Genomic DNA, 112,290 nt, shown 5'->3' with positions numbered 1-112,290 from the left:
GGCGCGGCGCCTCGACGCCGAGACAGGTCAGCCGGCCCAGCAGCTCCGAGGAGTGCATGATCCGCGGCGACCGCTCGACACCGCTGGGCAGGCGTGGCACCAGGCCGGTGGCGATGACCAGGTTACGGGTCCGATAGACGCGTTCCGCCGGATCGCCCGGGCGCCGGGACGCCACATCCAGCGCCACGACGTCGGAGCCCTCCACCACCGGCCGGACGTCGACCGCCTCGGTCGCGTAGTGCACGGTGTCCTCGAAGTGCCGTGCCGCCCACTCCAGGTAGTCGTGGAACTCGACCCGGGTCGGGTAGAACGACCGGTGGTTGACGAAGTCGGCCAGCCGGCCCTTGGCCTTCAGGTAGGACAGGAACCCGAACGGGCTGACCGGGTTCCGCATGGTCGCCAGGTCCTTCAGAAAGCTCACCTGCATGGTGGCGCCCTCGATCAGCATGCCGCGGTGCCAGCCGAAGGACGCCTGGCGTTCGAGGAAGACCGATCGCAACTCACGGCCCGTCGTCGCGGCATGTTCCCGGAGCGCCACGGCGAGGGCCAGATTGGCCGGGCCGAAGCCCAGCCCGACGACGTCGTGCACCGATGGTCCAGCACCGGCCTGCACAGAACTCACGGCGTTCCCTCCTCGATCCACAGCCGAAGCACCCGATGCACTTCCGCCATCAGCACCCGGGTCGTCGCGCGCCGAGGTGCCGAGTCACTCACCGGCCCGCAGGAGCCGGTCGATCTCCTCGGGCGCCAACGCGGCGATCTCGTCGGCCACCAGCCGCTCCACCTCCGCGGCCTGCTCACTGATCGTCCGATGATCGAAGATCGTCCGGACGGTGACGCCGGCGGCGAACCGCTCCTGGAGCCGGGCGACCAGCCGGGTCGCGCTCATCGACGTTCCGCCGCTCGCGAAGAAGTCGTCGTCGACCCCGATCGCCCGGTGACCGAGGACGTCACACCACAGGGCATGCACCGCCTCCTCGATCTGGTTCCGCGGGGCTCGCGGCGTCCCGGCCGTCGCGACCGGGTCGGGCAGGCGCCGGCGGTCGATCTTTCCGCTGGTGGTCATCGGGAAGGCGGCCAGGACGACGAAGGCGGAGGGAATGAGGTAGCCGGGAAGCAGATCGCGCAGGTGGGCCCGGAGCCCAGCCGGTGTGGGCGGGGTGCCCGCCGCGGTCAGGTAGGCGACCAGCACCGGGCGCCCCTCGGTCGTCCGCGCCACCACCGCCGCGTCGCCCACCTCCGGCATCGACCGCAGAGCCGACTCGATCTCCCCCGGCTCGATCCGATAGCCGTTGATCTTGATCTGATGGTCGCTCCGCCCCAGGTACGCCAGCCCACCGTCGGCGCACCACCTGACCCGGTCCCCCGTGCGGTACATCCGCGCCCCGGGCACGGCCGAGAACGGGTCCGGCAGGAAGGCGCCGCCGGTCAGGGCCGCACGGTGGACGTACCCTCGGGCCACTCCCTCACCGCCGAGGTACAGCTCGCCGGGAACCCCCCGCGGCACCAGACGAAGCGAACCGTCCAGCACATAGGCGGACACCCCGGCGATCGGCCGGCCGATGGAGTTCCGCGGCCACGGAGCGCCCAGCTCGCCGGTCGCCGTGGCCACCACCGTGTTCTCGGTGGGCCCGTAGTGATTCAGCACCGGGACACCCGGATCGTCGGTGGGCCGGGGCCGGAAGAGATCGCCGCCGGTCAGCAGCCTGCGCAGCCTGGTGGTCGCCGCGAGGGGCCGGCCGATCAATTCCTCGGCCACCAGCGTCGGCACGAACGTGGACGTCACCGCCGTCCCGGACAGCCGCCGGACCAGATCGTCCGGGGACCGGACCAGCTCGTCCGGGCAGATGTCGAGCCGGGCGCCGGAGACCAGGGCCGGCCAGATCTCCCAGCCCGCGGCGTCGAACGACGCGCTGGCCGTCTGGGCGGTCACGTCACCCGGTCCGGCTGGATAGGCGGCCAGGTGCCAGCGCAGCAGGTTGTCGAAGGTCCGATGGGTGACGGCGACCCCTTTCGGCCGGCCGCTGGATCCGGACGTGTGCACGACGTAGAGCGCGTTGTCGGGCATCGGGCGCACAGGCTCCGGCACGGCGGACCGCGGGCCCTCCGGGAGGCTCGCGCCGGGAGGAACATGTCGCTCCGCCGGCACCTCCAGCCGGGCGCCGTCGCGGGGTGAACAGATGACCAGCCGCGCCCGAGCATCCGCCACCAGGAACTGGACGCGGGAGACCGGCGACTCGGGATCGACGGGAAGGTAGGCCGCACCGGCCCGGACCACGGCGACCAACGCGACGATCAGATCGATCCCGCGCGGCAGGCAGACCGCCACCACACTCTCCGGTCCGGCGCCACGGGAACGCAGGACCGCGGCCAGCCGGCCCGCGTGCTCGTCGAGTTCCCGGTACGACAACCGCCTCGCTCCCTCGGAGACGGCGCACGCGTCCGGTGTCGCCGCCACCCGCGCCTCGAAACGGCGATCCACCGTCTCCGTGGAGCCGGCCGGCGCCGGGCCCGTGCCCAGCGTCACCAGCTCGCGCTCCTGGCGCGCGGAGAGAACTCGCAGGGTGGACAGTGGCCGATCCGGTTCGGTCCCGGCCGCGTCGAGCAGCCGCACGTAGTGTTCCGCGAACGCCACCATGGTGTTCCCGTCGAACAGCTCGCCGGCGTAGAGGAGCCGTCCGGCCAGCCCGCCGCCGGCCCGCCGAAGATGCAGCTCGGTGTCGAACCGGACGATGGTCTCCGGGAACTCCACCAGGGTGCCCCGCACCCCGGGCAACCGCAGCGCCCCGGCCACCAGGGAGTCGTCGGCCAGTTCGAACCAGTGCTGGAACAGCGGATTGCGGTCCAGACGCCGGTGGACGCCCAGCTCGTCGATGATCCGTTCGAACGGGACGTCCTGGTGGTCGAGCGCGTCGAGGACGGCGCCGCGGACCACCCGGGTCAGGTCGTCCAGGCTGGGATCGCCGGCCAGGTCGGTGCGTACCGCCACGGTGTTGGTGAAGAAGCCGATCGCGTCCTCGACGGCGGCGTCGGTCCGGCCGGCGAACGGCACGCCGACCACCACGTCGGCCTCGTCGGCGTACCAGCCGAGCAGTCGCTGGTACAGGGCCATCGTGACGGTGAACAAGCCGGTCCGATGCCGCTCGGCGACTCGGAGCAGCCGGTCGGTGACCGCCGCCGGCACGGTGAAGTCGTGCTGCTCCCCCTGTGCCGTCCAGACCGCCGGCCGGGGCCGGTCGGTCGGCAGCTCCAGGGTCTCGGGTACGCCGGCCAGCCGCTCCCGCCAGTAGCGCAGCTGCGATCGGATCTCGGGGCTGTCGATCGCCTCGCGCTGCCGGTACGCGAACTCCCCGTACGCCAGCGGAACCGGCACCGCCGGCGGCCTCGCGCCGGCGACGAGCGCTCCGTAGGCGGCCGACAGCTCGCGCTCGAAGATCGGCCGGGAGACGCCGTCGAAGGCGATGTGGTGCACGTGGTAATGGAAGAGCCACGACTCGGGTCCGAGCCGGGCCAGAATCGCCCGCAGCAGCGGGCCGCGGCTCAGGTCGCACGGGGTGGCGAGCAGGCCACGCACCAGCCGCTCGGCGGCCTCGGCGGGCGCCGATCCGGCGCTGAGGTCGTGGTAGGACAACCGGATCGAACCGGCCGGGTCGATCACCGGCCGGGGCTCACCGCCGGTCACCACCACCCGGGTCCGCAGGGGGTGGTGCCGCTCGGCGACAACGCGCAACGCCTCCTGGAGAAGGCCGGGATCCATCGGCCCGGACAGCAGCCAGCTGCGGGGGGAGAGATACCCGGCCCGGCCGGGGTCGACCTGGTCGAGGAACCACAGGCGCTGCTGGGCGAAGGACAGCACCGGCCGGGTCCGCGATTCCTTCGTCGCCGGCGGGCCGGCGCTGTCGTTCCTCATGCCGGTCGCGCCAGTTCTCCGCCGGTCCGCCGGATCTCGGCGGCGAGGGCCGCGACGGTGGGATGCTCGAACACCGACTTCAACGGCAGGTCCGCACCGGTCGCGGCCCGGATCCGGTACGCCACCTGGGTCACCAGCAACGAGTGTCCGCCCAGGCCGAAGAAGCTGAGGTCGACGCTGATCCGATCGACGCCGAGCACGTCCGCGAAGACCTCCGCGATCAGCTGTTCGAGGGCGTCCCGCGGCGCGGTGAAGGCCGGTCCGAACTCCGCCGGCGCCGGCAGGCCCTTGCGGTCGACCTTCCCGGTGCCGGTCAGCGGCAACTCCGGCAGCGGGACGAACGCCTGCGGAATCATGTGGGCCGGGAGCTGCCCGGCCAGCTGATCGCGCAGCTCCGAGGCGGCCGGTGGCTGATCCGCGGCGACGAAGTAGGCCGCCAGCATCGCCGACTCGCCCTCCCCCACCAGGACCACCACCGCCTCGGTCACGTCCGCCCGGGCGCACAGCAGCGCCTCGATCTCGCCCGGCTCGATCCGGTACCCGTGCAGCTTGATCTGGAAGTCGGCACGACCGATGAACTGCAGGACACCGTTCGGGCGCCACCGGCCGAGATCGCCGATCCGGTACATCCGGGCGCCGGGCCGGTCGCTGAAGGGATCGGGCAGGAACGCGGCCGCGGTCAGCGCCGCGCGCCCCAGGTAACCGCGGGCGAGCGGCGGGCCACCCACATAGATCTCACCCGGGACGTTCGGCGGCACCGGCGCCAGGTTCTGGTCCAGGACATAGATCCGGGCGTCCGACATCGGCCGGCCGATCGCCGGGAACTGTGGCCAGGACTCCGCCGGCGACGTCAACCGGGGTGCGGTCACCACGTTGACCTCGGTCGACCCGTAGTGGTTGTCGAGGTATGCCGAGGGCAGCGCGGAGAGCATCTCGCGGACCGCCGGTGTGATGGCGAGACGGTCGCCGGTGGTGATAACCTCGCGCAACGTCGCCACGTCGGACGGACGACCGGCCGTGTGCCGCGCCAGCTGGTCCAGAGCCACCACGGGCAGCAGGACCTTGCTGATCCGCCGGTCCCTGATCAGGTCGGCGAGGGCGGCGACGTCGTACCGCTCATGTTCGGTGGCGATCACCGCGCAGCCGCCCAGCCACCAGGTCGACAGCAGTTCGAGGTAGGCGACGTCCGCCGTGATCGGGAAGTACTGGAGGGCGCACGGCCGCTCGGCATAGTGGTTCACACACCAGTTCAGCAGGGCGATCTGCGGGCCCTGTTGCATCGCGATGCCCTTGGGCCGGCCGGTCGAGCCGGAGGTGTAGATGACGTACAGCAGGCTGTCCGGACCGGCCGGCGCCGATGCCGGATCGACGGTTCCCGCGGCGGGATCACCGGCGATCGGCTCGTCCAGATGCAGCGGCGAAACGCGCTCACCCCAGCCCGCCGATCCCATCGTCGCCGTCACGGCCACCTGGGTCATCACGATCGACGCGCCGGCGTCGGCCAGCATCAGCCGGATCCGGTCGGCGGGATGATCGGGGTCCAGCGGCAGGTAGGCCGCGCCGATCTTGGCGGTGGCCAGCACCCCGACCGCGAGGTTGGCGTCGCGCCGGACGGCGAGCCCGACGACGGACTCGGCGCACACACCCCGGCCGGCCAGAACGGCGGCCAACCGGTCGGCCGCGGCGTCCAGCTCGGCGTAGGTGAGGGTCAGATCACCACATCGGACGGCGGGCTCGTCCGGCGTCTTCGCAACCCAGTCCCGGAAACCGTCCAGAACCGTGCTCCGGTCGGTGCCGCCGGCAGACTGCTGAGCTTCGAGCATGCGATGTCCCCCTGATCGTTGAGAGTGTCGGCGCCGGCGGCCGGACCGTCAGCACGAGAACGTGACGGGCAGCCGTCGAGGCCCCCGCAGCATCGGTCCGTAGGCCCAGACGACATCGTCGGGCCGGACATCGAGACTGAGGTCCGGCAGCCGGCGGAAGAGGGTCTCGAGTGCCACCTCCCCTTCCAGCCGTGCCAGCTGCGCTCCCAGGCACAGGTGCGTCCCATGCCCGAAGGCCACGTTCCCGCGGGCGTCACGGTCGGCGCGGAACTCGTCCGGCTGCTCGAAACGCTCCGGGTCGCGGTTGGCCGCGGCCAGCGAGATCAGCACCGAGTCGCCCTTGGCGATCGGGACGCCGCCGATCTCGAGATCCTCGCTCGCATAGCGGTACGCGGACGCCTGCACCGGCGAGTCGTACCGCAGCACCTCGTTCACCACGGCCGCCCAGGAGACGCGCCCCTCGCGGACCGCGGCGAGCTGATCGGGGTGCTGGAGGAGGCGCAGGACGGCGCAGCCGAGGAACTGCACGGTCGTCACGTGCCCGGCGCCGAGCACCGACAGGATCATGCTGTGCAGCTCGTTCTCGTCGCGCAGGTCGCCGGACTCGAACCCGCGGATCAGGTGAGCGGCCACATCGTCGCCCGGGTTGACGCGCTTGTAGTCGGCGAGGCGCTTGACGTAGTCCACCAGCGCGGTGAGCGCCGGCACGTCGATCGGCTGGGTCATCCCGGCGCGGTAGAACAGATCCAGGCAGCGCGCCGGCGCCTCCCGTTCCGAGGCCGGCACGCCCAGCACCTCGTGGATGATGCCGACCGGCACCGGTAGCGAGAACGAGCTCACCAGGTCAACGGCGCCCGATCCGGCGAACGAGTCGATCGCTTCGTCGGCGATCCGCTGCACCATGCCGCGCATGCGTTCCACCGCGCCCGGGCTGAACGCCCCGGCCACGAGGCGCCGCAGCCGCGCGTGTTCCGGACGGTCGAGGTCGAGCAGGCCACGGGCCGGATCCCACTCGCCACTGCCGAACGGCGCCGGCGGGGCGCTGGAGTTCCGGTCGTCATTGCTCAGCCGGGTGTCGGCCAGGCTGGCCCGCACCAGATCGTAGGACGTCACCAACCAGGTCGTCCCGGCCGCGTACGGGCTGAAGACGGGGCTGACCGGCGCGTGCTCGCGCATCCAGGCGTAGTTCGGATAGGGATCCGGGTCGCTCTTCTCCCTGGGCTGCCCCGTCGGGTGAGCATCTGCGATGCCGGTCATCGTCCGCGCTTCCTCTCTTGTGCCGCTACAAAGACCTGCGGGGCGCGGCTCATGCCGGAACCGCCTCGGCCACCGCGTCGTCCATCGCCGCGCCGAGCAGACTCAGCAGTTCCTCCGGCGCGGTCAGGAAGGCGTGATGGCCGCCGGCGAGCACCGCGCTGCGTACGTCACCGGGACGGGCGTACTCCGCCCAACCGGTCATCAGCGCCGGCCGCACCTCGTCGTCCTGTTCCCAGCCGAGCACCTGGATCACGGACGGCAGCACCACCGGCGACGGCAGCCGATAGGCGCGGTTCGCCGCGATGTCCGACTTCAGCGTGCTCAGTCCCAGCTCCAGCAGGTCCGGATGTGGCGTTCCGCCCATGGCGACGACGAAGGCGCTGAGCTCGTCGGTCAGCTCGTCGTCGGTGAGATGCAGGAACCGGCCGTACGGGCCGTCATGCGGAGCGACCTGGGACGAGATGAACAACCTTGCGGGAACCGGCAGGTCGCGCCGGGCGAGGAGCAGGGCCGTGGCGAAGGCCGGCAGGGCGCCGCCGCAGTGACCGAAGAAGCCGAACGGCCGGTCCAGGTAGGGCCGGAGACCGTCGACGAGATCCTCGGCGAGCTTCTCATAGGTGCCGTAGTGGGGCTCCCGCACCCGGTTCTCCCGGGCCGGCAACTGGACCCGGCAGACCTCGGTGTCGCCGATCCGTCCCGGCCACCGCTTGTACATCGACGCGCCCACCCCGGAGTACGGGAAACAGAACAACCGCGCCGGAGCATCGGGGTCGGGTCGGCGTAACAGCCAGCGCTTGGGACGCTCCGCGGAAACCATGGCTCGCCTCGCTCTCGGGCTCGAAGGGTCGATCTCAGGACGTCGGGAAGGTCAGCGGACCGCCGGTGGACAGCGCGTCGGCCAGGTCTCCGGCACCGCTCTCGCGCAGGTCTGCGGTGACCGGGAGACGCTTGATCCCGGCCACGAAGTTGGACGCCAGATGCTCGACCGGCCCGGCGATCCGGAACTCGGCCACCCCGGCGACGACCTCCTCGAAGAAGACCCGGAGCGCGATCCGGGCCAGCGGGGCGCCCACGCAGTAGTGCGGCCCGAAGCCGAAGGCGACATGCCGGTTCGGCGTACGGCCGACATCGAACCGGAAGGGATCCTCGAAGATCCGTTCGTCACGGTTGGCCGAGCCGAGCCAGGCGACCAGCGCTTCACCCTCGGCGATCGGCGTTCCGCCCAGAACCGTGTCGTGCACGGCGTGCCGCAGGAAGTGGTTGGCCGGCGAGGACCACCGCAACCCCTCCTCCACCGCGGACGGCACCAGCGCCGGATCCGCCGTCAGGCGCCGGTACTCGCCGGGGTTCTCGGCGAAGGCGAGCACGGTGCCGGCGATCGCGTGCGGTGTGGTCACATTGGCGCCCAGCAGCAGGCTGTAGCAGTTGTAGACGATCTCGTCGAGCTCCAGCGGCCGCCCCGAGACCTCCATCCGCAGCAGGAAGCCGACGAGGTCGTCGCGATCGTCCGCGGTCACCGCCCGGACGTGCCGGGCGAAGTAGTCGAACAGTTCGTGATGGGCGGCCACCAGCGTGCCCCGGCTGCTTCCCTCCCGGAACGACGGGTCGTCGGCGGCGATGGCCATCGTGGTGAGCCGGGTCAGCCGGGGCCAGTCCGGCTCGGGCAACCCCATGAGAGCGCCGGTGAAGGCCATCGGGAAGCCCGCGCCGGCCGCCGCGAGATCGAGCTCACCGCCGCCGGCCAGCGGGGCGAGCATCCGCCGGGCCAACCGGCGGATCTCCGGCATCCGGCCCTTGAGGGAACGATGCGAGAGCACCTTCATGAGCGGCTCCCGCATGGCGGTGTGCACCGGTGGGTCGCTCGCCGCCATCATCTTCCCACCGGCCGGGTCCGTGCCGCCGAGGATGGACAGCAGGGTTCCCCGCTGCGACGTGAACCGCGTGTGGTCGCGCAGCACCTCATTGACCTCGTCGTACGTGGTCACCGACCAGAACGACCGGCCGTCCGGCATCGTCTGCCGATGCACCGGCGACCGCTCACGCATGGCCGTCCAGATCGGGTGCGGGTCACCCGAGGCGTACAGCCCCGGGTCGAAAAGATCCACCGTCGCCAGGTCGACGGACTCCTGGCCGGACGGCACGCTGAGCCTCATTCCTCGCGTCCCTCTCGTTCGTCGGTCGAGGCAGCCAGCACGACCCAGCTCGCGGTGGCCCGGGCGAGCAGCTCGCCGGTCGTGTCGTAGAGGGCGCCGGCGTTCCTCAGCACCCGGCCGTTGCGCTCGCGCAGGGTGGAGACGATGACGTACGGCGTGCCCACCGCCGGCAGCCGATCGACGACGGCCGACATCCGGTTGAGCAGCATCGGATTCGCGGCCGGATCGGTGATCCAGCCGCCCGGGCAATCCAGCGCGGCCCAGACGATCTCGGCCGGGACGACGCCGCCCCGGCCGAGTCCGGGATGCGGGATCCATCGGCAGGCCACCGTGTCCGGCACACTCTCCAGGCGGCCGGGCGCGAGGCGCAGACCGTCGCCCTCGTCCCGTCGCGGCCCACACGCGAAACAGGTCGGGAAGGGGTGCCGGCCGCGCCCCGCGAACCCGGCCGACGCGCGCTCGGCGGCCTCGGGCGTCACGAAGGCGGGCGGCTCGACGACCGGCGGCCCGGCCGTGGCCACCATGGCCAGCAACCGGTCACCGACCGTCAACCGGGATCTCGGTGTGCCCCGCTCGAACCGTAGCGGCGTCTCCAGCGGCGGCGGCTCCAGCAACGTCACCACCGCGTTCGGACCGTGCTGGGCGGCGCTCATCGACGCCAGCCGGCCGCACAGATAGCCACCGTGCGCCGAGCCGGCCGGTCCGTTGAACCGCCGCGGGACGACGAGCGCGGCACAGTCCGCGGTCATGGGGTTCCCGCTCGGTCCGGACCGAGCGGGACGGGCCCCGCCGATGGCGTGACAGCGCTCGCCCCGGGCTCGGATCGGGACTGACCGGCCGACCACACGGCGTCGTCCACGACCAGCGCGAAGGCTCGGACCGTCGTGGCGTCGAAGATGCTCCGCGCCGGGATACGGACGTCGAACGCCGCGCGTACCCGGGCGATCATGCGCATGGCCAGCAGCGACTGGCCGCCCAGAGCGACGAAGTCCGCCGACCGGCCGAGCCCGGTGACGCCGAACAGCGACTCCCAGATCTCCGCGATCTTCCGCTCGGACGCGGTGCGCGGCGGCTCGTGCGGCTCGGCCTCCTGGGCCGTGGGCCGCGTCGCCGCCTCCTCCTCCGCCGAGAGGCGCAGCAGCTCCCGGCGGTCGATCTTGCCGCTGGCCAGCCTCGGCAGGTCGGTGTGGAAAGCGAACGTGCCGGGTACGGCGGCCGACAGCACGTGGTCGGCGAGAAAGCGACGCAGATCCGCCGCCTTCGGTGGCTCCGACAGCGGCACCACGTGAGCGGCGAGGGACATCCGTTCACCCACGCCGGGTACGGCCACCACGGCCGCCTGGGCGATCCCCGGGTGCTGCACCAGCGCGTGCTCGACGTCGGAGGGCTCGATCCGTACGCCGCGGATCTTCACCTGATGGTCGACCCGCCCCAGAAATTCCATCACCCCGTCCGGGCGACGGCTGACCAGATCGCCGGTGCGGTACAGCCGGGCGCCCGGCACACCGGAGAACGGATCCGGCCGGAAGGCCGCCGCCGTCGCGCCGCCCGAGGCACCGTAACCCCAGGCGAGGCACACCCCACCGACATGGAGTTCGCCCGGTACGCCGTCCGGTACGGGCTCGCCACGGTCGTCCAGCACATGGGCGGAGACTCCGTCGATGGGCCGCCCGATCGGCACCGCGTCAGCGTCGGTGTCACCGGGCCGCAACGGCCAGGTGAGGATGTCGATACACGCCTCGGTGGGGCCGTACTGGTTGAACACCTGGCCGGACGAGGCCGCGAACACCTCACCCACGAGGTCACCGGTGAGCCGCTCCCCCGCGATCAGCACGTTGCGCAGCCCGGCCAAGCCGGGCCCACCGCCGCCGGCCAGGAACTCCCGCAGCAGCGACGGCACGAAATGCATCACGGTGACGTCGTGCCGGACCACCAGATCCGCCAGCTTCTCCGGCTCGGCCTCGATGCCGGGCGGCGCCACCAGCAGCGTGGAGCCGAAGCAGAGCGGAGCGAACACCACCCAGAACGTGCAGTCGAAGACCAGCGAACCGTAGTAGGCCACCACGTCATCCGGTCCCAGCGGATAACGCGTCTGTCCCCAGGCGAACCGGTTGGCGACCGCCGAGTGCGGGATGAGGACCGGCTTGGGCCGTCCGAGCGAACCCGAGGTGTGCAGAACGTAGGCCAGCGTCCCGGGCGCCTGGTTCGAGGGGCCGGCGCCGACGTCGGACCCGCCGGGCCGTCCGAGATCGTCCAGTGCGACCGCGTCCGGCAGGACCGCCCGTCCTTCCTCGTCGGCCACCGCCAGGGCCGGCCGGAGCCGCTCGACGCTGCGCCGGGTCGTGGCCGCGGCGGCGCGCACGTCGAACGGGGCGATGGCCGCGCCGGCCGCGAACACGCCCAGCGCCGTCACCACCTGCCGCACGGAGCGCTCGGCACAGATCGCGACCACCGAGCCCGGGGTCACGCCCAGCCCTCGCAGCGCGGAGCCGATCCGCTCCGCCTCGGCGATCAGGCCGGCGAACGTCACGCGGTCGAGACCATCGGTGATCGCGATGGCATCGGGCTGCGAATCGGCCACCGCCCGCACCATCTCCCACACCGATTCCTCGCCGGGAGTTCGAATGTTCACCTATGCACCTCCTGTGCCGATGGCCGGATGTCCGGTCATCGCGCGGCTGCCGACGTTAATACGAGGGCGGCAGGAATTGGCCGGAAATAAATGCGCTGATCGGCGCGGAAAAGGCTCGCCGGGAAGTCCGTGCAATCAATGCCGGACGAGCCGAGTCTAGTGGGATCCATCGAGTCATCGCCATTGTCCCGCCGGCGAGACAATGCGCGGGATCAGGGACCTTGACGCTCTATTCGGTATCCATTACTTTACGGCGCCATGGCTCCGGGCCGGTCAGCGCCGCGGGGCCGCCTCGGCGGGCTCGTCCGCCGGCGCCGGACGGCTCCGCAGCCCGCGCACCGCCGGCATCGTCAGCACGAGCGAGTTGGCCAGCAACTGCCAGAGCACACCGACCGCGAGGACGGCCGAGATGCTGGTCGCTTCGGCGATGGGGCCGGCCAGCGCCAGCCCGAGCGGACCGACCGAATAGGCGCCGAAGGCCACATAGGACATCACCCGGGAGATCGCCTCGCTCGGCACATGCTGCTGGATGGTGGTCATCCAGAGCCCGTTGAAGACCGAGTTGGCGACGCCGGCCGGAATCGCGGCCAGGCACACCACGATCAGCGGGGCGTGCAGGGCGAGGGCCGCGGACGGCGCCGCCCAGGCGAAGGTGACGATGGTGGTGACGACCAGAGGACGCTGCGGACGCCGGCCGAGCAGGAACAGGCCGCCGACGATCGAGCCGGCGCCGTACAGCGCCACGATGGTGCCCCAGGCGCCCGCCCCGCCGTAGCTGCGATCCGCGCTGGGCGGCCCCAGCACCAGGTACGGCGCCCAGACCACCAGGTTGAAGAAGGTGAACTGGAGGGTGACCGTCCAGAGCCACGGATAGGACCAGAACAGCCGCCAGCCCGAGCGCAGGTCATGCAGCACCGACGAGGTGAACTTCGGCCGGGTGTCGGCGAGCCGCAGGATCAGGAGCGACGCGATGCTCGGCAGATAGCTGAGTGCGTCCACCACCAGCACGACACTCGGGCTGGTGAGGGCGACCAGGACACCGGCCAGCGCCGGACCGCCGACGTTCGCCATCGACTGGCACAGACCCAGAAGCGCGTTCGCCTCCTGGAGGCGGCCGGGCGACACCAGCGAGGGCACCAGCCCGTCGAAGGACGGGCGGAAGACCGCTTCGCCGAGCCCGCCGACGCCGACCAGGACCAGCAACGCCCAGAGCGGCGGTGCTCCCACGATGAACAGGACGGCGACCGCGCCCTGGGTGAGGGCGCGCAGGAAGTCGGCATACAACATCACCGTCCGCCGCGGAAGCCGGTCGCCCAGCACGCCGCCACCGATGAGGAAGAGGACCATCGGCACGATCCGGGCGGCCAGCACGAGGCTGAGGTCGGTGAGCGAACCGCCGTCGTGGAGAACCGCGAACGCCAGGGCGACCGTGGCCATCGAGGTTCCGAAAGCCGACGTGGAGTAACCGAGGAGGAAGACCCGGAAGTTGCGTTCCCTCAGCACCTCGAGTTTTCCCCGGATGGCCTGTCCCCTGCTCAGTGGCTTCAACCTCTCCCGCGGCAGTCACGACAATCCCGCCAGGCTGTCATACACGGACAGACCTGGGCAAGCCGTGTCTCGCCGGCGGGACGGAGCTCAGGGCGCAGCCGTCCCCCAGTCGACCAGAATCGTCCGGAGCTGGTCGGCGGAGAAGATCGGGACCTCGGAGATCCGCTGGTGGGGATTCACCGCGACGGCGGCGAGGAAAGCCTGGTAATGGTCCACAAAGGTCCGCGCGGTTTCGTCCTCGAGCAGATCCCGCGCATAGAGCAGCCGCCCGCCGAGGCCGCCGCCGGACTCCTCGTTCAGGTGCAGTTCCAGATCGAACCGGGTCCGGACCCGGCCCTCGTTGAAGAAGCTGGCCTCGACCTGGCCCAGGCCCAGCAGCCCCGACGCGGCGTCGGTCGAGCCGCCGGACAGGTCGAACCACACCTGGAAGAGCGGATTACGGCCGAGATCCCGGGGCGGCGCCACCTCCTGGACGATGCGATCGAAGGGGACGTCCTGATGCTCGTGGGCCTCCAACATCGTTTCCCGGGTACGCCGGAGCAGCTCGGCGAACGAGGGGTCGTCACCGAGGTCCGCGTGGATCGGCAGCGAGTTCGCGAAGAAGCCGATCAGCCCCTCGAACCTGACCTGGGTACGCCCGTTGAAGGGACAGCCGACGATGACATCGGCGCTGGCGGTGTACCGGGAGAGCAGCCCTTGGAACGCCGCCAGGCCGGTCATGAAGAGGGACGCCTGACCCGCCTCGGTCAGCTCCCGGAGGTCGGCGGCGACCGCACCGGGTACCGCGACCGGAACAGCACCGGCCCGATAGGTCGGCGTCGCCGGGCGGTCGTGGTCGGCCGGCAGCTCGAGGATCGACGGCACCCCCCGCAGACGCTCCCGCCAGTGCCGCGCCTCGGCGTCGAGACGGGGCCCGGCCATGGACCGGTGCTGCCAGACGGCGTAGTCGGCATATTGCGCCGGCAGCGGGGCCAGGCCGGGCTCGAGGTGCTGGACGTAGGCGGCGTAGGCGGCGGAGACCTCGCCGGCCCAGACCTCCAGCGACTCCCGGTCGAACAGGGTGTGGTGCACCACCAGCCCCAGGACGTGGTCGGCCGGGCCGAGCTTCGCCAGCCACGTCCGGAACAACGGTCCCCGGTCCAGATCGAACTGGGTGTCGGCGGCCGCCCGGGCCAGCGCACGGGCCCCTTCGGAGGGATCGTCCCCGGCCGACAGGTCGTGCCGCTCCAGGCCGCGCGGCGGCGCTTCCGAGACCACCTGGTACGGCTCCGCGTCCCCATCGGCCTCGAAGTGCGTCCGCAGGACGTCATGGCGGCGGGCCACGAACCGCACCGCGCTGTCCAGCGCGTCCGGGTCGAGGGGACCGCTGAGCCGGTACGAGGCGGCCACGTTGTAGGCGAGACTGCCCTGGGTGAGCCGATCGATGAACCAGAGCCGGCGCTGAGCCAGCGACAGTGGCGGCCGCCGCGGCGCGGCCTCCGCCACCGTCGGCGCCGCGGTCACCGCGCCCTCCAGTCGCCTCCTGAGCAGCTCTCGGGCCTCCTGGGTCAATTCCTGAGGTTCCTGACGCGCCACTGTCGACAACCCTTCGGTCACACGGTCGAATTGCGTACGGAAATCGCCATTATCAGAAACGGCATCCCCGCCGACGCTATAGCAGGCGCGACTCCGACTCAACCTAGGATACTGTTGTCGACTTCACCGGACACCGCCCCTACACTTCATTTCGGAGGTGTTCGAGTGACGTCGACAGTCAATACGGAAAACGATCAGGAACGCACCTACAAGGTCGTGCTCAACGAGGAAGAGCAGTACTCCATCTGGCCGGACGACCGCGAGATTCCCACGGGGTGGCGCCCATCGGGATTCACCGGCGGCAAGGACGATTGCCTGCAACACATCGACCAGGTGTGGACGGATATCACTCCACTCAGCGTGCGCCGCCGGTTGGCGGACACCCGGTAGCGGTTCCGGTTCCGGCACGGCGGCTGCCTCGCCTGGCCGCCCGGGGCGGGTGACCCCAGGAGGCCATCGAGAGGGCCGCCGCCGTGACCGGATCCGCCCCCCGCCCGTTCACGCCAGCTTCGCTTCCACGGAGGTGGGTGTCGGGTCAGACCGCGACGGCGCCGGCCCGGCCTTCCTCGAGCACGATGCCGGCGGCGGTGTCGAGGCTCGCGATGATCCAGCTCTCCAGGCTGCACGCGGCCCGGTCGGCGGCCGCCCGCCATCGGTCGAGCCGCGCCTGCTCGGCCTCGATCCTGGGTAGCGAGACCTGCCTTTCGCTTTCGCCGCCGCCGCGGCGCTTCGCTTTGACGTGTGACCGCAGCTTGTTCCTGGACCACCGGCTCTCTTCGGCACGGCTCAGCCAGTAGTCCTGTTCGTCGTCCAGCTGCCCGGCGACCTCGGCGTGGTGCTGGAAGCTGAGCGCCGGCCGCCGCCGGTCCATCGTGAACCGGCGAGCGACCCAGGCGTAGTTGCGCAACGTCTGGTATTCCAGGCCGACCGCCTCGACGGCCCGGCGGTAGCGGTCGCCGTACTCGCGTTCACCGTGGATCAGCCAGTCACCGAGACACCAGGCCGACGAATCGACGACGTCCGCGAGGCGCTGCCCCGCGCGTTCCCAGCTCTCGTACGTGAGGCCGCCCGGAATGCGCAGGCCCACCCGGGTGACCAGCACCGGGCTCCCGTCCTCCTCGGTACACACCGCCCGGCCGTCGCGAACCGGTCTCGACGTCCCCGCCGGCGCCTTGGCCGACAGCCCCCGTGCTGTTGTCGTCAACGCTTGCCCCTTCCGTGACAGAACGTACCGAGCGACGATTTCTCAGGCTCATGCCAACGATTTCCGGCTGATCTAGCGCAGCGTTCAATTCACCGCGGGACATCAATGATTAAAAGTCCGGGCCGACCGATGGCACACACTTACGGCTCAGGCAGATCGGGCCTGAGTAAACCATCGCGAACGGGGCCAAGATTACCACCCGTACGGATGATGTCCATCCCGTCGTGATCTGATGCGAACCGGCGCAATGGCGGATTACCGTACGTGTTTAGAGCCGCGGAAGTGCGACTGATCGAGTGGCGGACGCGGTAACAACAGGCAACATCGCCGATGGCGGCGCATCGATCTGACAGACCCTTCGACCAGCCCGTCGGACATCGATGCTTGTGACTTCAAGGAATCGTTCTGTCACGTCGGGTAACTACTGCCCTCCTGGATCGTCCCGAGGGCGACGAGAAGAGTCACGCTGTGACAGCGTCCCGGCCCAGAGCCTGACCGCGGTGGGCAGCGGCCAGCGACTCCAAGCGCGACACGCCCAGGGACGACGGCAGGTCGTCGGCCGGCTCAGCCACCCGGGCGACGACCGCGGTTCGGTCCACCCAGCCCGGCGGCCACCCTTGCGCTCGTTCGCATTCCGTCCCATGCCGCATAAGGAACGCCGTCCGATTATCCTGCGGATCTTTCGACCGGTAGCGCGATGGCCATTCCTTCTCTTGAACAGGGGCGCCACCACAACGGCCGCGTCGGCCGCGACCGATTCTTGATGGAATTCGGAGAGGTGTAGGTCGGAGATGAGCCGGGCGATGTCGTCGTCCGGGCCACCGAAGTGCTCCAGAGCGGCCCAGTCGGGCATACGCTGCGGAGATGACGGTGATCGCGAAGGTGGCGGCCATTCTCGACGCCTTCACCGCGGACGATCGCGGCCTGGGGTTCGCGGAGTTGCAGCGGCGTACCGGCCTGCCGAAGGCGACGCTGCACCGGCTGACCGCCGAGCTGGTCGTGGCCCGGCTGCTCGACCGGGTGAACGGGCGGTTCCACCTCAGCGGGCATCTGTTCACGCTGGGCATGCGCGCCTCGGTCGAGCGCGGCCTGCTCGAGGTGGCGACGCCCTTCCTCGAGGACCTCTACGAACGTACCCACGAGACGGTCCATCTGGGTCTGCGTGAGGGCGCCGAGGTGGTCTACGTGGCCAAGGTGAGCGGCCACCGCCAGGCGCGGGCGCCGTCGCGGCTCGGCGGGCGCCTCCCCTTGCACGCCACCGCGATCGGCAAGGCGCTGCTCGCCTTCGCGCCGGACGCCGTCCGCGCCGAGGTGCTGGCGGCGCCGCTGGCCCGGCTGGCACCGCGGACCGTGACCTCGCCGGCTCTGCTGCGCCGCCAGCTCGACCGGGCGGCCGAGACGGGGGTGACCTTCGAGGCGGAGGAGTCCGCGGTCGGCATCGTCTGCGTCGGCGCTCCGATCCTGGACGCCGACGATCTGGCGGTGGCCGCGGTCAGCGTCGCCGGGCCGGTCGGGCGCTTCCAGCCGCGGCAGCACCTGGGCCCGGTGAAGGCCGCGGCGGCCGGCATCGCGGCCGTCCTGGCTCGGCGCGCCACCTTGAGTTCCGGATAGCGGAACAAAAAGCTGGTGAGCGCGCCGACCGGCCGGGCAGGGTGGCGGCATGACTTCGCCCGCAGCACAACGCCTGCTCGACGCCGCGCGAACCCGGACTCCGTGCCCACCCGTCCGTGACCTGATCGGCGCCGACGACATCAAGGCGGCCTACGGGGTCCAGACGGAACTGACCGCCGCCCGCCTGGCCGGTCGCGCCCGGATCGTCGGGCACAAGATCGGGCTCACCTCGGCGGCCGTTCAGCACCAGCTCGGCGTCGACCGCCCCGACTTCGGCGTCCTCTTCGACGACATGGACGTCAGCGGCGAGGACGCCATCCCGGTGGGCGGGCTGCTGCAACCGCGGATCGAGGCCGAGGTCGCGTTCGTGCTGCGGACGGACCTGGCCGACGAGGTCACCGCGGATCGCGTCCGGGCCGCGGTGGGCGCGATGGCACCGGCGCTGGAGATCGTCGACAGCCGGATCGCCGGCTGGGACATCAGCATCGCCGACACGATCGCCGACAACGCCTCCAGCGGCCTGTTCGTGCTCGGTCCGGCGCGGGTCGGGCTCGGGGCGGTCGAGCCGGTCGACGTGCGGATGGAGATGAGCGTCGACGGCGAGGTGGTATCCACCGGTTCCGGCGCGGCCTGCCTCGGCGACCCGCTGACGGCGCTGGCCTGGCTGGCCGGCGCCGCCCGGGAGCTCGGCGATCCGTTGCGCGCGGGACAGGTGGTGCTGGCCGGCGCGCTCGGCCCGATGGTGCCGGTGCGGCCGGGCATGCACGTCCGCGCCCGCTTCACCGGTCTCGGCACGGTCTCCGCCCGCTTCGGGGAGGTCTGATGCGTACGAAGGTCGCCGTTCTCGGGTCGGGCAACATCGGCACCGACCTCATGATCAAACTGCTGCGGCTGTCGGAAACGTTGGAGATGACCGCGATGGCCGGCATCGACCCCGGCTCGGACGGTCTGGCCCGGGCCCGGCGGCTGGGCGTGGCCACGACCGCCGACGGGGCCCGCGGGCTCGTCACGCTCGACGGATTCGCCGACGTGGAGATCGTCTTCGATGCCACCTCGGCCCGGGCCCACCTGTCCAACGAGGCCGTGCTGCGGCCGTACGGCAAAATTCTGATCGATCTGACGCCGGCGGCGATCGGGCCGTACGTCGTGCCCGCGGTGAACCTCGACGAGCATCTGGCCGCCGGGGACGTCCGCAACGTCAACATGGTGACCTGCGGCGGACAGGCCACGATCCCGGTCGTCGCCGCCGTCTCCCGGTTCGCTCCGCTGCCGTACGCGGAAATCGTCGCCTCGATCGCCTCGAAGTCGGCCGGCCCCGGCACCCGGGCCAACATCGACGAGTTCACCGAGACCACCTCGCGGGCCGTCGAGCGGGTCGGCGGCGCGGCCCGCGGCAAAGCGCTGATCGTCCTCAATCCCGCCGAGCCGCCGCTGATCATGCGCGACACCGTGCTGTGCCTGGTCGACGCGCCGGACGCCGCGACCCGGGAGGCGATCCGGTCCTCGGTCGAGGAGATGGTCGCCGCGGTCGCCCGGTACGTGCCCGGGTATCGGCTCAAGCAACCCGTGCAGATCACGCCGGTGCCCGCGGACCAGCCGGTGCACACGCTCGCCGGCGCCGCCACGGTGACCCATCAGGTGTCGGTGTTCCTCGAGGTCGAGGGCGCGGCGCACTACCTGCCCGCGTACGCCGGAAATCTCGACATCATGACCTCGGCCGCGATCGCCGTCGCCGAGCGGATGGCCGCCGCACGTGGCGACCTGCTGAAGGAGACGCGCTCATGACCCGGCTGTTCCTCCAGGACGTCACGCTGCGGGACGGGATGCACGCCGTCCGGCACCGGATGAGCACCGACGCCGTCGGCGCGATCGTCCGCGCGCTCGACGCCGCCGGGGCCGACGGCATCGAGGTGGCGCACGGCGACGGGCTGGCCGGCGGCAGCCTGACCTACGGTCCCGGCTCGCACACCGACGAAGAGTGGATCGAGGTCGCCGCGGCCAGCATCACGCACGCCCGGCTGACCACGCTGCTGCTGCCGGGGGTCGGCACGATCGCCGACCTGAAGCGGGCGTACGCGCTCGGCGTGCGCTCGGTGCGGGTGGCCACCCACTGCACCGAGGCCGACATCGCCGCCCAGCACGTCGCCACCGCCCGTGAGCTGGGCATGGACGTCTCCGGTTTTCTGATGATGAGCCATCTGGCCGAGCCGGTCGCGCTGGCCGCGCAGGCGAAGCTGATGGAGTCGTACGGCGCGCACTGCGTCTACGTCACGGATTCCGGGGGCCGGCTTCTGATGGACGGCGTACGCGAAAGGGTGCGCGCCTATCGTGACGTGCTCGATCCGGCGACCGAGATCGGCATCCACGCCCACGAGAACCTGTCGCTGTCGGTGGCCAACTCGGTGGTCGCGGTCGAGGAGGGCGTGACCCGGGTCGACGCGTCGCTGGCCGGGCAGGGCGCGGGCGCCGGGAACTGCCCGATCGAGGCGTTCGTCGCGGTCGCCGACCTGCGGGGCTGGGAGCACGGCGGCGACCTGCCGGCGCTGCAGGACGCCGCCGAGGATCTCGTCCGGCCGCTGCAGGACCGGCCGGTCCGGGTGGATCGGGAGACGCTGACGCTGGGCTACGCCGGTGTCTACGGCTCCTTCCTGCGGCACGCCGAGACCGCCGCCGACCGGTACGGGGTCGATGTGCGCGCGATCCTGCTGGAGGCCGGGCGACGGCGGCTGGTCGGCGGCCAGGAGGACCTGCTGGTCGACATCGCGCTGGACCTGGTCGCCGCGGCCCGATAACGGTTCAGGTCACCACCCGGAGGAAGTCCTGATCGATCTCGCGGTGGGTGTAGTTGATCCCACGCGCGGCCTGGTCCATCGTCCAGGTGATCGGGCGGAAGTCGGGCCCGGTGCGGTAGCCGCCGGAGAAGACCTCGTTGCGGTTGCCGGACGGGTCGAAGAAGTAGATGGTGCCGCCCCGGGTGATCCCGTGCCGGGCCGGGCCGAAGTCGATCGGCACCTCGTCCATCGACATCACGTCCCCGGCCCGCAGCAGCGCGCTCCAGTCGTCGATCTGGTACGCGAAGTGGTGCAGCTTTCCGTTGGGCCCGTTGACGAACGCGATGTCGTGCGGATTCTCGCCGCAGAACATCCACGAGCCGACCAGGTCCGCCGGCTCGTCGCCGGACACCAGCCGCTCGGCCGGGCGGAAGCCGAGCACCTCGGCGAAGAACCGTTCCAGCAGCGCCGGGTCCTCGGTGGTGATCAGGGCGTGGTTGATCCGGGGCACTCCGATGCCGCGCAGGCCGGTGCGGGGCCACGGATCCGGGTTGATCTTCCCGACCTTGGTGCCGAGGTACTCGACCTCCGAGTACAGCTCGAGGACGTGCTCGCTCGGCAGCGTGACCCGAAGCCCGTCACCGACGCCGGCGTTGTCGCCCTTGCTCATCCGCTCGAACGAGGCGCCGAAACCGGCGATCCGGTTCTCCAGGGCGGCCAGCGAATCCTCACCGGTCACCTTGTAACCGAACTTGACCAGGCCGACGCCGCCCTCCTCGAGCACGACCGAGTGGTGGTCGTCCTCGTCCCACGACTTGAGGTACACGCGGCCGTCCTCCTCGTGGACCGCGTCCATGCCGAGGGTGTTCTGGTAGTGGTCGCGGGCGCGGGCGAGGTCGGTGACGCGTACGTGGACGTAACCCAGACGAACGACGGACATGGCTATCTCTCCTCGACAGTGGGGGCGGCCATGCGGGGCGCACTGGCCAGCATGGATCGCAACGGTCGTTCGCGTTGCTCGATGACGACGTCGCCGAGCGGGACGGCCCGGCAGGGAAGGCAGAGACCGGCCGAACGCTCGGCCGCGCTGAGCGCCGACTCCGCGACCGGACCGAGGTACGTGACGGCGCCCGCCACGAGGGGGCACTTGCAGATCCCACATCCGCCACCCCGGCAGCGGTAGCGGGCGCGCCACCCGACGCGGCGCAGTCCTTCGACGATGGTCTCGCCGGGCGCGACGTCGACCGCCGGTCCGTCCGGGCTGACCGTGATGAGAGGCATGGCTACACCGCCGGATCTTCGAAACTTCCTTAGGTTTCGTGAGTGTAACCACAGCTTGGACTCGTTATCTACATCGCCGCACCTGTAATGTTTCTAAAAGTTGTGGAACTATAGGGCGATGAACGCAGGGGTTCCGGAAGAAGGCCGCACGGTCGATGCCGGCGGTGTGCGCACCAACTACCACGACCGCGGCGACGGCGCCCCGGTCCTGCTGATCCACGGTTCCGGGCCGGGCGTCTCGGCGTGGGCCAACTGGCGTACGGTCCTGCCGCCGCTCGCGCGGCAGCGCCGGGTCATCGCCCCGGACATCCTCGGCTTCGGCTACACCGAGCGCCCGCGCGAGGCGGTCTACGGGCCGGACAGCTGGCTCGACCACCTGCTCGGCTTTCTGGACGCGCTGGACCTGCCCCGCGTCTCGGTCGTGGGCAACAGCTTCGGCGGAGCGCTCGCGCTGCGGCTGGCCATCGAGGCGCCGGAACGGGTGGACCGTCTGGTGCTGATGGGGAGCGTGGGGGTGCCGTTCCCGATCACCCCGGGTCTGGAGGCGGTGTGGGGCTTCGAGCCGTCACTGGACGCCATGCGCCGGCTTCTGCGCTGGTTCACCTTCGACACAAGCCGGCTGACCGACGACCTCGCCGAGCTCCGCCTCGCCGCCGCCACCCGTCCCGGCGTGCACGAGGCGTACCGGTCGATGTTCCCGGCGCCGCGGCAGGCGATGGTCGACGCTCTCGCCGTCAACCCAGAGCGCATCGCCGCCCTGCCGCATCCGACGCTGCTGATCCACGGGCGCGACGACAAGGTGATCCCGCTGGCCAACTCGATGCGGCTGTTCGACCTCATCCCGCACGCCGAACTGCACGTCTTCCCCCGGTGCGGGCACTGGGTCCAGATCGAGCAGGCCGACCGGTTCGCCGGGCTGGTCGACGCCTTCCTGGCCGACGGCACGGATCCGGGGGACGCCGGGCTCGCCGCGACCGCGGACCGGCCTCAATCCCATGCGATGATGTCGCGATGAACCGGGTGTCAGGGCGCGGCTGATGCCGTCGGTCGCCGAACGCATCGCCGCCGACCTGGAGGAGGAGATCCTCCAGCGCCGGCTGGCCGCGGGCGCCCGGTTCGCGCTGCGGACCGAGCTGATCGAGCGCTTCGGGGTAAGCGCCAACGCCATCAACGAGGCCCTTCGAATCCTGCGCGAGCGCGGGGTCATCCAGGTGCGGCCGGGCGTACAGGGCGGGGTCTTCGTCGACCATCCCCCACCGCAGCTGCGGCTCGGCGCCATCGACGTCTGGTTCCGGGGACTCCTCGTGGACGCGGTGGATCTGTTCGAGGCGCGCTCGATGCTCGAGGACAGCCTGGCCGGCGTGGCGGCGGAGCGCGCCACCCCTGAGGACTGCCGGGACATGGAGTGGGCCCTCGAGGAGCTGCGCGAGGCGCGCGAGGATGCGCGCCGCTACCTGGACGTCAACCTGCGCTTCCACACCGCGGTGGCCCGCGCCGCGCGCGTACCGGTCCTGGCCGGCATGTACGAGTCGATCGTCACGCTGGTCCGCGGGACGCTCGTCCGGGCGGAGTTCTCGGGCTCGGGCGCGGCCAAGGTCATCGACGAGAACATCCTCGTCCACGTTCGCATCGCCCGCGCCATCCGCGAACGAAACCAGCCGGCCCTCGCCGAGGCCCTCGTCGACCACCGTTCCGATCTCGTACGCCTGCCCGACTCGTCCCGCTCGCCGGGCCGGCCGGTGAAGGACCCGGACAGCGCCGGGCCGGACGGTTCCGCCGACTGAGCGACCGAGCGTGCCTGAGCGGGCAGCCATACCCGGCCCGCGGCCCTCGGCGCTCGTAGCCAGGGGCCATCGGCGGCGATGGCCGATGCGCGCTCCGTTTCGTCCGCCCCCGCCCATTGAGCTGGGTCGCTATGCTCCGACGGTCAACGTCGACGGGGCAGGGCGGGTATGACGGCGAAACCCAGAGGACCGGGCGACAGCGGGGACGGCGATGGTCCCGGCGGGAACGGATCCGGGCGCCACCGCGGCGGCTCGGGCGGCGGCGCCGAGAACGTCGCACGGGCGCAGGACATCGTCGACGCCGAGATGAAGCTCGGCCGGCCCGCCGAGGGCGGCAGCTCCAGGCCGAGCAGCGACCAGACCGACGACGGGGTAACCCGGCCGACCGGTCAGCCCGGCGGCCTCCCGGAGGGGTCGCCGACACGGATCGACCCGAAACAGGACGACGATGTGCAGCGCTCCCTCACCCGGGAGAACACGGCGGCGCAACTGCTCGCCGCCGCCGGTCACCACACTCAGCAGAACCCCTCACCGGCCGAGGTCGCCGCCGCCCGCGCGGCCAGCGGCGACACGGGCGACCCCACGAAGAATCCGGACTATCTGGTCGACGGCCGGGTCTTCGACTGCTATTCGCCGGGTGAGACCAAGCCGGTCCGCGGTGTCTGGAGCGAGGTGGAAGAGAAAATCGTCAACGAGCAGACGCAGCGCGTGGTGGTCAATCTGGAGGATTGGGGCGGCGACCTGCCGGACCTGCGGAAGCAGTTCGACGACTGGCCGATCGAGAATCTCAAAGAGGTGAAGGCCATCCTGCCTGATGGTCAGATCGTCCAGATTCATCCTTAGCCCCAGCAGACGGAACAGAGTGAGAGAGTGACGCATGGCGACTGAGTACCGGCTGACGCTGGCCGGAACGACCCCGGTCCAGGCGGTGGCCGAACGGGCGCTGCCCGATCCGCAGGAGCGGCCGACAGGTCCCGGACCGATGCTGTCGGTCGGCCTGTACGACCGCTACGGCTTCGCGATCACGTTCCTGTCCAGGAAGAACGGCTATATGGACGCCGAGTCGGACGACGGTCTGTGGCAGTGGGAGCCGGCCGCCTACGTGTCCGTGACCTTCCGGATGGAGAACGGGGCCGACCCGGAGCAGTCGGTGGCCGGCATGCTGACGATCGTGCGCCGCCTGCTGGACACCGGGCCGGAGGACGCCTCGTTCGTGCTCGACGGCAACTGGCTGCTGTTCACCCGCCTGGGTGGCGTGGTCCGTAAACATCGCCGCGACAAGTGGTGGACCACCTATGCCTTCGCCGCGCCGCTGATCCCGGGCTGACATGAGCGGGGTTGAGGCATGACTTCCGGCATCGGGGCAGAGGGTTTTCTGGTCGACCCGGCGCAGTTGCGCCGGCACGTGAGCAATCTGGAGGCGGTGCGGGCGCGGTTCGGCGCGGTCAGGGCCGCCAGCGGGCATATCGCGCAGGACTCGGGGGCATACGGGATGTTGTGCTCCTGGCTGCCCGCCGTCCTGGAGGGGCGGCACCAGCGACAGGACGGCCTGGTGGCGTACGTCGAGGAAAGCCTGCTGCTGGCCGCCGACTCGCTGTCCTCGGTGGCCCGGGCCTATGAAGACGTTGACGCCGCGTCCGCCGACCAGATCCGCAAGGCAGGCGACGGGCTCGGGCGGTGACCGACAACTCGCTGGTCGCCGGGCTCGTCTCGACGCGTGAGCCGTGGACCGGCTCAGGGCTGGCGGACAGCCTCCAGGGCCTGGTCCAGGCGATCGAGAGCGACGGGTGGGTCGACGACCTGATCGCGGGTGGCGCGTTCGCGGTCGAGGTGGCGGCGAGCGCGCTCGACCCCCTCAGCGCGCTGCTGGCCAACGGGCTCGGCTGGGCGATGGAGTACTTCGAACCGTTGCGGCAGATGCTGGACGAACTGGCCGGCAACCCCGACGCGGTCGCCGCGCACGCCGCGACGTGGGACAACATGGCCGCCGAGCTCACCGACATGTCGGCCGAGCTGGGCACCGCGCTCAATGCCGACCTGCCCGACTGGCAGGGTTCGGCGGCCGGGGCCTACACGGCGATGATGGGCCACAACGTGGACGCGATCGGTGGTCTCGGTGCGATCGCCGCCGGCATGGCGGCGGCCACCCGGGCGGCCGGCAATCTGGTCCAGTTCACCCGGGAGATCGTCCGCGACCTGATCGCGGACCTCGTCGCCCGGGTCATCGTCTGGGCCGCCGAGGCGATCTTCGTGGTGACCATTCCCTACATCGCGGCCCAGATCACCGCGGCCGTGGTCAAGTGGGCCGGCCGCATCCTCTCCTACACCTCGGCCCTGATCAGCAGCCTCACCAATCTGAAGTCCCTCCTCGGCTGACCTCACCATTTGGGTCTCCGGCCGGACAAGACCCTCGGGCGGGCGCGCTGAGCGGCCCGAGTTGCGGGGTGCGGCGGGCCCGCTGAGACTGGCCGGATGAGCCGGATCAAGGAAGAAACTCGGCGTACGGACCGGCTCACCGGTTCGGTGATCGTGGTCGCTCTGGTCTCCGCCGTCTCGGGGCTGCTCTACGGGTACGACACCGGCATCATCTCCGGCGCCCTGCTCCAGATCGGCAAGGACTTCGACATCGGCCACGGCTGGGAACAGGTGATCGCGGCGTCGATCCTGGTGGGCGCCGTCATCGGCGCCCTCACCTGCAGCCGGCTGGCCGAACGCCGGGGCCGGCGCGGAACGCTGCTGCTCGTCGGCATCGTGTTCGTGATCGGCTCGCTCGCCGCCTCGCTCTCGCCGGACCCGGTCACGCTGTCGATCAGCCGGCTCGTCCTGGGCTTCGCCGTCGGCGGCGCCACCCAGACCGCCCCGGTGTACGTCGCCGAGCTGGCCCCGACCGCCTACCGCGGGCGTCTGGTGCTGTTCTTCCAGATCGCGATCGGCGTCGGCATCGTCATCGCCACCATCGTCGGGGCGGCCGAGGTGATCGACTGGCGGGTCGCGATCGGCATGGCCGCCGCGCCGGCCGCGATCATGTTCGGGTTGATGTTCCGGCTGCCGGAGAGCCCTCGCTGGCTGCTGCGCGAGGGTCACGCCGACCGTGCGCGGGAGGCACTGGCCCGGGTTCGCCACCCGGAGAGCGATCTCGACGAGGAGTTCGGCGAGATCGAGGACAACGTCAAGGCCGAGAAGCAGGCGAAGACTCGCGGCTGGGCCGGTCTCAGGGCGGCATGGGTACGCCCGGCGCTGGTGGTCGGCTGCGGGCTGGCGATCTTCACCCAGTTGTCCGGCATCGAGATGATCGTCTACTACACGCCGACCATCCTCACCGACAACGGCTTCAGCGAGTCGACGGCCCTCCGGGTCTCCGTCGCGCTCGGGTTGACCTACCTGATCGCGCAGCTCGTCGGCCTGACCATCATCGACCGGGTCGGCCGTCGCCGGCTGACGCTGCTGACCCTGCCGTGCGCCGCGGTCGCGCTCATCGTGCTCGGCTCGTTCTTCGTCACCGGCAACGACGGCAAGTCGATGATCCCGTGGATCATCGCCACCCTGATCGCCTTCATGGCCTTCACCGCCGGTGGCATCCAGCTCATGGGGTGGCTGACCGGATCGGAGATCTATCCGCTGGCCACCCGGGCGGCGGGCGCCGCCGTGCAGTCGGCGTCCTTGTGGGGCACGAACGTGTTGATCACCCTGACCCTGCTCAGCACCATGAAGGCCATCGGCACGGGCCAGACCTTCTGGATGTACGCGGTGTTCAACCTGATCGCGTTCGGATTCCTCTACCGGAAGATGCCCGAGCTGAGCGGCCGCAGCCTCGAAGGGATCGAACGCCACCTGGCCGACGGCACCTTCACCCCGGCCGACCTCGCCCGCCGCTGAGCGTGGCGCAAGGCCGGCCGGCACGCCGGCCTATCCTTTTCGGCGCGTGCTCGGTTCCTCCGAGGTGTCCAGCTCAGGCGCCTCTTTGCCCTTTGCCGCCGCGTCCTTCCGGCGAGCGTCCTCCCCTGGGTCCCCCGGGTCCCGGGTGGCCGGGTCGCGCGGGACGGGTTTCCCGCCCGGTTCGCTCTCGGGCGCGGGCGGTTTGACATCGAAGGCGCCGGCCTTGCCGACGTTGCCCGGCTCGGGCAGGGGCGTCACCGGGCGGCCGCGCAGTGCCTCTCGGGTGAAGTCCGTCCAGAGCTGGGCCGGCAGGGTGTCGCCGTCGATCACCTTGCCGCGCTTGTCACGGATCGGGCCGGGGTTCGCCTTGCCGATCCACACCACGCTGGCCAGTTCGGGCGTGTAGCCGGCCATCCAGGCGTCCTGGCTGTCCGAGGTGTTGCCCCACTGCTGGGTGCCGGTCTTGCCGGCGGCCGGCCGGTCCGGCGTCATGGCGTGTTTGTCGACGACGGCGGCGAGCACCGAGGTGATGTCGGCGGCGGCCGCGCGCTCCAGCGCCCGCCGGGGCCGCGCTTCGGCCTTCCAGAGCCGGCGCCGGCCGGCGCCGGTGACCGAATCGACGAAGTGCCGGTCGTGCCGGACACCGGCGCCGGCAAAGGTGGCGTACACGGTGGCGAGGTCGGCGGGGGTGACCGCGTACCGGCCGATCGCGATGTCCGGGCGGGTTTGGCCCGGCCTGGGGTCGCCCTTGGCGTCGACCAGCGCACGGGCGTTCCCGTACTCGGGTGAGATGCCGAGGTCGAAGGCCTTCTCGCGGACCCGGTCCGCGCCCAGTTTCTCGGTGACCGCGTAGAACGGCGTGTTCAGCGAGTCGACCATCGACTCCGTCAGCGTGCAGGCCGGGCACTGCTGGTCGTTGTGGTTGCGCAGCGGCACGCCCAGCCGGCCCGGGAACAGCCGCGGCGAGCTGCCGTCCCACAGCGACTGTGTGCTGATCCCGGCCTCCAGCGCGGCGGCCAGCACGATGGGCTTGAACGTGGAGGCCGCCGGGTGGGCGGCGGAGGCGTCGTCGAAGTCGCCCCGCTGCTTGCCGCCGTAGTAGGCGAGGACACCGCCGCTGGGCGGGTCGACCGCGACCAGCGCCACCCGCAGATCCTTCGGCTGACCGGCGAGGTGTTCGGCGACCTGGGTGAGGCCGGCCTGCTGCGCCTTGGCGTCCAGCGTGGTGACGACGGACAGGCCTTGCGTGTGCAGCGCCCTCGAGGTCACGTCGTGGGCGGCCAGCTCCTGCTCCACCCGGTCGATCACGATGCCGCTCGGCCCCGCGTCGGCCGCCGACGGGCGGGACACGTCCGGGTACGCCAGCGCGCCACCCAGCCAGCCCTTCTCCCGGGCGGCGCCGATGATCCAGGTCCATCGTTCCTGTGCCGCCAGGGCATCGTTGGCGGGGTCGTACCCGAACGGGTCCTTGATGGTGGCCGCCAGCACGGCGCCCTGGGCCGCGGTCAGGCGGTCCGTGGTCACGCCGAAGTAGGCGTACGCCGCCGCCGCGATCCCGTAGGCGTTCCGTCCGTAGTAGATGGTGTTGAGGTAGCGCTCCAGGATCTGGTCCTTGCCGAGCTTGCGCTCGAGCTTGACGGCGAGGGCGAACTCCTTGGCCTTGCGGTCCAGGGAGACATCCTGGGTGAGGTACGCGTTGCGGGCGTACTGCTGGGTGATGGTCGAGGCGCCCTCGCGCTTCCCGCTGATGTTCGCCACCACGGCGCGCAGGATGCCGCGCACCGAGAACCCTGGATGGTCGTAGAAGTCACGGTCCTCGGCGGCCAGGACCGCCTGCCGTACGTGCTCGGGCACCGCGGACAACGGAACGTCACTGTGATTCTGGGTGCCGACCCGGGCCAGGATCGTCCTGCCGTCACGGTAGTAGAGCGTCGACGCCTGCACCTTGACGGGATCGGCCGGGAGGTCGACCGAGTTCACGTAGACGGCGACCGTGACGCCGGCGCCCGCGATCAGCACGGCGATCGCCGCCGCCACCCAGGCCAGCCGGCGACGCCCACGACCCGGCCGCCGATGACGCGACTTCGGCGCTTTCCGCTCGCTCGATTGATCCGCCACACCCCCTTGACGGAAACGACGGCAGGGTAGGTGGCCCGGAACGTGAAACTACTTTGCGTCCCAATCGCGTAACGCGCCCTTGATACGCGGCAACCTGCGCCTTAACCGGGGTTCAACCGAATCAGATGCAATATGTCTCAATCTGGCCGACCCGTGAGGTAGTGCTGGAGCACCGGCGACATCCACGCCGCCAACTCATCGGCGCTCATGGCCACCACCGGGGGCAGTTCCAGCACGTAGCGGGTCAGCGCCAGGCCCAGCATCTGCGTCGCCAGCAGGCCGGCCCGCTTCCGGGCCAGCTCCGGATCGGGCTCGATCGTGGCGATCAGCGGCTCGATCTGGTTCGCGACGAGGAACCGGGAGCGCTCGGCCGCCGCCTCCTGGGTCGCCGCCACCCGCAGCAGCGCGATCATCGTGTCGTTGCGCTCACAGAGGTCGAGCAGGTGCCGGATCAGCGCGCCGGTCCGCTCGGCGGGAGTGAGTTGTGTCAGGTCGGGCAGCTCCAGGCCGAAGTCGGCCGCGGCGGCCAGCAGCTTCTCCTTGGAGCCGTAGTAGCGCATGACCATGGACGGATCGATGCCGGCCTGGGCGGCGATGGCGCGGATGGTGGCCTTCGCGTACCCGTCGGCGGCGAAGCGTTCCCGCGCCGCGGCCAGGATCGCCGCCCGGGTGCGGTCGGAGCGGCGGGGCGTCACATCGCGGTCCACGGTCATGCCAACAACTGTAGGCCAACAGTTGTTGACTCTCCCGTCCGGCGTCCGGGAGGATGGGCCAACAGTTGTTGGCAGGCGGAGGGTGATCGCGATGGATACCGATGTCCTGATCGTCGGCGCCGGTCCGACCGGCCTGATGTTGGCGGGTGACCTGGTCCGGGCCGGGGTCGGCCACCAGGTGCTGGAACGTCGAACGGCGGAGCCCAACACCACCCGCGCGTTCGCGGTGCATGCCCGGACCCTCGAGCAGCTCGACGTGCGTGGGGTCGCCGACGAACTCGTCGCGACGGGCCGGCAACTCCCCGGCATCCGGCTCTTCAAGCGGGCCACGGTGAGCCTGGCCGGCGTGCCCAGCCGCTTCCCCTTCGTCCTGGTCACCCCGCAGTACGAGACCGAGCGCGTGCTGGCCGGTCGCGGCGTCCGGGTGACCTCCGGCGCCGCCGTGGAGTCGGTGGACCAGGATGCCGGCGGCGTCACCGCCACCCTCGCCGACGGTCGCACGCTGCGGGCCCGCTACCTGGTCGGCTGCGACGGCGTGCACAGCGTGGTCCGCCGCTCGATCGGGTTGTCCTTCCCCGGCCGCTCCGTGCTGCGCTCGATCATGCTGGCCGACGTGCGGCTGGCCGAGGTGCCCGCGGAGACGCTCACCGTCAGCTCCGCCGTCGGCGCCATGGCCTTCATCGCGCCGTTCGGCGACGGCTGGTACCGGATCTTCAGCTGGAACAGCGACGAGCGGCCGGTCTCCGAGCCGGTCGAGCTCGACGAGATCCGCGCGACGGTCCGCACGGCGTGCGGCACCGACTTCGGGATGCACGACCCGCGCTGGATGTCGCGCTTCCACTCCGACGAGCGCCAGGCGCCGAGCTACCGGGTCGGGCGGGTCTTCCTGGCCGGCGACGCCGCGCACTGCCACTCCCCCGCCGGTGGGCAGGGCATGAACACCGGCATCCAGGACGCCGCCAACCTCGGCTGGAAGCTGGCCGCCGCGGTCCGCGGGCACGACCGGCTGCTGGACAGCTACGAGTCGGAGCGGTACCCGATCGGCCGGACGGCGGTGAAGACCTCGGGCGCCCTGATCCGGTCCGGGATCGCCCGTTCGTCCTTGCAGCGTGCGCTGCGCATGGCGGCGATCCGGATCCCGCTGAGCGTGCCGGCGATCCGCCGCAGGAGCGCCATCATAATCTCCGGGGTCGGCGTCGGCTACGGCGACGGCGCGGACCGGGTGCCGGACGGTCCGCTGCCCGACGGCCGCCGCCTCTACGAAGCGTTGCGCGACGGCCGGTTCGCGCTGCTCGGCACGCCGGATCTGGACATCGGCGCCTGGTCCGAGCGGGTCACCCTCACCGGGGCGACCCCGGCCGGCGACCGGATCACTCTGGTACGCCCGGACGCGTACGCGGCGTGGTCAGGCTCCCCCGCCGACACCACCGGCCTGCGATCCGCGCTCCTGCACTGGTGCGGCGAGCCGGCCCGGGAGCCCGCGGAGCGGTAGCCGGCCCGCCGCTCATCGCACCCGGACCAGCCCTGCTGGTAGGCGACGACGACCAGCTGGGCGCGGTCGCGGGCCCGCACCTTCATCATCGCCCGGTGGATGTGCGTCCGGACCGTCAACGGGCGTCCGTTACCGCGTTGCGCCGGCCAGAGCCGCGCGGATGGCGTCCTTGCCGTCAGCCGGCGGGGAAGTAGTGTCCGTTGTCCAGATCGGCGAGCAGGCGGGGCTGAACGGGCTCCCAGCCGAGGGTCTGGCGGGTGATGAGGTTGGACGCCGGGTAGCTCTGCGTGACGACGTTCGCAAGGAAGCCGAAGTATCCCGGCAGCACCAGTTCGTCCAGGGGAACGCTCACGGCGGGCAGGCCCAGACGGCTGCCGATGGCCTCGGCGATCTCGCGGAACGGGATGCCCTCGTCGTCGACCGCGTGCCAGTATCGGCCGGCCGGCCCCTTCTCCAGCGCCAGGCGGAACAGGGAGGCGAGATCGCGAGGATGCACGGCGTTCCACAGGTTCGCGCCGTCTCCGGGGTAGCCGATGAAGCCCTTTTCCTTCGCGAGCGCGATCAGGATGGGCAGGAAGCCGGCACGATCGGTCGGGTCGTGCGCGATGTTGGCGATCCGCACGACCGAAGAACGCACTCCCCGCTCGGCGAGGCCGATCACGGTGGTTTCCACGACGTTACGAGCCCGCAGGGTGCCCTTGTGCTCATCGTCACTGGGAAGGGCAGGGTCCTCCTCGGTGGCCGTCCGGCCCAGGAGCCCCTGCCCCGGCGAGCCGATGCTCCCCGCCACGACCAACGGCTTTCCGGTTCCCGCGAGCGCCTCGCCATAGGCGAGCATGATCGGGACCTCCGCCGTGGCCACGGCGTGGACTCCGCCGGAGAAAAGCAGGTCTTGACGGTGCGCGACGTGGACCACGCCGTCGGAGTCCGCGGCCGCTTCCTTGAGCCCGTCGAGATCCTTGAGGTCGCCGCGACGCACCTTCGCGCCGAGCGCGGACAGCGCCGCCGCAGCCGTGTCCGACCGGGCCAGGCCGGTCACCTCGTGCCCGGCGGCGATGAGCTCGGGGACGATGTACGAACCGGAATGGCCGGTCCCACCGGTGACGAAAACGCGCATTCTGCTGTTCCTTACCATTGAGGTGGCGTGGGACGTGGTGGTGCGGGTGTGCTCAGCGGAAATTGTTGACGCCGAGGGCGAAATTGAAGTCCCCTACGCCGTGACTGGCCAGGTTCACCATCAGCAGACCTGTCCCTTCCAGCCAATGCGCCATTTCCAGTCCGCCAGCATCCAGCGGGCGCAACGCGAGGCTTTCGATGAATGCCGATACGCCGGCCTTGGCCCGCGCGTCGTCGCCAGCGATGAGCACGTCCAGCGAGCCGCCCTGGGCCAGGATGTGGCCGAAGACGGTGTTGAACGCCTTGACGACGTGCGCGGTGGCCGGGGCCGCCTTGGCGATCTCCTGAGCGGCGGACGTGCCGTCCGAGGTGGTCAGCCCGCTGGCGTCAGCTTTCATGGGGTTGGTGATGTCGATGATGACCTTGCCGGCCAGCGCGTCCCCGTACTGGGCGACGACCGGCACGGCGCTGGGGTTCGGCACGGCCAGGATGACGATGTCGCCGGTGGGGGCGGCGCCGAATGTCCCGGCCGTGGCGCCGCCGCCGAGCGCGGCGGCCAGATCTTCGGCCTTGGCCGCGTCGCGACCGATGACCTCGACGGCATTGCCACCCTCGACCGCGCGGGCGGCGATGGCGCGGCCCATACCGCCCAGGCCGATAATGCTGATGCTGCTCATGGAGTGCCTGCTTTCTGGAATCGAATCTGAATGAGAACGCCACGCCCCGCCCGTTGTGGTAAACGGTTGCGTCGGCGATGCCATCGAATGCGTCGAGTCCGATGTCGAGTTCTGTCGCGAATTCGCTCCGGCCCATCAGGTACCCATGAAGCATGTATCGGCCTCAACAGGTTGTCCAAGACCTGTTTCAGCGATTGCGATACCCTCGAGGCATCGCCGTACCAGGGGGCTCCATGGATCTGGACCTGCGCAAGTTGCGCTACTTCGTCGCCGTCGCCGACCGGCTGCATTTCGGCCGCGCCGCCGATGACCTGCACATCGCACAGCCGGTGCTGAGCCGGCAGATCCGCGCGTTGGAACACGATCTCGGCACCGAGCTGCTGATCAGGGACAGCCATGGCGTGGCACTCACCGATGCCGGAAGGCAGTTGCTGACCGACGCCGGGCCGACGCTGGCCTCCGCACACGCGGTCCGCGGCCGGGTGACCGCGGCCGCGCGCGGCAACCGGCGGCTCATGGTCGGCTTCCGGGCCGGCATCGCGGTGTCCGCGGCGGTACGGGATTTCGCCATCCGGCAACCGAACGTCATCGTCGACGTGCAGCGGATCGAATCCGACGAGCAGGCCGTGATGCTGCTCGACGGCCGCATCGACGTCGCCTACGTGCGGCTGCCCATCGACGAGACCGGCCTGACCGTCACCCCGCTGTACGCCGAGCCGCGGGTGGCGGTGCTGCCGGCCGGTCACCGATTTGCCGGCAAGGAACAGATCACCGAGGCCGACCTGACCGGTGAACCGCTGCTCTGGCATCCCGACATCAGCACCCAGCCCACCAAGCGCCCGCATCCCAACGCCGGATACCTGGTCCGCGGGGTGGACGAGACGCTCGAACATGTCGCGGCCGGCCGCGGCATCTCCTTCCTGGCCCGCTCGACAGCCGTGTTCTACTCACATCCGGAAGTCAGGTATGTGCCCGTCACTGATCTGGCGGCTGACCAGGTGTGCCTCGCGGTGCCGGCCTCGCGCACCTCACCGGTGGTCAACGACTTCCTCGCCGCGGCTCAGGCGACGGCCGAGATCACCGCGGAATGCGGCAACGATGAAATGTGGCACCTCGCGAACGGTGCCGCCGCACGCCACAGTTGAGCACGTTCTACCGACACAGCAGCCAACCGAGGGCGCCGCGGCAGGGCGAAGGCATTCGAAGCCCGCGGGGTCACCCGGACTGAGCGGTGGTGACCAGGCCGTCGATGACCTGGACCGGGATCCGGGCCAGCGGCGCCGGAGGCGGGCCCCCGGTGACCCGGCCCTCCTGGTCGTAGGTGCCGCCGTGGCACGGGCAGCGGAAGCCGTCGCCGGTGTGCTCGACCGGGCAGCCTTGGTGACTGCAGGCGGCGCTGAACGCGAGGAAGGTGTCCTCCGCCGGGTGCAGCAGGTAGGCGGGGGTTCCGCCGGGCGCGGTGAACTTCAGCGCCGCGCCGACCGCGAGGCCCGCGGCCGGAACGATCGCGGTTCCTGCTTTCTGGCCGCGGCCGGCCAGCGCGATGGCGGTGCCGGTGGCCGCGAGCACGGTCGCCGCGGAGCCGCCGAGGAGCAGCACCCGCCGGCCGGTGTCGGTGTCCGGCGAGCGGAAGCGCCGGCGCAGGAACTCCTGGAGGGACAGCACGCCGCCGTCCCCGGCGATCGTCAGCGGCGTCCAGGCGAACGCCACGAAGATGTCGGCGCCCAGGTAGTACGGCTCGGCGGTCCAGCTGACGGTCAGGAAGAAGCTGAGTGCCAGCACCAGCCCGCCGGTGGCCGCCGCCCGGGTGAACAGCCCGGCCAGCACGGCCACCCCGACCAGCGCCTCGCCGAGGGCGATGGCCAGCCCGGTGAGCGTCGCGTGCTCGGCGCTCAGGGTCACCAGGAAACCGATCGGCGAGGTGTCGGCCACGGCCAGCATCTGCTGCCGGACACCGGCCGGCGAGGACGGGTCCAAGTAGGCCGGGTCGAGGAGCTTCGAGATGCCGGCGTACGCGAAGGTGAAGCCGAGGAACATCCGCAGCGGCAGCAGGACCCGGCCCGGCGACCGGCTCATGATCCGGTCGACGTGGTCAGGATGCCGAGGCACATCTCGTCGGCGGTTCCCTCACCCCAGATCACGTATCGGGGCGGCAGGGTCTTCAGTTGCGGCAACTGCTTGCGGAGGCCGGCGTCGTGCGTACACGTGGTCCGAACGGTGTCGCCGGCCTTGACCTTGACCGGCTCGGGGAGCACCTGCAGCGCCTGGTTGTCGAAGTCGAAGGCCGGGACGTCGAGCAGCACCCTGGCGTCGGGCTGGCCCGGGTTGAGTTCGACCTTGACCGACTTGCCGAGCAGGTGCATGTGCCCGCGGGCGGCGTACACGGTCATCGGTCCCGGGATCGGGGTGTCGCAGGTCTGTGTGTTGCCGGGCTTGGGCTTGGCGTAGCCGCACATCTTGAGCAGGTTGTCCTCCATCGCGCCGGACACCGCGCCGAAGCGTTTCGTGACGTCGGCGGCCGCGGCGCTCCGGTCGCACAGCGGACCTGACTCGTCCGGCGCACAGGGCAGCTCGATGGGCACCAACAAGGGCGAGGTGTCGAGGATCGTGGTCCGCGGCGTGCCGTCGGTGAGACGCAGCCGCACGGTGGACTGGTCGCTGCCGGCCGGCTTGCCGCCGGTGCCGAGCAGACTGTAGTGCGTCTCCATCACGATCAGGCTGCCCGCCTTCAGCGGAAAGCCGAGGTCACCGTCGAGCGGGGTCTCCTGCACGCCGGGCGTCCAGGTGTCCACCCAGGTCGCGTCGCCGACCCCGAACGAGCTGAAACAGGTCCAGCCCTCCTCCGGCGTCTTGGCGTCGATCGCCCGGACCTCGGCCGCGTGCTCGGGCGCGATCACGTTGGTGATGGCGTGGTGGGCGATCGGGACGTTCTGCGGGGTGAACTGGACGCCGGTCAGGAACACCGGCTTGGTGATCTGGGGGTCGAGGATCACGCAGCGGTACTCGTCGAGCCCGCCGGCCGGTGGCGCCGGGGTGACCGGCTTCGCGTACTCGATCTCCTGGAAGCGTTCACCGGTGCGCAAAGGCAACGCCGGCGCCGGCGCGGACGAGCTGTGGACGTGGGCCGGGGCGGCGGGCTCGTCGGCGGCACAGGCCGTGATCAGGGGCAGGGTCATGGCCACGAGGGCGGCGCCGGTCAGCAATGGTCTCATGGGCTATGACCCTCGCCCGGCCGCCGATTGGTCGGCAATCCGCCAGGAGAAGGCAAGACCATCTACTACCGACAGACCAATGCGGTACGCGCGGGCTACTACCGGCGGACGATGCCGGATGCGGCGAGGCCTGCCTACCATCACCGTCATGGCCCTGGCTTGGCTGAAGCGGCACCCGGTCGTCGAGGACGCGCTCCTCGCGCTGGCGCTCCTCCTCGCGGGGATCGGCATGCTCGTGGTCGACGATCCGGTCCGCCCGCGCGTCGGGCCCTGGGACGTCCAGGTGTTCCTACTGGCGCTGGCCGCGGTGGTACTGCGCCGCCGCTTCCCCATCCTCGCGCTGGCCTGGGCGGTCGCGCTGGCGCTCGGCCTGACCGTCCTGCAGCGCTCGGAGGACCCGGTGGTCACCGGCGTGATCGCCCTGCTGGTCTACACCTGCACGACCAGCGTCGGCCGCCGCGCCGCCTGGGTCCTCGCCGGGGTCGTCGCCGCCGTCCTGCTCACGAGCCAGCTGGCCTGGACCCATGCGGGCGGCGACGCTCTCGGCTCGATCGCGTGGGTAGGGGTGGGCGCGGCGATCGGCGACGCCACCCGCAGCCGCCGTGCCTACATCGCCGAGGTGGAGGAACGCGCCCGCGTGGCCGAGCAGTCGCGCGAGGAGGAGGCCCGGCTGCGGGTCGCCCACGAACGGGTACGCATCGCACGCGAGCTGCACGACGTCGTCGCCCACCACATCGCCGCGATCAAGGTGCAGGCCAGCGGCGCGCGGAACATCTTGACGCACCGGCCCGAGCAGGTGGCCCCGGCGCTGGAGAACATCAGCCGGCTGTCCGACACCGTGCTGAGGGAGATGACATCGGTGATCGGGCTGCTGCGGCAGACGGCCGGGCGTGACAGCCTGGTCGTCGAGCCGACGCCGGGACTGGCCCGGCTGGCCGGGTTGCTGGACGACTTCGGCGCGACCGGGCTGCGGGTCGATCATCACCAGACGGGTACGCCGCGCGAGCTGCCGGTGCTGGCCGACCTGGCGGCGTACCGGATCATCCAGGAGGGACTGACCAACGCGCGGAAGCACGGCGACGGGGCGGCCCGGCTGACCGTCGCCTACCACGGCGGCGGCGTCACGGTGGACATCGCCAACACGATCGGCGGGCAGGGCGCGGCCGGCGGTTCCGGCTTCGGCATCCTCGGGATGAGCGAACGCGTCGCCGCCAACGGTGGCGTCTTCCGCGCCGGCCCGTCCCGCGACGGGGGCTTCGCCGTGCATGCCGAGCTCTCGGCGCCGCCCGGATGATCCGGCTGGTGCTCGCCGACGACCAGGCCCTGATCCGGGCCGGGTTCCGGATGTTCGTCGACCCCGAACCCGACATCGAGGTGGTCGGCGAGGCCGGCACCGGGCGTGAGGCGATCGACCTGGCCCGGGCGGAGCGGGCGGACGTCGTACTCATGGATCTGCGCATGCCCGAGATGGACGGCCTGGAAGCGACCCGCCGGATCGCCCAGGACGCGGCCCTGGCCGACGTCCACGTGCTGGTCCTGACCACCTTCGAGGACGACGGCAACGTGCTGCTGGCGCTGCGCGCGGGCGCCAGCGGCTTCCTCGGCAAGCACGTCGAGCCCGCCGAACTGGTCACCGCGATCCGGGTCGTGGCCGGCGGTGACGCGTTGCTCTCACCGGCCGCGACCAAGGGCCTGATCAGGCACTTCCTGGACCAGCCGGCGGCGATCGCGCTGCCCGCGGCGCCCGAGCTGGGCGGGCTGACCAACCGCGAGCGGGAGGTTCTGGCCCTGGTGTCGCAGGGCCTGTCGAACGAGCAGATCGCCGAGCGGCTCTTCCTGTCGCCGCTGACCGTCAAGTCGCACCTCGCTCGCACGATGTCCAAGCTCGGCGCCCGCGACCGCGCTCAGCTCGTCGTCATCGCCTATCAGACCGGCCTGATGCGCGCCTGACGTGCATGGGCGCGACCGGTTTCATCGAAGGATGGCGATCTCTGGTGATCGATGTTAGCTTCATCACTGTGAAACGTTTCACGCTTTCGGTCATTCTGGTGGCCGCCTGCCTGACTGTCGTGCCCGCGGCGAGCACGGCCACGGCCATGGCCGGCGTAACGATCGAGAACACCCGGCCGGACGGCGGCCAGGTGAGTCGCTTCGATGTCGACGGCAATGCCCTCGATGCCCACGACGGGTCGTTGCTACAGGTCGGCGACACCTTCTACCAGTACGGCACGAGCTACGCGTGCGGATACCGCTACCAGCAGAACAGCCAGTTCTGCGGCTTCAAGGCGTACAGCTCGCCCGACCTCGTGCACTGGACCGATCGCGGCTACATCGTCGCACCCGGCGCCTGCGGCTACTGCTTCCGCCCGCATGTCGTCCACAACGCCGTGACCGGCCGGTACGTCCTGTGGGCCGATGCCGGCGGCCGGTACATGGTCGCCACGAACACCGCGCCGACCGGCATCTTCACCGCCGCGCCGGACCCGGTGCTGGCGGTCGGCGGAGCAGTGGACGAGTCGTTGTTCGTCGACGCCGACGGCACCGGGTACGTCATCCACAACACCACCCAGGTGGCCGCCGGGCTGACCGCCGACATGGTGGTGGAACGGCTCACCCCGGACTACCTGCGCACGACCGGCCAGTACGTGCGTCTCGGACTCGGCGACGTCGAGGCGTTCGCCGTGTTCAAGCGAAACGGCGTCTACCACGCGCTGATGTCCGACCCGTCCTGCGCATACTGCTCCGGCTCCACCGGCGAGATGACCGCCACCTCGATGCTGGGCCCATGGTCGGGCGCCTGGTACGACCCCGCCGGGGTGCACCAGAGCGGGCGGGCGGAACCCCGGTGGCGTGCCCGGATCGTCAATGCCGACAACTGCGGAGGGCAGCCCCTGGCAACCCTCCCGGTCACCGCCGCCGACGGGACCACGGGCTACTACTTCGTCTCCGACCGATGGAACAACCGCGCACCCAACGAATCCCTGGCCAACTTCTTCGTCGGCCCGATGAGTTTCGACAGCACGGGAGCGCTCCGGGACATCGTGTGCACGCCGTCGTTCTCCTTGTCGCTGCCCGGTGCCGCAGGGGCCTACGCCGCGTCTCCCGATCTCGACCAACGCAGTGGCTTCGCGGGTTTCCGGCACTACTGCGACGTCGCCGACCGGATCGCCCGCCAGCAGAGCTTCGTCGCGTCGCGCACCGGCACGCTCAGCGTCGCGTCGATCACCACCTTCCAGAGCGGCGGCCCGAACGCGCCCGCCACCCTCGAGGTCCTCGACGCCCAGGACGGCAAGCTGCTGAGCCGGACCGACTTCCCCGCGGCGAGCGTGCCGTGGTCCCCCGCGGCACTGACCGTACATCCCGGGGTCGCCGTCAGCGCCGGGCACGCCTACCTGCTGCGGCTGCGCTCCGCCACCACCACCGGCTGCTACGGCTGGGAGTACAACGACTCCGGCCCCTATGCGACCGGGGCCGAGTCCTACTCCACCGACAACGGCGCGTCGTTCACCAGCGAACCGGGCCGGGACCTGAAGTTCACCACCGACGTCTCCGCCACACCGGCCTTCACCGCCGAAGGAGTTCCGCCCGGCTTCAGCCGCTGCGCCGGCGAGGCCGAGCGGTGCACCTTCACGGGCACCAGAATCGCCGCCTACGGCGTCGGCCCGGCCGCCGGGTCCTACCGCTTCCGGGTCGCCACCGGCGGGATCGACTGTGGCATCGTCGCCTTCGGCGGCGACCCGGCGGTCGGTGTCCTCAAGTCCTGTTTCGTCGCGCCGGCGGGCGGCCCGGCCGGATATCAGAGTTGCTCCGGCGAGGGCGGCAGCTGCACGGTCGCCGGTCCCACGCTGATCGCCTACGGAGCAGCCGGCGCCTACGCCTACCGGCTCGTCGGCAACGGACAGGTGGCCTGCGCCAACGACGCCTTCGGCCGGGACCCCCTGCCGAACGTCCTCAAGAGCTGCTATCTGCCCCCTGCGGGCGGCCCGCCGGGCTGGACCACCTGCGCGGTGGAGAACGGTGTCTGCGCACCCGGGACAGCCCGAGCCGTCCTCTACGGAGCACGCGGCGCCTTCTACACCCGCTGGCAGACCGGCCCGGTGAACTGCACCTCCGCCGAGTTCGGCGGCGACCCGATCCCCGGGGTGGTCAAGGCCTGCTATCTGGGTTGAGGCGCCGGAGATGATCGTGCCGCCGTGCCCCGATGTCGTCGCTCACAACAGCTTGTCCTGGGTGAACGGGACGTCGCGCAGACGCCGTCCGGTGGCGTGGAAGATGGCGTTGCCGATGGCCACGGCCACACCGGTGATCGGTGTCTCGCCGAAACCCTTGGCGCCCAGCCCGGCACTGCCCGGGTCGGGCTCGTCGACGAACAGCGCGTCGATCCTCGGCGGCGCGTCCGCGTTGACCGGAACCAGATAGGTCGACAGGTTCGGGTTGACGATGCGGCCGCTGGCCTGGTCGACCAGCGTGTGTTCCATCAGCGCGTAGCCGATGCCCCAGGTGACGCCGCCGATGACCTGGCTGCGAAGGGTGCGCCGGTTGAGGACCCGGCCGACGTCGTAGGCGCCGACGACCCGGGTGACGCGCACGTTGCCGTACCGCCGGTGCACCCGCGCCTCGACGAAGACGGCCCCGTAGGTGTGACCCGGCGTGTTCTCCACCGTGGCGATCACCTCCACCGGTTTGCCGTGACGGCGCAGCACATCGCGGTAGGTGTCCGAGCGCGACGGGTCGGCCGAGTCGGCGAGCCGGCCGTCGGATGTGGTGACGCGATCCGCGGGCACGCCGTGCAGCGGCGACCGCCGGTCGGCGACCGTGATCTTGATGACCGCGGCGCGCACGTCCCGGGCGGCCTTGTCGACCGACGGGATGACGCTGGGCATCGTGGACGAGATCGAGGAGCTGCCCGCCGGCGGCAGGATGGTGTCGCCCAGCACGGTGGTGACCCGCGCCAGCGGCAGGTCCATGGCGTCGGCGGCCACCTGCGAGATGACGGTGTAGGTGCCGGTGCCGATGTCCTGGCTGGCCACCGCGACGCGGGCGGCCCCGTCGACGCCCAGGGTGACACCGGCGCTGGCCGGGAAGTTGCCGTAGGTGTGTGTCTCGGTGGCCATGCCCCAGCCGACGTACTCGTCGCCGTCGCGGGTGACGCCCGGCCGCCGCTCGCGCCGCCGCCAGCCGAACTTCTCGGCGCCCATCCGGTAGCAGTCGTCGAGGTGCTTACCGGTGAACCGGTCGCCGGTGTTCTGGTCGGTCCGGGCGTAGTTGCGCAAGCGCAGGTCGAGCGGGTCGAGGCCGATCTGGTAGCTCAGCTCGTCGAGAGAGGTCTCCAGGGCGAACTGCGCCGACATGTCGGGCGAGCGCATCCACGCGCCGGTCGGCATGTCCAGCCGGACGCCGAGCTGGCGCACGTGCACGTTCGGGCAGGCGTACAGCGTGTGGGTGGCGATGCTGGAATTGAACATGTTCTCGTCGGTCGCGGTGAGCTGGGCGATGGTGTCGTGCACGATCGCGGTCAGCCGTCCGTCGCGGCCGGCGCCGAGCCGGATGCGCTGCTGGAACTCGGTGCGGTGGCCGGTGCCGGTGAACATCTGCGCTCGCGTGAGAACCGTCTTGACCGGACGGCCGGCCAGCCGCGCGGCGGCCGCGGTGATCAGCGTGTGTGGCCAGACGACACCCTTGGTGCCGAATCCGCCGCCCAGATAGGGCGCGATCACGCGGACGTTCCCCGCCGCCAGGCCGAACGCGCCGGCCAGAGTGTCCCGGAACGTGACGACGGCCTGCGAGCTCTCGAACAGCGTCAGGCGGTCGTCGCCGTCCCACACCGCCGTGGTGGCGTGCGGCTCGATCGGATTGTGGTGATGCGTCGGCGCGGTGTAGCTGCGGTCGAGACGCACCGGCGCGGAGGCCAGCGCGGCCGCCGCGTCCCCGCGGGTGACCTCGTTCGGCTCGCCGAACATCGGTGGCGGCAGGTAGGCGTCGTCGCGCGCGGCGGTTACCGACAGGACGTGCGGCTCGGTGCGGTACGTGGCGCGTACCCGGTCGGCCGCCTCGCGGGCCTGTTCGAAGGTCGCCGCGACGACCATGGCGATCGGCTGGCCGTTGTGATGGATGGTCGTGTCCTGCATCGGGACGAAGCCTTTGAGATAGAACCCCTCGGAGACGTCGAAGCGGGGCATGTCCGCGTGTGTATAGACCGCCACGACGCCCGGCATCGCCTTCGCCTCGGCAGTGTCCAGGTCGGTCAGCTCGCCACGGGTGATGGTGCCCAGCACCAGGAACCCGAACAGGGTTCCGGTGATCTGATGGTCGGCCGCATAGGTGGCGGCGCCGGTGACCTTCGCCCGGCCGTCGACGCGGGCGACATCGCGCCCGACCAGCTTGCTCATCGGATGCCTCCGTGCTCGCTGAGTACGCCGGTCAGGGCGCGCTGCACCAGTTCTACCTTGAACGCGTTGTCGTGCCGCGGAACGGCGTCGCGCACCAGCGCGCGGCCGGCGTCGGCGATGCTGTCCGCGGTGAGCGGACGGCCGCGCAGGGCGTCCTCGGCCGCGCGCGAGCGCCACGGCTTGGTCCCGATGCCGCCGAAGGCCAGCCGGACGTCCTCCACCCGGCGGCGCCGGACCCGCAGCGCGGTGGCCACCGAGACGACCGCGAACTCGAATGTCGCGCGGTCGCGCAGTTTCAGGTACCGCGAGTGCTCGGCCAGCGGGCTGCTCGGCACGTCGACGCGTACGATCAGCTCGCCCGGGCGCAGCACGTTCTCCACGTCCGGGGTGTCGCCCGGCAGCAGGTGGAAGTCGGCGATCGGCACCGCGCGCGGGCCGCCGGGACCGGCCAGCTGGACGACCGCATCGAGGGCCACCAGGGCGACGGCGAGGTCGGACGGATGGGTGGCGATGCAGTGGCCGCTGCCGCCGACGATCGCGTGGATGCGGTTCTGCCCCTCGATCGCGGGGCATCCGCTGCCGGGATCGCGCTTGTTGCACGCTGAACCCGGGTCACGGAAGTAGCCGCAGCGGGTGCGCTGCAAGAGGTTCCCGCCGATGGACGCCATGTTCCGTACCTGCGGTGAGGCCGAGGCGAGCAGTGCCTGGGACAGCACCGGACAGCCTCGGCGCACCCGGGGATCCGCGGCCACCTGACTCATCCGGGCGAGCGCGCCGATCCGCAGTCCACCGTTGTCGGCGGTCACACCGGCGAGGCCGAGGTGGTTGATGTCGACCAGATGACCGTGCTGCTCGGCGCCGTCGCGCATGAGGTTGAGCAGGTCGGTGCCGCCGGCGAGGTAGGTCGTGCCGGGCTGCGCCGCCAGGGCGATCGCGGCGGCCTCGCTGGTCGCCGCGGTGTATCCGAAGGCCCTCATGGCCGCATCTCCTGATTCGAGTGACGGACCGCCGCGACGATGTTCTGATAGGCGGCGCATCGGCAGATGTTGCCGCTCATCCACTCGCGGATCTCGTCGTCGGAACCGGCGTGGCCCTCGTGGACGCAGGCGATCGCGGACATGATCTGGCCGGGCGTGCAGCCACCGCACTGGAATGCGTCGTGCCGGATGAACGCCTCCTGCACGGGGTGCAGCTGGTCGTCGCGGGCCAGCCCCTCCACCGTGGTGATCTCGGCGCCCTGGCGCATCACGGCGAGCGTCAGGCACGACTTGACCCGTTCGCCGTCGACCAGCACGGTGCACGCACCGCACTCGCCGCGGTCACAGCCCTTCTTGGCGCCGGTCAGGCCCAGCCGCTCGCGCAACGCGTCGAGCAGCGTGACCCGCGGCTCGACGGCAACCCGGTGCTGGGCGCCGTTGACCGACAACGTGATGTCCGCGGTCTCCCCGGCCGGTACCGACGTGGCCGGCGCGGCGTCGGCGGCGGCGTCGTGAGAGGTGGTCGCGCCGATCACCGGCGCCGCGGCGCCGGCCGCGGTGGCCACTTTGAGCACGGTGCGCCGACGAACTGACAGCTCGGCGCGGTCGTCGGTGCTCATCGCCGGCCCTCCAGCCGGTCGCGCACCGCCGTCAGGGCGGCGGCCATCGCGCCCGGTGGGCGGTCGAAGGCGGTAGCCGGCGCCGGCGCTGCTCCGGTCCGCACCGAGATGGCGTGCGGGTAGGCGAACTCCCGCAGCCCCTCGTCGCCGTGTTTGCGGCCGAAGCCGCTGTCGCCCCGGCCGCCGAACGGCAGCGCCGGGATCTGCGAGAACGCCAGCGCGTCGTTGACGCTCGTCATGCCGACCCGCAGTCGCCGGGCGAGGGCGACTCCGTGGTCGCGGCTGAAGACCGCGCTGCCCAGCCCGTACGGGCCGTCGTTGATCCGCTCGACCGCCTCGTCGACGTCACGCACCCGCACGACGGTCAGCACCGGGCCGAAGGTCTCCTCGGTCGCGGCCAGCGCGTCCGGCGGGACGTCGACGAGGATCGTCGGCTGCACATAGCGGCTGTCGCCGGTGATCGACCCGCCCACCGCCGCGGTGGCGCCGCGGGCGAGCGCATCCCGGATGTGCTCCTGGATCACCGGAATCTGGCCGGGCAGCGGCACCGGCCCGATCGGGTCGCCGACGCCGCTGCCGGCGTGCACCCGCGCGGCCAGCGCGCTGATCTTCTGGACCAGGGCGTCGTGCACCTCGTCCACCACATACGCCACCTCCAGGCTGATGCAGCCCAGACCGGTGTTCTGCAGGGCGCCCCAGGTGATGCGGGCGGCCGCCAGGTCGAGGTCGGCGTCGGCGGCCACCACGACACCGTCGTTGCCGCCCAGCTCCAGCAGCATCGGCGTCAGCGTGGAGGCGCAGGCCGCGGCCACCGCCCGGCCGGAGGCCACGCTGCCGGTGAACGCGACCTTGTCGAGGCCCGCCGCGATCAGCGCCTGCCCGGTGGCGGCGTAGCCGTTCAGGGTCTGCAGGGCGCCCGGCACGTCCGGCACCGCCCGTTCCCATGAGCGGGCCAGCCACTCGGCCACGCCCGGCGTGATCTGGCTGGGCTTGAGGATCACCGCGTTGCCGGCGGCCAGCGCGTGGATGACGATCGCGCCCGGCGTGCCGAGCGGGAAGTTCCACGGCCCGATCACGCCGACCACGCCGTACGGGAGGTGCTCCACCCATGCGTCCTGGTGCGACATGGTGGGCGGCACCTCGACCGGGTGTACGCCGAGCACCCGCTCCGCGTTGTCGATCACGAAGCTCAGGTGCCCGAGCGCGGCCAGCACTTCGGCGCGTCCGTCCTCCAGCGACTTCCCGTTCTCCGCGTGGATCAGGTGGGCCAGTTCCTCGCCACCGCGCGCGATGTCGAGGCGCCACGCGCTCAACCGCTCGGCCCGGCCGGCGAAGCCGAACTCCCACCACGGGCCGGTGTTGGCGCGGGCGATGTCGACCGCCTGGCGGGCCTCTGCCGCACCGGCCACCAGGTAGGAGGCGAACTCGGCGCCGGTGGTCTGGTCGATGGTGATCACTTCGGTGGCGGTGCCGCCGGGGTCGCCGTCACGGGTGACCGCCGTGCTCACGGTGTCTGTGCTCATCGTCTTCTCCGATGCTCCATCGGTGCAATGACGTCACCGTATCAGGTTCTTGATACTCATCAAGCCCCTGAGACAAAGCAAGCTCTAGATCAACGTACGGCCTGGTGTACCGTGAGCAGACGTGAGGGAAGATTCGGTCCGGCTCGCCGGCGACGACCAGATCCTCGGTCGCGTCGTCTCGGCCCTGCGGCGCGCCGATCTCGCCGTGCTGGCCGTCAAGGAACGGCCGCTGCGCAAGATCGGCAATTCCGGCTCGCTCTACGCCGTACTGGTGAACCTGCAGGTCGGTCCCGGTTCGACCGCCGCCGAGCTGGCCCGCGTCGTCGGTGTGACGCCGCAGGCGATCCAGCCCCTCGTGGCCAAGCTGGTGGAGCGCGGCTGGATCGAGCGGCGCACCCATGCCCGGCACGCCACCGTGCAGGAGCTACACCTGACCGACGCCGGCCGGCACGAGGCCGCCCGCGCGGACCACATCATGGCCGACCTCGACGACCACCTGCGCCGCGGCCTCGGCGACGACGAGTACGGACAGCTGGCCGACCTGCTCGGCAAGGTGACCACTCTCCTGCCGTCGTGGACGCCGCCGGTCGACTGACGCCGGCCCCGCGGGCCGAGCCCGCGCGATCCGGACCGGTGAGCTCGCTACTCGCTGACCGGCTCGGGCACCGAGCTCGCCGGGGTCGGTCAGAAGCGGCGGAACGCCGTGACGAAGGCATTCGTCGGGGTGCCGATACCGGTCACGTCGTCGAAGCCGGGTGTCACGCTGAGGCCCAGGTCCGAACCGATGGTGGTCAGGCACGGCTCGGTGTCGGCGTCACCGGCGCAGTACTTGACACCGGCCGTGACCGGTGGCGCCTTCGGATTCGGCCACCGAGGACTCCCCGGTCGGCGGTTCACTCACCGGAGATGGCAGGGTGACGCGCCCTCCGGGCGAAACACCCGCGAACGCGACACCGGCCGCGCCCATCAGGGCGATTGCGGCGAGGCCGACGAGCAGGCCCCGCCACAGCTTCTTCGAAGTCATACCCTCATGACGCACACCGATGGTCGGTATGTGACCTTGGCGGTGGGAGTAGACGCATCGTAATCTCGTTGAGATGATTCGCACTGTTACTGACCGTCGCGCGTCAGCGGAACGAACGCCGCGTGCGAGATCTCCTGCCGCAGCCGGCCACCCTGACCCCGCGAGCGGACCTTTCCGCCTCTCGCGCACAACTACGTCTAACATTTGTTAGGCGATGCCTGCTACGATCGCCGAACAAATGTTAGGCGATGGAGGCACCATGAGATCAAGCGAGGACTGGCCGGCCGGATTCGATCCTCGGACGGCGCCGGTGTACACGCGCAACGAGATCCGCACCTCCCTCTCGGCGGAGAAGCTCTGGCCCGCGCTGGTCACCGCGACCAACTGGCCGCAGTGGTACCCGCACGCTCGCCGGGTCAGCATCATGGGCGGTGGCGCGGTTCTCGCGGCCGACTCGCCCTTCACCTGGACGACGCTGGGCGTCCGCGTGAAGACGCAGGTCACCGAGTTCGAGCCGGCTCGTCGCCTCGCCTGGAGCGGCACCGGGCCGGGCTCCGCCGGTTATCACCGTTGGCTGCTCACCCCGACGCAGGACGGCGGCTGCCTGGTGGTCACCGAGGAAGTACAGACCGGGCTCATCCCCCGCATGAGAGCCGCGGCACTACGCCGCTCCCTGCTCGCCAACCATCAGCGCTGGCTCGAGGGCCTCGTCGACGTTTCACGCACCCCCTGAAGCGCGGAGCCGGCCCGCCGGCCGCCCCGCCCGCCGTCGTCCTCGCCCTGTCAGTGGCACGACCGTCTGACGACAAGGCCTCATCCGGCCGAGTCCGAAATACGGATCACCGTCTTGCCGCGGGCCCCGCCCCGCTGAGCGGCCGCGACGGCCTCCGGCGCCTGGTCCAGAGCAACCTCCCGTCCGATGGGGATGTCCAGGCGCCCGGCGGCGAGCCGCGCGCTGACTCGGCGCAGCCGCGCCGGCTTGTCGTCCAGCACATAGTTGACCGCAGTGATCCGCTGTTCCGCGGCGAGTTCCTCGCTGACGCCGGAGGCAATCGACACGGCGCGTCCGCCGTCGCGCAGATGGCGCACGGCGACGGCGAGGCTCTCGGCACCACCCACCAGATCGAGCACCCCGTGCACCCCTCCGGGAGCGATGGACGCGAGCTGGTCATCGACCGGTTGCGTGCCGTAGTCGACCGTGTCGGCGGCGCCTAGACGCCGGATCTGTTCGTGGGCGTCGGCGCGGGCGGTGGCGATGACGCTCAGGCCGGCCTGAGCGGCGAGCTGGGTTGCCAGGACGCCCACCCCGCCGGTAGCGCCAAGGATGAGCAGGCTCTGGCCGGCCCGGAGGTCAAGCTGTTCCAGGGCCCCGTCCGCCGTCATGCCGGCGGTCGGCAGCGCGGCGGCCAGCCGGGGGTCGACGCCGTCGGGAACCTTTTGCAGTGCGCCGAACGCAGGCTCTTCCACGATGGTCAGACGCTCCGCGTAGGTTCCGAACGCAAGAACATCGCCCCAGAACTGACCGTGAACGAGATCGCCGACGGCGAACCGCTGAACGCCCGCTCCGATGGCCTCGATCCGGCCTGTCCCGTCGAAGCCCAGGATCAGCGGAAACCGGTTCTTCGTGAACCCGGTCAAGGCCCCGGCCGCAGCGGCCCAGTCCACCGGATTGATCGATGCGAACTGCAGACCGACGAGCACCTCGCCCGGGCCCGCATGGGGTTCCGGCAGGTCGACAAGGCGTGGAGACTCACCGAAACGGTGGACTGCGACCGCTCTCACGACGTGGTTCCTTTCACTCAGCCTTCGCGTCAGAAAGTGAGGACTATTCGTCCCCGGACGCCGCCCGCCTCGACTCGACGATGCGCATCTGCGGCTTTCTCCGCGGGGAGCACGTCGGCTACGCGTGGCGTCAGCACACCCTCTTCAGCCGCCCGCCGGAGACTGTCGAGTTTTGCCGATGAGTGGTAGTCGTCATAAACCCAGGTGGCTTCGTAGCGGATGTTCCGGGTGGGTTTCCCTTTCCAGCGGCGAAGGGAGACGAATACGCCGCCGTCGCACAGCGCCGGCACGACCTTTTCGTGCAACAACGCGGTGTCGGCCACCGCGTCCACACCACCGGGAAAGGCGGCGCGGATCCGGGCCGCGAGGTCGTCGCCCCGATCAATGACGTGGTCCGGGCCCAGCGACCGGACCAGGGCAACGTCCTTGGGCGCCGCATCCGCGATCACGATCAGGCGTTGCATCTTGGCGAGCTGGACCAGATAGTTGCCGACCATCCCGGCGGCTCCGGTCACGGCGATGCTCTGGCCCGGGCGCAACGACATCAGCTCCAGGGTCTGCGCGGCCGTGAGACCGTTCATCGGCAGGGTGGACGCCTGCTCGAACGATGTATTGGCGGGTATGCGGGCGATGGAGTCGTCGGGAGCGACGAGATACTCGGCGTACGCCCCTCCATGCTCGGACATCGGTATGGCCATGGCCATGACCGCGTCCCCGATCTGCCACCTGCTGCCCGCGCCGACGGCGTCGATCACCGCTGCGGCTTCCGCGCCAGGAATGTAGGGCGGGCTCCCGTCGCCAACCCCCAGCAGGCCGGTCCGACGTGAGATGTCCGTCGGGTTGACGGCGGCGGCCCGAACGTGGATCCGGGCCTCTCCGGCGCCGGGACGAGGATCCGGAAGGTGGTGAACGCCGAGAACCTCCGGCCCTCCGAAGCGCATGAATCCTATTGCTCTCATCGGGCGATCAACTCCTTTGGCATCCTCAACCAACTGCAACGTTGGCGTTGGCTTTGGCCACGCTAGCACTGCCGCGAACCAACGACAACGTTGGTGGCGGTAGGCTTTCCGGATGAGGCGCAACGTCGAAGAGACCCGGCAACGACTTCAGAAGGCCGCGTACGCCGAGTTCGCCGAGCACGGCGTCGACGGCACCACGGTGACGAGGATCGCCAACCGGGCCGGGATCAACAAGGAGCGGCTCTACGCCTACTTCGGGGACAAGGACGCCCTCTTCGAAGACGTGCTGACCGAAGCGCTCGAGGAACTCTCCCGGGCCGTCGCTCCGGAGGGTCTGCGGTTCGAGGATCTGGGCGAGTTCGCCGGGCGTACGTTCGACTACTACCGACAACACCCCGAACTGGCCCGCTTGCTCCAGTGGGAAGGCCTGCGCAATGCTCCGCCGGTGAACGCGACGACGCGTACGACTCATTACGACCGCAAGGTCGCCGCGACGGCGCAAGCACAGCGGGACGGTGTCGTCGACGGCGGGATCGACGCCGGTCACCTCATGTTCATGGTCATCGGCCTCGCCGCCTGGTGGTTCGCCGTCCCACAGCTCGCCACCATGCTGACCGGCAGCGATTCCGACGCGCCGGGCGAACATGCACGCCGGCGAGCAGCCGTGGTCGAGGCCGCCCAGCGCCTGGCCGGTGTCAAGCCAGAGCTGTCGCCTTCATCCTGACATCCGTACCGTCAGCCGGCGCGAGGCGCTCAGATCAGACCGTGTCGAATGGCGAAGGCGACGGCGTGCGCACGATTGCGCGGTCCCAGCCGGCGCATGGCCCCTTGGACGATGGCCTTGACCGTTCGAACCGAACAGCTGAGTTCCGCGGCGATCGGCTCAGCGGTTCCAAAATCCTCCATCCGGACAGCATGAGCCGCCGCCACGGCGCCTGGGACAGCACCTCCACCTATATCGACTGTCTGCGCGTGGACGTCCTCGCCGAGGCGGGTCCGAGCGCGGCTCTGCGAGCCGGACTGGAACGCATCATTCCCTGGGGCCACGAGTTCGCCTGCCACGGCTTGGCCGACCATGTCGGATCCATCCACTACTTCGTCGGCTGCGGCCTGCACGGACTGCGCGACCTGCCCGCTGCACGAGCCGCGTACCAGCAGGCGATCGACGCCAACCGCACCGCCGGCGTCCTACAGTGGCAGCGCCGAGCCGAAGCACGCTTGGCCGCGCCATCGGCCCCGGATCCAGCTCCCGGCAACAATTGATCATCAGGGATCCGCCCGGGTTGCCCGGGCCGCCGGAGTGCCGCGATCATCGACGGATGGAATGGTCTGCCCTGATCGCTTCGCCGAAGGTCGCCGGGTTGGCGCTGAGTTGCGACGGGCGCCGACTCGTGGCGACGGTCGAGGTGCTGAACGCGGCCGGATCGAGATCCGTGCCGCAACTGTGGGAGATCCCCCTCGGCGGCGGCGCCGCCCGGCCACTGATCACCTTCGAGGAGGGGACTTCGAGGCCGGTGTTCCGGCCCGACGGCTCGCTCGTGTTCGTGTCCGCTCGGCTGGGGGTGGACGGCACCCCCGCGTTGTGGGTGGCGGAGCCGGGCGGCCGGTGTCGCCTGCTGGCCACCAAGGCCGGCGGCATCACCTCGCCGTTGGTCGCGTCGGCGACCGGCACGACTGTCGTGTTCGGTTCGCGGCTTGCCGGGTCGACGGCCGACGATGACGCCGAACGGCGTGCCACCCGGCGGGCGCTGGGGGTCAGTGCGGTGCTGCACACCGGAATGCCGGTTCGGCACCCGTTCTACGAGCTGGACATCGAGTATCCACAACTGCTGCTGCTCCCAGAAGACGATGCTCCCGCGGCTCTGCGCGATCTCGCTCCCGGCGCCGGCAACTCCCTGGTGTTCACCAACGCGCTCGCCGGTCCCCCATGCTCCATCGACGCCGCCGGGCGCGTGGTGGTCACACAGTGGAGCCGACGTACGGAAGGCGGCGGTTTCCCGTCCGGGCTGGCCTTCATCGACACCGGAACGGGCCGCCGTACCCCCTTGGCCTCAGCCGACGACGTCTCGTACATATCTCCGCGCATCTCCCCGGACGGCCGGCTTGTGGCCGTGCTGGCCCGCACGGAGGGGACGTTCGACCGGCCGGTCCGCGACAGGCTGCTGATCATCGCCGTTCCCGGTGACATCGGCGCGGAGCCGGTCGGTCTCGAGGTCGGTGACCTGTACCCGCGCGAGTGGACCTGGGCGCCCGACGCGCGCACGCTTTACGTGACCGGAGATCTGCACGGCCGTGGCGCGGTCCGCGCGTACGATCCGGCCACCGGCCGTCAACGGGCACAACTGGCCTCCGACGCGGTTTACCAGCAACTGTGCCCGTCCCCCGACGGCCGGTGGCTCTTCGCCCTGCGCCACGCGGTGGACAGCCCGCCCGCTCCGGTACGGCTGGACGCACATCAGCCCGACCAGCCGTCCAGTCCGCTCCCGCGGCCGGCGCCACAACCACCACTGCACGGGCACCTGCTCCGCGTGTCGTGTCCCCTGCCGGACGGCGAAGGATCTGTGGAGGGCTACCTGTGCCTGCCGGACGGCGCGTCCACCGATACGAAGGCGCCCGTGCTCGTCATGATCCACGGTGGGCCCCTGGCCTCGCACAACTCGTGGTCATGGCGCCTGAGCCCCTGGGCCTTCGTGGCACAGGGATGGGCCGTGCTGCTGCCCGACCCCGCGCTGTCGACGGGTTACGGCGAACAGTGGATCCACCGGGCCTGGCCACACCGAGCCGCGCGGGTGTGGGCTGACATCGAAGCCCTCCTCGACACCGTCCTCGACCGCCCAGACCTGGACCGGCGCCGGCTCGCCGGCCTCGGCGCCTCGTTCGGAGGATTCATGACGAACTGGATCGCCGGAAACACCGACAGATTCAGTGCCATCGTCACCCACGCCGGGCTCTACGCGCTCGAACAGCATCACGACACCACCGACGCCGCACACATGAAGAACAGCTGGTTCGGCACCCGCGACGACCATCCGGCCTGGTATGCCGCCAACTCGCCCGAACGCTTCGCCGGCCGCATCCGGACGCCGATGCTCGTCACCCACGGCAACGGGGACTACAACGTCCCGATCAGCGAGGCACAACGCCTATGGTGGGATCTCGTCAGCGGATGGCCAGGCGAACCGGACACCATGCCGCACCGGTTTCTCCGCTTCACCACCGAACACCACTGGATCCTCAACCCCGCCAACGCTCAGATCTTCTACGAGACGGTGTTGTCCTTCTGCGCCGAACATGTTCTGGGACAGCCCCCGTCCAGGTCGGCCCTGCTCTGAGCCGGCCGGGCCCTCCGGCGGTGCTGTCACGGTCGTCATGGCCATGAGGGGGCTCCGTCGTTGAAACGGACCACTGTTCACTTCTGGGCGTGAGCGTCACCGGCGGCGGATCGGATGAGCACGAGGCCGGTGATCAGAGCCCAGACCAGATAGCTGTAGAGGGAGATGCGCTCGGCGAGTCCGGTGGGAGTCCAGCCGTAGGTGACCGGGATGTTGAGCAGCCCGATGCCGCCGAGGACGATGCTGACCTTCGCAAGCCATCGTGGAAGCCCGAGAGCCATGCTCGACAACCCGGTGACGACGGCGAGGACGTTCCCCGCGATGATGGAAAGGAACGCTCCGATCAGGTAGAGGACCAAAGTTCCGTCGTCGAAACGCGCGGGGCCGAGCGGGAACACCGCGAACAGAACCAAGGCAATGGCCTGCGCGAGGCCGAGGGCGGCGATCGTCGGTCGCCTCCAGCCGGTGAGCCGGCGGCTGATGGCGATGCTCGCCGCGGCGACGAGCGCTCCGGAGACGATCCACGTGGCGCTCATCAGCGGCCACAACGGCGACGAGATGACAATGCCCTGGAACTCGCCGGCAAACGGGCTGCCGAGGAAATTGACGTAGTCCTCGAGATAGCTGTACGGACGTCGGTCCCACGCGGCGGCAACGCTCGCCTCTGCGATCAACTCGAGCAGGACCGCGGCTACCAGGGCAAACCCGCCCCAGCGCGCGACCGTTCGACGTGGGGTAGCCGTGACGGATGACATGGTGGTGCTCCTTAGCGGGGTCGATTCTCTTGACGAGTCAGTGCCGATGGCGTGCTCGCACCACACGAGGCGACCCGGCAGTGGCCCACCGGGCCGACATGCCGTGCCGGTGCGGGCCGACACGGCGGCGGGAAGGGACGGGTGTGCTGCGGCAAGGCCCGACGGACGACATGGGTTCGGCCACGCCGCCCTGCTGTTATCGAGCGCGAAGCCTCATGGGGTCTTCCCCGCTTCTCTCCCCGGTGACCGCCGAAGCAGCAGGCGGACAGGCTGTGTGACGTGCAGCAGGACGCCACCGAGGATGACCTGCCACAGCACGAAGGCATAGGCGGCGATGCGCTCCAGGACCCCGGGCGGCGCTACCCCGAAGGTTGCCAGCCACGTCAACGCGGCCGCGATCCCCAGCGTTCCCAGAATGACGCTGCCGGAGCCGACCACGGCGGGGACCCGCAGCCGCCGCCACTGCCGGCCGACGAGGATGGCCGTCGCGTTGCCGCCCAGGATCGCCAGGGTCGCACCGAGATAGTGCAGCCAGAGTGTGCCGTTCTCGGTGGCCTCGGGCGAGCTGTGCACAACACCGGTCAGCACAAATCCCGCGGCGGTGACACCGCCGACCCACCGCACCGCCGCCCGGGACCGGCCGCTGAGCGCCCGCCCGGCCAGCCAGACCGCGCAACCGAGCAGCAGGCCCTGAACGACGAACGCTCCATTCATCAGCCAGTGCATCGGCGAGCACACCACCCGCCCGTCGTACGGGCCGCACTGCGGATCGCCGAGGTCGCTGATGAAGTTGTTGCCGTAGCTGTAGCCCGGCGCCGGCCACGCCTGAGCGGCCACGGCCTCACCCACGATGAACACCAGCGCGCCCAGGACGAGCGCGCTCCCGGCGGCCGCGAGGGCAACCCAGACCCTGGTCTGTGCGGGTCCGTCTGCCTCGGTCGGAACTGCCTCGCCGCTGTGGTTCACGTTCCGCATCAAGGAACCAAAATGATCTTGCCCAGGGCGGTGCGGCCGGAGGACTCGGACAGTTCGATGGCCGCGGCCACCTCGGCGAGCGGATAACGGGCGGCGACCTTCGCGGCGAGCTTGCCGTCGCGCTGCAGGGTGAAAACGTGCGTCAGGTCGGTACGGATGCGGTCCTGAAACGCCGCGCGCTTGGCCGAGCCCGGCTTGCCGGCGCCGGTCCAGACGTTGTAGAAGCTCGCGTGCTTACCGGTGGGCAGGTAGTTCCAGTAGGCGAGTTTGCTGAGTAGGCCCATGAAGGTGAGCAGCACGGGAGTGGCGTCGTCAAGGTGGCTGGCGATGCTGTACGAAACCAGAGTGCCGGTGCGGTTGAGCAGCCGGTAGGAGAGGTCGACGCTCTTGCCGCCGAGGTGGTCGAACACGGCATCCACACCGTCGGGGGCCAAGTCCCGGATGCGGGCGGCCAGGTTCGGGTCGCGGTAGTCGATCGGCTCGGCCCCGAGGGCGCGCAGCGCCTCGTGGTGGCGCGGGCTGGCGGTACCGATCACGCGAACGCCCGCCAGCCGGGCAAGTTGCACGAGGATGCTTCCCACACCGCCGCTGGCGCCCAGCACGAGAATGGTCTGCCCGGCCTCGACCTTCGCACTGCCGTGCAGCATCTGGTAGGCAGTCAGCCCGTTGACGATCAGCGTCTCCGCGTCGTCGGCGCCGACCCCGTCGGGAACCTCCACCAGATCGGCCGCGGTCAGCAGGACGGCCGTGGCCCAGGCGCCGGTCTTGGTCAGAGCCGCGACACGCCGGCCGATCAGCGCCCGGTCGACACCGGAGCCGACGGACTCGACGACGCCGACGAGGTCGTAGCCGGGCACGAACGGGAACTTGGGCTGCCCCTGGTAGCGCCCTCGGCGCATCGCGCTCTCGGCGAACGACACCGCGGTCGACTCGACGCGGACCAGGGCCTGGCCGGCCGCCGGCGGTGGCAGAACGCGCCGGACCAGCCGGAGACCGGACGGCTCGACCTTGCCCGGCAGCACCACCTCGGTGGCAGTCACGGTGCCCCCCGAGGTGGTGTTCGTCTCCATCATGAGGGCTCCCGGGAAAGTTTGACGATCAAACTGTGAATGACCGTCACTATGCAATGGTGTGACACAGAGCGTCAAGTTATTGCGATCAACGTGACGTAGCGCCGAGGCCTCCGGGACGGCGCTCCGCAAGTGCCGGACGGCGGAGCCTCAGGAACCTGGATCAGCCCTGACCACAGCCCTTGTCCGGGAATCCGAGGCGGGTGCGAACCTGCCGCGTCGCGGACGAGTCAACCCGCCGTTCCGGCGGCTCGGGCTCGGTCGATCGCCACCCGCCCTCGGGCTGCCGTCTGCCGCAGTGGGTCGGTGACCTGGCTGCGCGACATCGCCGAGGGCCGCGGGCTCGGGCGGCCGGGGCCGTGTTACGTACGAATAGGCAGTGTCATGTCCCAGAAGTCCACAGGCGATGGTTTCCGCTGGTGCTGTGGCTCAGGCGCTAATAACGTTTCAAAAAGTGGTACGAATCCACCAGGGAGGTACTGAATGCAGCTGAAACGTAAAGTCATGGCCTGGAGCATGGCCGCCACGGCGGGATTGGTGACCGTGTTCGCGGCGCCGTCGGCCGCCCAGGCGGCGTTCGCGGACTGCCCGTCGGATCGCTACTGCCTGTGGGCCGACCCCGACGGTGGCGGCTACGGTATCTGGGCGACCACCGACCTGCCGGATCTGCGCGTCACGGGCCTGGACGACAGCGTCAGTTCCCTGGCGAACTTCGCCCACACGTCTCACGGGCGGGGTCTCTGCATCTACCCGGACCTCAACTACGACGGCGAGTGGACCGCCTACCTGCCCGCCGGGTTCTCGGCCAACCTCACGGACCCGGCGGTGGACGACCACCTCACCTCCGTCCGGTGGGCGCCCTCCGACAGCCCGCCGACGTGCTTCACGTCCTTCAACGTGGGCAAGGCGGGCAAGGAAGCACTACCGGAAACCCGCGTCATCGGCACGAAACTGCCGATCGGCGGCTGAGAACGGCGTCCGGCGTGGTGGAAGGTTTCCGCCACGCCGGAGGCATCCGCCCCAGGGACAAGCCGGTTCCTCCTGGGGCACCAGATCGGGTCCGGCCGGGCCAGAACCTGGCGCTGACGTTCGCCAACCACCACGATCGCAGCTCTGCCGACGAAAGGATACGCACGTGATGCGGAGCAAACGGCCGGGCTTCATCGGATCGCTGATGATCATCGTCGGCGGACTGCTGCTGTTCGTGTCTGGATTCTACTTTCACGACTCGCAGACGCCCTACCCCGACGGCATTTCGGCCACCGCCACGATCACCGACATCCACGCCGGCCGGAACAGCAGGGGCCGGCTGATGTACAGCGCGATCTATACCTTCACCGCAGCGGATGGGCACCCGGTGTCGTTCCAGGACCCGGCGTCCGCCAGCAACCGCCCCGATGTGGGCGCAACGGTCGAGGTGTCCTACCGCGCCGCCCACCCGGAGCAGGCCAGGCGGGTGCCGGCCGTCGGCTGGTTCAGCTGGATCATCGTCGCCGTGGGAGCGCTGGTCGTGATCTCGGGTCTCGGTCACCTGATCGGCAACCTCCGGCGGCTGAACCGATGATCGGTCCCCCTGCGGCGATCCGCCGCGCGAGATCGCCGCAATCCGCTTTCCCTGAACAAGAACCCGCGTCTGTCTGATGTGGTCGGTCGTCGCACGCGCCTGAAGATCTCTCCCACGTTCGTGCCAGCCGGGACGGCACCGGCGCCACCGGCCTTGTTCACGGGAGAAGGTTTGCCGGTCAGTTCCACTTACAGGAGGCAGCGATGACCACCCGTCACATCCGGCTCATGATGATCGGCGCGTTCGGCTTGGGGCTCGCCCTCACCCAGCAGGCCTGCGCCGGTATCGGCCCGGACCTCGTGGCCGGGCCGGCACCGTCGGCCACCTCCGAGACGGTCGACGAGTCCACCGCGCCGGCCGACTCCCCGACCACTCAGGTCTACGCCTCACCCCCTGAGGGTCAGGCATACGACGACGATGCCGGCCCCGCCGACCTCGCCCCCGATGATGGCGGCAAGGGCCGGGCCAGGAACTGCGCGAACGACGGCCTCCAGGTGACCGTGACACTCCAGCCGGACCGCGGCGACCGCGCCGCCCGAGGACTGGTCGCCGTGACCAACACCGGCAAGCGGGCCTGCAGCGTCGAGGGGCGAGTGATGATCTGGCTGACCAACGTCGCCGGCGAGGTGGTCAAGGTGCCCGCCACGCAGGTCAACGAGCCGGGCGCGGGCACGGCGATCTCGCTACGTCCGGGGCGGAGCGCCTTCCAGGGCATCAAGTGGGCGCCGTGCGACAAGGGCAACGAAAGCTGCCCCACGGGCAACGGACTCGGGTTCAGCGTGAACGGCTCGACCGGTGGCCCGGGCGCTGAGCTGTCCGGCTTCCCGCGACCGGAAAGCAGCGGCATCACGATGAAGTCGCTGCGGATCGGCACGCTGCAGCCGGTCACCCAGGGCGTCGTCGCCTGGTAACCGGCCGGGAGCCGGCAAGGCGTGAAACGGCTCGCGCCGATGGAGAAACGCGCACCAGACCGGTTGGCGGAAGACGGTGAACCTGGCCGACGGCGGGTGTCAGAGGCTGCCTCTGACACCCGTCGTCGGCCGCTACGGCCGGCCCTGGATGCTCGCCGGACCGCTGCCGGCGTCTACGACCAGCCCGATGCTGTCCGGATCCTCCGCCGCGATGACTATCGCGGTGGGTCGATGACGTGCCCGGCCCGGCTCTGCGTGAGCGTCCGTTGATCTTTCCCTTACCCGGGCGGTCATGGTCGCCGGCCCACCGAGGTCCGGCGCCGGAAAGCGTCAACCAGCAGGCTGCCGGCGAAGCCGGCAATGGCACCGGCGCCGAGGCCGAGGCCCAGCGCACCCCACGGGTTCGCCGTCAACCGCACGTCGAGGATCGGGACGGCGAGGACAAAGGCCCGGACGCCCAGCTCGGCGGAGACTCGGGACAGCAGCGTCAGGAGGACCAGCACGGCAGCCACCACCGGGCCGAGCCGCACGGCCAGGCCGGCCGCCCGGCGTAGCGGGCCGCAGGCCCGGTCCCGGCCGGTACGTGCGGCGACGGCGACGGCGATGCCGCAGGCCAGGAGCACAACGGCGGACAGCACCGCCGGCGCACCCCGTCCGGGCGGCGACCACCCGCCGTCGAGGACGCACGCGAGCACGCCGTCGGCACTGAACGACCAGGGCACGCCGAGCCCGTGCAGCAGCGCACCGCTCACCACGAGAGGCAGGACGAGCAGTAGTCCACCGGCTACCTGGGGGCCGACCCATGCCCAGGCCGCCAGTACACACACGACGGTCGCCCCGGCGATCGTCCACCGCGCGGCGCGCAGCGTTCCCGCGATGGCCGAGAACCGTGCGGTCAGCCAGCACAGCCCGACGACGGCCAGCGCCCCCACCGCGGCGCCGGCCACGGTGGAGCCGGTGGACACCGAGAAGCCGGCCTGGAACTGGTCGATGGGAAGAGCGCCGTTCAACGGGGTGCCCGTGCCCGCCGCGCACGCACCCATCCCGTCTGCCGCCGCCCGGGCGCTGCCGGACGGAAGCGTCAGCCTTCCACGTGCCGCCATCGCCACCACGCCGACACCGGCCGTGAAGGCGACCACCGCCGATATGCCGCGCACCAGCAGCCCCGACCGGCCGTGGCGCAGCAACAATGTCCCGAGCACCACCGCACCCACCAGCGAGACGCCCAGTGGCATCACCTTGAACTGACCCTGCACAGCGATCGGAAGGCCACCAGCCGGGACGGCGTCGATGGTGGCCGGGCCGCCGGCCGCCATCGCGACCACTGCCGCGGTCAGCCGACCGAGCCGGCCTGCTCGATCGGCGTCCAGCAGGAGCAGGCCGGCCACCGCGGTGCCAGCCATGGCGGACAGCGCGCCGGCCGCCGCGACCAGCCCCCGGTAGATGTCGCGAGTCGTCATCACACGTCGCGGCGTCGCAGGAGGACAAATGCGGTGACCAACACCGCGGCGACCCCGACGGACATGCCCGCCATGTTCCACCAAGGATGCGGGAAGTCCGGGTCCGGGACGGTCGCGATGGCAGCCGCAGCGCCGAGCGTCGGCCAGAAGTCGAACAGACCGCTCATCGAGGACGGAAAGAGCGGGGCCAGGCCGGGTACCAGGAAGACAATGCCCACCAGGGTGGCGAGCGCACCCGCGGTGGCTCGCATGATCGTGCCGAGCGCGACGGCCAGCAACGCGACGAGGGTCAGATAGAGACCGGCGGCGGCAACGGCGGAAAGCACGCCGGGATCGCCGAGCCCCGCGTTCGGCACACCTTGCCCGGCGAGCATCACCTGACCGATGAGGAAGGCGGCGAACATCAGCACCTGACCGGCCACCACGGCGACAGTTGCGGCGATCACCACCTTGGCCGCCAGTACGCGATGCCGCCTGGGCGTGGCGGCCAGCGTCGTCCGCATCAGGCCGGTGGCGAACTCCGAGGTGACCACCAGGATGGCGAGCACACCGAGGATCAGCTGGCCGACCTTGTAGGTCGTCAGGCTGTACGCCGTCGGATCCCAAAGGTCGCCCGCGTCCGCATAGGCCTCCTGAGCGACGCTGGAGGACATCATGGTGATCCCCAGGCTGACAACGAACAGGAACGCCAGCGTGTACCAGGTGGAGCGCAGACTGCGGAGTTTGATCCACTCGGCCAGGATCGTGCGGCTCATGCGGACGCCCCCTGGTACTCGACGCTGCAATGGGTCAGTTCCATGCTCTCCATCCCGGTCCGGGCGAGCACCTCGCCGACCCGACGATGGGGAGTGGTCTTGCCGGCACCGTTCGGGCCCAGGAAACCGGTGACCTGTCCGGCCTCGACGGTGAACGACAAGTCGTCCACCACGGTGTCGAGCCCGAACCGCTTGGTCAGTCCGCGTACCTCGATCATTGTCATGACGGCGATGCTGGCCCACCGGGCTGGCCGCTCTCGCAGAGCCTCTGGGAGAACTCTGTGGGATTGGCCGGTCGGCCAGGCCCGGTGGCCGATCCTCACCGGAAACTGCAGGACTCCGCATCGGCATTCGGCGCCGGCCCTCACCGGATCGATGCGATACGCCCACCGGCTAACGATTGTTAGTTCAAGGTACCGTCTTCGTCTAACAAGAGTTAGGCTGAGTCGTGAGTGAGATCCGCCGAGCGGTCAACAAGCGCGGTCAAGGCAGCCACCTGCGGCGCGAGATCCTGGATGCGGCGATCGCGCTCCTCGGGCAGGCGGGCACCGACGCCGGAGTGACATTGCGCGCCATCGCACGCCAGGCGGGAATCGCCGCACCGTCGGTCTATCCGCACTTCGCCGACCGGGCCGCGGTCATCGACGCGGTCGTGGCCGAGTCGTTCGCTGAGCTGGTGGCGGCCACCCACGCCGCCAAGGCCACCGCGACCAGCCCGGCCGACCGGTTGCGGGCGATCTGCGCCGGGTACGTGCGGTTCGGCCGCGATCAGCCCGGGCGGTACCGAATCCTGTTCGAGGGCTCGCAGGAAGGATCACCGCCTTCGGTGGCGAGGCGCCGGGCGACCGAAGGCGGCGCCGCCTTCGCCGGCCTCACCGATGCTCTGGCCGAATGCGTCGCGGACGGCTCCTCGGCCAGCTCCGATCCGGCCCGCGACGGCGCCGCGCTCTGGGTCGCGATACACGGTTTGGTCGTGCTACCCCGGGCGCGCCCGGCCTTCGACTGGCCGGCGACCGAGGTGCTGCTCGACCACATCGTCACGAGTCTCGGCCGCCTGACCAAGGTCTGAACCGGAATCGATCGGGCGATCTCGCCGGTGATCACCGGGGCGGGACATCGTGAATGCCGGGCCGGCGTGGGGCGAACCTCAGTTGACGGCCGCCAGGTACCTCGTCAGGCCAACATCTTGACCGGGCAGCGGCCCGCAGCTCGCCGACGCGCCGGCAGAGCCGTGTATTGCCGCAGCGCGGCGCTGGGCTTGAAGCCGGCCCGGAACCCGTCGCCGAGGGCAAGATCAGGCAGCCCGCGGGCCAGGGAGCGCAGCGCGGTCGTCAGCTCGAGCCGGGCCAGCGCCGCGCCGACGCAGTAGTGCGGCCCAGCACCGAAGCCCAGGTGCCGGCCGATCCCGGCCCGGCCGGGATCGAAGACATGCGGTTCGGGAAAGACCGCCGGGTCATGGTTCGCGGTGCCGATCAGGACCAGGCACCGGGTCCCCCCGGGGATGTCGACGCCGTCGACGGTGACGTCGGTGGTCGTCAGGCGCAGCCACCCGTCGATGGCCGGGCTGTGCCGGAGCGCTTCTTCGACGTGGTCGTCGAGGTACTGATCGTCATGGGCCAGCCGTTCCCACCGTTCCGGCTCGGCGAGGGCGTGGCGCAGAGCGTGGCCGATCGCCCCTGCGGAGCTCTCCCAGCCCGCACCGACGATGATGAGGGTCAGTGCGGCCACCTCGGCAATGGTGCTCCGGCGGATCGGCCGTGATGGCCACCGGCGGAACGGCGAGACCGGCCAGGATCGCGCCCGCCCGGCCGCTGATCGGCATGATCGGAGCGAGGGTGGCGACGTTGCTGAATCGCGTGGTGTCGGACAGGACGGTGCGGACGTTGTCGTGTCCCGCGATCAGCCACAGGCCGAGATCGGTGTCGTGGCTGACGAACGACCCCGAGGTGCTGATCCCCCGCCACGTGGCAGCCGGGTCGCGACTGTAGGACGGGCCGAAGGGGTCGAGTCGCATTGGACAGTCCTCTATGGTCGGTGCCGTCTCGCCGAAGTTGATCCGTACTGCGAAAACGGTAGCTGTGTGGTATCCGGCCGAGAACCGAAACAGGCGTTCGTACAGCAGGGTCTGCACCGTGAGGTCGACATCCTTGTGTGCTCTTTCACGCAGGAAGGGCTCACGCTGGGTCGCGTGGCCGGGTCAGCCCCAGGTCGTACGCGAAGATGACGGCCTGGATCCGGTCCCGGGCGCCGATCTTGGCGAGCACTCGGCCGACGTGGGTCTTGACCGTGGATTCGGAGAGCACCAGCCGCTCGGCGATCTCGCCGTTGGTCCAGCCCCGGCCGATCGCGACCAGAATTTCGCGCTCACGTTCCGTCAGCGTTCCGAGTCGCGGGTCCGCGGCCGGTCGTTCGGTGGCCGCAGGGCCGCCGAGGTGGTGGGCGAACGCGTCGAGCAGGCGCCGGGTCAGGGTGGGAGCGATGATCGCGTCGCCTGCGGCGACGGCGCGGATCCCGGCGAAGAGCTCGTCCGGGTACGCGTCCTTGAGCAGGAAACCACTGGCGCCGGCCCGCAGCGCGGCGTGCACGTACTCATCGAGGTCGAACGTCGTCAGCATGAGGATGTGCGAGCGGCCGCCGTTCGCCACGATCCGCCGGGTGGCCTCGATGCCGTCGAGTCCGGGCATCCGCACGTCCATCAGCACGACGTCGGGGCGCAGCTCGGTGGTCTGGCGTACCGCTTCGACGCCGTTGCGGGCCTCACCGACCACTTCGGTGCCCGGGTTGCTGTCCAGCAGCATCCGGAAGCCGAAACGTTGCAACGGCTGGTCGTCCACGATGAGGACGGTGATCATGCCGGTTCACTCCCCAGTTCGAGGTCGGCGGCTACCACCCAGCCGCCGCCGGGCGCCGGGCCGGCCGTGACCGTCCCGGCGTAGAGAGCGGCGCGCTCGCGCATGCCTACCATGCCGTGGCCCCCGGGAGCGGGGGGACCAGAACGGCCGCCGCCGGGTCGGCCGGTGTCACGAGCCGTGATCCGCAGCCGATCACCGTCGACCAGCACGGTCAGGTGGACGCGGGTATGCGGCCCGGCGTGCTTGAGCGCGTTGGTCAGCGCTTCCTGCGCGATGCGGTAGGCCGCCAGTTGCACGCCGGAGTCGATGGCGCCGAGGGCTCCGGCGCTCTGGTACTCGACCTGCGGGCCGGCGGCCCGGATCTGCTCGCACAGCAGGTCCAGGTCGGCGATGGTGGGTTGCGGGCTGAGGTTGAGCTCGTCGGTCTCCTCATGGAGCACGCCCAGCATGCGGCGTAGCTCGGCGAGGGAGGTGCGGCCGGTGTCGCCGATCAGCCGGAGCGCCTCCTTGCTGCGTTCGGGGACCGCGTTCATCGCGTGTCCGCCGCCGTCGGCCAGGGTGATGATCACCGAGAGGCTGTGGCCGAGGATGTCGTGCATCTCGCGGGCGACCCGTGCCCGCTCGGTGGCGACCGCGAGCCGGTGGCGCTGGTCGCGTTCGATCTCGAGTTGGGCGGCACGTTCGCGCAGTGCGGCCAGCTGGGCGCGGCGGATCCGGATCGCGAAGCCGAGCGCTACCGCGGCTGTTCCGACGCTGCCGACGAAGAACAGCACATCCCGCACCGGGACGACGTCGGACAGCCGTTCGGCCACCAGGACCACCGCCACGGTCAGACCGGGCACGGCCCAGGGCAGGCGGCTCAGCCGGCCGTACAGCACCAGGCTGTAGATCGAGACCAACAGCGCGACGTCCGCCCGCAGCATGATCCCCGCCGCCCACTGCGCCACGAAGAACGTCAGGACGGTGAGGAACACGGCCAGCGGGGTGCGGCGCCGCCACCACAGCGGCACCACCAGCACCGACTGCAACACCAGCATCTGCGGCAGCGGACGCTCGGTGAAGGCGATCGGCGCGTCGTCCGGCCGGCCCCGGTCGGGAACCAGGTCAGGCAGGCAGAACCAGAGGAAGACCACCACCACCGTGGCGGTGTCGAGCACCCACCGATGCCTGGCGTGCCACTCCCGCACGCGTTGGGCGGCGTGGAGCAACCGGACGGCAACGGGATGCCCGACCAAGATTCCGACCGCGCTGTCCTCGCTGCTCACCGGCCCATCCTCCAGCAAAGCGGCGGACGGCACCCGGTCAGGCCGGATGCCGTCGCGCGAGTGTTCCGGCCGCGATCAGGCGTCCGACCGCTTCAGCCGGTACGCGGCGCCGCCGAGTGCCAGCGCGGTCCAGCCGAGCAGGACCAGCAGCCCGGCGCCCGCCGACAGCGTCCCGGTGGAGTGGTGCAGGGCGAAGATCGACTCGCCGGCGTTGCTGGGCAGGTACGGGGTGAGATCGTCGCGCCAGGACTTCGGCAGCAGCGACATCAGACCCGGCACCAGCAGAAATGTGCCGACCAGGGCCGAGATGCCGCCCGCGGTCGAGCGCAGCAGGGCGCCCAGCGCGACCCCGATGACACCGATCACGGCCAGGTAGAGCCCGGCGCCGAACAGGCCGCGCAGGACACCGTCGTCCGAGATGCTCATCTCGAGCGGGGTGCCGGACAGGACCCCACTGCTGATCATGAACCCGGCGAAGACCCCGACCGTCGCGACGACGAAGGCGAGTGCCCCGTAGACGGCGGCCTTGGACCACAGCACCGGCAGGCGTCGCGGCACGGCGGCCAACGTCGACCTGATCATGCCGGTCGTGTATTCGCCGGAGGCGGTCAGCACGCCCAGCACGCCGAGCGCGATCAGGGCGAACGGGACTCCGAAGAGCGCCAGGCTGTAGGTCGTGGCGTCGGCGAAATCGGGGTCCATCGGCTGGCCGGAATCGATCTGCGACTTGTAGCGCAGCGCCGCGATGGCGCCGAAGCCGAGCAGGAACAGCAGCCCCAGCCCGAGCGTGATCCAGGTCGAGCGCAACGACCACAGCTTGGCCCACTCGGAGCGCAGCACCCGCCGGCCGGTCACTTTCAGGTGGCGATCGACGTGCCGCACCGGCGCGGTTCCGGCGGGTCGGGTGTCGGTGACGATGCTCATGCTGCCCTCGCAGGGGTGTTTGTGGCGTGGTATTCGACCGAGTCCTTGGTGAGGTCCATGAACGCCTCCTCGAGGGAGACGGTCTTGGCGGTGAGCTCGAACAGGGTGAGACCGCGGCCGGCCGCCTTGCGCCCGATCTCCCGCGCCGACAGACCGGTGACGCTGAGCTGCTCGGACCCGGGGCGCCCGGAGATCTCGACACCCGGCGCGGCCAGCACCCGGCGCAGCTCGGCCGGGTCGTCGGTGGCGACCACGACGGTGTCGCCACCGGCCCGCAGGACCAGATCCTGCACGGTCGTGTCGGCCAGGACCCGGCCCCGTCCGACGATGATGAGCCGGTCGGCGACCAGCGCCATCTCGCTCATCAGGTGGGACGAGACGAAGACGGTGCGGCCCTCGGCGGCCAGGCCGGTGAGCAGGTTGCGGATCCAGAGCACACCCTCCGGGTCGAGCCCGTTGACCGGCTCGTCCAGCATGACCGTCTGCGGGTCCCCGAGCAGCGCGGCGGCGATACCCAGGCGCTGGCCCATGCCGAGCGAGAACACGCCGGCGCGCTTGCGGGCCACCGACTGCAACCCGGTCAGCTCGATCACCTCGGTCACCCGGGCCCGGGAGATTCCATGGGTGTACGCGAGGACCTTCAGGTGGTCGAACGCCGAGCGCCCCGGGTGGATCGACCGAGCCTCGAGCAGCGCGCCGACCTCTTGCAGCGGGGCGGGATGCCCGGCGTAGCGGCGGCCGTTGACCGTCACCGTCCCGGAGGTCGGCGCGTCCAGCCCGATGATCATCCGCATGGTGGTGGACTTCCCGGCGCCGTTCGGCCCCAGGAAGCCGGTCACCGCGCCCGGCCGGACGGTGAAGTCCACGCCGTCCACAGCGGTCTTGTCGCCGTACCGTTTGGTCAGCTGTCGCGCCTCGATCATCGCTCCCCCATCGGAGTTCCGCCGCCGATGTCGTCGGCGTCCTGCCAAGGACGCTAGGTCCGGGTGATCACCGATCCGTGGTACCGCGGTACCGTCTTCGGCCGGCGCCGTGGTACCGCGGTATCACTTCCGATGCGGGCGATGTCCATTGCTTGCTGCGAAGGAGCGGAGCCTGAATCAGGCGACCGGGGCGGTCGTCAGCATCCAGTGGCTGAACTGGGCCCAGCGTTGGGCGTACTCCGCGGCGTCGGACGCGCGCTCCAGGTCGAGCGAGAACGCGCGGACACGATCGAACCCGGCCATGCGAGCCTCCTCGTACCGGACAAGCGCCGTGCCCGTGTCCGGCGCCTCCGCCAACGCCGCGCGCAGCGCACCGGCGTCCTCGATGCCGAGTGTGCCGCCCGACGCGATGTGGACCACCCGCCACATCTACGACAACCTCGTCGCCGCGGTCGTCGAAGCCGGTCACGTGAGCATCGAGACGGATGCTGGCCGGACCGACAGCCTCAGCAAGCAGCTTGATGAGAACGGATCGCGGCACCATCAACGCCCGATCGGACACACCGAGTCCTTCACCGAGAACATCTCGCCCGTCGGTGTCGAAGAGCCGGCCCACGATTTCGTGACCCACCTTGCGGATGTCCGGTCCGACCCCGATCCTGTCGAGTTCACGCATCGCGTTGCTCCACAGACTGATGGCGGCGCCACTCGATCGGATCTCGGCCGCCTGCTCCAGGACGGTGACATCGTGCCCGGCGTCCTGCAGGGTGGCGCCGGTCGTCAGCCCGACGAGGCCGCCGCCGACGATGACAATTCGCATGGTTCTTTCCTAGCCGCGAACGCCCGGGACAGACCCTGATCCGACGCGGCCATGGCCGCCCGCACCCCGAAGAATGTACGTTTTGTCGAGAAGGAAAGGTTTGGCGGTGACCCACCGGAGCAGCCCGTTTCCCTGGCCGTCCCGCGCGGTGCCGACCTCCACAACGTGGACGCCACCCCGCTGCGCGCGCACCGGTCGCACGGGCACCGACGGATCTTCCGGTCCACCTCGCGTTCGAGCGGCACCTCCGGAACGCGCCCCCGAGAACACAGTGACACAGCTCATATTTCTGCACGAATCCGCTGGCTGTGGCCGGTCCATCCGCCCCAACATCAGCCGCTGTCCGCTGGGTTCCGTCGTACCTCTGGCCTAACGTCCGATGTTGTAGACGGCAGTTCAGCTTCGTAACGGGGGTCGGTCCGATGACGACGCTCGACCGGGACACCATCGACGCCGACCATGAGTTGCGCACTCTGGAGGCCGTCGAGGGACACATCCGCGCCATCTGTTTCAAGACGGGACCGCCGGAGCTGATCGGCGCCGAGCTCGAGTGGACCGTGCACCATGCGACGGCACCTCAGGCGCCTCTCCACCCGGCAACTGTTCGGCGCGTCCTCGGCCCGCACGCACCAACCACCATCCGACCAGAGCACTCGCCCGATCCCCTGCCCGCCGGCGGCAGCGTCACCCTCGAGCCGGGCGGGCAACTAGAGATCTCCTCGGCCCCGGCCCCGTCGACCGCCGCGCTGCACGCGGCCGTGACCGCCGACGTCGCCCACCTGACCAGCCTGCTGAGCGAAGGTGGTCTGCGCCTCGGCGAGCACGGTATCGATGCGCACCGCCCACCCCGCCGTCTGCTGGACACGCCGCGCTACGCGGCCATGGAGCGGACCTTCGACACCCGCGGCCCGCACGGGCGCGTCATGATGAGCAGCACCGCCGGCCTGCAGGTTTGTCTCGACGCCGGTACCCCGGCCGAACTCGGGGTCCGCTGGGCCACCGCACACGCGCTCGGCCCGCCGTTGATCGCCCTCTTCGCCAACTCCGCCCGCCACGCCGGTCGGGACACCGGCCTGGCCTCAGCCCGCATGGCGGCGTGGTGGGGCATGGATCCCCGCCTCACCCATCCGCCGCTCGAGCCGGTCGGTGACCCGGTCACCGCCTGGGTCCGGTACGCGCTGGCCGCTCCCCTGGTCTGCGTCCGCCGCGGCGATGGCCGCTGGGATCCACCGCCCGGAGCGACCCTCGCCGACTGGGTCACCGGGGTTCTCCCGCGGCCGCCCACCGCGAGCGACGTCGAGTACCACCTGAGCACGCTCTTCCCGCCGGTCCGCCCGCACGGCTACCTCGAGGTTCGCTATCTCGACGCGCAGCCGGGTGACGAATGGATCGCGCCGGTGGCGATGCTCGCCGCCCTCTTCGCCGATCACCGGACCACCGAGCGGGCGCTGGAGCTGGCTCAGCCGGTGGCTGGGCGCTGGCGCAGCGCGTACCGCCGCGGGCTGGCCGACCCGGCACTGCGCCGCTCCGCCGCGACCCTCACCGAGCTGGCCGCGGACCGGCTGTCCCTGCCCGCCGACCTCAGCACCCACGTCGTCGAGACCGTCCAGCGGCGTCTGCGCCGCGCCGATGTCACCGAGGAGCAGCGATGACCGTCGAGACCGAACGCCTGCGCAGCCTGGTCGCCACCGAACTGAATCGGGCCCGCGACCGCACCGTTCTGCTCACCGAGGCAGTCGACGAGGAAGACCTGATCCGGCAGCACTCACCGCTGATGTCCCCGCTGGTGTGGGACCTGGCCCACGTCGGCAACCAGGAGGAGCTCTGGCTGGTCCGCGACGTCGGCGGCCGCGAACCGGTGCGACACGACATCGATGAGCTGTACGACGCCTTCAAGCATCCGCGCCGCGACCGCCCGCAACTGCCGCTGCTCGGGCCGGCCGAGGCCCGCCGCTACGTGGCGACGGTGCGGGACAAGGTGCTCGACGTCCTCGACCACTCGCGGCTGGACGGGACGCCGCTGGTGGAGCACGGGTTCGCGTTCGGCATGATCGTCCAGCACGAGCAGCAGCACGACGAGACCATGCTCGCCACCCACCAGCTGCGGGCCGGCGCGCCCGTGCTGCAGGCGCAACCACCGCCCGGCGCGGCGGTGCCGGTCGGCGGCGAGGTGCTGATCCCCGGCGGTGCGTTCACGATGGGTACCAGCACGGAGCCGTGGGCGCTGGACAACGAGCGCCCGGCCCACCGGGTCGACGTAGCGACGTTCTTCATGGACCGGGCGCCGGTCACCAACGGGCAGTACGCCGCCTTCCTCGACGCCGGGGGATACGACGATCCGCGCTGGTGGAGCCCGGCGGGGTGGCGACACCGGCAGACGGCCGGGCTGAGCGCGCCGCAGCACTGGCAGCGGGACGGCGACGAGTGGGCGTACACGCGGTTCGGCCGCATCTCGCGGATCATCCCGGACGAGCCGGTGGTGCACGTCTGCTTCTACGAGGCGGAGGCGTACGCGGCGTGGGCCGGCAAGCGGCTGCCCACCGAGGCCGAGTGGGAGAAGGCCGCGCGGTTCGACCCGGCGACCGGCCGCTCCCGGCGCTTCCCATGGGGCGACGAGCCACCCACCGCCGACCACGCGAACCTCGGACAGCGGCACCTGCAGCCCGCCGCCGCGGGCGCGTACCCGGCCGGCGCCTCGCCGAGCGGGGTGCACCAGCTCATCGGGGACGTCTGGGAGTGGACGTCCAGCGACTTCCTCGGCTACCCCGGGTTCGTCGCGTTTCCGTACCCGGAGTATTCGGAGGTCTTCTTCGGCCCGGAGTACAAGGTGCTGCGCGGCGGATCGTTCGGCACCGACGCGGCCGCCTGCCGCGGCACCTTCCGCAACTGGGACTACCCGATCCGCCGGCAGATCTTCAGCGGATTCCGCTGCGCGCGGGACGCCTGATGTGCCGTCACCTCGGGTACCTCGGACCGCCCGTACCCCTGTCGGCGGTGTTGTTCGATCCTCCGCACGGGCTGGTGCGGCAGTCGTGGGCGCCCAAGGACATGCGCGGGGGCGGCACCATCAACGCCGACGGGTTCGGGATCGGCTGGTACACGCCGAACGGTGCGGTCAGGTACCGGCGGCACACCCCGATCTGGAGCGACCCCACGCTGGCGGGGCTGGCGGCGACGGTGACCTCGACCACGGTGCTCGCCGCCGTACGCAGCGCCACCGTCGGGATGCCCGTCACCGAAACCGCAGCCGCGCCGTTCGGTGAGGGCCCGTGGCTGTTCAGTCACAACGGGATCGTCGCCGGCTGGCCCGGCTCGATGGCGAAACCGGCCTCGGCCCTGCCCACGACCGATCTGCTCACCCTCGACGCTCCCACCGACGCGGCCCTGCTCTGGGCGTTCGTCCGCGATCGGCTGCGGGCCGGCGCCACCCCGGCCGACGCCCTCGCCTCGGTCGTGGCCGAGGTCGAACCGGCCGCGCCCGGCTCCCGCCTCAACATGCTGCTCACCGACGGAACGTCGCTCGCGGCCACCACCGCCGGTCACTCGCTGTCGGTCCGGCGCCGCGCGGCCGACGTCGTCGTGGCCTCCGAGCCGCTCGACGACGATCGCGGCTGGCAGCCCGTCCCCGACCGGACCCTGCTGATCGCCACGGCCACCACCCTCACCACGAAGACCCTGGGAGAACTGTGAACGTACCCGCCCTCGACGTCCACCTCGACGACGACGAGATCAGCCGTAGCCTGCGCAGTGACGTGATCACCGGACTGACCGCCGAGAAGAAGTGGCTACCGCCGAAGTGGTTCTACGATGCCCGGGGCAGCGAACTCTTCGAGCAGATCACCGAGCTGCGCGAGTACTACCCGACCCGCGCCGAGCGGCAGATCCTCACCGACCGGGCCGCCGAGATCGCCCGGCACACCCGGGCGCGGTCACTGCTCGAACTCGGCTCGGGCTACTCCACCAAGACGCGCCTCCTGCTCGACGCGCTCACCGCGTCCGGCGTCCTCGAGACCTTCGTGCCGATGGACGTCTCCCCCACCGCGCTGGCCGCGGCCGCCGACCGGATCACGGCCGACTATCCCGGTCTGCGGGTACACAACGTCGTCGGCGACCTCACCCGCCACCTGAAGCACCTGCCGGTCGGCGGTGACCGTCTCGTCGCGTTCCTCGGCGGCACGATCGGCAACCTCCTGCCGGCCGAGCGGGCGGCTTTCCTCGCCGAGGTGCGCGCGGTGCTCGAGCCCGGCGAGCACCTGCTGCTCGGCACCGATCTGGTGAAGAGCCCGAGCGTCGTGGTGCCGGCGTACGACGACGCGCAAGGGGTCACCGCGGCGTTCAACCGCAATGTCCTGCGGGTCCTCAACAACAGCTTGGACGCCGACTTCGATCTGGACGGGTTCACCCACGTCGCGCTCTGGGACGCCGAGCAGGAGTGGATCGAGATGCGGCTGCGCGCCCGCTGGCCGATGCGCGTGACGATCCCCGGCGCCGACCTGGTCGTCGACTTCGCGGCCGGCGAGGAGGTCCGCACCGAGGTGTCCGCCAAGTTCAGCCGTTCAGGCGTGCAGAGAGAGCTGACCGAGGCCGGGTTCACCCTCGACCACTGGTGGACCGACCAGGACGGGCTGTTCGCCGTTTCCCTCGCCAAGGCCATTCCGCTGAGCTGAGGGCGGCAACAGCGCCGTCAGGCGCACCGGTGGGGAGGAGAGAGGCCCCGGACCGCTACCCGGGCGGTCCGAGGCCTTTCGATGGCGGCGGCCGGCGCATCTCCTGCCGGCGTCACCACATCACCAGTGGGGCATCAGCGCTACCGGATAGCGGGCGCCGGCCGCGCCGTGCGGCAGTACGGCGTGAATACGTTTCAGATCCCCGTCGGTCAGGGCAAGCGACGCCGCGCGGACGTTCTCCTCGACCCGTCGTGGGTCACGGGTTCCGGGGATCGGGACGATGTCGTCTCCTTGGGCGAGGAGCCAGGCCAACGCGAGCTGCGCGACGGTGGCGTTCTTTCCCCGGGCGATCGCGGTCAGCTCACCGACGGCCGACACGTTGCTTTCGTAGTTTCCGGGCTGCCAGCGATCGTCCCAGCTGCGCATGTCGTCCGGCGGATACGCTGCCGCCGGCCGCACGTCGCCGGTCAGAAATCCCCGACCGAGGGGTGAGTACGGTACGAAGCCGATGCCGAGTTCCCGCAACGCCGGCAGCACATCGGCCTCTACCGCGCGCTCGAACACCGAGTACTCGGTCTGCAGCACGGACACCGGATGAGCCGCGTGGGCCCGCCTGATCTCGTCCTCACCGGCCTCGCTGAGGCCGAACCAGCGCACTTTTCCTTCGGCAACCAGCTCACCCACCGTTCCGGCGACGTCCTCGATCGGCACGGCCGGGTCAACCCGGTGCTGGTAGAGCAGATCGATGTGGTCGGTGCCCAGGTGACGCAGGCTGTTCTCGGTGACCTCGCGGATGTGGTGCGGCCGGCTGTTCAGCGCCGTGCCGATCTTGGCCGGATCGCTGAGGTCGTAGCCGAACTTCGTAGCCAGCACGACGTCACCGCGGAAGCCCCGGACCGCACGGCCGAGGAGCTGTTCACTACTGCCGGTGCCCAGCCCGTACAGCTCCGCGGTGTCGAACAACGTCACCCCCAGCTCGTACGCCCGATGGATCGCCGCAGTGCTCCCGCCGGGATCGCCGGGACCATAAGCCATGGTCATGCCCATCGTGCCCAGCCCGACAGCTCCGACCCGCAACCCTTGCGAGCCCAGCTGACGAGTCGGCATCTGCCCGTTAGTCATGGCCGCAACGCTATGCATGACTCACGGCCGCGGCATGGGCCAGTACGTGCGTAGTGTTGCCTGATTCTCTCAGCGAAAGGTTTCGGCGCATGCTCGACGAACTGGCCGACGTTGTCGCCCGGCACAGCGTCCCGATCTGGGTGGACACCATGATTCCCCGGTTGACGCTCGTCCGGATGGACAGCTCGACCGACCCGCATGACATGCTGTATGAGCCGATGGTCTGCTTCGTGGCCGCGGGCGCCAAACGCATCGAGGCGGGCGACCTCAGCTGGCGCACGGGCGCCGGCACGATGTTTCTGAGCTCGCTGGAAGTGCCGATCACGGCCATGTTCGACCAGGTGCCGTACCGCTCGGTGGTACTCCGGCTCGACGGCCGGGTGCTCTCGGACCTCCTGCTCGAACTGGGCGGCACGCCGCCGCGAGAAGCGCCCGGCGCCGGTGGGATGTCGAGTGCGCCGGTTACGCCGGCGCTGATCGATGCCGTTCTGCGTTGGGTGCGGTTGCTGGACACGCCGGGGGACATTCCGGCGTTGGCCGGCCGGATCGAGGGCGAAATCCTGTACCGGCTGCTGACCGGGCCACTGGGCCCGACGCTGCGCCAGTTCACGTTGGCCGACTCGCGCGTCGCGCAGGTACGAACCGCGGCACAGTGGATTCGCCGGCATTTCAGGGAGCCGTTGACAGTGGAGGCCGTGGCCGCAGCCGGTCAGATGAGCGTGGCGTCGTTGTATCGGCACTTCAAGGCGGCGACCGGGATGAGCCCGGTCCAGTTCCAAAAACTACTGCGCCTGCAGGAGGCGCGCCGGCTGCTGGTGTCCGGGCAGGTGACCGCGGCCGGGGCGGCGGGCGCGGTCGGGTATGCCAGCGCGACCCAGTTCAACCGCGAGTACAACCGGCAGTACGGGATCTCACCCGGCCGCGACACCGCGATGTTGCGCAGCCGCCTGGCGGTGGACGCGGTGACCAGCCCGAGCGCGGGCTCATAACCTGCCGGTACGCGCGATCACCTGGCCGGCGAAGTCGAGCATCTCGTCAAGGCCGGTGAACATCCTGAACGGATGGAAGTACGCCTCGTCAACGCCGGACTCGGCGTACCGCTGCAACCTGTCCGCCAGCGAGCCGACGGACGTGCCCGGTTCGAGGTTGATCCGCATGGCCGTCTTCAGCGCGTCGGGATCGCGGCCGGCGTCCTGCGCCGCTCGGCGCGCGATCGACCACAGGCGGTCGGCGCCCGCATCCCGCCCGCCGGCCGCGGCAGGCGCCGGCCCCTCGACCCCGAGCCAACCGACCCCGCTGCGGCCGACCCGGCGCATGGCGGCCTCGCTGGCACCGCCGATCCAGATGGGTGGGCCGCCCACCTGGACCGGACGCAGGCCGGCGTGTACCGGTGGCAAGGTGAAGAACTCGCTGGTCCAGGCCACGGGATCGGTCGTCCACCACGCGTGCAGGAACGCCAGCATGTCATCGAGCATCTTGCCGCGCCGGTGCCAGTCGGCGCCGCGGCTGACGTCGTACTCCTGCTTCATCCATCCCAGCCCCACACCAACGCCAAGGCGGCCGTCGCTGACCACGTCGAGCGTGGTCAGCAGCCGGGCCAGGTGCGGCGGCTCGTAATAGAACGTGCTGAGCGTGCTGGCGTTCAGGCGCATCCGGCTGGTCGCCGCCGCGGCGACGGTCAACAGCAGCACCGGATTGAGGGAGCGGGTCATCTGCGGCCCGAGGGCCAGGTAGTCATCGCCCACATCAATCGGCGTGACCAGGCGATCGCCGACCCACAGGGTGTCGTAGCCGAGGTCCTCGAGTCCGCGGCAGAACGCGCTCAGGCCCGGGGCGCCGCTGACGGCGGGCCCGACAATGGGAATCACGAAACCGAGCTTCATCGCGAGAGTCTCCTCGGGCAGAATCGTTGGCCGACATTCGACATCCGACATCAATGGATCGGTGATCCATCAACCATCGCCCGGGGCGCACGGCGACCTGTTCGCCGGCTGCTCCCCCGGGCGCTCAGCCGGCGAACTCGTTGACGCCGAGAGCGAAGTCGAAGTGGCCGACCCCGTTGCCGGCGAGGCCAACCGTGGCCAGACCCATTCCTTCCAGCCAGTGCGCCATCTTCAGACCGCCGACGTCCAGCGGGCGCAGCCCGAGGCTCTGGATGAATGCCGCCACGTCCGCCTTGGCCTGCGCGTTGTCGCCGGCGATGAACACGTCGGGCCGGCCATTCTCCAGGACATTACGGAAGATGGTGTTGAAGCCCTTCACCACGCTCACGTCGGCCGGGGCCGCCTTGGCGACTTCCCGCGCGATCGAGGTCTCCTCACTGTGGGCCAGCCCGTCGAACGTGGCGTTGAAGGGGTTGCTGATGTCGACGATGATCTTGCCCGCGAGGGCGTCCCCGTACTCGGCGACGGCCGGAACGACAGCGGCGTACAACAGGGCCGTGATGACGATGTCCCCGGCCGGGACGGTGCCCCACTTGCCCGTCGTCGCGCCGCCGCCCAGAGCCTTGGCCAGGTTGTCGGCCTTGGCCTGATCACGTCCCATGACCTCGACGGTGTTGCCGCCCGCCACCGCGAGCGTGCCGATGGCGCGTGCCATGTTTCCCGTACCGATGAGGGTGATGCTGCTCATGAGTGTTCTCTCTTTCCGTTCTCGAGGAATCTCGACGGCGGACGGCAGCGGACGCCAACCATGGTCACCTCGGCAACCTTGCCGTCCGCGTCCTTGCCGTCCGCGTCGAGGAGATGCGGCCCATCCCCGTTGACCGCGAATCTTCGGTTCAGATCACTGTGGTGCCGCCGTCGGCGACCAGCTCCATGCCATTGACATAGCTCGAGTCGTTCGAGGCGAGGAACAGGGCGACCGACGCGATCTCTTCCGGGTGGCCCATCTCTCGCCGCGGGATCACGGATTCGAACTGCGCCTTCATCTCCGCGTCCATCACCTGCTCCAGAACCGGCGTGGCGACCTGGCCGGGAGTCAGCACGTTCACCCGGATCTTCCGGTCCCGCAACTCGGACACCCACACCCGCGCGTAGGCGGGCAGCACGGCCTTGCTCGCTGCGTACGCACTCCAGCCGGGGTAGCCCCGCAGCGACGCGTTCGACCCGGTCATGAAGATCGAGCCGCCATCGTTGAACAGCGGCAGCGCCTTCTGGACGGTGAACAGCGTGCCGCGCGCGTTGAGCGAGAAGAGGGCATCGAAGTGCTCCGCCGTCATCTCGCCGAGCCCGCCCTGCTCTCCCATCCCGGCACTTGCCCACAGCACGTCGATGTGGCCCTTTTCCCGCTTGACCGTGTCGAACAAGCGGTCCAGATCGTCGAGGTCGGCCGCGTCACCCTGGACGCCGGTCACGTTCCGGCCGATCAGCTTGACGGCTTCGTCCAGCGCGTCCTTCCGCCGGCCGGTGATGAAGACATGAGCTCCCTCGTCAACGAACAGCTTGGCACCGGCCAGCGCCATCCCGCTTGTCGCGCCCGTGATTACCGCAACCTTGCCATCGAGCTTTCCCACGATCACTCCGTTGAGTTGAGTTAGGTACACCGTTCTGTTTATGTAACGTACCCGACGGTCGGCGGGAGCACAAGCTACGTACACCGATCGGTACCGCACTCGGCCGTGAGACGCCGGGCACGGTCCAGGCGCAGGGTGTGGTTAACGCGATCTATGTAGACCGATCGGTACCGAACGAGCTATGCTGCGGCCATGACGGAGTTGGAGAAGGGGCCCCTGGGCCGGCGCCGCGGCCGGGGCGCGCACGAGCGCATCCTCAGCGCGTCACAGCAGCTGTTCCGGGAGCAGGGCATCAACCGCACCGGCATGGACCAACTCTGCGCCGCCGCCCAGGTGTCCAAGCGCACGGCCTACCAGCACTTCAGCAGCAAGGACGAACTCGTCGCCGAATACCTGCGCCGATTCGATCCCGACGTCATGCCCGGGGTGTTCGACCGCACCGACCTCACACCCCGCGAACGACTCCTCGCCGCCTTCGAGATGCCCGCGTCCACGCCGCTGTGCCCCTACATCGGGGCGGCCGTCGAACTCCACGACCCCCAACACCCCGCGTCCAGGTACGCACGCGACTACAAGACCGCCATCGCCGCGCGGCTCACCGAAACCGCCCGCGAAGCCGGCGCCACCAACCCCAAACAGCTCGGCGAACAACTGGCGCTGCTGATCGACGGCGCCTCGGCCCGCACCCGAGTCCTCAACAGCGATTCCTTCCCCACCGCCGCCGCCATCGCCGCCGTCCTCATCGACAACGCCATCCCCACGTCATCTCCTCGGGAGCCCACCGATGACCGCGGAACCATCGGGACCACTCCCGTTCCGGTGGCAGGCTGATCACGCGTCGTCGCCCGGAAGACGTCGCCGGGCTCGGCGGGGCCGGAGAGCGGGTCGCTAGATCTGGCCGCGGCCATCCGTACGTTCCGTCTGCCGACCCGCCCAGGCCATCAGCGCGTTCGTGCGCTCGACAACCGGCCGGTCGTCGCGGCTGAGCCAGGCGACGTGGCCGTCCGGGCGGACGAGGACTTCGGTGACGCCGGCCAGGGCTGGGTGCGATCCGGACGAGGCGGTCCCGAGGACGACGCGGTCGGCCCAGCCGGCGACCTCTCCCGTCGCCGGACCTACGCCGGACATCGTGAGCAGCAGGAACGAGCCCCCGTGGAGCAGTTCGTAAACGCTGGCGTGGGAGGACAACGCGATATCCGGCATACGGGCGCCGATCAATGGTTCCGCGGACGTGCCGTACCGGGTGTCCAGTGCCGATACCGCGCCGGCGATCCGCCGGTTGACGACGTCGATGCCGAGCAGATCGTCGAGCAAAGCGCGCAAGGCTGTGGCCGGCCGCTCGTACTGCCCGACCAGCGTCAGCTCCAGCAGCAAGGTCTGCACCTCGGTGTTGGCGGTGACGGCGGCACCGACCGGATGACGCTCATCGTGATACGTGTCGAGCAGTCCGTCCGGCGCCCACCCGTGCACCGCCGCGGCCAGCTTCCAGCCGAGGTTCACCGCGTCCTGCAGCCCGGCGTTGAGGCCTTGCCCGGCCGCCGGGAAGTGGATGTGCGCGGCGTCGCCGGCCAGCAGGACGCGGCCGGCCCGGTATCGCATGGCAAGCCGGGTGGCGTTGCCGAAGCGGGACAGCCAGCGGGGCTCGGCGACGCCGAAATCTGTTCCGCAGGATCGCAGCAGCGAGGTCCGGAATTCGTGGAGGGTCACCGGCGTCGACGACGACTCCCGCATCCGTTGCGGGTCGACAACCACAAAGCGGGTTGTCCCGTCGCCGAGCGGAACGGCCAGCACGCCACCGGATTCGGCCCGGCTCAGGGTGGAGGCGTCGACGACGGCGAAGTCGCCGAGCATGCCGGTGAGGGTCTCGTCGGTTCCGGGAAACTCGATCCGGGCTGCTCGCCGGACGACGCTGCGGCCACCGTCGCAGCCGACGACATATTTGGCCGTCAGCTCGGTGTCGCCGACCGCGACGGTGACACCGCCGTGGTCCTGGGAAACTCCGGTTACCACCGAGCCACGCGAGATCGGTACGCCCAGGTCGCGCACCCACTCGGTCAGCAGCCGCTCGGTCCGCGCCTGGGCCAGGAACAGCGTGTAGCCGTGCCGGCTGTCCAGGGCGGCGAAGTCCAGCCGCGTCGGTAGTCCCGCGAAGTGCCATCCGGGAACGGGCTTGCCTTCCACCAGGAAGGCATCGGCCAGCCCGCGCTGGTCCAGCACCTCGACGCTACGCGGATGCAGGGTGAGGGCCCGCGAGTGGCGTTGCGGCGAGTCGCGCCGCTCCACGACCCGCACGCGGACGCCGGCCAGGGCCAGTTCCCCGGCCAGCATGAGGCCGGTGGGGCCCGCTCCCACGACGATCACCTCGGCATCCATCCGATGCCCCCTCCGTCTGAATTATTGAACAGCGTTCACGTGAACGGCGTTCACTATAGTGGGGAGCATGGCCTCCTTGGCAACCCCCGAACCGCAGTCCGGTCCCGCCCGCGGCCGGCCGCCCAGGCTCGACCGCGATCGCACCATCGACGAGGCGTTGCGGCTCCTGGACGAGGGCGGGCTGGACGCGCTGACGATGCGTCGCCTCGGCGATGCGCTGGACGCGCGGGCCGGAGCCCTCTACCGGTACTTCGCCACCAAGCAGGATCTGCTCACCGCGATGGCCGAGCGGATGCTGGCCGGTTGCGGGGACGTCGCCGACAGCCCGGACTGGAAGCAGACCGTCACGGCGCTCGCCCATCGGCTGCGCGCCCGCCTGCTCGCCCATCGCGACGGCGCCCGCGTCTACGCCGGCACCCGCTCGGTCGGGCCGAACACGCTGCAGTTCGCCGAGACCGCCGTCGCGTCGCTCATCAAGGCCGGCTTCGCGCCCAGCGACGCCGCACGGGCGATGTTCGCCATCGTGCATTTCACTGTCGGGCACACCCTCGAGGAGCAAGCGGCCGCCGGCGACCCGGCCGACGTCATGCGACTGCGGGCCGCCCTGGACTCCGGGACCTATCCCGCGCTGGCAACCGCCGGCGCGGCACTGACCGATCCCGGCTTCGCCACCCACTTCGAGTTCGGGCTCACGGCGCTGATCGACGGCCTGCGCGTCAGGCCGCGGAGATAGGTCCGGAATCCTGGCATCGGCGGGGCGGGCCGACGCCTGCGGGACGGGGCCATTACCCGTCACCATGCGTGAGCGGCGCGCAGACCGCCTCAGGCCGTTGGACCCTAGCGCGCCACAGTTGCCCAGAACGCGCGCAGGGTGTCGGCGGCCCGTTCGGGGTCCTGCAGCATCCAGTAGTGGCCGACACCGTCGAGCTCGCGGAGGAGGGCGCCGGTCGTCGCGGCGACCTCCTCGTTCTGGGCGCGGACCTCGTCCGGGTCGACGCCGTCCATCACGTCGCCGGTCGGCATGAGGATCAGGCCGGGAGCGTCGATCGGCCCGGCCTTCCAGTCGGCGGCGAAGTTCGGCCACGCGGAGCGGTAGAGCGCCAGGATCGCGGCGTCCATCGTCTCGTCGTGCGCCGCGTCGATGTCGGCTCCCACCTCGGCCGTCAGGCCGCGCGGGCCCAGCAGCTGACCGAAGGTGCCGGGAGTGCCGGCGCGGACGGACGCGAGGGACTGCTCACCCTCCGGGCTCTGTTGCCACATGGTGGCGATCGGATGCCACCGGTAGCCGGGATGCCAGCCGTAGGCGACGTCGGAGACCCAGCTGCGGACGGGTACGCCGGGGAAGGCAGACACCACCCGCATGACCAGATGGCCGCCCCAGTCGTGGCCTACGAGATCGATGTCGTCACCGAGCTCCCTCAGCTGGTCGGCGAGCCAGACGGCGTACGCGTCCTTGTCGATCAGCTCCGGCGGCCGGGGCGAACCGAAGCCGGGGAGCCGCAGGGCCACGCTGTCACCCGGGAGCAGACGCCGGACGGCGTCCCAGAGGGCCGGCGTTTCCGGCACACCATGAACGAAGACTGTGGTCATGACCAACGATCCTTCGTACCCCCGAGGCCCATGGCCAGGCCGATCCCGGCATGCGCGGCCATGCCGGGCGGGCATGCCAGACTGGCGGGGTGGCCGATGTCGAGCTTCGCCAGTTGCGCTACCTGATCGCCGTCGCCGACGAGGGCGGCATCACCCGTGCCGCCGCGAGCCTGGGGATGACCCAGCCCGCCCTGACCCGGGCCATCGCCACCCTCGAACGGTCCGTGGGGGTCGCCCTCGTCGACCGGCTGCCGCGCGGGGCCGTCCTGACCGCCGCCGGCGACATCCTGGCCGACCGGGCCCGGGCGATCGACCGGGAGGTCGCCGCCGCCGTCCGACAGTCCCGGGAGGTCGGTGTGCGCAAGCCACCCATCCGGGTCAGCGCCCGCGCATGCGACTACGAGCTGCTCGGCGAATTGATCACCGCCAACCCTGGCCATCAGGTCGAGCCGGTCATGGCCCACTGGCGGACGCAACTGGCATCGTTGCGCTCCGGGGCGGTGGACGTCGCTCTGGTCGGCGGCGAGTTCGACGAGACCGCCCTGGAAACCGCCCTGGTCACCGTCCAGGAGCGGGTGGCGATGCTGCCCGCGAACCACCGGTTCGCCGGGCGGGACGTCGTCGACCGCGCCGGGCTTCTCGCGGATCACGTCCTGGGCTGGGCCGGCACCACCGGACCGGAGCGCGATCACTGGCTGGACGGAGCGCCCCTGGCCGGGCCCGAGGTGGAGGACCTGCTCCAGCTCATCGTGCACGTTCGTTCCGGCAACGGCATCGCGTTCGTGCCGCTGCCGATGGTGGCCGAGATCCCGTCGCTGTCCGGGGTTCGCCTGGTCCGGGTCAACGGCCTGGTCCCGGCACGGGTCCGGCTGGTCTGGAGGTCGGATCAGACGTCGACCAGGGTCGCTCGGTTCGTCGCCGCGTGCGAGTCCCGTGACTCGGCGAGCATGAGTGACCGGACAACCTTCTGTGGCGAGGTTCTGCCAAGATGGAACCGGTCGGCGACCTACACCGCCTCCAGGGCGGCGGTCCAGGCTGCTTCGGCGTAGGCGCTGGCGCGATCTCGCCGCTCGTCGCCGCGGCAGCAATCGATCCAGTTCGAACGACCTCAGTCGGCGTTCGGGCGCTTCCGAGAGATGAGCCCGGACCTCGTAATCGGGTTGGAGAGTCCGCAGGGCTGACGGAGCTCCCGGTGAAGCGCACGCCAGGACCCCTGTGTTCGTTCAGTGACCGGAAAATGGTTGACACGTTAACCAGTACTGACCTAGGTTCACACATTAACTAGTCTGCCGGCCCGGCCGCCCGTGCGGCGTGACTTCGTCGGACAACCACTCGGCCGACGTCAGTTCGCGGCGGCGAACATGTCGCTCCCGCCGGCACAACCACAGAAGGACTCGCGGATTCATGAAGTCAGTACTGATCGTCGGAGCAACACAGGGAACCGGTCTCCAGCTCGCGGCTGAGTACGCGCGCCAAGGTGCGAACGTGGTGATCACGGGGCGCGACGCGCAGCGGGCCGCCGACGTGGCCGCGGAGCTGTCCAAGGACGTGACCGGGACCGTTTCGGGCATGGCCCTGGACCTGAGCGTGCCGGGCGAACTAGCTGGTGTCCTGGCCTCGACCGAGCGAATCGACCGCCTCGCCATCGTCGGCGCGGTCCGAGACCGCAACACGCTGGCGACATACGACATCGCGAAAGCCACCGAACTGGCCGTCACGAAGATCGTCGGCTACACGGCCGTGGTCAGCGCACTGGCCCCACGGATGGCCAAGGACGCCTCGATCCTCATCTTCGGCGGCATGGCCAAGGCCTACCCCTACCCCGGTTCCACTACCGTCACCGCGGTCAACAGTGCGGTCACCGGGGTGGTCCGGACCCTGAGCGTCGAACTGGCCCCCGTCCGGGTCAACGCGATCCACCCCGGGCCGATCGAGGACAGCCCGTTCTGGCAGGACGAAAGCCGCAAGGACATGGTGGACTTCTGGCGCAAGCAAGCACTCACCGGCGAACTCGCCCGCATGGACGACATCGTCAACGCCAGCCTGTTCCTGCTGGAGAACCCGCTCGCCAACGGCATCGACCTGTCCGCCGACGGCGGACACGTCTGAGCCTGTCGAACCCGCACGGACGGTCCGGGTTCGTCAGCGCTACAGGAAAGCGCTACAGGAAACAGCCACAGCCTCATCGCCGCAGGACGAGGTTGAGCCTCGTGCCGGATCACGAACCGTTGGCAGGAAGGTGCGCAGGCAGGGTGACCGTCAGCTCCGTACCGTGACCCAGCCGGCTCTCGATCGTGATCGTTCCGCCGTGCGCCTCCGCGAGCTTGCGGGCGATCGGAAGGCCGAGACCGGTGCCGCCGGTGCTGCGGCTGCGGGAGGCGTCCGCGCGCCAGAACCGGTCGAAGACCCTGGGCAGGTCGTCGGGGGCGATGCCGACCCCGGTGTCGGCCACCGTGATGGTCAGCGCTTCGTCGGCGAGCCTCGTGCTGATCGTGACGCTACCGCCCGGCCTGGTGTGCCGGATCGCGTTCGTGACGAGGTTGCCGGCCAGCTGGCGCAGGCGTACGGGGTCGAGGACCAGCACCAGCTCCGCGCCGGCGGTGTCCTGCCGCAGCGCCACCCCAGCCTGCTCGGCCGTGGCGCGGTGAGCCTCGACGACCTGCTCCAGGTTGTCGGCGATCCAGACCGGCTCCGGGTGCAGCCGCAGAGTGTCCGCGTCCGCGGCAGCCAAGTCGCGGAGATCGTCGATCACGTGCTGCAGCAGTTTCGCCTCGCCCAGGATCACGTCCAGCAATGCCGGGCCGAGCGGCGTGAGACCGTCCTGCGCCGCCTCGACCCGGCTACGGATCACGGTCAGCGGCGTACGCAATTCGTGCGCCACGTCCGCGACGAGCTGCCGGCGTTGTTCTTCCACCTGCCGGCGCCGCTCGGACAAGTCGTTGAACGCGGCGGCCAGGTAACCGACCTCGTCACGGGTGGACACCGCCACCGGGCTCTGCCGGTCGACGGGCTGGCGGGCGGCCTCGGTGAGCGCGTGCAGCGGCCGGACCAGGCGGCGACCCGCCAGGACGGTCGCGCCGACGGCGACGAGCAGCACCGCGGCGGTGCCGAGGGTGATCGTGGCGAGATTGCCGCGGGAGAGGTTGAACGCCGGCTGCGCGGCGCCGGTGTCCGAGTCCGTGACGAACATCTGGGCGGGCGGTGCGACGTACGGCCGCAACTGCGCCCGGCGGGCCCGATCCACGCAGTCGCTGATCTGCTCCGAGCTGGCACCGGGCAGCACGGCGTAGACGGTGAAATCGGGCTGGATCGCCACGAACTCCTCGCCGCGCGCGCCCAGGCACTTCCGCGTCTGTCGCTCGAGGACAGTGAGAAGCTGCTGCTCGCTTCTCGTGGCGAAGCCCAGCCCATGATCGGTACGGCAGCCGGCCGTTTCGTTCTTGGCGTCGGCGCTCAGCAGCCGGACGACGGGACGGCCGCTGGGCGTGACATCGACGGTCGCGTCGAAGCCCTGCTTGCGCATGCAGGCCACCTCGGCGTCGGCGGTGGTCCGCAACTGGAGGCGCTCGAGCGGCGGCAGGGCGTACGGGCCGACGGCCCGGGGGTCGATGCGGTCCGTGCCGTCGGTGAGCGCCGCGTCGACGTGCAGCGGGTCGATGGTCGCCGCCGCCCGGGCCGTGCGCAGCGACGGGCCCGGCCCCGAGTCGGCGATGAGGCGCTGGTCCTCGCCGATCAGGGTGATCCGGCGGTCGAGTCGCGCGGACTGCTCCCGCAGCACGGGTTCGACGTCGGACCAGGAGCGATGCGTGGCCGCGTAGCCGAGCAGCAGGTCGTAGACGCTCTTCTCCTCGCCCAGCGAGCGGCCCTGCTCCTGGCGGACGGCGCTGGTCGCGGTGCGAGCGACGAGCCAGGCCGTCGAGAGGGTCGCACAGATGGCGATCAGGATCGAGGTCGTCAGCAGCCGGGTGGTCAGCCGCCGGTGCAGCGGTAGCCGCGGCGGGCGCATCAGGTGCCGTCGGTGAGGCGGTAGCCGACCCCGTACACCGTCAGCAGGTGCGCCGGGCGCCGCGGATTCGCTTCGATCTTGCGGCGCAGGTTCATGACGTGCATGTCGATGGTGCGGGCGTTGGACTCCCGGTCGAATCCGCGAGTGTGCTCCATCAGCTGCGCCCGGCTGAAGACCTGACCGGGGTGCGCCGCCATCGCTGCGAGGATGGCGAACTCCGCCGGCGTACAGTCGATCGCCGCGCCGTCGGCGGTGGCTCGGTGCTGGCCGAGGTCGACGACGAGCCGGCCGATCCGGTGCAGCGTGCCGGCCGCGGCAATCTGTGCCCGGCGGCGCAGCAGGGTCCGCACCCGGGCGACGAGTTCGCGTGGGCTGTAGGGCTTGGTCAGATAGTCGTCGGCGCCCACGTCGAGGCCGAGCAGCAGGTCGTCCTCCCCTGCGCGGGCGGTGAGCATGAGGACCATCACGTCGCTTTCGCGGCGCAGCGTGCGGCAGACGGTCAGCCCGTCGAGGTGCGGCATCATCACGTCGAGGATCAGCAGGTCGGGTTCGTGGTCCCGGGCCCGGGCGAGCGCGACCCGGCCGTCGAGGGCCACGGCGGTGTCGTAGCCCTCGGCGTCGAGGTACCACTGCAGGACCTCGGCCTGCCGCGGGTCGTCCTCGGCGATCAATACGTACGCGCACATGCGGCGACTATAGGTCGGGGCGGCCCACCGCCGGAGCCGCTGATGATCACACAGCCGCGTTGACAGCAAGCGGACAATTCCCTTCCACAATCGCGGTCATGCTCTCTTCTCACCAGGCCCGGCGGATCCTGTACGGTGCTCTGGCCCTCGCCGTGACCGGCGGCGCCGTGGTCATCGGGATGCGATTGGCCCATCATCAGCCCCCGGCCGGCGAACCGGTCGGTTTCGTGGCGGTCAACACCACGGAGGTCGTCGAGCAGACCATGTCGACGAGCGAGTCGCTGCCCGGCAAGCTGGGCTTCGGGGCGGCGCGACCGGTCATCGGCACCCGCGAGGGCGTCGTCACCTGGCTGCCGCGGGCCGGCGCCACCATCGGGCGGGGCGACCAGATGTTCCGGGTCGACGACGAAGCGGTGTCGTTGTTCCTCGGCGGCATGCCGCTCTATCGGACGCTGAGTGAGCCCGGCACGGTGGGCCGCGACGTACGGGTCGTCGCCGAGAACCTCGAGGCGCTCGGCTATCCGATCGGCCGTCAGCCGAAGAGTGGCGAACGCGTGACACAGCAGTCTCCCGCCCGACCCACGGCTTCATCACCGGCACCGTCACATTCGGCGGCGGCGCCGGCTCCCGCGCCGGTGTCCCGCTCGGTGGTGGTCGGGCGCGGTGAGGGCGTGTACACCCGGTCATTGATCGCTGCCGTGAAGAGCTGGCAGCGCGCCGAGCGGCTGCCGGTGACGGGCCGGATCGAGGCGGCCGACGTCGTCGTCTTCCCGGGCGCTGTCCGCGTCAACTCGCTGTCGGTGCAGTTGGGTGCCCCGGCGTCCGGGCCTCTGCTGACCGTTTCGACCACCGCGAAGGTCATCACGGTGGCGGCCGAACCCGGACAGGCGGCCGCAATCGACAAGGGCGACCGAGCCACGATCACGATGCCGGACAACGACGAGGTCCCCGGCACGGTGAGCTCAGTGGGCGCCACCGCGCCGGTCGAGGGATCCGGCGACGAGCCCGGCTTCACCGTGGTCGTCACGGTGAACGATCCAAAGGCGGTCGCCGCGCTGGACGCCGGTCAGGTGCAGGTCACCTTCACCGCCGAGACGCATCGGGACGTGCTGGCCGTGCCGGTCGACGCGCTGCTCGCGCTCGCCGAGGGCGGCTACGCCGTACAGACCGAGGACGGCCGGCTCTTCGCGGTGAAGACGGGCCTGTACGCCAAGGGCTACGTCGAAATCACCGGCGCGGGCCTGACCGCCGGCATGCGCGTGGTGACGGCGTCATGACCGACACCCGGCGCGTACGCCTGTCACCGCTTGATCTGCTGGCCCTGGGGCTGATCGGCATCCGGACCCGGCGGGGACGGGCGGCGCTGTCAGCCATCGGCATCGCCATCGGCATCGCGACCATGATCGTGGTGATCGGCATCCCGGCGTCGAGCCAGGCCTCGCTTGTGCGCGAGCTGTCCGCGCTCGGCACCAACGTGCTGGAGGTGCGAACCCCGCCCGACGCCGATCCACCGGTCGCCTTCCCGCCGACGGCGCTCGGCATGGTCGAGCGTATTGGCCCGATCCTGCGTTCGGGCGCGGTCGGCAACACCCACGCGGTGGTCCGCCGCTCCGATCAGGCCGGCGCCGCCGGCTCCGGGCTGGCGGTCCTGGCCAGCAGCCTCGACCTGCCGGAGAGCGTCAACGCCCGGATCGCCCGGGGCCGGTGGCTGGCCCCGCCCGCCTCGGCGTTCCCCACGGCGGTGCTCGGCGCCGTGGCGGCGACCAGGCTCGGCATCAACCGGATCGACGGCTCCCCCGGCCCGCTGATCCTGATCGGGAACACCTGGTTCACCGTCATCGGCATCCTCGCCCCGATACCGCTCTCCGCCGAGCTCGACCGCTCGGTGCTGGTCGGCTGGGAAGCGGCCCGCGACTGGCTCGGCTTCGACGGGCGCCCCACCGTCGTGTACGTCCAGTCGCAGGAGGACGCGATCGAGTCGGTACGCGCCGTGCTGCCGGCCACCGTGTACCCGCAGAGTCCCGGCAAGGCGATCGTCACCCGGCCCTCCGAAGCGCTGGCGGCCAAACGCCTCACCCAGACCGCGTTCGCGGCGCTGTTCCTCGGGCTGGCCGGCATCGCCCTGCTGGTCGGCGGGATCGGGGTGGCCAACACCATGGTGATCTCGGTGCTGGAACGACGGTCCGAGATAGGGCTGCGCCGGGCGCTGGGGGCGAACCGTGGGCAGATTCGCGGGCAGTTCCTCACCGAGTCCGTGGTGCTCTCGGTGCTCGGCGGCGCCGCCGGAACAGCTCTGGGACTGCTGACGACGTTCGGCTATGCGACGTATCAGGGGTGGCCCGTGGTCATACCCGGCGCCGCGGTGCTGGCCGGCCTCGGCGGCGCCGTACTGATCGGCATGGTGGCCGGCGTCTATCCCTCCGTCCGGGCCTCCCGGCTGACCCCCACCCAGGCCCTCGCCGCGAATTGACAGGTTCTATACACCTCTGGTCCAGGCTGAGGCGCATGCGAAAAGCAGTCACCATCATCGTCGCGGCTCTGGCCCTCGCCGCCTGCGGGACCTCGGACCCCGAACCGTCGGCCAAGCCGAAGGTAGCCACCCTGCAGAGCGCCGCCCCGTCGGCCAAACCGCCCGCCGACGAGGAGGACAAGCGCCCGCTGATCAGGGCGGACACCTCCCGGGAAGAGGTAGGCAGGATGGGTGAGGTCTACAACCGATGCCTGCGCGACCACGGCCTGCCCGGGAAGGACCTGGGCCACGGCATGTGGAAGCCCACCGTGGAGGAGGAGTCGGGAACGCACCCCGAGGCGTTCGCGGCATGTCACGGCAAACAACCGGAAATTGCCATGGAGCGCCTCAAACGACAGAACTTCGAGGAGTACGCGGACCGCTACCACGCGTTCGTCAAGTGCATTCAGGACGCGGGCGTCGATGTCTCCGTCCGCGGAGACGGCCCGTTGATCACCTTCAACAAGGAGGGTGACAGCTTCGATGACCGGGTCACCAAGATCACCGAGAACTGCTCGAAGCTCACCAAGTTCCAGTAGCAACGATCGAGCCGGAGGGACAACCTGATGGCAGACACCGTCCTCGCGGTGCACGGCGCCGGAAAGCGCTACCCGGGCGGGGTCGACGCGCTCGCGGACGTCTCCCTGCGCATCACAGCCGGTGAGCTGCTGGCCATCGTCGGACCGTCCGGCTCGGGCAAATCCACCCTGCTGCACCTGATGGGCACCTTGGACCGCCCCTCCACCGGCACGGTGCATCTCGGCGGCCACGACACGTCCCGCATGACGGACCGGGAGTTGTCCGCGCTGCGCGGGCGCATGCTCGGCTTCGTCTTCCAGCAGTTCCACCTCGCCGAGGGGCTGACCGCCGAGGAGAACGTGGCGACCGGAGCGCTCTACTGCGGGATCCCGCGCGGGCGCCGTCCCGCGATGGCCCGCGAGGCGCTGGCCCGGGTCGGACTGGCCCACCGCATGAGTCACCGCCCGGGCCAGCTCTCGGGCGGTGAACGCCAGCGTGTCGCCATCGCCCGCGCGCTGGTGAACAAACCGGCGCTGGTGCTGGCGGACGAACCGACCGGCGCCCTGGACACCGCGACAGGGCGGGCCGTCCTGGAACTCATGCGGCAGCTGCACGCCGAGGGCAGCACGATCGCCGTGATCACCCACGACCGCGACATCGCCGTGGCCCTGCCGCGCCGGATCGAGATCCGCGACGGCCGCCTGGTCGCCGACATCATCCAATGATCCCCACCCGCGGCGGCGCCGGATGTTGACGAGGAGGCTTATCCGCTACGGTCAGTAACACATCGACCGGATAGTCACGGGAAGGTTCACGCTCGCCGGTCATGCGGTGCCACCGGCCTGTTGACCGGGCGTCGGAGTCTCAGTCATCTGACGGAGGCCCTCGTCCACGGTGACGGCCGGCGTGTAACCCAGGGCGGTGCGCGCCCGCGTGATGTCGTAGGCCCGGTCCCGCCCCATGAACGAGATGATCCATTGAGTCAGTGGCGGTGCGGTGGCGCTGCGCCGGGCTCTGGCCAAGGTCTGCATGAGCGTGGCGAGTGGCGACGCGATTGCCCGCGGGTAGCTGGCCGCCTTGCTCACGTCGATGCCCTGGGTGGCGAGCAACGGGGTGAAGAACTCCCGGACAGCACGGGGGCTGTCGTCGGTCACATAGCAGACCAGGCCGTGCTCGCCCCGGGTGAGCGCCAGGGCGGCGGCGTGAGCGAGGTTCTCGACGTGGCAGAAATCGATCGTGTGCCGGCCCTCGTCGATCCAGGAGAACCGGCCGGCCTCCACCGTGTCGATGAATCCCCGCAGATTCATCCCGCGGCCCCACAGGAACGGCGGCCGGAGGATCACCAGGGCGGTGTCCTCATGGGGTTGTGACAGCATCTCCTGCTCCGTGCGCAGTTTGATCCGGCTGTAGGCGATGTTCGGCCGGCCGGTGTCGGAGATCTCGTCGACGACGCTCGCGTCGTTGCCGCCGGTGGAGACGCTCGCCGCCGAGAGCAGAACGAATCGCTTGACCTTGGCGGCGACGGCGGCACGGTACAGAGCCAGTGCCGGTCTCAGGTTGCGGTCGATGAACAGCTCATCAGGCCCCCAGAACGCCATGAGGGCCGCCGCGTGGACAACGGCGTCGACCTTGCCCAGGACGTCCACCCAGCCGGCCCCGAGGCTCGGCCGGCGCACACCGGAATCGGCCTCATCGTGTTCGACCAGTTCCTCCAGATCGCCGCGTACCGGCAACGCTCCGGCCGCCGCGACCGCCTCGGCGGCCCGGGAGGACCTTGCGAGACCATGCACCACATGCCCGTCGGCGACCAGCTTGCGAATGATGGCCGCACCGGCGAAGCCCGATCCACCGGTGAGGAAGACGTCCACAGAACCTCCATAAAAGTTGATCTCTCGCCTGCATCGTAGACGCCGCCGGGTCGAGCCATCGATGCCGAGCCATCGGCCGGTGACTTCAGCTGGCGGCGAAGGCCCCGCGGCCAGATCAGGCCGTTGCGCGGCGCGTGAGTGACCGCATGAGTGCGACGCACCTTCACGATGCGATCAGGCGCTCGATCGAGCCGGCGGAGAGCAACCTTTCCGGTGCGAGGTCCGTCAAGGGGATATGACTGGAAAAATTCGGCCCTGGAGGCGGCGTACGCGCTCCTGGTCTCATCCCTCCGGCGCTCCGTCTCGCGTCGCTCATCACCTGCCGGCGCTTGACGAGTTCACCGGTGGACCGGAGAGCGAGAGCATCGTAGTGAGCGAATTGCGAAAGCACCTCGGAAGCTTGCCGACGGCACGGACTGAGTTCCGTGACGAGGAGGTGGACTCGCTCCTCGTCGCCGGTCGCAAACTCCTCCGTCGGGAACGGATCCTCACCTTCACCGTCCTGACTGTGCTCGCTCTCCCCGTGGCCGCCGGGGCCCTCCTTGCCGGCATGAGTCTCTGAGCCACCCGCACCGATACCGATTGTCGTGAGTCGTCAACGCGTGTGCCGTAGCGTTTGATGGAGTCGAAAGATCTGGTCGGCGGTCTTGGTAGCGAGCTGCGGGGCGTGGGCGCGCGAACTCGACCGCTCCCGGTCAGATGCCGGCCGGCAGCGGAAATCCGGTGCCGGTGAGGCTCTCGGAGATGTCCCACAATCGTCTCGCGATGTCGTCGTCGAGCGCTTCGCCGGACACCTTTTCGAGGGCGGCCGGGCCGCGTACGCCGAACAGGCTGGGACCCGAGAGGCTGGCCGCGGGCACCTCACCCACGGTGGCCAGCAGGGTCGGCCGGGCCCCGCCCTCGGCGCTCTGGGCCAGGAGCCGCGTGCCCAGCACGAGCGCGCGGTCGACGATCCGCCGGCCGGTGGTCATCGTGAATCCGGTGGCGGCCCAGCCGGGTTCCGCCGCGGTGGCCCGGACCGATGAGCCGGCCTCGGTCAGGCGGCGTTGCAGCTCGCGGGTGAACAACATGTTGGCCAGCTTGGTCTGGCCGTAGGCGCCGAACGGGCGGTAGGGCCGCCGTTCCCATTGCAGGTCATCGAAGCCGATGTGCGCGTCGCGGTAGTTCCGCGAGGTCACCGTGACCACGCGCCCGGTGATCCGGCCGACGAGCAGGTTCGTCAGGGCGAAGTGCCCGAGATGGTTGACGCCGAACTGTCCTTCGAAGCCGTCGGCGGTCAGGCGGCGGGTGGCGGTCATGAAGCCGGCGTTGTTGATCAGGTAATCGATCGGGCCGTCGAGCGTATCGGCGAACTCACGCACCGAGGCCAGGGAACCGAGGTCGAGCGGGCGGGACTCGGCGCGGGCACCGATCTCGGCGGCGGCCGCGCGGCCGCGGGTCTGGTCGCGTACCGCGATGACGACCCGTGCGCCCTTGGCGGCCAGCGCGGCCGCGGCGGCCTTGCCGATGCCGCTGCTGCCACCGGTGATGATCGCGGTGCGGCCCGTCTGATCCGGGATGCGCATGGTCATCGCCCGGCCAGAAGTCTGTCGATGGTCATACCGGGAATGACATCAACGGGCCGGCTTCGTCGTCCAAGACCTGTATCGCACCTCGTGATGCGGGAAACGCATGACGCGGGGCTACCCTGGAGCGATGCCTCCCGATCTGGACCTGCGGCTGGTCCGGTACTTCACGGTCGTCGCCGAGCGGCTGAACTTCGCCCGCGCGGCCGAAGAGCTGCGCGTGGCCCAGCCGTCGCTGAGCCGGCAGATCCAGCGTCTGGAGAACGTGCTCGGCGTGCGGCTGCTGGAGCGCACCACCCAGGGCAGCCGCCTCACCGCCGCCGGCGCCGCCTTCCTGCCCCAGGCTCAGCGCCTGCTGCATGACGCCGGGCGGGCGATCCAGGCCGCGGTGGCTGCGGCGCCGGCGCGCACGATCACCATCGGGTACGCCGACGATCTCGTCGTCACACCGGCGGTCCGCAACCTGCGCCACCGCTTCCCGGACGCGCACGTCCGTACCCGTCATCTCGCCGCCCAGGACGCCGCCACCCTGCTCGACCGGCGGGTCGACGCCCTGGTCACCCGCACCCCGCTGCCCATCCCGGCCGAGAAGATCGAGGTGACGGTCCTGTACGACGAGGCCCGGGTCCTGCTCGTGCCGTCGTCGCACCCGTTCGCCGGCAAGGACGCGGTCACGGCCGCGGACATCGCCGCCGAGCCGCTGGTGGGCTGCACCGGCATGGGCGCCGGGTGGACGACGTTCTGGCGGCTCGAACCCCGGCCGGACAGCGAACCGGCACCGCTCGGTCCCACGCTGGCCGAGACGTACGAGGACAAGCTCGAAGCCATCGCCGGCGGCACCGCCATCGCCGTCGTCCCGGCCGGCGACCGCCGCCACACCCTGCGCCCGGGCCTGGCCACCGTGGCCCTCGACGACGTCGAGCCGTGCCAGGTGGTCGTGGCCGTGCGGGCCGCCGACCCGAACCCGCTGGTCGCCGAATTCGTGCGGTCGGCCCACGACCTGGTGCTGCCCGAGGCGGCGTAGGAAGCAGGCGCGGGTCAGCAGCCGATGAAGCGTCGGTCGCCCGACCAGCCGGAGTTGGCCCAGGTCGCCGGGTCGGGCGGGCGGAAACCGGGGTAGAGCTCGGCGAGTTCGCGGAGCAGCCAGCTGGTGAAGCGCGCGGCGCCTTGCGGGCAGGTGTGGATCCCGTCGGAGCTGCGGTCCGCGACGCCGTTGCGGGTCCGCTGGTAGGTGGTGCCCCACACCTCGGCGGCGTCGAGCACGACGGTGCCGGCGCCGACCGCCCGGGCGGCATCGGCCGCGTTGGCGAGTTCGTCCATGTGTGGCTCGTAGAAGTCGTCCGGTTTGATCGGGGGCATGGTGACGAAGACCAGCCGTGCCCCCGACTGGGCCACGGTGGTGGCCAGTCGCTCGTAAGCGGCCTGCTGTTCCTGCTCGCCGCCCCAGTCGTAGGTGGTGATCTGGTAGATCACCGTGCTGGGCCGGGCGCCGGCGAGACGGTCCGGGAGCGTCCGCCACAGCTGTTCGGAGACGGGGCCGACCACGGTGCCGCCGCCGTCGGAGGCCATCGAGTGGAACTCGACCCCGGCGGCGCCGAGCGCCACGTTCAGGGGCAGCGCCTGCCCGGCGGCCACGGAGTCGCCGAGCAGAATCACCCGGGTCGGTCCGGCCGGAGGGGCGGCGGACGGCGCGCCCGGTCGGTCGTCTCCGACCGAGCAGCCCGCCGTCACCACGAGGAGCGCCGCCAGTCCGAGCATGAGCCTGTCGCGTCTGATCATGGCGTCGAGCGTGCCGAGCACGTGTCCCGGCCGGTCCGGGATGATGTCGCAGGTGTGTCGCAGCGGCGGCCGGGATCGGTGCGGACTGGCACGCCGGCGGCATACTGCCTGGATGGCATCGGTGCTGCTCATCGAGGATGATCCGCTGGTGCGGCGAGGGCTGCGGCTCGCGTTGACCCGGCACGGTCATGACCTGCGTACGGCCGGCTCGGGCGAGGCGGGGCTGGACGAGTTCCGGTCCGCGCCACCGGATCTGGTGGTGCTCGACCTGATGCTGCCGGGCATGGACGGCATCGAGGTGTGCCGGCGGATCCGGTCCGCCGGCGAGGTGCCGGTGATCATGCTCACGGCGCGTGGTGACGACTTCCACGTGGTCGACGGCCTGGAGGCGGGCGCGGACGACTATGTGATCAAGCCGGTGCAGCCGACGGTCCTGGACGCGCGGATCCGGGCGGTGCTGCGGCGCAGCGTCGGCGCGCCGGACGGCACCAAACTGTTCCGGGAGCTGGTGATCGACACCGTGGGGCTCGCCGTCTCGGTGGGCGGCCGGCCGGTGGCGCTGACACCGACCGAGCTGCGCCTGCTGCTGACCATCTCCCGGGCCCCGGGCCGGGTGTTCAGCCGGCAGCAGCTGCTCAGCGAGGTCTGGGAGCAGGACTTCCTCGGCGACTCCCGGCTGGTCGACAACTGTGTGCAACGGCTCCGGGCCAAGATCGAGACTGACCCGGCGGCACCGGTCTACGTGCAGACCGTACGCGGCTTCGGGTACCGGTTCGGGCCGTTGTGAGGCCGCGCGGGCTGCGGATGCGGCTGGTCGTCGCCTTCGCGCTGGTGGCGGCGCTCAGCGTGGTGGTGACGGCCTGGGCCAGTGCCCAGTCGGCCCGTGCCGCCCTGGTCGCCTCCGCCCAGCAACAACTGGTCCGCGGCGTCGCCGAGCAGATCGGCGCGACCGCACCCACCCTCACCTATCCCCCGGCCCAGGACAGCCTCGACCGGCTGCGGGCCGCGGTCGGGGCGAACACGGTGGTCGTCTACCGCTCGCTACGCTCCTCGGCCGGCGACGGGCCCGGCCTGATCACCGCCGAGCTGCGCGGCGCCGTCGCCGCCCGGGAACGGCTGGTGACCCAGCGGATCGTCGCCGGTGACCGGCCATGGCTGCTGATCGGCACCCCGGTGATGATCACCGCGCCGGACGGCGCGCGTTCCGCCTCCGGGATCCAGGTGTACGCGGCCCGCGATCTCACCGCCGTCGACCGCCAGGTCGACCGCCTCGTACGCTCCACCCTGGGCACCGCGGCGCTGGCGCTGGCCCTCGCGGTCCTGCTGGCCCTGGTGGCCGCGGGCAGCGTCCTGCGTCCGGTGGCCAAGCTCCGCGACACCGCGCGCCGGCTGGCCGACGGCGACCTCGGCGCCCGGACGCCGCCGCGGGGCGCCGACGAACTGGCCGAGCTGACCGTCACCGTCAACGAGATGGCCGCATCGGTGCAGACATCGATGGCCACGATGCATCGGATGCAGACCGAGGCGCGGCGGTTCGCCGCGGACGTCTCCCACGAGCTGCGTACGCCGCTGAGCACGCTCACCGCCGTCGTCGAGGTCCTCGGTGACGCCGCCGACGCGATGGACGCCGACGCCCGCGAGTCGGTGACGCTGGCCATCATGGAGACGAACCGGCTGGTGGCGCTGGTCGAGGATCTGATGGAGGTGTCCCGGTTCGACGCCGGCACGGCCGGTCTCCGGCGGGAGGTGATCGATCTGCCATCCGTGGTCCACGGCACGCTGCGCGCCCGAGGCTGGCTGCACCGGGTGACCGTGTCGGCGCCGGACCGGCTCGAGGCGCGGCTGGACCCCCGCCGGCTCGACGTCATCGTCGCCAACCTGGTCGGCAACGCCCTGCGGCACGGCGCTCCGCCGGTGCGGGTGAGTGTTTCCGCCACGGCCGCCGAGGTGCTGATCGAGGTCACCGACGGCGGCCCTGGGCTGCGCCCGGAGGCGCTGCGGCACGTCTTCGACCGCTTCTGGAAGGCGGACGCCGCGCGGACGCGTACCCCGGGAAGTGGTCTTGGTCTGGCCCTGGCCCGCGAGAACGCGCGCCTGCACGGAGGCGACCTGACCGCCGGGAACACCGGCACCGCGGGAGCCCGGTTCGTGGCGGCGCTGCCGACCGGATCGGAGCAGGGATGAGACGGGCCGGGTGGATGGTCGCGGTGCTGCTGCTCGCCGGGTGCGGCATCGAACCGACCGGCGTGACCGACGGCGGCGACGCCCCGACCGGCGTGGCGCCCGGCATGACGCTGTATTTCGTCGATGGCACGGGCGCGCTGGTGGCGCAGCAGCCCGACACCGACCGCCTCGGCACCATCTCCGACGCGGTGTCGCTGTTGCTGGCCAGCTCCGGAACCCCGCAGCGGCGCACCGAGATCGCGGACGTGGGCGTGACCCGGGTCGGCGTCATCGTCGCCGGTGACGTCATCGAGCTGCGGGTGCCGCTGGCCGGACGCGACGTGACCGCGCGGGGCATCGACCAGATCGTGTGCACGGCGATCGCCGCCCATGTGCAGAGCGGAGGATCCCTGCGCAGCACCGTCCGGATCATCTTCACCGTGGCCGAGCCCGCCGCCGACCGCGCCCGCACGTGCCCGGTGATCGGCTGATCAGCCGAGTTCGGTGACGTCGACGACCGGCGCCGGTGGTGCGGGCAACGCCGTCCACAGCAGCAGCAGCGTGGCCGCCGACGCGACGACCGCCAGCACACCCCGCCGCCCCCGAGCCCACCCGGCCCGGAACCGGATCGGGTCCTCGACCAGATGTTTCGACAGCAGCGCCAGAACGGCCGACACCACGCAGACGAGTACGGTCCAGGCCCAGCCGCCGAGCCCGGTCCGCCGCGGGGACAGCAGCAGGATCACCGGCCAGTGCCACAGATACAGGCTGTAGGAGAGCTGTCCGAGCCACCGCAGCGGCCACACCGCGAGGACCCGGGCGGTCACCGACGTCGGCCGGCCGCCGCAGAACCCGATCAACGCCGCGGACGCCAGCGAATGCGCGAGGAGCCCGCCGCTGAACAGCCACGCCGACGTCGCACCCTCGGCCAGCACCCAGATCGCGCCGATCCCGGCGACCACCACCAGCCCACCCACCTCGGCCCATCGCCCGGCCACCACCCGGCCCAGCCAGGACCGCACCGGCGCGGTGGCGACGAAGGCGCCCAGCAGCAGCGAGAACGCCCGGGTATCGGTGCCGGTGTAGACCCGGCTCGGATCCGCCGGATCGACCAGCACGGCCATCAGCGTCACCGACACCGCCGACAGCAGCAGAGCGACCACCGCGACCCAGCCATCCGCGCGCCGCCCCCGCCGCGCGATGAGCAGGACGATCACCGGCCACATCAGATAGAACTGCTCCTCGACGGCGATGCTCCACAGGTGTTCGAACACCCGCGCGGCACCGAACCGGTCCCAATACCCGGCCGAGTCGGCGAGCAGATGCCAGTTGATCAGGTTCGCCAGCACCCACGGCCCGTCCGCGAGCGTCGAGCGCACCAGATCGTCCGGCATCAGCGCCCACACCAGCACGCTGACGCACCCGAGCATGAGCGCGAGCGCGGGCAGCAACCGGCGGATCCGCCGGCCCCAGAAGGACCTCAGGGACACGCCGCCGGTCGATCGGACCTCGCGCAGCAGCAGACCGGTGATCAGATATCCGGAGAGCGCGAAGAACAGATCGACCCCGAGGAACCCACCGGCGAGGTTCCCGGTGTGGAACATCAGGACCCCCACGATGGCCGCGCCCCGCAGACCTTCCAGCGCGGCCACGTACGGCGTGTGCACATTCACCATGCCCCGACCGTCGGCCATCCACGTCGAGACCCGGTCCGACCGACGTCCTGATCGTGTCGCAACCCGAGCCGACGCAGCGAAAGCCCGAGGCTCTTCAGGATTCGCGTCGAGACGCCGGCGTCGGGAACCCGGGAAACTGGTTCCGGCCCCGCGCTGCCTCCCCCGGGGCCGCGCGGCACAAGCGTGTGCGTACGCTGCTCACGTGGGCGAGGGACAACTCACAGCGCGAGGCGGCCGGCGGGTACGCCTGACCTACGCCGGGTTCCTCGCCATCACGCTGATCATGACCGCGATCGTGGCTACCCTGCCGATCATCTTCGTCGTCGCGCTCCCGGAGGAGCCGGCCCTGATCGTCGTGCTCCCCACGACGGTGATCTTCCTGGTCCGGGTCGCGTTCCTGATGACCGCGCTCATCCAGGGCCTGCGGTCGGTCCCCAGCGATCGTGTCCGTTCCATCCCCGCCCGCGTCGACTGGATCATCGCGGCGGTTCCCGCGATCGCCGGCGTCATCGCCGACAGCTTCCTCGACGGTGAGCTGGGCCTGATCGTGGGCGTCGCGATGACCGCGGTCTGTCTGTTCCCGGCATGGGCCAGCGACACCGCGGCCCGTCTCGCCGACGCCCGCCACGCCGGCCGGCCCTGACTCACTGGTGAGCGTCTCCGATCGGGTCGCCCGGACGCTACCGCACCGCGCTTGAAGGCGGCTGACGGCGCCGCGCGCCAACCTTCGACGGTTCCCCGGCAGGCGATCCCGGTGAAGTGCAGCGACGCGGATGCGTCCCTCATCCCTCGAGCGTCACCGCCACCGGGGCGTGGTCGGATGCGGTCGTTGTGCCGACCCGTACGTCGGTCACGCGCAAGCCGCCCAGCACCAGGATGTGGTCGATCTCCTCGACCGGATTGCCGGCCGGGAACGTCGGCACCGGACGGAAGGGCGCCAGGCCGTCGGCCAGGCCACCGTCGCGGAAGAGGCCCATCGTGGTGCCGTCCGGCGCGATGTTCAGGTCGCCGGCGATCACGGTCGGGCCGCCGCCGAAGCCCTTGGCGAACGCGGTCAGGGCGCGGGCCTGCGCGTCGGGGGCGCCGTCGGGAGGCGGTTGCAGGTGGGTCGCCACCACGGTCCACTCGCGGCCGGCGACCGGCACGGTGACACCGAGGGCCTGCGCGCCGGTCGGTGCGCCGGCGGCCGGCAGAACCAGGCTGCGCACGGTGCCGACGCGCAGGCGGGTGAGTATCGCGTCGCCCCAGACCGGGTCGGCGGCCGGTGCGAAGTAGGCGTGCATGTCCAGCCGGCGCGCGAGCAGCGCGAGGTCGTCGTGGCCGCCGTTGAGCAGCCAGGCGCGGTCGACCTCGGACAGGGCGACGACGTCGGGCCGCTCCACGGCGATCGCCCGGGCGGTCGCGTCCGGGTCGAACCTCCCGTTCAGCCCGAAGCCCATCCGGATGTTGTAGGCGACGAGCCGCAGCCGGGGCTGGTCCGGCCCACGCCGGTCTCCGCTGGTCCGCGCCACGCCGGCCAGGCCGGTCGAGACGCCGAGCAGCACGACGGCCGTCACCACCACGGCCGGTCGTACGACGGTGACCCGGGCCGGACCCGGCGCACGCCAGGCGTAGACCGCTGTGGCAAGGCCAACGGCGACGGGCACCCACTGGTTCGGATAGCCGATGTCGTAGGCCGCGTAGTACGCGATCGCGGCGAGGCCGAAGACCAGCACCCCACCGACGAGCGCGTAACCACGGTGCTTCGCGCGTTCCGCGGCCAGTCCGACGCAGATGCCGAGGGACGGTGCGGCGAGCAGGATGGCGACCGGCAGCCAGCGGCCACCGGCGTAGGCGAATACCACGGTGCCGGCGACGAGCCCCAGCCCGGCGGCGAGCCGCAGCCGTTCCGGTGGGCTCACGGCGGACCAGAGGAAGAGCAACGCGCCCGCGACGCTGATCGGGGCGTACAGGAAGGGGCGGTTGGTGTCCTCGAAGGGTGCGCCCAGGTAGGACAGCGCGACGGAGTTGAGGGCCGGTGAGACGGCAAGCATGCCGGCGAGCAGCAGGGCCGGGCCGACGATGAACCAGCCGCCGGCCGGCGACTCCGGATCATCCTGGTCACCGGCGGACAGCCACAGGAACGCGGCCACCTCCGCGAGCCCGGCCAGCCACGCCCACCAGCTGGTGCGCCAGCTCAGGTCGACCATGCCGAGCACGGCGTGCTGGATGCTCGCGGCGGCGATCCCGAGCGGCACCCCCGGGCTGACCCGGGCGCCGCGGTCGGCCGTCGCGGCCAGCCAGCCGATCCCGGCCAGCAGCCCGGCCGAAGCGAGGTAGAGCTGCGGCCGGCCGCCGTGCACGAAGAGCAGGGCGGCACGGGCGGCGCCGAGGAGCACGGCAGCGACGACGGCGACCCGCCGCGGGCCGAGCCACCGGCACAGCGGGGGTGCGGCGAAGCCACCGAGGAGCCAGACCAGCCCGAAGGCGCCGAGGAGCCACGCCGGGGTCGACGCCGCCTGTCCGAAGATGGTGATGATCGACGGCAGCCAGACCCGGAGCACGTCGACGAACAGCAGGACTCCCACCGCGAGCCCGAAGGCCCGGCGCGCAACGCCACGGAGTTCCATTCCTGGACGGTATCCCTGCCTACCGGGCGGCCTCCCACATCCGGACGTACGCCTCGGCCCCGGACAACAGCTGCTGCCGCAGCAGGGTGCTGTCGCCGCCGGACTGCTGGATGAGGTCGGTCGTCCAGTCGGCGAACAGGCCGTACTGAGCCGCGCCGTCGGTGTTGACGTCGAACGTCCGCGATCCGAAGACCTGCTTGGTCACCGTGGTGCCGTTGGGCGCGGTGAACGGGTAGACCAGCGGGTCGGCGGCGGCGTCCGGACGTGGGTTCGCCTGATCGCCGAGGCCGTTGACGTCGGTGCCGTAGCCGTACCCGGTGATGGCGCTGCCGTGCGGCCCGGCGCGGTTGGCGCGCCATTCGCTGAGGAACTCCGGTACGGAGTTCGCATACGTCGCCACGAAGCCGCCCAGCGCCAGCACCCGATCGATGATCGATGGATCGGACCAGCTGTGCACCGAGGTCACGCCCGGGTAGCCGGCGGCCGCGGCCAGGTCGAGCACCGCCTGCACGGTCTTCACACTCATGTGGTCGACGTGGATGATCATGCCGCGGTCGATCATCTTCTGGATGAGGTAGCGGCCGAGGGTGGTCAGCCCGCGGGTGTTGCAGATCTTGCCGCTGGGGTAGACCGGCAGCACGGTGCCGGGCGGCAGGTTCACGACGCCGAGGCTGAGCAGCCGGACCAGGTCGTCGTTGACGAGCGGCTGCTCGTTGTCGGACGGGCCGCTGCAGCTGGTGGCTGTCCACCAGTGCCCGGTGGACAGCAGGTTGCCCACGTTGACGAACGCTCCGCTGAGGCCCGAGTCGAACCGGGTGCCGCCGAAGGCGTTGTCGAACTTGTGCACCGGGTAGAGACCGGAGACACCGATCGACTGCAACTCGTCGAGGCCGGCGTCGATCTGGGCGGTGGTGCACTGCGGGACGTCGTTGATCTCGCGGCAGCCGAAGATCTCGGAGTTCTCGACGCCGATCGTCACGGCCAGCTTTCCCTGCGCGGCGATGGCGCGTACCTGCGCCGGCGTGGTGGCGATGCGGAACCAGCCCCGGCCGGCGCCGCCGCTCTGCGCGTCGATGTAGTCCTGCATCGAGTACAGGTACCGGGACTGGACCCGGATCTGATCCATCTCGTCGCACGAGGTGTCGCGGTACGGGAACAGCTCGCAGATGGCGCGGTTCGCCACCAGCAGCGCGTTGAGCACGCGTTGGCCGGCCCGCCAGGAGCGTTCGATCCCCCGGTAGTACGACTGCTCGTGCAGCAACGAGTTGTGCTGCGGCCAGTCGCCGAAGGTCGGCCAGCCGTCCTCGGGAGAGTTCACCGGGTCGGTTCCCCCGACGATCGCCTCGAACAGGGCACCCACGTTGAGGCTGCGGTGCGTGTCGCAGCCGGCGAGCGCCGTCTGGACGCCACCGGAGGCCCACGCCTCTCCGCAGTGCATCCGCCCGCCGAACGCGGCGGCCGCGGTGATGTGTGCGTGGGCGTCGATGGTGCCCACGAGCCGGCCGCTGCTGTCGACGCCGGGCGCGGCGGTGCCGCTGACGCCGGGATCGATGTCCGGCGGGGTGTAGCAGCCTGTCGCGGTGGCCAGAGCGACGGTGTACGACGATCCGGCCGCTCCGAGCCGGCCCAGGAGCGAGCCCATGACCTGGCCGGTGGCGGTCGCGGTGAACCGGTACCGGTCGCCGGTCTTGGTCACCGTGAAGTCGGCCCGGTCGCCGTACGAGTCCCCGGCGAGGACAAAACCGACGACGCTCTGGTACGCCGGTCTGCCGTCGGAGCCGAACACCTCGTAGCGGCCGAGCTGGGTGGCCTCCAGCCGGAACGGCGTGGCGCCGGCGACGGCGGAGGTGAAGCCGTAGCCGGCACCGCTTCGCGCCACGTAGCCCACCGGGCTAGAGCCGTTGTGGACCTGCAGCGTTGCGCATGCGCCGTCGAGGGCGTCGGCGTCGGGCGTGATCGGCGCGGCCTGAGCTGCGGGCACGGACACGACCGTGGCCACGGCGAGCGAGAGGAGCGCGGCCACCGGGTAGGCGGATGTGCGGTTGCGGCGGAATCGGTGGCGCAGCGACAGGGACATGGCGGCGGTCCCTTCTTGCAGGCCGGATGGCTCGCTCCGGCGGCCGAAGTTCATTGAGCGTCAGACAGGCATCGGTTGTTGTCAAGACGTCGCATCAATGGATCAAGGGAGCCGGTGTCGCCGGGGCCATAGGCCTGTTGGTCGGTCAAGAGCAGGAGTAACGTCCGGATTCGCCACCCAAGGACATAGAGGAGCAGCGATGAACCGCTTCGTGCGCGGACTGCTGGCAGCGGCGCTCGGGTTGCCCCTCGCGATGTCCACCACGACGCAGGCGGCCCAGGCGGATCAGAAGTGTCGTGACTGGATCGGAGTGACCTTCGACGACGGTCCCAGCCACTACCGGAGCGCGACCCTGCGAACCCTGCGCCGTAACGGCGTTCCGGCCACCTTCTTCGACGTCGGCATGCGCGTCGAGGCGAATCCGCAGTTCGCCGCGTTCGAGGCTGGTGAGGGTCACCTCGTCCTCAACCACACCTGGAGTCATCCACACCTGCCCACTCTCACGCCGGCGCAGGTGCGGTCGCAGGTCCTCCGGACCCAGCAGGTGCTTCGCAAGGCCGGCGCGCCGATGCCGTTCAAGCTTCTGCGGCCTCCGTTCGGCGACACCGATGACGCCGTCCGGGCGCAACTGGGCCGCCTGGGCTATCACTACGTCAACTGGGACGTGGTCGCCGTGGACTGGGACGTCGCCACCACCAGCGACGAGATCCGCGACACGATCGTGCAGGCCCTGCGGCCGGGACTGGTGATCCTGATGCACGACGGTCCGATCGACTCCGCGGCCGGAGCCGCCGTCCAGGCCGCGCTGCCGCAGGTGATCCACCAGGCCCAGCGGTCGGGCTACTGCTTCGGCCTGCTGAACGCCGTCGGCGAGGTGGTTCCGGCGCGGCTCCACGCTGGGCGGACGCCCGTTCCCCGGGTCGTCAACCCGGTGCCCTACCTGCCGCTCGGGCCGACCAGTGGCGACGTCCTGCCCCCGCAGCCGTACGCCATCGTCGATCCGGCCGCGGAGCTCTGACCGTCCAGGAATCGGCTTGCGGTAACGGCGCCGCCGCCAGCGGCGCCGGGTGTCCCGGATACACGGGGAGCGGCAGATGTCTGAGTTCACCGCCCATCACGGCGTTGACAGCGCCGGACGGGTTCGACGACCTGGCCGATGTGAGGACGCGTGATCATGGATGGGGCTCGGGCGATGTACTCGGCATGCTTATAACAGCTGCCATTGTTGGTACGCCGCACCGGTGCATGTCGCTAGTCCGACGAGCTCGCCTTCGACCGTGCTCCTGTTCTCGACTTGAAGACAGTGGCCGTTGAGCGCGGAGCGGAACTCGTAGATGCCGACGGTTCCAGGCAGGAGCGTCTTATCCCCAGTTCTGGTTCACCGTGCCGTTGCAGGGCATCTGAAACGCGTATCCGCCGAGCGCGGTCAGGCAGAAACCGGTGTGCCGGACTACGATCTGCCGAACGGGCGTGAACAATGGTATGCGCCATATCTGGTGTTCTCCGCCGAAACATGGCCATTGCTGGGCCCACCATCCAGATTCGCTGCTGCCCCCGGCAATTTCGAGGCACTGGTTACTGTGCCGGTTGACCACTTTGTAGTAGGGATATGCGGCGGCGCCGGGAGTGGCAGTCGTGCCGATGATGGCTGCGGTGGCCGCGAGTGCGGCAAGCGCCCGACGGATGTGTCGATTCATGGTCCCTCCAGAGAGATGCAACGACGGCGGCGCACCGCACGCCGCGCAGGTCGCTACGGATCCGGGCGATGTTCCGCTAGTTACGATGGGCCGGTCGGGGGCTACAGCGGGATCCGTACACCTACGTATCGGCTCGATTTCGATACGTATTGTGAGCGCGCCGAAAGACCCTGCGCCGAGCGCGGTGGCCGTACCCAGCGTGGTCTTCAGCTCGGCCGGCGGCGCCGAACGCAGCCCGGGCGTACCGCTCTACGAACTGAAGCGCCACGTCGAGGACGCATCTCCAGAAGTCCGGCCTGCGGACGACGCTCGTCCGGGCGGTCGCTACATCGACCGCCTGGTGCTCGTGGTCGCGCCGACGGGCATCAGGTGGTGACGGTGTCCGGGGCGGGAGCCGCCGGCCGGGGGCGACGCCCGGCGGCCCAGGCCCAGAGCGCGAACCCGATCGCGATCGCCAGCATGGTCAGCACGCCGCGCGGCCAGAAGATGTGGCTGTCCAGGAACGAGTAGCCGGCGCCGAGCAGAACGACCGTGCCCGCGAGGACGCCCGGACCGTGCCACGTCAGCAGCGCCACCGTGCCGGCCAGCACGGCGACGAGCAGGGCGTAGACGCCGGCGCGACCGATCTCGTCGGCCACCTCGTACAGGGCGAGCACCAACCGGCGCAGCTCGGACGGATCGCCGGGCTGTCCGGCGACCGTGCCCGCCCCGATGCCCGCGACGGCGTCCAGGCCCGTGTAGCCGACCGCGTAGACCGCCGCGCCCGCCCACGCGACAACCGTGGCCACTCCGGCCACGTCGGCACGCGGACGCCCGCGCAGCAGCACGACGAAGCCGAGAGCCAGCAGCGGGAACAACGGGAGCAAGACGATGTGCAGGTGGACCCAGTCGTGGGCGGTCGTGGCCGACAGGCCGCCGGGGTGCGCCAGCCCGGCCGCGGCCAGCAGCAGCGGTCCGACCGTCACGAGCGGCAGAGTCCACCCACCTCGGGCGGCATCGCGCGGTGCGGGCCTCAACGGACGAGGTGCGTGGTGGGGCGTTCGAGCCGCACCCCGTCCACGACGACGTCGACCTTCTCGTTGTAGAACGCGATCAGTCCCGCGATCGGCAGCAGCTGACGCGTCGGGAGGTCGTAGGTCCAGGCCCGGTCCGGCTCGACCTCGTCGCCGAGCCGGACCGACCAGTAGCCACTCGTGTTCCCCTTGTAGGGACAGGACGTCATCGTCCCGCTCGGCACCAGGTGGGTGAAGTCGACGGCGTGGCGGTCGAAGTAGTACCGCGTCGGCAACCCCGTCTCGAACACCATCACCGGCGCCGACGACTGCGCCAGGAGCACGCCGGCCGACTCGATCCGGACGGTCCGGGTGGAGCGCAGGGCGTCAACCCTCGTGTACGGGTTCCGCGGATGCACGTACACCTGCTCATCCTCTTCGAACCACGCGTCCAGCGCGTCCCACTCGAAGCGCACCGTCGACTCCAGCCCCGCCTGCGCGCCCTCGCCGTAGACCTTCGCCGCGTTCGGCCGGTCGACCGTGCCGGCTCGCAGGGCATGTCCCTGCGCCGGACCACGGCGCGATCGCAGCACGCGTCCCTCGTCGACCAGCATCGAACGGTCGACGTCGTCGAGCGGGATGTAGTACTGGGGATAGTTCGGCCACTCCCAGACGTACAGGGCGTTGACGGTGTCGAACACCAGCCGGCCGCCCACCTCACCGCGCACTCGCCGCGGAGCCGGCTCGACGGTGCCCGTCACGGCGATCATGCGTGGGTAATCAGCCATTCTGTCGTCCTGATCCCTCGGCGGTGCGGACGTCTGACGCTGGAACCACCGTAGAGCCGCAGGTCCGGCCGAGCCTGCTTTCCGACCTTACGGCTCCCTTACGGTGGATCACGCCCGGCGGGGTGTTCCGGGCGGTCACAGCCTGCGGTGCTCCGGACCGGACGCCGGCGGCGACTTCTCCGGCAAGAGTGCCTCAAGACGGGCCGCTGACGGCCGATGATCATTGAGTGGCATCCGGCCGCGGCCGACAAGGAGCGAAGGTTGTGATCACTCGAGCGGTCGGCCTGGTGTTCGGGGCGGCCGCCACGCTCATCGGCCGGTTGCGGTATGCGCAGAAGTTCTTCGTGGTGGGGCTGGTGCTCCTGCTCCCGCTGGGATTCGTCGCCGCGGCGTACGTCGAACTGCAGCGTGACCAGGTGGCCTTCAGCGCCAAGGAGCGTGACGGCGTCGCCTGCCTGGCCCCGCTGGCCCACCTGGCCTCCCGGGTCGCACAGGCCCGCCACGTGGCGGTCACCGGCGACGGGGGCTCCGTGGTGCTCGACCGCGAGATCAGTACGGTGGACGCCGTCAACCGGCGCCTGACCTCGATCCTGGGCACCGGCGACGCGTGGGCGGGCGCCCGCGGGCTGATCATCGCCGCGCAGTCGGCCACCGGCCCGGCGAGCGAGCGGTACGAGGGTTACAACGCGGCGATGCAGTCGATTCTCGATCTGATCGTCCGGGTCGGTGACGCCTCCAACCTGACCCTCGATCCGGACATCGACAGCTACTACCTGATGGACACGCTCCAGTTCCGGCTGCCGGTGGTGCTCGACAACGCCGGGCGGAGCGCGGATCTGGCCGTGCTGGCCGCCTCGGCGCCCGCCAGTGCCCGGACGGACGCGCTGATCGACCTCGGGCTCACCAACGGCGTCCTCACGGCGACCCGGGCCACTGTCGCCCGCGCGGTGGCGACCATCATGGCCAAAACCGCCGACTCCGGCGTACGCCTCGACACCGGCGCCAGCTTCCGGCGGCTGGACGACGCGATGGCGAGGCTGACGGCCACCCTGGCGGCGGCCGTCAAGGACCGCCGCCCGGGCGACATCCCGGCGGACGTCTCCGACGCCGTACGGGTGGCCGCCACCGACTTCGCCGCCCAGGCCGCGACGTCGCTGGACCGGCTGCTGAGGGTCCGGATCGACGGTTTCTCGGGCCGGGCCGAACGCGTCGAGCTGGCCACCGGGTTGGCGGCGCTGCTCGCCGCGTACCTCTTCGTGGGCTTCTATCTCTCGGTCGCGTGGCCGATCCGGCGGATCATGGCGACCCTGCACGCCGTCGCGGGTGGCGATCTCACGCGGCGGGTCGCGGTGGACACGCGGGACGAGCTCAGCTCCGTGGCCCGAGCGCTCAACGAGACGGTGGCCAGGACCGAAGCCGCGACCAACCGGCTCGCGCAGCAGGCCACCCACGACACCCTCACCGGGCTGCCGAACCGGGCCCTCGTGCTGGACCGGCTGGAGCAGGCCCTGACCCGCAGCCGGCGCGACGGCACCCTGATGGCCGTCCTGTTCATCGACCTGGACCGGTTCAAGCCGATCAACGACTCGCTCGGGCATCACACCGGCGACGAGGTCCTCATCGAGATCGCCGGCCGGCTGACCACGATCTCGCGCGGCGGGGACACGGTGGCGCGGCTGGCCGGCGACGAGTTCGTGGTGATCTGCCCGGACCTCGTGGTCCCGGACACCGCGACCGGGACGGCCGACCTGATCATGACGGACCTGAGCCGGCCGATCATGGTCGGCACCGGCGCCGCGGCCCGGGAGGTCACGGTCGGCGCCAGTGTCGGGATCGCCTTCGCGGACCAGACCGGCGACCAGACCCCCGAGGACCTGGTACGCGACGCCGACGTCGCCATGTACCAGGCGAAGCAACGCGGCCGCGGCCGGGTGGTGATCTTCAACGAGACCCTGCGGACAGCCGTCGAACTACGGCTGCGGACCCAGGAGGAACTGCGGCACGCGATCACCGGCGGGCAGATCCGCCCCCATTTCCAGCCGATCGTCGACGGCGTCACCGCGTCGGTCGTCGGGTTCGAGGCGCTCGCCCGCTGGCAGCACCCGGCCCGCGGGCTGCTCGGGCCGGGCGACTTCATCGAGCTGGCCGAGGAGACCGGTCTGATCGTGCCACTCGGGGCCGAGATCCTGGCCCAGGCCTGCGCCCGGACCGTGCGATGGCAGCAGCATCAGCCCGGTCTGCGAGTGGCCGTGAACGTCGCGAGCGCCCAACTGGCCGACCCGTCGTTCGCCTCGACGGTCGCCGCCGTCCTCGCCGAGACCGGACTCGAAGCGCACGCCCTCTCGCTGGAGATCACCGAAACCACCCTCATGGCCGACACGAACGCGGCCGCGGAGACGCTGCGTGCGATCGCCGCGCTCGGTGTCCGCCTGGAGCTCGACGACTTCGGAACCGGCTACTCCTCCATGACCTACCTGCGTCGCTTCCCGGTGCAGGCGCTGAAGATCGACCGGTCCTTCGTCGCCGGCATCGGCCACGACCGCGAGGACGAGGCGATCGTCGAGATGATCCTCAACCTGGCTCAGGTCCTCGACCTGCGCGTCGTGGCCGAGGGCGTCGAGACGGCCGACCAGCTCGCCCGGCTCCGCCGGCTGGGCTGCCCGCTGATGCAGGGCTTCTACTTCGGCCGGCCGATGCCCGCCGAGCAGATCGACGACTTCCTGCGAGCCCCGCAACCCATCCTGTCCTGAGCGAGGCCGGAGCTCGCCGAAGCGCCCGATCAGTGCGGGTGTTCGCCCAGCAGGCGGGTGGCCGGCACCGCGGCCCGGGTTCGCCGTGTGCTGATCATCCTCCGGGTGGACTGGTTCACAGGGGATAGTCGCTGACCTCGTCGGTCCGCAGCTGCCAGAGGGCGGCGACGGCGGCGAGCACGCCGATCACGAGTCACACGGTGAACGCACCGAAGAATTCCGGCGGCGACGAGGATCAAGGACCCGGTGCAGGCCGACGTCGTCCACGTGCTCGTCCGGTCGACGGCTCGCAACCACTCCTGCAGTGGGCCGTCGGACATCCGGCGTACGACGGCTCCTTCTGACCGTCCGCCCAGGACGTCACGAGCGGTCAGGTCTGCCGGTCGATCCGGTTCCGGAGCTCGTGCAGGCGTAGTGCCACCTGCAGTTGAAGGGCTCGGTCCGGGGTACGCCATTGGTCGCCCAAAATGCTTTCGACGCGGTCGAGTCGTTTGAGCAGGGTGTTCGTGTGCACGTGCAGGGCGCCGGCGGTACGGGCGAGGTTGCCGGAGTTGCCGAAATACGCCGACAGGGTGGCGACGAGCCGGGTCGATCGGCGTTGGTCGTAGGCCAGCAGGGGCGCCAGCGACTCGGTGAGGAATCGGTCGAGGTCCTGCGCGCGGCCGGGGTCGAACAGCAGCGCGTACATGGCGTACGGCTCGGTCGTCGAGCCCTGGTCCGTCAGGCCGAGACCGAGCATGAGGTCGCAGCACTTGCCGGCGATCTCGAACGCGCGTCCCCAGGTGCCGTCCGGCACGCCTTCGGCGACCGCCCGCACCGGTGAGCCGAGTTCCCGGCGGAGGCGGCCGTGCACTGTCGCGGCGAGTCCGGCGGGGTCATCCGCCGCGGCCAGCAGAGTGGCCCGTCCCAGGTGTTCACCGGCCAGCCCGTTCCACTCCCGCGACATGGCGTGCAGCCGGCGGCTGACCTCCGACGCCAGCTTCGTTTCGGCCTGCACGACGACGATGACGTTCAGCGAATCGACGTCGACACCTCGGGCGTGGGCGCGCGCCCGCTGGGCCGGGCCCACCGGCGGGGCGCTGACCAGCAGCTCGGTGAGCAGCTCGCCGCTGACCCGCTCCTCGGCCTCGGCGACGGCGGTCTCCTTGAGGATGAGCAGGCCCATGATCTGGGCGGACCGTTCCAGGGTGCGGATGTCGACCGGGGTCGGCTCCTCGTCCCGGGTCAGCAGCAGGGCGCCGAGGTGTGTGTCGCCGGCCTGGATGGCCGCCGCGCTGTGCCAGCGGCCGGCGCCGTCGGAGGTCGTCGCCCACCGCCCGGACCGCCGGGCCTGCTCAACCGCGTCCGGCGTCGACCCTGGCGAAGGCCGCGCGTCGGGCGTGTCCGGCGAGCACCGGGCGGTGATCGCGCCGTGCCGGTCGAACACGGTGACCACGCCGTGCAGGTGCTCGACCAGCAGCGTGGCGATCTCGGTGGCGCCGCCGCCCTTGAGCACCACGGTGGCCAGGGACTCATGGACCGACTGGGCCCGTTCCATCATCGCGATCTGGCGTTCGATGGTGAGGTACGCGGACTGGAGCTGTTTGAGGGCGGAGCGGCTCTCGTCGTACAGCCGGGCGTTGTTGAGCGCGATCGCCGCGTGGTCGGCGAACGCGCTCAGCAGGGCCACCTCGTCGTTCTCGAAGGGCCGCTCGGTGCGGTCGGCGACGAACAGCGCGCCGATCACCTTCTCCCCCACCAGCAGGGGGACGCCGAGCAGCGCGACCATTCCCTCGGGGGCGACGAGGTCGTCGAATTTCTGGTCGTGCGGCACGTCACGCGTGTTCAGGTAGTTGCTCACCCAGGCGGGGGCGCCGGTGGCGATGACGCGGCCGCCGACGCCGGTCCCCCACGGCACGCTGGCCTGGTTGAAGGTCGGCGAGATGGTGCCCTGCGAGGCCTTCAGCGTCAGTTTGCCCTCGGGCGTGAGGAGCGAGAGGTACGTGATGTCGGTGCCGATCAGCTCATGCGCGGCGCGGACGATCGAATCGAGCACCTCGTCGATCTCGCCGAGGGCGGTCAGCGAGCGGGCGGTGGCGTACAGCGAACTGAGCTCTCGCTCTCGCCGCAGGCGATAGGACGCCAGATCCGCGCTGGACGTCTCAGGTGTGGAGGGGTCACTCAGTGGACTATCTCCCCACCTCGTTGCGCCGGACAGTGTGCTGATCATCCCTCACCGAGTGATCCAGACGCTCCTAGAGTTCGTCGCACGACCATGTGACACGGGTCACAGAAATGCGCAAACCGGGAGTTGTCTCATGATCAGTGCCCATGTCACGCACCTGAGGCTCGCCGTAGCCGCGGCGGCTGTCGGCCTGCTAGCCGCCGGGTGCGGAGGCGGCTCGTCCGGCGGCGGCAGCGCCACGTCGTCCGGCGGCGCCGGCGGGCTCGAGGGCAAGACGATCGACTTCGTCGGGTACGGCAAGGACAACCCGTGGGGGGCCTACTTCAACGGCGTGTTCGTCAAGAAGCTCGAAGCCGAAGGCGCCAAGATCCGGGACCTCACCACGATGGATCCCGGCACCGCGGTGTCGAACTTCAACCAGGCGATCGCCAACCGTCCCGACCTGATCGTCGCCGCCCTGCTGGACACCTCGTCGATGGTCGTGCCGATCAAGAAGGCGAAGCAGGCGAGCATCCCGGTGCTCGTCTTCGACGGCCGGCCCGACCCGTCCACCGACGGCGATGTCATGCAGGTCCTGTCCGACAGCGAAGCGCTGGGCACCGCGGCGGCCCAGAACCTGGTCGAAGGGATGAAGGCGCAGGGGAAGTCCTCCGGCAACATCATCGCGATCACCGGGACCAAGTCCGGCTTCGCCTCCCAGGACCGGATGAAGGGCTTCGACGCCGAGCTGGCCAGGACGCCGGAGTACAAGGTGGTCGACGTCCAGGACGGCAACTGGGATCCGACCCTCTCCGGCCGGATCGCCACCCAGCTCTTCGCCAAGTACGGCTGCTCGGGCATCCAGGGCGCGTACGGCATGGCCGACTACCAGGCGCTCCCGATCATCGCCGCGGCCAAGCAGGCGGGCTGCGAGGTGGGCGGCAAGACCGGCGTCATCGTCACCGGCAGCAACTGCTTCAAGGTCGGCATCGACGCGATCAGGTCCGGCGCCCTCTACGGAACCGCCACCGAGGACCCGGGCACCATCGCCGAGCAGACCGCCGACTACGTGATCAGGTATTTCGGCGGGCCCAAGCCGCCGGCGAAGGAGCTGGTCAAGGAGGAGCGGGTCACCAAGGGGAACGTCGACCAGTACGCGGAACAGTGCAGCAAAGCATGAGTCCGGATGACGACCTGGTCCGGGTGGACCGGCTGGTCAAGAGCTTCGGCAACACGCGGGCGGTACGCGGCGCCTCGTTCGGCCTCGCGGCCGGCGAGATCCACGCCCTGTGCGGGCACAACGGCGCCGGGAAGAGCACGGTCGTCAAGATGCTGTCCGGGCAGGTGGCGCCGGACGACGGCGCGGTGCTCATCGGCGGCGAGGTGGTCGACCTGCGGAGCCGGCAGGTCGCTCAGCGCAACGGGGTGGCCCTGGTCGACCAGGAGCTCAGCGTCGTCACCTCGCTCACGGTGGCCGAGAACCTCATTCTCGGCGACCTCCGGGCCCGCTGGATCAACCGGCCACGCGCCACCGGGCGACGGCTGCGGGTCCTGCTCGACAGCG

General features: G+C 70.6%; 106 protein-coding genes and 3 pseudogenes (2 of these 109 cut by a window edge). 49 read left to right on the top strand and 60 right to left on the bottom strand.

The annotated features are described in order from the left end of the window. The 10 genes from AB0M54_RS18730 to AB0M54_RS18685 all read right to left on the bottom strand — a co-directional run. Positions 1-622, bottom strand: the 5' end (the start) of a protein-coding gene (locus tag AB0M54_RS18730; RefSeq protein ID WP_364324812.1) for a SidA/IucD/PvdA family monooxygenase. Its footprint begins 731 nt before the window's first position; the window shows 622 of its 1,353 coding nt (coding positions 1-622); its start codon is at positions 620-622; its stop codon lies beyond the left edge, outside the window. Positions 623-706: 84 nt separating this feature from the next. Next, entirely contained in the window at positions 707-3,910 is a 3,204-nt protein-coding gene (locus AB0M54_RS18725; protein WP_364472663.1) for an amino acid adenylation domain-containing protein, read from the bottom strand. Then, the gene (locus AB0M54_RS18720; RefSeq protein ID WP_364472661.1) at positions 3,907-5,733 is read right to left on the bottom strand and encodes a non-ribosomal peptide synthetase; all 1,827 of its coding nucleotides are present in this window, start codon (positions 5,731-5,733) and stop codon (positions 3,907-3,909) included. The genes AB0M54_RS18725 and AB0M54_RS18720 overlap by 4 nt, the downstream gene beginning before the upstream one ends. Before the next feature lie 48 nt (positions 5,734-5,781). Beyond that, complete coding sequence (locus tag AB0M54_RS18715) at positions 5,782-6,990, bottom strand: cytochrome P450 (RefSeq protein WP_364472659.1); 1,209 nt, start codon at positions 6,988-6,990, stop codon at positions 5,782-5,784. 49 nt (positions 6,991-7,039) lie between these two features. After that, positions 7,040-7,807 carry a thioesterase domain-containing protein gene (locus AB0M54_RS18710; RefSeq protein ID WP_364324801.1) on the bottom strand — a complete coding sequence of 256 codons (768 nt, stop codon included), beginning with the start codon at positions 7,805-7,807 and terminating at the stop codon, positions 7,040-7,042. A gap of 34 nt (positions 7,808-7,841) precedes the next feature. After that, positions 7,842-9,143 (bottom strand): cytochrome P450, encoded by a 1,302-nt coding sequence (locus AB0M54_RS18705; RefSeq protein WP_364472657.1) that lies wholly within the window; start codon positions 9,141-9,143, stop codon positions 7,842-7,844. Then, the gene (locus tag AB0M54_RS18700; protein WP_364324795.1) at positions 9,140-9,892 is read right to left on the bottom strand and encodes a hypothetical protein; all 753 of its coding nucleotides are present in this window, start codon (positions 9,890-9,892) and stop codon (positions 9,140-9,142) included. Before AB0M54_RS18700 ends, AB0M54_RS18705 begins: the two co-directional genes overlap by 4 nt. Next, positions 9,889-11,775 (bottom strand): non-ribosomal peptide synthetase, encoded by a 1,887-nt coding sequence (locus AB0M54_RS18695; protein ID WP_364324792.1) that lies wholly within the window; start codon positions 11,773-11,775, stop codon positions 9,889-9,891. Before AB0M54_RS18695 ends, AB0M54_RS18700 begins: the two co-directional genes overlap by 4 nt. Before the next feature lie 273 nt (positions 11,776-12,048). After that, positions 12,049-13,278, bottom strand: coding sequence for an MFS transporter (locus AB0M54_RS18690; protein ID WP_364472655.1), 1,230 nt, complete (start codon positions 13,276-13,278; stop codon positions 12,049-12,051). Between the two features lie 132 nt (positions 13,279-13,410). Continuing rightward, a complete protein-coding gene (locus AB0M54_RS18685; protein WP_364472653.1) occupies positions 13,411-14,898 on the bottom strand; it encodes a condensation domain-containing protein in 1,488 nt (495 codons plus the stop codon). Positions 14,899-15,063: 165 nt separating this feature from the next. On the opposite strand from AB0M54_RS18685, the gene AB0M54_RS18680 reads away from it, so the two are divergent. Further along, positions 15,064-15,288, top strand: a complete 225-nt coding sequence (locus AB0M54_RS18680) for an MbtH family protein (RefSeq protein WP_364324783.1) — start codon at positions 15,064-15,066, stop codon at positions 15,286-15,288. A gap of 145 nt (positions 15,289-15,433) precedes the next feature. On the opposite strand, the gene AB0M54_RS18675 is transcribed toward AB0M54_RS18680, so the two are convergent. Next, complete coding sequence (locus AB0M54_RS18675) at positions 15,434-16,102, bottom strand: LmbU family transcriptional regulator (RefSeq protein WP_364472651.1); 669 nt, start codon at positions 16,100-16,102, stop codon at positions 15,434-15,436. Positions 16,103-16,966: 864 nt separating this feature from the next. Here AB0M54_RS18675 and AB0M54_RS18670 point away from each other — a divergent pair. From AB0M54_RS18670 to dmpG, 4 genes are read left to right on the top strand one after another with little or no spacing between them, the layout of a single operon-like run. Beyond that, entirely contained in the window at positions 16,967-17,713 is a 747-nt protein-coding gene (locus AB0M54_RS18670) for an IclR family transcriptional regulator (protein WP_364324774.1), read from the top strand. Positions 17,714-17,762: 49 nt separating this feature from the next. After that, positions 17,763-18,536: a fumarylacetoacetate hydrolase family protein gene (locus AB0M54_RS18665; RefSeq protein ID WP_364472649.1), complete on the top strand. Its 774-nt coding sequence runs from the start codon at positions 17,763-17,765 to the stop codon at positions 18,534-18,536. Beyond that, positions 18,536-19,498, top strand: a complete 963-nt coding sequence (locus tag AB0M54_RS18660; protein ID WP_364472647.1) for an acetaldehyde dehydrogenase (acetylating) — start codon at positions 18,536-18,538, stop codon at positions 19,496-19,498. Before AB0M54_RS18665 ends, AB0M54_RS18660 begins: the two co-directional genes overlap by 1 nt. Beyond that, positions 19,495-20,505: a 4-hydroxy-2-oxovalerate aldolase gene (gene dmpG, locus AB0M54_RS18655; RefSeq protein WP_364324765.1), complete on the top strand. Its 1,011-nt coding sequence runs from the start codon at positions 19,495-19,497 to the stop codon at positions 20,503-20,505. Before AB0M54_RS18660 ends, dmpG begins: the two co-directional genes overlap by 4 nt. A 4-nt stretch (positions 20,506-20,509) precedes the next feature. On the opposite strand, the gene AB0M54_RS18650 is transcribed toward dmpG, so the two are convergent. Together AB0M54_RS18650 and AB0M54_RS18645 are read right to left on the bottom strand one after the other, a co-directional pair. Continuing rightward, the gene (locus tag AB0M54_RS18650; RefSeq protein WP_364472645.1) at positions 20,510-21,424 is read right to left on the bottom strand and encodes a catechol 2,3-dioxygenase; all 915 of its coding nucleotides are present in this window, start codon (positions 21,422-21,424) and stop codon (positions 20,510-20,512) included. A gap of 2 nt (positions 21,425-21,426) precedes the next feature. Next, positions 21,427-21,765: a 2Fe-2S iron-sulfur cluster-binding protein gene (locus AB0M54_RS18645; protein ID WP_364324760.1), complete on the bottom strand. Its 339-nt coding sequence runs from the start codon at positions 21,763-21,765 to the stop codon at positions 21,427-21,429. 118 nt (positions 21,766-21,883) lie between these two features. Here AB0M54_RS18645 and AB0M54_RS18640 point away from each other — a divergent pair, with 118 nt between their 5' ends. The 7 genes from AB0M54_RS18640 (at position 21,884) to AB0M54_RS18610 (ending at position 27,425) form a co-directional block, all read left to right on the top strand. Next, positions 21,884-22,780: an alpha/beta fold hydrolase gene (locus AB0M54_RS18640; protein WP_364324757.1), complete on the top strand. Its 897-nt coding sequence runs from the start codon at positions 21,884-21,886 to the stop codon at positions 22,778-22,780. Positions 22,781-22,802: 22 nt separating this feature from the next. Beyond that, the gene (locus AB0M54_RS18635) at positions 22,803-23,549 is read left to right on the top strand and encodes an FCD domain-containing protein (protein ID WP_364324754.1); all 747 of its coding nucleotides are present in this window, start codon (positions 22,803-22,805) and stop codon (positions 23,547-23,549) included. Positions 23,550-23,999: 450 nt separating this feature from the next. Next, positions 24,000-24,392: a hypothetical protein gene (locus AB0M54_RS18630; RefSeq protein ID WP_364472711.1), complete on the top strand. Its 393-nt coding sequence runs from the start codon at positions 24,000-24,002 to the stop codon at positions 24,390-24,392. Positions 24,393-24,426: 34 nt separating this feature from the next. Further along, positions 24,427-24,876 carry a SitI3 family protein gene (locus AB0M54_RS18625; protein WP_364472643.1) on the top strand — a complete coding sequence of 150 codons (450 nt, stop codon included), beginning with the start codon at positions 24,427-24,429 and terminating at the stop codon, positions 24,874-24,876. 18 nt (positions 24,877-24,894) lie between these two features. Next, positions 24,895-25,230, top strand: coding sequence for a type VII secretion target (locus AB0M54_RS18620; protein ID WP_364472641.1), 336 nt, complete (start codon positions 24,895-24,897; stop codon positions 25,228-25,230). Beyond that, the gene (locus AB0M54_RS18615) at positions 25,227-25,925 is read left to right on the top strand and encodes a hypothetical protein (RefSeq protein WP_364472639.1); all 699 of its coding nucleotides are present in this window, start codon (positions 25,227-25,229) and stop codon (positions 25,923-25,925) included. Before AB0M54_RS18620 ends, AB0M54_RS18615 begins: the two co-directional genes overlap by 4 nt. A gap of 96 nt (positions 25,926-26,021) precedes the next feature. Next, positions 26,022-27,425, top strand: a complete 1,404-nt coding sequence (locus tag AB0M54_RS18610; protein ID WP_364472637.1) for a sugar porter family MFS transporter — start codon at positions 26,022-26,024, stop codon at positions 27,423-27,425. A gap of 30 nt (positions 27,426-27,455) precedes the next feature. On the opposite strand, the gene AB0M54_RS18605 is transcribed toward AB0M54_RS18610, so the two are convergent. Beyond that, positions 27,456-29,462, bottom strand: a complete 2,007-nt coding sequence (locus AB0M54_RS18605) for a transglycosylase domain-containing protein (RefSeq protein WP_364472635.1) — start codon at positions 29,460-29,462, stop codon at positions 27,456-27,458. A 218-nt stretch (positions 29,463-29,680) separates the two neighbouring features. Further along, positions 29,681-30,256 (bottom strand): TetR family transcriptional regulator, encoded by a 576-nt coding sequence (locus AB0M54_RS18600; RefSeq protein ID WP_364324745.1) that lies wholly within the window; start codon positions 30,254-30,256, stop codon positions 29,681-29,683. A gap of 91 nt (positions 30,257-30,347) precedes the next feature. Between AB0M54_RS18600 and AB0M54_RS18595 the strand changes: the two genes are divergently transcribed. Then, complete coding sequence (locus AB0M54_RS18595) at positions 30,348-31,748, top strand: FAD-dependent monooxygenase (protein ID WP_364472633.1); 1,401 nt, start codon at positions 30,348-30,350, stop codon at positions 31,746-31,748. A gap of 29 nt (positions 31,749-31,777) precedes the next feature. Here the strand turns inward: AB0M54_RS18595 and AB0M54_RS18590 are convergent. The 3 genes and pseudogenes from AB0M54_RS18590 to AB0M54_RS18580 all read right to left on the bottom strand — a co-directional run. Beyond that, positions 31,778-31,870 (bottom strand): annotated as a pseudogene (locus tag AB0M54_RS18590) (DNA-binding response regulator); the annotation flags it as partial. A gap of 53 nt (positions 31,871-31,923) precedes the next feature. Continuing rightward, entirely contained in the window at positions 31,924-32,865 is a 942-nt protein-coding gene (locus AB0M54_RS18585; RefSeq protein ID WP_364324739.1) for an SDR family oxidoreductase, read from the bottom strand. 52 nt (positions 32,866-32,917) lie between these two features. Continuing rightward, a complete protein-coding gene (locus AB0M54_RS18580) occupies positions 32,918-33,541 on the bottom strand; it encodes an NAD(P)-binding domain-containing protein (RefSeq protein ID WP_364324736.1) in 624 nt (207 codons plus the stop codon). A 233-nt stretch (positions 33,542-33,774) separates the two neighbouring features. Between AB0M54_RS18580 and AB0M54_RS18575 the strand changes: the two genes are divergently transcribed. Next, positions 33,775-34,686, top strand: coding sequence for a LysR substrate-binding domain-containing protein (locus tag AB0M54_RS18575; protein WP_364472631.1), 912 nt, complete (start codon positions 33,775-33,777; stop codon positions 34,684-34,686). A gap of 70 nt (positions 34,687-34,756) precedes the next feature. On the opposite strand, the gene AB0M54_RS18570 is transcribed toward AB0M54_RS18575, so the two are convergent. Further along, entirely contained in the window at positions 34,757-35,617 is an 861-nt protein-coding gene (locus AB0M54_RS18570) for a TQO small subunit DoxD (RefSeq protein WP_364472629.1), read from the bottom strand. Continuing rightward, on the bottom strand, positions 35,614-36,753 hold the full coding sequence (locus tag AB0M54_RS18565) for a monooxygenase (RefSeq protein ID WP_364324728.1): 1,140 nt from the start codon (positions 36,751-36,753) through the stop codon (positions 35,614-35,616). Before AB0M54_RS18565 ends, AB0M54_RS18570 begins: the two co-directional genes overlap by 4 nt. Positions 36,754-36,901: 148 nt before the next feature. Between AB0M54_RS18565 and AB0M54_RS18560 the strand changes: the two genes are divergently transcribed. The 3 genes from AB0M54_RS18560 to AB0M54_RS18550 all read left to right on the top strand — a co-directional run bounded on the left by AB0M54_RS18560 (position 36,902) and on the right by AB0M54_RS18550 (position 40,922). After that, a complete protein-coding gene (locus tag AB0M54_RS18560) occupies positions 36,902-38,047 on the top strand; it encodes a histidine kinase (protein WP_364324725.1) in 1,146 nt (381 codons plus the stop codon). After that, the gene (locus AB0M54_RS18555; RefSeq protein WP_364472627.1) at positions 38,044-38,703 is read left to right on the top strand and encodes a response regulator transcription factor; all 660 of its coding nucleotides are present in this window, start codon (positions 38,044-38,046) and stop codon (positions 38,701-38,703) included. The genes AB0M54_RS18560 and AB0M54_RS18555 overlap by 4 nt, the downstream gene beginning before the upstream one ends. 68 nt (positions 38,704-38,771) lie before the next feature. After that, positions 38,772-40,922 carry a family 43 glycosylhydrolase gene (locus AB0M54_RS18550; protein ID WP_364472625.1) on the top strand — a complete coding sequence of 717 codons (2,151 nt, stop codon included), beginning with the start codon at positions 38,772-38,774 and terminating at the stop codon, positions 40,920-40,922. A gap of 42 nt (positions 40,923-40,964) precedes the next feature. Here the strand turns inward: AB0M54_RS18550 and AB0M54_RS18545 are convergent, their stop codons facing one another. The 4 genes from AB0M54_RS18545 to AB0M54_RS18530 all read right to left on the bottom strand — a co-directional run bounded on the left by AB0M54_RS18545 (position 40,965) and on the right by AB0M54_RS18530 (position 46,262). Further along, positions 40,965-43,142, bottom strand: a complete 2,178-nt coding sequence (locus tag AB0M54_RS18545; RefSeq protein WP_364472623.1) for a xanthine dehydrogenase family protein molybdopterin-binding subunit — start codon at positions 43,140-43,142, stop codon at positions 40,965-40,967. Further along, positions 43,139-44,119 (bottom strand): xanthine dehydrogenase family protein subunit M, encoded by a 981-nt coding sequence (locus AB0M54_RS18540; protein WP_364472621.1) that lies wholly within the window; start codon positions 44,117-44,119, stop codon positions 43,139-43,141. Before AB0M54_RS18540 ends, AB0M54_RS18545 begins: the two co-directional genes overlap by 4 nt. After that, complete coding sequence (locus AB0M54_RS18535) at positions 44,116-44,574, bottom strand: (2Fe-2S)-binding protein (protein ID WP_364472709.1); 459 nt, start codon at positions 44,572-44,574, stop codon at positions 44,116-44,118. The genes AB0M54_RS18540 and AB0M54_RS18535 overlap by 4 nt, the downstream gene beginning before the upstream one ends. A gap of 161 nt (positions 44,575-44,735) precedes the next feature. Beyond that, positions 44,736-46,262: an aldehyde dehydrogenase family protein gene (locus AB0M54_RS18530; protein WP_364324710.1), complete on the bottom strand. Its 1,527-nt coding sequence runs from the start codon at positions 46,260-46,262 to the stop codon at positions 44,736-44,738. Between the two features lie 121 nt (positions 46,263-46,383). Here AB0M54_RS18530 and AB0M54_RS18525 point away from each other — a divergent pair, with 121 nt between their 5' ends. Beyond that, positions 46,384-46,857, top strand: a complete 474-nt coding sequence (locus AB0M54_RS18525) for a MarR family winged helix-turn-helix transcriptional regulator (protein WP_364324707.1) — start codon at positions 46,384-46,386, stop codon at positions 46,855-46,857. Positions 46,858-46,946: 89 nt separating this feature from the next. On the opposite strand, the gene AB0M54_RS18520 is transcribed toward AB0M54_RS18525, so the two are convergent. Beyond that, the gene (locus AB0M54_RS18520; RefSeq protein WP_364324704.1) at positions 46,947-47,159 is read right to left on the bottom strand and encodes a hypothetical protein; all 213 of its coding nucleotides are present in this window, start codon (positions 47,157-47,159) and stop codon (positions 46,947-46,949) included. A 386-nt stretch (positions 47,160-47,545) separates the two neighbouring features. On the opposite strand from AB0M54_RS18520, the gene AB0M54_RS18515 reads away from it, so the two are divergent. Beyond that, positions 47,546-48,019, top strand: a complete 474-nt coding sequence (locus tag AB0M54_RS18515; RefSeq protein WP_364324701.1) for an SRPBCC domain-containing protein — start codon at positions 47,546-47,548, stop codon at positions 48,017-48,019. A gap of 80 nt (positions 48,020-48,099) precedes the next feature. Here the strand turns inward: AB0M54_RS18515 and AB0M54_RS18510 are convergent, their stop codons facing one another. Both AB0M54_RS18510 and AB0M54_RS18505 read right to left on the bottom strand, forming a co-directional pair. After that, positions 48,100-49,068, bottom strand: coding sequence for an NADP-dependent oxidoreductase (locus tag AB0M54_RS18510; protein ID WP_364472619.1), 969 nt, complete (start codon positions 49,066-49,068; stop codon positions 48,100-48,102). Positions 49,069-49,097: 29 nt separating this feature from the next. Further along, positions 49,098-50,009 carry an NADP-dependent oxidoreductase gene (locus tag AB0M54_RS18505; RefSeq protein WP_364472617.1) on the bottom strand — a complete coding sequence of 304 codons (912 nt, stop codon included), beginning with the start codon at positions 50,007-50,009 and terminating at the stop codon, positions 49,098-49,100. 130 nt (positions 50,010-50,139) lie between these two features. Here AB0M54_RS18505 and AB0M54_RS18500 point away from each other — a divergent pair, with 130 nt between their 5' ends. After that, on the top strand, positions 50,140-50,751 hold the full coding sequence (locus AB0M54_RS18500) for a TetR family transcriptional regulator (protein ID WP_364472615.1): 612 nt from the start codon (positions 50,140-50,142) through the stop codon (positions 50,749-50,751). Positions 50,752-50,780: 29 nt separating this feature from the next. Here the strand turns inward: AB0M54_RS18500 and AB0M54_RS18495 are convergent, their stop codons facing one another. After that, positions 50,781-50,933 carry a LuxR C-terminal-related transcriptional regulator gene (locus AB0M54_RS18495; RefSeq protein WP_364472613.1) on the bottom strand — a complete coding sequence of 51 codons (153 nt, stop codon included), beginning with the start codon at positions 50,931-50,933 and terminating at the stop codon, positions 50,781-50,783. 9 nt (positions 50,934-50,942) lie between these two features. On the opposite strand from AB0M54_RS18495, the gene AB0M54_RS18490 reads away from it, so the two are divergent. Together AB0M54_RS18490 and AB0M54_RS18485 are read left to right on the top strand one after the other, a co-directional pair. After that, a complete protein-coding gene (locus AB0M54_RS18490) occupies positions 50,943-51,290 on the top strand; it encodes a hypothetical protein (RefSeq protein WP_364472611.1) in 348 nt (115 codons plus the stop codon). 56 nt (positions 51,291-51,346) lie between these two features. Next, positions 51,347-53,359 (top strand): prolyl oligopeptidase family serine peptidase, encoded by a 2,013-nt coding sequence (locus tag AB0M54_RS18485; RefSeq protein ID WP_364472609.1) that lies wholly within the window; start codon positions 51,347-51,349, stop codon positions 53,357-53,359. 77 nt (positions 53,360-53,436) lie between these two features. Here AB0M54_RS18485 and AB0M54_RS18480 read toward each other — a convergent pair whose 3' ends face one another. The 3 genes from AB0M54_RS18480 to AB0M54_RS18470 form a co-directional block, all read right to left on the bottom strand. After that, positions 53,437-54,114, bottom strand: coding sequence for a DUF998 domain-containing protein (locus AB0M54_RS18480; RefSeq protein WP_364324683.1), 678 nt, complete (start codon positions 54,112-54,114; stop codon positions 53,437-53,439). A 213-nt stretch (positions 54,115-54,327) separates the two neighbouring features. Next, positions 54,328-55,089, bottom strand: coding sequence for a DUF998 domain-containing protein (locus tag AB0M54_RS18475; RefSeq protein WP_364472607.1), 762 nt, complete (start codon positions 55,087-55,089; stop codon positions 54,328-54,330). Further along, positions 55,089-56,162 (bottom strand): medium chain dehydrogenase/reductase family protein, encoded by a 1,074-nt coding sequence (locus AB0M54_RS18470; protein WP_364324677.1) that lies wholly within the window; start codon positions 56,160-56,162, stop codon positions 55,089-55,091. The genes AB0M54_RS18475 and AB0M54_RS18470 overlap by 1 nt, the downstream gene beginning before the upstream one ends. A gap of 480 nt (positions 56,163-56,642) precedes the next feature. On the opposite strand from AB0M54_RS18470, the gene AB0M54_RS18465 reads away from it, so the two are divergent. From AB0M54_RS18465 to AB0M54_RS18455, 3 genes are all read left to right on the top strand, one after another. Further along, entirely contained in the window at positions 56,643-57,128 is a 486-nt protein-coding gene (locus AB0M54_RS18465; RefSeq protein ID WP_364472605.1) for a peptidase inhibitor family I36 protein, read from the top strand. Positions 57,129-57,297: 169 nt separating this feature from the next. Beyond that, on the top strand, positions 57,298-57,723 hold the full coding sequence (locus AB0M54_RS18460; RefSeq protein WP_364324914.1) for a DUF3592 domain-containing protein: 426 nt from the start codon (positions 57,298-57,300) through the stop codon (positions 57,721-57,723). Positions 57,724-57,926: 203 nt separating this feature from the next. Further along, positions 57,927-58,634, top strand: coding sequence for a DUF4232 domain-containing protein (locus AB0M54_RS18455; protein ID WP_364472603.1), 708 nt, complete (start codon positions 57,927-57,929; stop codon positions 58,632-58,634). A 290-nt stretch (positions 58,635-58,924) separates the two neighbouring features. Here the strand turns inward: AB0M54_RS18455 and AB0M54_RS18450 are convergent, their stop codons facing one another. From AB0M54_RS18450 to AB0M54_RS18440, 3 genes and pseudogenes are all read right to left on the bottom strand, one after another. After that, positions 58,925-60,094 carry a streptophobe family protein gene (locus AB0M54_RS18450; protein WP_364472602.1) on the bottom strand — a complete coding sequence of 390 codons (1,170 nt, stop codon included), beginning with the start codon at positions 60,092-60,094 and terminating at the stop codon, positions 58,925-58,927. After that, positions 60,094-60,849 carry an ABC transporter permease gene (locus tag AB0M54_RS18445; protein ID WP_364324665.1) on the bottom strand — a complete coding sequence of 252 codons (756 nt, stop codon included), beginning with the start codon at positions 60,847-60,849 and terminating at the stop codon, positions 60,094-60,096. The genes AB0M54_RS18450 and AB0M54_RS18445 overlap by 1 nt, the downstream gene beginning before the upstream one ends. Before the next feature lie 92 nt (positions 60,850-60,941). Further along, positions 60,942-61,067: pseudogene (locus AB0M54_RS18440) on the bottom strand (ATP-binding cassette domain-containing protein); the annotation flags it as partial. Between the two features lie 230 nt (positions 61,068-61,297). Here AB0M54_RS18440 and AB0M54_RS18435 point away from each other — a divergent pair. After that, entirely contained in the window at positions 61,298-61,918 is a 621-nt protein-coding gene (locus AB0M54_RS18435; RefSeq protein ID WP_364472600.1) for a TetR/AcrR family transcriptional regulator, read from the top strand. Positions 61,919-62,022: 104 nt separating this feature from the next. On the opposite strand, the gene AB0M54_RS18430 is transcribed toward AB0M54_RS18435, so the two are convergent. From AB0M54_RS18430 to AB0M54_RS18400, 7 genes and pseudogenes are all read right to left on the bottom strand, one after another. Continuing rightward, positions 62,023-62,577: a cytochrome P450 gene (locus AB0M54_RS18430; protein WP_364324659.1), complete on the bottom strand. Its 555-nt coding sequence runs from the start codon at positions 62,575-62,577 to the stop codon at positions 62,023-62,025. A 446-nt stretch (positions 62,578-63,023) separates the two neighbouring features. Further along, positions 63,024-63,701, bottom strand: a complete 678-nt coding sequence (locus AB0M54_RS18425) for a response regulator transcription factor (RefSeq protein ID WP_364324657.1) — start codon at positions 63,699-63,701, stop codon at positions 63,024-63,026. Next, the gene (locus tag AB0M54_RS18420; RefSeq protein WP_364324654.1) at positions 63,698-64,966 is read right to left on the bottom strand and encodes a histidine kinase; all 1,269 of its coding nucleotides are present in this window, start codon (positions 64,964-64,966) and stop codon (positions 63,698-63,700) included. The genes AB0M54_RS18425 and AB0M54_RS18420 overlap by 4 nt, the downstream gene beginning before the upstream one ends. Positions 64,967-65,041: 75 nt before the next feature. Continuing rightward, positions 65,042-65,890 carry an ABC transporter permease subunit gene (locus AB0M54_RS18415; protein ID WP_364472598.1) on the bottom strand — a complete coding sequence of 283 codons (849 nt, stop codon included), beginning with the start codon at positions 65,888-65,890 and terminating at the stop codon, positions 65,042-65,044. Next, on the bottom strand, positions 65,887-66,813 hold the full coding sequence (locus AB0M54_RS18410; RefSeq protein WP_364324648.1) for an ATP-binding cassette domain-containing protein: 927 nt from the start codon (positions 66,811-66,813) through the stop codon (positions 65,887-65,889). The genes AB0M54_RS18415 and AB0M54_RS18410 overlap by 4 nt, the downstream gene beginning before the upstream one ends. A gap of 177 nt (positions 66,814-66,990) precedes the next feature. Then, positions 66,991-67,233 (bottom strand): hypothetical protein, encoded by a 243-nt coding sequence (locus tag AB0M54_RS18405; protein WP_364472713.1) that lies wholly within the window; start codon positions 67,231-67,233, stop codon positions 66,991-66,993. Positions 67,234-67,294: 61 nt separating this feature from the next. Beyond that, positions 67,295-67,633: pseudogene (locus tag AB0M54_RS18400) on the bottom strand (FAD-dependent oxidoreductase); the annotation flags it as partial. Positions 67,634-68,055: 422 nt separating this feature from the next. Here AB0M54_RS18400 and egtA point away from each other — a divergent pair. Genes egtA through egtD form a run of 4 tightly spaced genes read left to right on the top strand, consistent with a single transcriptional unit; the run spans position 68,056 to position 72,300 of the window. Then, positions 68,056-69,285 carry an ergothioneine biosynthesis glutamate--cysteine ligase EgtA gene (egtA, locus tag AB0M54_RS18395; protein WP_364472596.1) on the top strand — a complete coding sequence of 410 codons (1,230 nt, stop codon included), beginning with the start codon at positions 68,056-68,058 and terminating at the stop codon, positions 69,283-69,285. Then, positions 69,282-70,580, top strand: a complete 1,299-nt coding sequence (egtB, locus tag AB0M54_RS18390; RefSeq protein WP_364472595.1) for an ergothioneine biosynthesis protein EgtB — start codon at positions 69,282-69,284, stop codon at positions 70,578-70,580. The genes egtA and egtB overlap by 4 nt, the downstream gene beginning before the upstream one ends. Continuing rightward, positions 70,580-71,323, top strand: a complete 744-nt coding sequence (egtC, locus tag AB0M54_RS18385; RefSeq protein ID WP_364472593.1) for an ergothioneine biosynthesis protein EgtC — start codon at positions 70,580-70,582, stop codon at positions 71,321-71,323. Before egtB ends, egtC begins: the two co-directional genes overlap by 1 nt. Continuing rightward, positions 71,320-72,300 carry an L-histidine N(alpha)-methyltransferase gene (gene egtD / locus AB0M54_RS18380; protein ID WP_364472591.1) on the top strand — a complete coding sequence of 327 codons (981 nt, stop codon included), beginning with the start codon at positions 71,320-71,322 and terminating at the stop codon, positions 72,298-72,300. The genes egtC and egtD overlap by 4 nt, the downstream gene beginning before the upstream one ends. Positions 72,301-72,420: 120 nt before the next feature. Here the strand turns inward: egtD and AB0M54_RS18375 are convergent, their stop codons facing one another. Continuing rightward, positions 72,421-73,422, bottom strand: a complete 1,002-nt coding sequence (locus tag AB0M54_RS18375) for an aldo/keto reductase (RefSeq protein ID WP_364472589.1) — start codon at positions 73,420-73,422, stop codon at positions 72,421-72,423. Between the two features lie 89 nt (positions 73,423-73,511). Here AB0M54_RS18375 and AB0M54_RS18370 point away from each other — a divergent pair, with 89 nt between their 5' ends. Further along, positions 73,512-74,411, top strand: a complete 900-nt coding sequence (locus AB0M54_RS18370; protein WP_364472588.1) for an AraC family transcriptional regulator — start codon at positions 73,512-73,514, stop codon at positions 74,409-74,411. Here the strand turns inward: AB0M54_RS18370 and AB0M54_RS18365 are convergent. The 3 genes from AB0M54_RS18365 to AB0M54_RS18355 all read right to left on the bottom strand — a co-directional run bounded on the left by AB0M54_RS18365 (position 74,406) and on the right by AB0M54_RS18355 (position 76,936). After that, the gene (locus tag AB0M54_RS18365) at positions 74,406-75,305 is read right to left on the bottom strand and encodes a TIGR03619 family F420-dependent LLM class oxidoreductase (protein ID WP_364472586.1); all 900 of its coding nucleotides are present in this window, start codon (positions 75,303-75,305) and stop codon (positions 74,406-74,408) included. The genes AB0M54_RS18370 and AB0M54_RS18365 overlap by 6 nt on opposite strands. A 124-nt stretch (positions 75,306-75,429) precedes the next feature. Continuing rightward, complete coding sequence (locus AB0M54_RS18360; protein WP_364472584.1) at positions 75,430-76,053, bottom strand: NAD(P)-binding domain-containing protein; 624 nt, start codon at positions 76,051-76,053, stop codon at positions 75,430-75,432. A gap of 148 nt (positions 76,054-76,201) precedes the next feature. Further along, the gene (locus tag AB0M54_RS18355) at positions 76,202-76,936 is read right to left on the bottom strand and encodes an SDR family oxidoreductase (protein ID WP_364472582.1); all 735 of its coding nucleotides are present in this window, start codon (positions 76,934-76,936) and stop codon (positions 76,202-76,204) included. A gap of 192 nt (positions 76,937-77,128) precedes the next feature. Here AB0M54_RS18355 and AB0M54_RS18350 point away from each other — a divergent pair, with 192 nt between their 5' ends. Beyond that, positions 77,129-77,767, top strand: coding sequence for a TetR/AcrR family transcriptional regulator (locus AB0M54_RS18350; protein WP_364472580.1), 639 nt, complete (start codon positions 77,129-77,131; stop codon positions 77,765-77,767). 57 nt (positions 77,768-77,824) lie between these two features. On the opposite strand, the gene AB0M54_RS18345 is transcribed toward AB0M54_RS18350, so the two are convergent. Beyond that, positions 77,825-79,309 carry an FAD-dependent monooxygenase gene (locus tag AB0M54_RS18345; protein ID WP_364472578.1) on the bottom strand — a complete coding sequence of 495 codons (1,485 nt, stop codon included), beginning with the start codon at positions 79,307-79,309 and terminating at the stop codon, positions 77,825-77,827. Between the two features lie 67 nt (positions 79,310-79,376). On the opposite strand from AB0M54_RS18345, the gene AB0M54_RS18340 reads away from it, so the two are divergent. Beyond that, positions 79,377-80,042 (top strand): TetR/AcrR family transcriptional regulator C-terminal domain-containing protein, encoded by a 666-nt coding sequence (locus AB0M54_RS18340; protein WP_364324613.1) that lies wholly within the window; start codon positions 79,377-79,379, stop codon positions 80,040-80,042. 104 nt (positions 80,043-80,146) lie between these two features. Here AB0M54_RS18340 and AB0M54_RS18335 read toward each other — a convergent pair whose 3' ends face one another. Next, positions 80,147-80,899, bottom strand: a complete 753-nt coding sequence (locus AB0M54_RS18335) for an alpha/beta hydrolase (protein WP_364472576.1) — start codon at positions 80,897-80,899, stop codon at positions 80,147-80,149. 89 nt (positions 80,900-80,988) lie between these two features. Here AB0M54_RS18335 and AB0M54_RS18330 point away from each other — a divergent pair, with 89 nt between their 5' ends. Both AB0M54_RS18330 and AB0M54_RS18325 read left to right on the top strand, forming a co-directional pair. Beyond that, positions 80,989-81,948, top strand: a complete 960-nt coding sequence (locus AB0M54_RS18330; RefSeq protein ID WP_364472575.1) for a LysR family transcriptional regulator — start codon at positions 80,989-80,991, stop codon at positions 81,946-81,948. 355 nt (positions 81,949-82,303) lie between these two features. Further along, complete coding sequence (locus AB0M54_RS18325; protein ID WP_364324604.1) at positions 82,304-83,008, top strand: SDR family oxidoreductase; 705 nt, start codon at positions 82,304-82,306, stop codon at positions 83,006-83,008. A 109-nt stretch (positions 83,009-83,117) separates the two neighbouring features. On the opposite strand, the gene AB0M54_RS18320 is transcribed toward AB0M54_RS18325, so the two are convergent. Both AB0M54_RS18320 and AB0M54_RS18315 read right to left on the bottom strand, forming a co-directional pair. Beyond that, positions 83,118-84,905, bottom strand: coding sequence for a HAMP domain-containing sensor histidine kinase (locus AB0M54_RS18320; protein WP_364472573.1), 1,788 nt, complete (start codon positions 84,903-84,905; stop codon positions 83,118-83,120). Next, positions 84,905-85,591, bottom strand: coding sequence for a response regulator transcription factor (locus tag AB0M54_RS18315; protein WP_364472571.1), 687 nt, complete (start codon positions 85,589-85,591; stop codon positions 84,905-84,907). The genes AB0M54_RS18320 and AB0M54_RS18315 overlap by 1 nt, the downstream gene beginning before the upstream one ends. 98 nt (positions 85,592-85,689) lie before the next feature. Between AB0M54_RS18315 and AB0M54_RS18310 the strand changes: the two genes are divergently transcribed. From AB0M54_RS18310 to AB0M54_RS18295, 4 genes are read left to right on the top strand one after another with little or no spacing between them, the layout of a single operon-like run. Beyond that, positions 85,690-86,868, top strand: coding sequence for an efflux RND transporter periplasmic adaptor subunit (locus AB0M54_RS18310; protein WP_364472569.1), 1,179 nt, complete (start codon positions 85,690-85,692; stop codon positions 86,866-86,868). Beyond that, positions 86,865-88,061 (top strand): ABC transporter permease, encoded by a 1,197-nt coding sequence (locus AB0M54_RS18305; RefSeq protein ID WP_364324592.1) that lies wholly within the window; start codon positions 86,865-86,867, stop codon positions 88,059-88,061. Before AB0M54_RS18310 ends, AB0M54_RS18305 begins: the two co-directional genes overlap by 4 nt. 35 nt (positions 88,062-88,096) lie before the next feature. Then, positions 88,097-88,639 (top strand): hypothetical protein, encoded by a 543-nt coding sequence (locus AB0M54_RS18300; RefSeq protein ID WP_364324589.1) that lies wholly within the window; start codon positions 88,097-88,099, stop codon positions 88,637-88,639. A 27-nt stretch (positions 88,640-88,666) separates the two neighbouring features. Then, a complete protein-coding gene (locus AB0M54_RS18295; RefSeq protein ID WP_364472567.1) occupies positions 88,667-89,344 on the top strand; it encodes an ABC transporter ATP-binding protein in 678 nt (225 codons plus the stop codon). Between the two features lie 99 nt (positions 89,345-89,443). Here AB0M54_RS18295 and AB0M54_RS18290 read toward each other — a convergent pair whose 3' ends face one another. After that, positions 89,444-90,487, bottom strand: a complete 1,044-nt coding sequence (locus AB0M54_RS18290) for an NAD(P)-dependent oxidoreductase (RefSeq protein WP_364472565.1) — start codon at positions 90,485-90,487, stop codon at positions 89,444-89,446. 695 nt (positions 90,488-91,182) lie between these two features. Continuing rightward, on the bottom strand, positions 91,183-92,058 hold the full coding sequence (locus AB0M54_RS18285; protein WP_364324580.1) for an oxidoreductase: 876 nt from the start codon (positions 92,056-92,058) through the stop codon (positions 91,183-91,185). Between the two features lie 124 nt (positions 92,059-92,182). Here AB0M54_RS18285 and AB0M54_RS18280 point away from each other — a divergent pair, with 124 nt between their 5' ends. Next, positions 92,183-93,076 carry a LysR family transcriptional regulator gene (locus tag AB0M54_RS18280; RefSeq protein WP_364324577.1) on the top strand — a complete coding sequence of 298 codons (894 nt, stop codon included), beginning with the start codon at positions 92,183-92,185 and terminating at the stop codon, positions 93,074-93,076. A gap of 14 nt (positions 93,077-93,090) precedes the next feature. On the opposite strand, the gene AB0M54_RS18275 is transcribed toward AB0M54_RS18280, so the two are convergent. Then, on the bottom strand, positions 93,091-93,831 hold the full coding sequence (locus tag AB0M54_RS18275; protein WP_364472563.1) for an SGNH/GDSL hydrolase family protein: 741 nt from the start codon (positions 93,829-93,831) through the stop codon (positions 93,091-93,093). Positions 93,832-93,943: 112 nt separating this feature from the next. On the opposite strand from AB0M54_RS18275, the gene AB0M54_RS18270 reads away from it, so the two are divergent. The 3 genes from AB0M54_RS18270 to AB0M54_RS18260 are packed head-to-tail and all read left to right on the top strand — an operon-like array spanning position 93,944 to position 96,485. Further along, a complete protein-coding gene (locus tag AB0M54_RS18270; RefSeq protein WP_364324570.1) occupies positions 93,944-94,618 on the top strand; it encodes a response regulator transcription factor in 675 nt (224 codons plus the stop codon). A 17-nt stretch (positions 94,619-94,635) separates the two neighbouring features. Further along, positions 94,636-96,015, top strand: coding sequence for a HAMP domain-containing sensor histidine kinase (locus AB0M54_RS18265; protein ID WP_364324567.1), 1,380 nt, complete (start codon positions 94,636-94,638; stop codon positions 96,013-96,015). Then, positions 96,012-96,485, top strand: a complete 474-nt coding sequence (locus tag AB0M54_RS18260) for a hypothetical protein (RefSeq protein ID WP_364472561.1) — start codon at positions 96,012-96,014, stop codon at positions 96,483-96,485. The genes AB0M54_RS18265 and AB0M54_RS18260 overlap by 4 nt, the downstream gene beginning before the upstream one ends. Here AB0M54_RS18260 and AB0M54_RS18255 read toward each other — a convergent pair whose 3' ends face one another. Beyond that, positions 96,486-97,670 carry an acyltransferase gene (locus tag AB0M54_RS18255; protein ID WP_364472559.1) on the bottom strand — a complete coding sequence of 395 codons (1,185 nt, stop codon included), beginning with the start codon at positions 97,668-97,670 and terminating at the stop codon, positions 96,486-96,488. 202 nt (positions 97,671-97,872) lie between these two features. Here AB0M54_RS18255 and AB0M54_RS18250 point away from each other — a divergent pair, with 202 nt between their 5' ends. Beyond that, a complete protein-coding gene (locus AB0M54_RS18250) occupies positions 97,873-98,313 on the top strand; it encodes a hypothetical protein (RefSeq protein ID WP_364472557.1) in 441 nt (146 codons plus the stop codon). 139 nt (positions 98,314-98,452) lie between these two features. Here AB0M54_RS18250 and AB0M54_RS18245 read toward each other — a convergent pair whose 3' ends face one another. Next, positions 98,453-100,279, bottom strand: a complete 1,827-nt coding sequence (locus AB0M54_RS18245) for an endonuclease/exonuclease/phosphatase family protein (RefSeq protein ID WP_364472555.1) — start codon at positions 100,277-100,279, stop codon at positions 98,453-98,455. A gap of 19 nt (positions 100,280-100,298) precedes the next feature. Next, positions 100,299-102,356 (bottom strand): hypothetical protein, encoded by a 2,058-nt coding sequence (locus AB0M54_RS18240; RefSeq protein WP_364324552.1) that lies wholly within the window; start codon positions 102,354-102,356, stop codon positions 100,299-100,301. A gap of 199 nt (positions 102,357-102,555) precedes the next feature. Here AB0M54_RS18240 and AB0M54_RS18235 point away from each other — a divergent pair, with 199 nt between their 5' ends. Further along, positions 102,556-103,374 (top strand): polysaccharide deacetylase family protein, encoded by an 819-nt coding sequence (locus AB0M54_RS18235; RefSeq protein WP_364472553.1) that lies wholly within the window; start codon positions 102,556-102,558, stop codon positions 103,372-103,374. Between the two features lie 189 nt (positions 103,375-103,563). Here AB0M54_RS18235 and AB0M54_RS18230 read toward each other — a convergent pair whose 3' ends face one another. Together AB0M54_RS18230 and AB0M54_RS18225 are read right to left on the bottom strand one after the other, a co-directional pair. Next, positions 103,564-103,692, bottom strand: a complete 129-nt coding sequence (locus tag AB0M54_RS18230; RefSeq protein WP_364472707.1) for an RICIN domain-containing protein — start codon at positions 103,690-103,692, stop codon at positions 103,564-103,566. A gap of 25 nt (positions 103,693-103,717) precedes the next feature. After that, positions 103,718-104,053 (bottom strand): RICIN domain-containing protein, encoded by a 336-nt coding sequence (locus tag AB0M54_RS18225; RefSeq protein ID WP_364472551.1) that lies wholly within the window; start codon positions 104,051-104,053, stop codon positions 103,718-103,720. Positions 104,054-104,204: 151 nt separating this feature from the next. Here AB0M54_RS18225 and AB0M54_RS18220 point away from each other — a divergent pair, with 151 nt between their 5' ends. Next, positions 104,205-104,429, top strand: coding sequence for a hypothetical protein (locus tag AB0M54_RS18220; protein ID WP_364472549.1), 225 nt, complete (start codon positions 104,205-104,207; stop codon positions 104,427-104,429). On the opposite strand, the gene AB0M54_RS18215 is transcribed toward AB0M54_RS18220, so the two are convergent. Together AB0M54_RS18215 and AB0M54_RS18210 are read right to left on the bottom strand one after the other, a co-directional pair. Next, positions 104,419-105,018 carry a hypothetical protein gene (locus AB0M54_RS18215; RefSeq protein WP_364324540.1) on the bottom strand — a complete coding sequence of 200 codons (600 nt, stop codon included), beginning with the start codon at positions 105,016-105,018 and terminating at the stop codon, positions 104,419-104,421. The two genes, AB0M54_RS18220 and AB0M54_RS18215, sit on opposite strands and share 11 nt — an antisense overlap. A gap of 47 nt (positions 105,019-105,065) precedes the next feature. After that, complete coding sequence (locus tag AB0M54_RS18210; RefSeq protein WP_364472547.1) at positions 105,066-105,833, bottom strand: DUF427 domain-containing protein; 768 nt, start codon at positions 105,831-105,833, stop codon at positions 105,066-105,068. A 263-nt stretch (positions 105,834-106,096) separates the two neighbouring features. Between AB0M54_RS18210 and AB0M54_RS18205 the strand changes: the two genes are divergently transcribed. Beyond that, a complete protein-coding gene (locus tag AB0M54_RS18205; RefSeq protein WP_364472545.1) occupies positions 106,097-108,583 on the top strand; it encodes an EAL domain-containing protein in 2,487 nt (828 codons plus the stop codon). Positions 108,584-108,953: 370 nt separating this feature from the next. On the opposite strand, the gene AB0M54_RS18200 is transcribed toward AB0M54_RS18205, so the two are convergent. Next, the gene (locus AB0M54_RS18200) at positions 108,954-110,792 is read right to left on the bottom strand and encodes a GAF domain-containing protein (RefSeq protein ID WP_364324526.1); all 1,839 of its coding nucleotides are present in this window, start codon (positions 110,790-110,792) and stop codon (positions 108,954-108,956) included. Between the two features lie 88 nt (positions 110,793-110,880). Between AB0M54_RS18200 and AB0M54_RS18195 the strand changes: the two genes are divergently transcribed. Beyond that, positions 110,881-111,906, top strand: coding sequence for a sugar ABC transporter substrate-binding protein (locus tag AB0M54_RS18195; protein ID WP_364472543.1), 1,026 nt, complete (start codon positions 110,881-110,883; stop codon positions 111,904-111,906). Further along, positions 111,903-112,290, top strand: the start of a protein-coding gene (locus AB0M54_RS18190; protein WP_364472541.1) for a sugar ABC transporter ATP-binding protein. The gene runs 1,136 nt beyond the window's last position; only the first 388 of its 1,524 coding nucleotides appear in the window; the start codon lies at positions 111,903-111,905; its stop codon lies off the right edge, out of view. The genes AB0M54_RS18195 and AB0M54_RS18190 overlap by 4 nt, the downstream gene beginning before the upstream one ends.

Source organism: Actinoplanes sp. NPDC051470 (genome assembly GCF_040682035.1).
Classification (GTDB): Bacteria; Actinomycetota; Actinomycetes; order Mycobacteriales; family Micromonosporaceae; genus Actinoplanes.
Note: the sequence above shows the minus strand (reverse complement) of the source record. Positions and strands in the feature narration are given on the sequence as shown.

Coding starts and splice junctions, on each gene's coding strand:
- AB0M54_RS18725 (WP_364472663.1), bottom strand. CDS start 3,910: ATGAGGAACGACAGCGCCGGCCCGCCGGCGACGAAGGAATCGCGGACC.
- AB0M54_RS18720 (WP_364472661.1), bottom strand. CDS start 5,733: ATGCTCGAAGCTCAGCAGTCTGCCGGCGGCACCGACCGGAGCACGGTT.
- AB0M54_RS18715 (WP_364472659.1), bottom strand. CDS start 6,990: ATGACCGGCATCGCAGATGCTCACCCGACGGGGCAGCCCAGGGAGAAG.
- AB0M54_RS18710 (WP_364324801.1), bottom strand. CDS start 7,807: ATGGTTTCCGCGGAGCGTCCCAAGCGCTGGCTGTTACGCCGACCCGAC.
- AB0M54_RS18705 (WP_364472657.1), bottom strand. CDS start 9,143: ATGAGGCTCAGCGTGCCGTCCGGCCAGGAGTCCGTCGACCTGGCGACG.
- AB0M54_RS18700 (WP_364324795.1), bottom strand. CDS start 9,892: ATGACCGCGGACTGTGCCGCGCTCGTCGTCCCGCGGCGGTTCAACGGA.
- AB0M54_RS18670 (WP_364324774.1), top strand. CDS start 16,967: ATGACGGTGATCGCGAAGGTGGCGGCCATTCTCGACGCCTTCACCGCG.
- AB0M54_RS18665 (WP_364472649.1), top strand. CDS start 17,763: ATGACTTCGCCCGCAGCACAACGCCTGCTCGACGCCGCGCGAACCCGG.
- AB0M54_RS18660 (WP_364472647.1), top strand. CDS start 18,536: ATGCGTACGAAGGTCGCCGTTCTCGGGTCGGGCAACATCGGCACCGAC.
- dmpG (WP_364324765.1), top strand. CDS start 19,495: ATGACCCGGCTGTTCCTCCAGGACGTCACGCTGCGGGACGGGATGCAC.
- AB0M54_RS18650 (WP_364472645.1), bottom strand. CDS start 21,424: ATGTCCGTCGTTCGTCTGGGTTACGTCCACGTACGCGTCACCGACCTC.
- AB0M54_RS18645 (WP_364324760.1), bottom strand. CDS start 21,765: ATGCCTCTCATCACGGTCAGCCCGGACGGACCGGCGGTCGACGTCGCG.
- AB0M54_RS18640 (WP_364324757.1), top strand. CDS start 21,884: ATGAACGCAGGGGTTCCGGAAGAAGGCCGCACGGTCGATGCCGGCGGT.
- AB0M54_RS18635 (WP_364324754.1), top strand. CDS start 22,803: ATGCCGTCGGTCGCCGAACGCATCGCCGCCGACCTGGAGGAGGAGATC.
- AB0M54_RS18625 (WP_364472643.1), top strand. CDS start 24,427: ATGGCGACTGAGTACCGGCTGACGCTGGCCGGAACGACCCCGGTCCAG.
- AB0M54_RS18620 (WP_364472641.1), top strand. CDS start 24,895: ATGACTTCCGGCATCGGGGCAGAGGGTTTTCTGGTCGACCCGGCGCAG.
- AB0M54_RS18610 (WP_364472637.1), top strand. CDS start 26,022: ATGAGCCGGATCAAGGAAGAAACTCGGCGTACGGACCGGCTCACCGGT.
- AB0M54_RS18600 (WP_364324745.1), bottom strand. CDS start 30,256: ATGACCGTGGACCGCGATGTGACGCCCCGCCGCTCCGACCGCACCCGG.
- AB0M54_RS18595 (WP_364472633.1), top strand. CDS start 30,348: ATGGATACCGATGTCCTGATCGTCGGCGCCGGTCCGACCGGCCTGATG.
- AB0M54_RS18585 (WP_364324739.1), bottom strand. CDS start 32,865: ATGCGCGTTTTCGTCACCGGTGGGACCGGCCATTCCGGTTCGTACATC.
- AB0M54_RS18580 (WP_364324736.1), bottom strand. CDS start 33,541: ATGAGCAGCATCAGCATTATCGGCCTGGGCGGTATGGGCCGCGCCATC.
- AB0M54_RS18575 (WP_364472631.1), top strand. CDS start 33,775: ATGGATCTGGACCTGCGCAAGTTGCGCTACTTCGTCGCCGTCGCCGAC.
- AB0M54_RS18570 (WP_364472629.1), bottom strand. CDS start 35,617: ATGAGCCGGTCGCCGGGCCGGGTCCTGCTGCCGCTGCGGATGTTCCTC.
- AB0M54_RS18565 (WP_364324728.1), bottom strand. CDS start 36,753: ATGAGACCATTGCTGACCGGCGCCGCCCTCGTGGCCATGACCCTGCCC.
- AB0M54_RS18560 (WP_364324725.1), top strand. CDS start 36,902: ATGGCCCTGGCTTGGCTGAAGCGGCACCCGGTCGTCGAGGACGCGCTC.
- AB0M54_RS18555 (WP_364472627.1), top strand. CDS start 38,044: ATGATCCGGCTGGTGCTCGCCGACGACCAGGCCCTGATCCGGGCCGGG.
- AB0M54_RS18545 (WP_364472623.1), bottom strand. CDS start 43,142: ATGAGCAAGCTGGTCGGGCGCGATGTCGCCCGCGTCGACGGCCGGGCG.
- AB0M54_RS18540 (WP_364472621.1), bottom strand. CDS start 44,119: ATGAGGGCCTTCGGATACACCGCGGCGACCAGCGAGGCCGCCGCGATC.
- AB0M54_RS18530 (WP_364324710.1), bottom strand. CDS start 46,262: ATGAGCACAGACACCGTGAGCACGGCGGTCACCCGTGACGGCGACCCC.
- AB0M54_RS18515 (WP_364324701.1), top strand. CDS start 47,546: ATGAGATCAAGCGAGGACTGGCCGGCCGGATTCGATCCTCGGACGGCG.
- AB0M54_RS18505 (WP_364472617.1), bottom strand. CDS start 50,009: ATGCGCTTCGGAGGGCCGGAGGTTCTCGGCGTTCACCACCTTCCGGAT.
- AB0M54_RS18500 (WP_364472615.1), top strand. CDS start 50,140: ATGAGGCGCAACGTCGAAGAGACCCGGCAACGACTTCAGAAGGCCGCG.
- AB0M54_RS18495 (WP_364472613.1), bottom strand. CDS start 50,933: ATGGAGGATTTTGGAACCGCTGAGCCGATCGCCGCGGAACTCAGCTGT.
- AB0M54_RS18490 (WP_364472611.1), top strand. CDS start 50,943: ATGAGCCGCCGCCACGGCGCCTGGGACAGCACCTCCACCTATATCGAC.
- AB0M54_RS18485 (WP_364472609.1), top strand. CDS start 51,347: ATGGAATGGTCTGCCCTGATCGCTTCGCCGAAGGTCGCCGGGTTGGCG.
- AB0M54_RS18480 (WP_364324683.1), bottom strand. CDS start 54,114: ATGTCATCCGTCACGGCTACCCCACGTCGAACGGTCGCGCGCTGGGGC.
- AB0M54_RS18475 (WP_364472607.1), bottom strand. CDS start 55,089: ATGCGGAACGTGAACCACAGCGGCGAGGCAGTTCCGACCGAGGCAGAC.
- AB0M54_RS18470 (WP_364324677.1), bottom strand. CDS start 56,162: ATGATGGAGACGAACACCACCTCGGGGGGCACCGTGACTGCCACCGAG.
- AB0M54_RS18465 (WP_364472605.1), top strand. CDS start 56,643: ATGCAGCTGAAACGTAAAGTCATGGCCTGGAGCATGGCCGCCACGGCG.
- AB0M54_RS18460 (WP_364324914.1), top strand. CDS start 57,298: ATGCGGAGCAAACGGCCGGGCTTCATCGGATCGCTGATGATCATCGTC.
- AB0M54_RS18455 (WP_364472603.1), top strand. CDS start 57,927: ATGACCACCCGTCACATCCGGCTCATGATGATCGGCGCGTTCGGCTTG.
- AB0M54_RS18450 (WP_364472602.1), bottom strand. CDS start 60,094: ATGACGACTCGCGACATCTACCGGGGGCTGGTCGCGGCGGCCGGCGCG.
- AB0M54_RS18445 (WP_364324665.1), bottom strand. CDS start 60,849: ATGAGCCGCACGATCCTGGCCGAGTGGATCAAACTCCGCAGTCTGCGC.
- AB0M54_RS18425 (WP_364324657.1), bottom strand. CDS start 63,701: ATGATCACCGTCCTCATCGTGGACGACCAGCCGTTGCAACGTTTCGGC.
- AB0M54_RS18415 (WP_364472598.1), bottom strand. CDS start 65,890: ATGAGCATCGTCACCGACACCCGACCCGCCGGAACCGCGCCGGTGCGG.
- AB0M54_RS18410 (WP_364324648.1), bottom strand. CDS start 66,813: ATGATCGAGGCGCGACAGCTGACCAAACGGTACGGCGACAAGACCGCT.
- egtA (WP_364472596.1), top strand. CDS start 68,056: ATGACGACGCTCGACCGGGACACCATCGACGCCGACCATGAGTTGCGC.
- egtB (WP_364472595.1), top strand. CDS start 69,282: ATGACCGTCGAGACCGAACGCCTGCGCAGCCTGGTCGCCACCGAACTG.
- egtC (WP_364472593.1), top strand. CDS start 70,580: ATGTGCCGTCACCTCGGGTACCTCGGACCGCCCGTACCCCTGTCGGCG.
- AB0M54_RS18375 (WP_364472589.1), bottom strand. CDS start 73,422: ATGACTAACGGGCAGATGCCGACTCGTCAGCTGGGCTCGCAAGGGTTG.
- AB0M54_RS18370 (WP_364472588.1), top strand. CDS start 73,512: ATGCTCGACGAACTGGCCGACGTTGTCGCCCGGCACAGCGTCCCGATC.
- AB0M54_RS18365 (WP_364472586.1), bottom strand. CDS start 75,305: ATGAAGCTCGGTTTCGTGATTCCCATTGTCGGGCCCGCCGTCAGCGGC.
- AB0M54_RS18360 (WP_364472584.1), bottom strand. CDS start 76,053: ATGAGCAGCATCACCCTCATCGGTACGGGAAACATGGCACGCGCCATC.
- AB0M54_RS18350 (WP_364472580.1), top strand. CDS start 77,129: ATGACGGAGTTGGAGAAGGGGCCCCTGGGCCGGCGCCGCGGCCGGGGC.
- AB0M54_RS18345 (WP_364472578.1), bottom strand. CDS start 79,309: ATGGATGCCGAGGTGATCGTCGTGGGAGCGGGCCCCACCGGCCTCATG.
- AB0M54_RS18340 (WP_364324613.1), top strand. CDS start 79,377: ATGGCCTCCTTGGCAACCCCCGAACCGCAGTCCGGTCCCGCCCGCGGC.
- AB0M54_RS18335 (WP_364472576.1), bottom strand. CDS start 80,899: ATGACCACAGTCTTCGTTCATGGTGTGCCGGAAACGCCGGCCCTCTGG.
- AB0M54_RS18325 (WP_364324604.1), top strand. CDS start 82,304: ATGAAGTCAGTACTGATCGTCGGAGCAACACAGGGAACCGGTCTCCAG.
- AB0M54_RS18320 (WP_364472573.1), bottom strand. CDS start 84,905: ATGCGCCCGCCGCGGCTACCGCTGCACCGGCGGCTGACCACCCGGCTG.
- AB0M54_RS18315 (WP_364472571.1), bottom strand. CDS start 85,591: ATGTGCGCGTACGTATTGATCGCCGAGGACGACCCGCGGCAGGCCGAG.
- AB0M54_RS18310 (WP_364472569.1), top strand. CDS start 85,690: ATGCTCTCTTCTCACCAGGCCCGGCGGATCCTGTACGGTGCTCTGGCC.
- AB0M54_RS18305 (WP_364324592.1), top strand. CDS start 86,865: ATGACCGACACCCGGCGCGTACGCCTGTCACCGCTTGATCTGCTGGCC.
- AB0M54_RS18300 (WP_364324589.1), top strand. CDS start 88,097: ATGCGAAAAGCAGTCACCATCATCGTCGCGGCTCTGGCCCTCGCCGCC.
- AB0M54_RS18295 (WP_364472567.1), top strand. CDS start 88,667: ATGGCAGACACCGTCCTCGCGGTGCACGGCGCCGGAAAGCGCTACCCG.
- AB0M54_RS18285 (WP_364324580.1), bottom strand. CDS start 92,058: ATGACCATGCGCATCCCGGATCAGACGGGCCGCACCGCGATCATCACC.
- AB0M54_RS18280 (WP_364324577.1), top strand. CDS start 92,183: ATGCCTCCCGATCTGGACCTGCGGCTGGTCCGGTACTTCACGGTCGTC.
- AB0M54_RS18275 (WP_364472563.1), bottom strand. CDS start 93,831: ATGATCAGACGCGACAGGCTCATGCTCGGACTGGCGGCGCTCCTCGTG.
- AB0M54_RS18270 (WP_364324570.1), top strand. CDS start 93,944: ATGGCATCGGTGCTGCTCATCGAGGATGATCCGCTGGTGCGGCGAGGG.
- AB0M54_RS18265 (WP_364324567.1), top strand. CDS start 94,636: ATGCGGCTGGTCGTCGCCTTCGCGCTGGTGGCGGCGCTCAGCGTGGTG.
- AB0M54_RS18260 (WP_364472561.1), top strand. CDS start 96,012: ATGAGACGGGCCGGGTGGATGGTCGCGGTGCTGCTGCTCGCCGGGTGC.
- AB0M54_RS18255 (WP_364472559.1), bottom strand. CDS start 97,670: ATGGTGAATGTGCACACGCCGTACGTGGCCGCGCTGGAAGGTCTGCGG.
- AB0M54_RS18245 (WP_364472555.1), bottom strand. CDS start 100,279: ATGGAACTCCGTGGCGTTGCGCGCCGGGCCTTCGGGCTCGCGGTGGGA.
- AB0M54_RS18240 (WP_364324552.1), bottom strand. CDS start 102,356: ATGTCCCTGTCGCTGCGCCACCGATTCCGCCGCAACCGCACATCCGCC.
- AB0M54_RS18235 (WP_364472553.1), top strand. CDS start 102,556: ATGAACCGCTTCGTGCGCGGACTGCTGGCAGCGGCGCTCGGGTTGCCC.
- AB0M54_RS18225 (WP_364472551.1), bottom strand. CDS start 104,053: ATGAATCGACACATCCGTCGGGCGCTTGCCGCACTCGCGGCCACCGCA.
- AB0M54_RS18210 (WP_364472547.1), bottom strand. CDS start 105,833: ATGGCTGATTACCCACGCATGATCGCCGTGACGGGCACCGTCGAGCCG.
- AB0M54_RS18200 (WP_364324526.1), bottom strand. CDS start 110,792: ATGATCAGCACACTGTCCGGCGCAACGAGGTGGGGAGATAGTCCACTG.
- AB0M54_RS18195 (WP_364472543.1), top strand. CDS start 110,881: ATGATCAGTGCCCATGTCACGCACCTGAGGCTCGCCGTAGCCGCGGCG.